We start from the raw sequence: 115343 nt of genomic DNA, 5'->3' as shown, positions 1-115343 counted from the left end.
TCTCGTGGTCCGGACCCCCGTGATCCGGTTGCCCGTGATCAGGTTCCCGGTCGTCCGGGTCCCCGCCTGCCCGGCCCCCGTCGACCGGTTCCCCGTCGACCGGTTCCCCGTGATCCGGGTCCCGGTCGTCCGGGTCCCCGCCTGCCCGGCCCCCGTCGACCGGATCCGCGAGGTCAGGTTCCCCATGATCCGGTTCCCCGTGATCCGGTTCCCCGTGGTCCGGTTCCCCGTGGTCCGGTTCCCCGTGGTCCGGGTCCCGGTCGTCCGGGTCCCCGCCTGCCCGGCCCCCGTCGGCCGGGCCGGCAGCGAACGGGTCGGCGGGAAGCGGGCCCGCGCCCGTCGGACCCGTGCCCGTCGGGCGGGCCTCCGCCGGGGCGTCGTCGGGCCGGGGTTCGGGTCCCCGGGCGGCAGGGGCCGGCGGTGACGCCCCCTCGGGCCTCCCCGCCTCCTCGGCGGGGCCGGCGTCCGGCAGGCCGTCCGGCGTCGGCTTCGCTGGGGCCGGCCGCTCCGCCGGTGCGCCGCATCCCGGACAGGCCAGGGCGCCGTTGAGGTGCCGTCGGCACGGCTCGCAGTAGTCCATGACGCGTGAAGGGTAAGTTCCGCGTCGGCCGCCTTCCTAGTGCCGCCTGTGAAAGTTGTGTGGGAAACGGCCGCCCCGGCCGGTGACGAGGTTTCGAAAGCCACCGAAACCGTTATGTGCCCACCCCATTGACACCCCCACCGCCCCGTCCTTACTGTCACGCCAGCATTTCGAACGAGTGACGAAATATCGAACGTAGCGGAGGGCAGCTGTCGTGCGCATCACCGGAATCAGCACGCACGTGGTCGGGACGCCGTGGCGCAACCTGACCTATGTCCAGGTGCACACCGACGAGGGCCTCACCGGAGTCGGCGAGACCCGGATGCTCGGCCACACCGACGCGCTGCTCGGCTACCTCAAGGAGGCCGAGGTCAACCACATTCTCGGCTCCGACCCGTTCGCTGTCGAGGACCTCGTCAAGCGCATGAAGTACGGCGACTACGGACGCGCGGGCGAGATCGTGATGTCCGGCATCGCCGTGATCGAGATGGCCTGCTGGGACATCAAGGGCAAGGCCCTCGGCGTCCCGGTGTGGCAGCTGCTGGGCGGCAAGGTCACCGACAAGGTGAAGGCGTACGCCAACGGGTGGTACACCACCGAGCGGACGCCCGAGGCGTACCACAAGGCCGCCCAGGGGGTCATGGAGCGCGGGTACCGGGCGCTGAAGATCGACCCGTTCGGGACCGGGCACTTCGAGCTGGACCACGAGCAGACGCTGTACGCCGTCTCGCTCATCGAGGCCGTGCGGGACGCCATCGGGCCCGACGCCGAGCTGATGCTGGAGATGCACGGCCGGTTCTCCCCCTCCACCGCCGTACGGCTCGCGAAGGAGCTGGCGCCCTTCAAGCCGGCCTGGCTGGAGGAGCCGGTGCCGCCGGAGAACCTGCGGGCGCTGAAGAAGGTCGCCGAGAAGGTGGACCTCCCCGTCGCCACCGGTGAGCGCATCCACGACCGCATCGAGTTCCGGGAGCTGTTCGAGGACCAGTCCGTCGACATCATCCAGCCGGACGTCGGCCACATCGGCGGCATCTGGGAGACGCGGAAGCTCGCCGCGACCGCCGAGACGCACTACACGCTGGTCGCGCCGCACAACGTGGGCGGCTCCGTGCTCACCGCCGCCTCGCTCCAGGTCGGCTTCACCTCCCCCAACTTCAAGATCCTGGAGCACTTCAACGACTTCGCGGACGCGGAGATCAAGAAGGTGGTCAAGGGCGCTCCCCAGGTGGACCCGCAGGACGGGTGCTTCCACCTCTCCGACGCCCCTGGGCTCGGCGTGGAGCTGGACACCGACGCCGCCGCCGAGTTCCCGCAGCAGCAGGCCCGGTTCGACCTGTGGGCCGAGGGCTGGGAGCAGCGCAGGCCGAAGGGGACGCAGGCGTGAGCACCGCCGTCGTCATCGAGGCGCCAGGGGCGCACCGGCTCGTCCCGCACGAGCCGCGCGACCCGGCCGCCGGGGAGGCGCTGGTACGGGTGCACGCCGCCGGCATCTGCGGCAGCGACCGCGAGGTGCACCAGGGCAACAGGCCCGAGGGGTACGTCCGTTACCCGTTGGTTCCCGGGCACGAGTGGTCGGGGACGGTGGAGGCGGTCGGGGCCGGGGTGCCGGTCTCGCTCGTCGGGCGCAAGGTGGTCGGCGAGGGATTCCGCAACTGCCAGGTCTGCGACCGCTGCCACGCCGGTGAGACGACGTTGTGCACCGCCGGGTACGAGGAGACCGGGTTCACCCAGCCGGGCGCCATGGCCCCGACGCTGACGCTCCCGGCCCGGCTGCTGCACGTCCTGCCCGACGACGCCGACCTGTCGGCCGCCGCCCTGCTGGAGCCGGCCGCCTGCGTCGCCGCCGCCGCGCTGAAGGCGAACGCCCGGCCGGGCGAGCGGGTCGCCGTCGTCGGCACGGGCACGCTCGGGATGTTCGCCGTGCAGTTCCTCGCCGCCGGCTCCCCCGCCGAGCTGCTGGTGGTCGGTACGCGCGACGACCGGGAGGCGCTGTCCCGGCGGTTCGGGGCGACCGGCTTCCGCACCAAGGACCGGCCGCTTCCCGACGACTTCGACGTCGTCATCGAGACCGCCGGGTCCGCCGACGCCGCCCGTACCGCCGCCGCGCTGCTGAGGCGCGGCGGACGGCTGGTGCTGACCGGCATCCCGGCGCCCGGCGCCACCGGCCTCGACCCCACCGACCTGGTCGTGCGGCAACTGGAGGTGCACACCGTCTTCGGGGCGCCCCCGAACGCCTGGGCGCACACGGTCCGGGTGTTCGCCGCCGGACTGCTCGACCCGCTGCCGCTGGTGACGCACGAACTGCCGCTCGCCGAGTTCCCGCATGCCATCGAGCTGGTGGGGTCCGGTGACCCGAAGGTCGGCAAGGTACTGCTGCGTCCCTGAGGCAGCCCCCAGCCGTACGCCGGTACGGGGCGGCCTGACGGCCTCCGTACCGGCGTACACCCACGCCCCGCCCGTCCGCCCTGTGCCGCGAACCTCGTCCGGCATACCGAACACGAAGGACAGCTTGTGACCGACGCTTCCGCCACGGCGCCCCGCCGGCCCGGTGAGCAGGCGCTCACCGCCCTCGGCCTGGCCGCGCCCGCCCTCGACCCCGCCGACGCCTCGCCGCACACCTTCCCGGAGGGCGGTCGCTGGCGCACCGAGATCCCCTCCTGCGAGGGTCCCGAGGCGCTGGCGGTGGTCCTGAAGGAGTCCTCCCGCCTCGACGTCCCGATCCACCGGATCAGCCAGGGCAGCGGCGTGTGGATGCTCTCCGACGCCGAGATCACCGAGATGGTCGAGGCCACCGCCGCGCGCGACATCGAGCTGTGCCTGTTCACCGGTCCGCGCGGGACCTGGGACATCGGCGGCTCCACCCGGACCGACTCCGGCGGCGGGGGGCTGCGGGCGCGCGGCCACGACGCCGTCGCCGGGTGCGTGGAGGACGCCGTCCGCGCCACGGAGCTGGGCGTCAAGTGCCTGCTCGTCGCCGACGAGGGCGTGCTGTGGACGCTGCACCGGGCGCGGAGCGCGGGGATCATCCCGGCCGACACCACGCTGAAGGTGTCGGCGCTCGTCGGACCGGTCAACCCGGCCTCGTTCGCCGTGTACGAGCGGCTCGGCGCCGACTCCGTCAACGTGCCCAGCGACCTGACGCTGGATCACCTCACCGAGATCCGCCGGGTGTCGGCGGCGCCGATGGACATGTACATCGAGGCGCCGGACGACCTGGGCGGTTATGTGCGGATGTACGAGGTGGCCGAATTGATCCGGCGCGGCGCCCCGCTCTACCTGAAGTTCGGCCTGTCGAAGTCGCCCGGCATCTACCCCTACGGCCACCACCTGCGGGAACTGACGCTGGCCACCGCCAAGGAGCGGGTGCGGCGCGGGCGGCTCGCGCTGGACCTGCTCGCGCGGCACGGCGCCGGCGGCGACATGGCCCCGCTCGGCACGCGGCTGCCCGGCCCGCTCAACCGGTTCGAGACCTCGTCATAACGTTCTGGAAACTCCCTTCTCAAAAGAAGACACGACCGCGCACAATCCGACACACCTCGTCTCGGTTCCTCCTCGCACACATCAAGGAAGATGATCATGCGTAACCGCAGAGCCGCACTCGCCGCCATCGCCTCGGCCGCCTCCCTCGCCCTGACCCTGACCGCCTGCGGCCAGAGCAGCGAGGGCGGCAGCGAGGAGGACAAGGGCAGTTCCCAGGGGGCGACCATCGGCATCGCGATGCCGACCAAGTCCTCCGAGCGCTGGATCGCCGACGGCGACTACGTCGTCAAGGAACTGGAGTCCAAGGGCTACAAGACCAAGCTGGTCTACGGGGAGGACGACCCCGACCAGCAGGTCTCCCAGGTCGAGAACCTGATCACGCAGGGCGTGAAGGCGCTGATCATCGCGGCCATCGACAACAAGTCGATGAACAACGTGGTGCAGCAGGCCAAGGACGCCGACATCCCGGTGATCTCCTACGACCGCCTGATCCTGGGCACCGAGAACGTCGACTACTACGCCTCCTTCGACAACGAGAAGGTCGGCGAGCTGCAGGGCACCTACATCCTGGAGAAGCTCGGCCTGAAGGACGGCAGCGAGAAGGGCCCCTTCAACATCGAGCTGTTCGCCGGCTCGAACGACGACAACAACACCCGCTACTTCTTCTCCGGCGCGATGAAGGCGCTCCAGCCCTACATCGACAAGAAGCAGCTCGTCGTCCGCTCCGGGCAGACCGCCCTCAACCAGGTCACCACCCTGCGCTGGGACGGCGGCACCGCCCAGAAGCGCATGGACGACATCCTGACCTCGTCCTACAAGAGCGAGCGGGTCGACGCGGTGCTGTCGCCCTACGACGGCATCTCGATCGGCATCCTGTCCGCCCTGAAGTCGGACGACTACGGGTCCAAGAGCAAGCCGCTGCCGGTCGTCACCGGCCAGGACGCGGAGCTGGCCTCGGTGAAGTCGATCATCGCCGGCGAGCAGTCGATGACCGTCTACAAGGACACCCGCGAGCTGGCGAAGGTGTCCGCCGACATGGTCGACGCGCTTCTCAACGACAAGAAGCCCGAGGTCAACGACACCAAGACCTATGACAACGGTGTCAAGGTCGTCCCGGCCTACCTCCTGGAGCCGGTCGCCGTCGACAAGGAGAACTACCAGGAAGCCGTCGTCGACACCGGCTACATCAAGGAAAGCGACCTCAAGTAACCGCCGGCACCGAGTGATTGGAAGGCACGACCATGGCGGGACCCGTCCTGGAAATGCGCTCGATCGTCAAGACCTTTCCCGGCGTCAAGGCGCTGTCGGACGTCACGCTGACCGTACGGCAGGGCGAGGTCCACGCCATCTGCGGGGAGAACGGCGCCGGCAAGTCGACGCTGATGAAGGTCCTCTCCGGGGTCCACCCGCACGGCACCTACGAGGGCGAGATCCTCTTCGAGGGGCAGCCCTGCGCCTTCAAGGACATCCGGGCCAGTGAGCAGCGCGGCATCGTGATCATCCACCAGGAGCTGGCCCTGGTGCCCTACCTCCCCATCGCGGAGAACATCTTCCTCGGCAACGAGCACGCCACCCGGGGCCTCATCAACTGGAACGACACGCTGCGGCACGCCACCGAGCTGCTGCGCCGGGTCGGTCTGGACGAGCACCCCGAGACCCGGGTCGCGGACATCGGCGTCGGCAAGCAGCAGCTCGTCGAGATCGCCAAGGCGCTGTCGAAGAAGGTGAAGCTGCTCATCCTCGACGAGCCGACGGCGGCCCTGAACGACGAGGACAGCGGCAAACTGCTCGACCTGATCCTCCAGTTGAAGGAACAGGGCATCACCTCGATCATCATCTCGCACAAGCTGAACGAGATCCGCCGGGTCGCCGACTCGGTGACCATCCTGCGGGACGGGCGGACCATCGAGACGCTGGACGTGAAGGCCGCGGAGACCACCGAGGACCGGATCATCGCCGGGATGGTCGGCCGGGACCTGGAGCACCGCTTCCCGGAGCGCTCCCCGCACCAGCCCGAGGAGGGGCAGGCGCCCGCCCTGGAGATCCGCAACTGGACCGTGCACCACCCCATCGACCAGCAGCGCAAGGTGGTCGACGACGTCTCGCTGAACGTACGGCGCGGCGAGATCGTCGGCATCGCGGGCCTGATGGGCGCCGGCCGCACCGAACTGGCGATGAGCGTCTTCGGCCGCACCTACGGCCGGTACGCGGGCGGCACGGTGTTGAAGGACGGCAAGGAGATCCGTACCAAGACCGTCCCGGAGGCGGTGGGGCACGGCATCGCGTACGTCACCGAGGACCGCAAGCACTACGGGCTCAACCTCATCGACACCATCGGGCGCAACATCTCGCTCAGCGCCCTGGGCAAGGTCGCCAGGCGAGGGATCGTCGACGAGCACGGCGAGCGTCAGGTCGCCGAGGACTTCCGCACGTCGATGAACATCAAGGCGCCGACCGTGTTCGAGCCGGTGGGCAAGCTCTCCGGCGGCAACCAGCAGAAGGTCGTCCTCAGCAAGTGGATCTTCGCCGGTCCGGACGTGCTGATCCTGGACGAGCCGACGCGCGGCATCGACGTCGGCGCGAAGTACGAGATCTACACGGTCATCGACCGACTGGCCGCCCAGGGCAAGGCGGTCGTCTTCATCTCCTCCGAGCTGCCGGAGCTGCTCGGCATGTGCGACCGCATCTACACGATGGCCGCCGGACGGCTGACCGGTGAGTTCTCACGGGCCGAGGCCTCGCAGGAATCGCTGATGCGTCAGATGACGAAGGACAAAGAGGTAACCCGATGAGCACGGATGTGACCGCCAAGTCGCCGGCCCCCGCGCCGGCCGGGAAGGGCGGGCCGGCCGGCGGCGACGGCCTGCTCCAGCTGATGCTGGACGGGATGCGCCGCAACATGCGGCAGTACGGCATGCTGTTCGCCCTCGGCCTGATCGTGGTGCTGTTCGCGGTCTGGACCGGCGGTGACCTGCTGCTGCCGCGCAACGTCTCCAACCTGGTGCTGCAGAACAGCTACATCCTGATCCTCGCGATCGGCATGATGCTGGTGATCATCGCGGGCCACATCGACCTGTCGGTGGGCTCGCTGACGGCGTTCATCGGCTCGATGGCCGCCGTGTTCATGGTCAAACACGACCTGCCCTGGCCGCTCGCGCTGGTGCTGTGCCTGCTGATGGGCGCGGTCGCGGGCGCGGTGCAGGGCTTCTTCATCGCCTACGGCGGCATACCGTCGTTCATCGTGACCCTGGCCGGCATGCTGATCTTCCGCGGGCTGACGGAGATCTTCCTGGAGGGCCAGACCCTCGGCCCGTTCCCGGAGGGCCTGCAGAAGGTCGCCAACGGCTTCATGCCGGAGGTCGGCCCGGAGACCAACTACCACAACCTGACGTTGCTGCTGGGCATCGCGCTGATCGCGTTCGTGGTCCTCCAGGAGCTGCGGGACCGCAAGCGCCAGCAGGAGTTCGACCTCGACGTGCTGCCGGTCAAGCTGTTCGGCCTGAAGCTGGTGGCGCTGGCCGCCGCGATCCTCGTCCTCACGCTGCTGCTCGCCAGCTACAAGGGCGCCCCGATCGTGCTGCTGATCCTGGGCGTGCTGCTGGTCGGCTTCGGCTACGTCATGCGCAACGCGATCATCGGCCGCCACATCTACGCCATCGGCGGCAACCTCCCGGCGGCGAAGCTGTCGGGTGTGCGGGACAAGAAGGTCACCTTCCTGGTCTTCGTGAACATGGGCATGCTCGCGGCCCTGGCGGGTCTGGTCTTCGCCGCCCGCTTCAACGCGGCCTCGCCCAAGGCGGGCCTCAACTTCGAGCTGGAGGCCATCGCCGCCTCGTTCATCGGCGGGGCGTCGATGAGCGGCGGCGTGGGCACGGTCCTCGGCGCGATCATCGGCGGTCTGGTCCTGGGCGTGCTGAACAACGGCATGAACCTCGTCGGCATCGGCACCGACTGGCAGCAGGTCATCAAGGGCCTGGTGCTGCTGGCGGCGGTCGGCTTCGACGTGTGGAACAAGCGCAAGGTGGGTTCGTAGGTCAGTTCCGGCCCCCCGCCCGTCCGGGCGGGGGGCCGATCCCTTTCAGGAGAGCCGCATGGAACTGAGCAGACGCACGGTCATCGCAGGCGCCGCCGCGGCGGGCCTCGCCGCCACCGCGATCGGCGGCACGGCACACGCAGCAGGGGGAGGCAGGAAGCCGGTGAAGGAACTCTTCGGCACGCTCGCCGACGGCACGGAGGTGTACCGCTGGTCGCTGGAGAACGGCGGCACGCGGATGAAGGTGCTGTCGTACGGCGGTGTGGTGCAGTCCCTGGAGCTCCCCGACCGCCGGGGCCGGTACGCGAACGTCTCCCTGGGCTTCGACGACCTCGACGACTACGTGGCCCGCAGCCCGCACTTCGGCGCCCTGATCGGCCGCTACGGCAACCGCATCGCCAAGGGCCGCTTCACCCTGGACGGCACCACGTATCAGCTCTCCGTCAACGACGGCGAGAACTCCCTGCACGGCGGCGCCCTCGGCTTCGACTACCGGGTGTGGGACGTGGAGCCGTACGCCTCGGGCTCCGACGTCGGCCTGGTCCTGCGCTACACCAGCGTCGACGGCGAGATGGGCTACCCCGGCACCCTCGACGCCACGGTCACCTACACCCTCACCCGCTCCGGCGACTGGCGCATCGACTACGAGGCCACCACCGACAAGGCCACCGTCGTCAACCTCACCAGCCACGTCTACTGGAACCTGGCCGGCGAGGGCAGCGGCACCGTCGAGGACCACGAGCTGTCGATCGCCGCGTCCCGCTTCACCCCCACCGACGCGGGCCTGATCCCGACGGGCGAACTGGCGAAGACGGCCGGCACCCCCTTCGACTTCCGCCGCGCCAAGCCGATCGGCCGCGACATCCGCGCCGCCCACCCGCAGCTGGTCCTCGCCAAGGGCTTCGACCACAACTGGGTCCTCGACAAGGGCGTCACCGCCCGCCCCGAACACATCGCCACCCTGCGCGACCCGTCCTCCGGCCGCACCCTGAGGATCGCCACCGACCAGCCCGGCCTCCAGTTCTACTCGGGCAACTTCCTCGACGGCACCCTCACCGGCACCGGCGGCCGGCTCTACCGGCAGGGCGACGCGCTGTGCCTGGAGACCCAGCACTTCCCGGACTCGCCGAACCAGCCGGCCTTCCCGTCGACCGTGCTGCGGCCCGGCGAGACCTACCGGACGACGACCGTCCACTCGTTCGACTCCTGAGCCACCGCCGTCACACTTTCCTCACATGAGGTGAACGCCGGCCCGGGCGGATCCGTACTCATGGGCGGCCCGCGCTCCCCCGCGGGCCGTTCCCGCTACGGAGGTTCCCTTGGCCGGCAACGTCACCTCGCTGTTCCGCAGCGCCTCGGCGCACAGCCCGTCGATGGCGGCGCTGACCCGGGAGGGCGGCGACGGCGCGGGGCCCGTGGACTTCTGCATCCCCTGCAACCCGTACTTCCCCACCCCGGAGATGTTCCAGGAGATGGCGGGGCGGCTGCGGGACATCATCACGTACTACCCGAGCGGCGCCGACACCATCACCGCCGAGCTGTGCGGGCTGCTGCAACTGCCGCCGCAGTGCGTGGCGATGGGCAACGGCTCCACGGAGCTGATCACCTGGATCGACCACCTGCTGGTGCGGGAGTCGCTGGCCGTCCCCGTCCCCACCTTCGGCCGCTGGACCGACCAGCCGATGGAGACCGGCAAGCGGGTCGACATGTTCCCGCTCCAGGAGTCCGGCGGCTTCGCCCTGGACCTCGCGCAGTACGCCGAGTTCATCCGGGCCCGGGGCACCCGGGTCGCCGTCATCTGCAACCCCAACAACCCCGACGGGGGCTTCCTGCACAAGCACGCGCTCGTGCAGTTCATGGACGCGATGGCCGACCTGGACCTGGTGGTGATCGACGAGTCCTTCCTGGAGTTCGCCGACGCGGAGGCCGAGCCGAGCGTGGTCCAGGAGGCGATGCTCCGCCCCAACGTCATCGTGCTGCGCAGCCTCGGCAAGAACTTCGGCCTGCACGGCATCCGCTTCGGCTACCTGGTCGCCAACCCGGCGCTGGCGGGCAAGGTCCGCTCCATGCTGCCCAAGTGGAACCTCAACTCCTTCGCCGAGCACGTCGTCTTCATGCTGCGCGACCACGGCGCGGAGTACGCGCGGAGCCTGCACGAGGTGCGCCGCGACCGCCTGGAGATGTCCAGCCGGCTCTCCTCCCTCCCCGGTCTGACGGTCTACCCCTCCCAGGGCAACTTCCTCTTCGTCCGCCTCCCCGTCGGCGCCGAGGGCACCGTGGTCCGGGACCGGCTGCTGACCGAGCACCGGGTGCTGGTCCGCGAGTGCGGCAACAAGATCGGTTCCTCCAGCCGCTTCCTGCGGCTCGTGGTGCGCCCCCAGACCGACGTACGCCGCCTGGTGTCCGGCCTGGAACAGGTGCTCTACGGGACCAGGAGGGGAGCCGCCGGGCCCGAGCAGGCCACGGGGAGCGGCTACAGCTCGGGCACGGCGGCGGTGGACCGGCTGGTGGGCGAGACCAACGGCGGCGGAACGCGGGGGCTGGCCGCGCAGGCCGTGGGGGCCGCGATGCCGATGCCGATGCCGATGCCGGCGGCACCGCAGCAGATACCGCAGCAGATCCCACAGCCGATCACTCAGCCGACGCCGCAGCCGATCACTCAGCCGGCACCGCAGCAGATACCGCAGCCGGCGCGGACGCCGGCCCCTCAGCCGCAGATGCCGGCCGCCGTGGCCGCGCCCGCCGGCCCCACCCCGCCCGGCGTCCCCGCGCGCGGCGGGCTCACCGCCGCCCAGGTGCGGGGCACCGACGGGCTGGCGGCGGCCCCGGCGACGGGCTGGCCGGGGGCGCAGCGCTGGCCGGACGCGGCGGGCGTGGGCCGGACAGGGTGACACCCGTTTCCCGCTCCGGATCGCGGACGGGCCGCCGACCACCCCCCGAGTGCCGCCGCACACCCCCGACTCACCGGCGCCCGGCGCGTCCGACCGACCCCGGAGGGTAGCGATGGGGTGCCCCCGCCGACGCGGAGGGCACCTCCACCGAAGGGAACGGCATGGCGGCCATCGAGCGGATCGACGTACGGATCGTCACGGCGGGCGACAGCCCGTCAGGGGTGCGGGGCTGGGTCTTCGTCAACGTCGCCGGCCGGGAGTTCTCCCTGGACTCCAGCCGCGACGAGTGGGAGCCCGGCACCGACGTCACCTACGTGCTGGGGGACGGCGCCAACGTCTACCACCCCGAGCGCAACGACCCCCGCAATCCCCAGCTGGACACCGACGACCTGGACCGCTACCCGGCCTACCTGCGCTACGCGCCGCCGTCGGACAAGCCGGACGAGACGTGGCGGCTGGAGCGCGTCATCGTCACGGTCAACCCCGGCGGGGACCTCCCGGCCCGCTACGACAACCCGCGGCTGGCCGGCGCCCCCGCGATCTGGCTCGGCCTGACCAGCGGCCAGGTGGTGAACCTGCGGCGCCTGTGACCGGCCGTCCGGCCCAGGTCCTGTCCTCCCTCTCCCGTCTGCCCTGCGGGCGACGGCGGGAGAGGGAGGACAGGCCCACGCGGACCCCGCCGCGCCTCCCGGCCAGCGGGGTTTGCGAGGTGGCGGTCAGTAGGCGACGGGCCAGCCGCTGCTCCAGTTCAGCAGGTTGATGCCGAGCTTCGGGGTGCCGCTGTCGTTGCCGTCGTAGTAGTGGTAGACGATCAGGTCGCCATCGACGTCGTTCATGATCGACTGCCCGCCGGGGCCGATGACGCTGCCGTGCGACTCCAGCACCGGCGTGCCGCCGTTGTTCATCATCGACACCCCGTTCTTGTCGTAGTACGGCCCGGTGACGGAGGTGGCGCGGCCGACCTTGACCTTGTACGTGGAGCTGGTGCCGGCGCAGCAGGTGTCGTACGAGGCGAAGAGGTAGTAGTACCCGTTCCGCTTGACGATGTACGGCGCCTCGACGGCCTTCGTCCCGGTGGGGCGGGAGGCCAGCGAGTACCGCGTGGTGTTGCCGGCGAGCTGCTTGCCGGTGGACGGGTTGATCTGGATCATCTTGATCCCCGTCCACCAACTGCCGAACGACAGCCACCACGTGCCGTCGTCGTCGACGAAGAGGTTCGGGTCGATGGCGTTGTAGTCGCTGGAGCTGCTCGACGTGTAGACGATGCCGTAGTCGGTCCAGCTGCCCGGCTGTCCGGTGGTGGAGCCCGCCAGTCCGATGGCGGAGGTGTTCACGCCGAACTTCGAGACGGAGTAGTACATCAGGTACTTCCCGCCGTGGTACGAGATGTCCGGCGCCCAGGACTCCGGAACCGAGGAGTACGTCGACCACCAGCCCGGCTTGGAGGAGAACGCGTCGGCGCCCGCGCTGAAGGCGGTGCGGTCGGCGGAGGTCTTGCTGGCGATGCCGCCGCCGGTGGCGTAGAGCAGGTACTGCCCGGACGAGGTGCGGATCATCGTCGGGTCGTGGGTGACGACGGAGCCGGTGACGTACCCCGGGTTCGGGTACGCCGACGCCGTGCCCGGTACGAGGGCGAGCAGGGCGGCGACGGGGAGGGCGAGGAGAGCGGTGCGCTTGCGGCTCATACGGGTTCTCCTTGCGGATGGGGGGACGTTCGGGGCACGCTCGGCCACATGTCCGAGATGCCGAACAGCGATCGCAAGTTCGAACGGACCGTAGAATCGAACCCCTTGCGCGTCAATGGTTCGCGCAGCCCCTTCCGCCCCGGAACCCGGCGGCGCCGGACGGCGTCCTCACCGGTGATCGCACCACCGGCCGGCCGAAGGAGACAGGGACGGATGAACCGACGATCCTGGTGGGCCGGGCTCCGGCCGGCGGGCGGAGTGGTCGTCCTCGCTGTCGGAGCGGCCCTGCTGCTGTGGCTGGTGCTGTCCGGGAAGTCCTTCGACGAGGACTGGGCGAGCTACTACGGGGCCGGCCGGGTCGTCGCCATCGGCTGTGTGGTCGCCGGCGCCTCACTCCTGGCCCGTCGCCGGGGGGACGGTCCCGGTCAGGAGTGAGGCGGTGACGGCCGTCAGTGATCCGTCTCCAGGTGCAGCTTGAGGAGGTCCACGCCGTAGTCGTTGCCGTTGGGGGTGCGGATCATGGTGTGGATGTGCTCCTGGGTGGGGGTGCCGCCGCCCATGCCCATACCGCCGCCGCCGGGCCCGCCACTCGGCATCCCGGACGGCTGACCGCTCGGCATCCCGCTCGGCTGACCGCTCGGCATGCCGCCGCCCGTCGCCGAGTCGTTGCCGTAGAACAGCGCGGACTGGGCGTCGTACTCGATCAGGACGACCGGGCTGTGCACGCGGTAGTAGAACGCGGAGGAGTCCTCGGTCTCGCCGAGCCAGTAGAAGTAGGTCTCGTCGATGTGCTCCTCCACCTCCTTCATCTTCACCGCGGCGTGCCCCTCGTCCATGTAGCCGACGTAGACGCCGACCAGGTCGAGCAGCTTCTGCTTCTGCGCGTCGGTCATCTTCGACCCGGGCAGGCCCGCGTAGGGCAGCTCCAGGTTGTCGGCGCCGGCGCCCGCGACCATGTCGGTGCCGCTCTTCTCCTTGGTGGAGTCGATGACCTTGGCCCGCTGGGCCGACGTCAGCGAGCGGATCATCGCGAGACCGGCCTTGGTCTCCGACTTGAACAGGGAGATCTTCTCGCCCTTGTACGTCTTCTCGGTCGGCTCCGAGCCCATGAAGGTCGGGGTCATGACGACTTGGTCGCCCAGGACGAAGTAGTTGATGGCCACGTGGTGGCCCTCGAACTGGAAGCCCCACGGCTTGGTGGTCGAGGGGGTGCCCATGAAGGTGAAGAAGTAGGCGCCCTCCTCCAGGGTCTCCCGGTTGCCGCCGTTGTACTCGCCGAGGAAGCCGTTGAGCTTCATGATGCCGCGGGTCTGCTTGAGCCCGTCGGCGGAGAGGGCGGCGCCCAGCAGGGCGTAACCGAGCTTCTGCTGCGCCTCGGTCAGGTCGCCCATGCGGGCGCCCTCGCGCTCGTAGCCGTCGACGTTGCTCCAGGCCAGCCACTCGTCGTCGTCCACCTCGAAGACGGACGCCTTGCGCTCCTTGGCGGTCAGCCCGTCCAGGAACTTCTGCGCGGCCTGGACCACCTTGTCGGTGGAGACGTCGGTGGAGTGGATCGAGTAGAGGTCGTCGACGACCTTGCCGTCGGTGGTGACACCGACGAAATCGGCGTACTTCACCGCTGTGACACCCGGTCCCATACCGCCGGCGTCACCGCCGGGGCCACCGCTCGGGGCCCCGCTGGAGGCGGTGGCCGACGTGCTGGAGGAGTCGGTGGAGCAGCCGGCCACGCCGGTCATGGTCGCCACGGCAGCGGCGCCGCCGAGCAGCAGCGACCGGTTCATGAACCAGCGGCGGGTGCGCTCGGTCTGGGGGGTGCGTGGTCTGTGTGCGTGCATGGGCGCCATGCTTCCTGACCGACCTTATTTTTCCGTGAGTTGTTCCTGTGAGACACCCATGAAGAGGGCTGTTGTCATGTCCGGGCACCGGTGGTTGGGTGACCTGGTGCGATCACCGTCTCCGCAGCACCCGCCCCCCGTCCCGCCCCCGGTCCCGCCTCCGGCCCTCCGTGACCTGTGGGAGCCCGGCCCGCCGCGCGGGAGGGCGGACCGGCGGCTGCGCTTCGCCCTGACCCTGCTGCACTTCCCGTTCCACGTGGCGCTGTGCCTGGCCCTGTTGGCCCTCGTGCCGGCCACCGGCCTGGTGCTGGAGTTCGTCTGCGCGGTCCTGCCCTTCGTCGAGCGCCGGGCGACCAGCGCGCTGGACCGCTTCTTCGGCCTCTTCCCCCTGCGTCCCCGCTGGTGGACGACGTGGAGTGAGCTGCGGCACGAGGACGACCCCGCCTTCCACCGGGACCGCCTGGACAGGTACTTCCGCAAGCACCGGGCCGGCAGGCAGCGCACGTTGCTCATCAGGGCCTACCTGTACCGGTGCGTCGGCGTACGCCACCTGCTGGAGATCGCGCCCGCCCACGGCTGGACCCTCGGCCCGGCCCCGGACGCCCGGACCCGCGAGGGCGTACTCCTGACCCGCCCGGCCACCTGGAACCAGGCCGCCGAGCCCGACCCCTCTCCCGGAAATGGATGACACTTCGGGCCGAAGTGTCATCCATTTCCGGGAGGAGGTACGTCCCCCCCTGCCCCCTGCCCCCCCTGCCGTTGGCCGCCGAGACGACCCGGCGTGCATGCGAGGCGCGAGCGCGCGACCGCGACACCGGGGACACGGAAGGAAACCCGAGGGCCCGTTGGGCCTGGGCACCCGCTCCCCAGGCCGCTCGCTCGCTTCTGACCCGTGCTGGAACGGCCCGGGTCAAGGGTGGGCCGCAGGCCCATCGCCGAAGGCGACGCGCAGCGCCCTTGACGCGGGCCGTGGAAGCACGACACTGCCAAGAAGCGAGTGGCCCGACGGCCACGTGTGATGCCGTTCCCCTCACATGTGCCCCCGGCGCCCCCGGTTCACCCCGCTCACCCGAGCGATGTCCGCACGGACGGTCTTGGCGGGCGGCTCCCGGTCCAGCACCTCCCAGTGGTCCGCCAACGCCTCGACCAGCACCAGCCCCCTTCCGTGCTCGTCGAGGGGTCCAACTGGACGTACGGCCGGGCGCGGCGGACCGGCGTGCGTGTCCGTCACCTCGATACGGAGGCCCTCCGGGCGGAGGGTGAGACGCAGTTCGAAGTCCCGTCCGGGCACCCGGCCGTGGGTGACGGCGTTGGCGGCCAGCTCCGCGACGATCACGGCGGCCCGTTCGGAGACGTCCGAGTCGTAGGGGACACCCCACGCCTCCAACTGGTTCCCCGCCAGCCGCCGGGCGAGGCGAGCGCCGCGCGGGGTGGCACTGAGACGCTGAGCGAACACACGTACGGTGACGACGCCCTGTCGGGCGGGTGGTGCGGTCATGCGCCCAATCTGACGCCCCCGAGGCCCGCTTCACCAGGGCGGCAGCGTGTACTCCGGGCGAGAGTACGCGGTGACTGGCTGGACAGTACTCGTCACGTGCCGTGACCATGGGCGCGGGAGGTGGCCGACTGTGGTCGATGAGTCTTCGGACAGTCTGCGGACGTTCGGTGCGGTGGTCCAGGCGTTGCGCGAGCACGTGGGGTTGAGCCGGGAGGAGTTCGCGGCGCTGGTGCGGTTCTCCAAACACACGGTGGCTTCGGTGGAGTTGGGGAGACGGATGCCGGACGTCGACTTCGTCGAGCGGGGCGAGGTGGCCACGGGCAACACGGGTGCGCTGCGGAAGGCGGCTGTGCATCTGGTGCGGCAACCGGGGTTGGCGGCGTGGTTCCGACGGTGGGCGCAGTTGGAGCGGATGGCAATCGCCCTGTACACGTACGAGTGCCGGATGGTGCCCGGGCTGTTGCAGACCGAGGGATACGTCCGCGCCTTGGCCGCTGCCCAACTGCCCCCAATGGATGACGCTCAGATCGAGGAACGGTGGGCAGCGAGGGTCGAGCGGCAGAAACTGCTTCGGGACCGTCCGAACACCGCGTTCAGCTTCATCCTGGAGGAGTACGTGTTCCTGCGGCGCACGGGCGGAGCCGAGGTGATGGGCCAGCAGATCGACCACATTCTGGAAATCGCCGAACTGCGCAACGTCGAGATCCAGGTCATGCCGCTGATCCAGGAGGTTCACGCTGGGCTGCAAGGTCCGATGCGGTTGCTGGAAACCTCCGAGAACGTGTGGTTCGCGTACAACGAAGGCCAGGAAAGCGGCCAACTGATCACGGACCGGAAAGTGATCAGTGTGCTCCAAAGGCGTTATGCCAGTATGCGTACACAGGCTCTCACCGTCCCGGACTCCATGAGCCTGCTGCGGCGATTGCGAGGGAATCGATGAGCACTCCCGACCTGACCTGGTACAAGTCAAGTCACAGCAGCAGCAGCGACGGCGACTGCGTGGAGGTTGCCCTCGTCTGGCACAAGTCGAGCTACAGCAGCGCTTCCGGCGACGACTGCGTCGAAGTCGCCCGCGCCTGGCGCAAGTCCAGCCACAGTTCCAGCGCCTCCGGCGACTGCGTAGAGATATCCACCACCCCCCACACCGTCCACGTCCGCGACTCCAAGGACAGGACCGGCCCCCACCTCACCCTCTCCCCCACCGCCTGGGACGTCTTCCTCCAGGATCTGGACGTCAGCCGGGCATGACGGCCGGTTCCACCGGCAGCCACAGCTCACACGTCGCCGTACTGAAGTCCTCCGCGCGGTCGAGGACCGCGACGATCGACGGGCCCGGCCGCAGGCGCCACGGGTTGGACGGGAACCACTCGGCCGCGGTCGCGGCCCACGTCGTCTGGAGGGTCGCCGGGTACGGCCCGGCACTGCGGAAGACCGCCCACCGCCCGGCCGGTACCTCGATGGCGTCGAGGTCGTCGGGGACCGGGGTGTCCCCGGTGACGGCGACCCCGTGGAGGTAGGTCAGTTCGGTGCCCTCGGGGGCGTCCGGGGCGAGGTCGTCGCTGACCTGGAGCAGGCCGGCCGGGTCGGTGTCGGACAGGGCCTTCAGCCGCTCGTGCTCCCGCCGGGGCAGCGCGGCGACGTGCCGCTGGATGTGCGGGTTGACGCCCCGGTGGACGAGCGGGACCCGCGCCGCGTGGCCGATCAGGCGGAACGCGGGGCGGTCGGTGATACGGGTGTCCATGGGAATGCTCCCTTCTACGGTCAGGCGGAACCTGAGCCGGGGTTGTGTGCGCAGCGGCCCTCCGTCGCGGCGTACCTCGCGGGGCGCGGCGCCGTGGACCGCGCGGAACGCGCGTCCGAACGCCTCCGTGGAGCCGTAGCCGTGCCGGACGGCGATGCTCAGCAGGTCGTCCTCGCCCCGGACCACGTCGGCGGCGGCCACGGTCATGCGGCGCCGCCGCACGTACTCCGACAGGGGCAGGCCGGCCAGGGACGAGAACATCCGGCGCAGGTGGTACTCGGTCGTACCGAGCCCGGTGGCCAGTGCGTGGATGTCGACGTCCTCCGCCAGGTGTTCCTCGACGAGGTCGACCAGTTCGTTCAGCGCTGAGATCACCGTGCCTCCTTCCGGTGACCACCGTCGCAGAACGCGGCCCCGCCCGGCCCGACCGCGGCGGTCCGGTCCGGTCGGACGCGGTACGGCACGGCACGGCGGTCCGCCCCGAGGGGGGCGGACGTCGCGGGCGGCGTCGCTACGCACTCGCCCCGGCGGTGGCGTTCAGGGCCCCCAGGATCACCGGCGCGTCGCGCCGCTTCGCGGCGATGAGGACCGGCGCGTCGCCGTCCCGGCACTCGATGGCCACGCCGTTCCACTTGTACGTCTGGAACCAGTGCTCGGGGTCCTCGCCGATCCGGAAGCCCCGCACGCCCGTCACGGTCAGGGTCCCCGCCAGTTCCCGCAGGGCGACGCGGCCCCCGGGGTCCGGGGTGGCCGACGGGCGGCCGTCGCCCACCACCAGCAGGCCGTAACCGTCCACGGCGTAGGGGACGTCGCCGTACACGCTCGCCGGGACCACCCGGCGTCCGGCCGGTGGTACCGGGACCACGTCGCCGGTGTCGTCCGCCGTGCGCAGGCGCCGCCGCATCGCCCACACCGTCAGGCCGCTCAGGGCCGCCGCCGGGAACACCCCGTACGCCGCCGCCAGCAGCACGTCCGGCACGCCGCTGCCCGCGGCGCTCGCGAAGAAGGCCCACGTGCCCAGCAGCACGGTGGCCACCCACACCGCCGAGACCCTCCAGACGTACCGGTCGGCGGGCGTGCCGGGACGGTGACGGTACCGGAGCCACCAGCCGTTCCACAGGAGCATGAGGCCCACCGACGACAGCGCCAGCCCGGTGCCCAGCGGCGTCCGCCAGTCGTCGACCGGAGTGGCGCGGGTGGCCTCCGTCAGGCCGCCGGCCCCGACGCCGCGGATCTCGCCCCGCCAGTACGTCACCGTGACGCGGTCCCCGGGCTCGACGGACCGGTAGACGGGGCCGCCGGCGTCGTCCATGCGGATCCGGCGCGCGGTGTCCGAGCCGGACACGGCGAGATGGAGCCAGTCCTTGCCGCTGCCCCTGGTGGCCTTGTGCTCCTTGCGCTCCACTCTGGCCGGTACGTACGTGAGGCAGTCGTCCGCGCGGGTGGCGGCGGCACCGGCCGGGCAGGCGGACGCGGTGGTGTAGGCGCGTTCCTCCGCCCGCCGGTCGGGAACGGTGGTGAAGAGCCACACGGAGACCAGGACGAGGATCAGGCCGAGTGCGGCGGACACGGCCGCCTGCCGGGTACGGGGCTGTCTCGGCACAGGTCCTCCCACGGTTCGCGCTGCCGGGTGGCACCCGGAACCGTACGGACCGGCGGGGCGGCGGGGAAGGCGGCGCCGTGGCAACTCCGGGTGCCCCACCTTGCCGGTTCCCGGCAAGGACGGCGGCGTCCGGAGCGCGGCCGTCCGCTGGTGACCGGTCCGCGACTTGACACCTCGTCACTTTGCCGAACTCACAGCTCCTTGCCAGTCGATCTCCCTAGGGTGCCGTGTTCATGACAGACAACATCGACCCCCACACTCCCCCCACCCCCCACATCCGCCGCCGTACCGTCCTGCTCGGCACCGGCGCCACGGCCGCCGCGCTCACCGTCGGCGCCGTCAACGCCAAGGACGCCGTGACGGCCGGGGACGCGCGGACCGACCGCACCGCCCCCGTCGCCGCCGCGGCCGTCTGCACCCTCACCAAGGAGCTGACCGAGGGCCCGTACTACCTCGACGGCGCGCTCGTCCGCGCCGACCTCACCGAGGACAAACCGGGCGTGCCGCTGGAGCTGGTCCTGACCGTCGTCGACGACGCCACCTGCGCTCCGCTGAACGAGGCCCTCGTGGAGCTGTGGCACTGCGACGCGCTCGGCGAGTACTCCGGCTTCGTCGGCAACAACGGGCACCAGGAGCCGGACAACGGCACGTTCCTGCGCGGCGGCGTCCTCACCGGCAGCGACGGCGTCGCGCGCATCAGCACCATCTACCCCGGCTGGTACCGCGGCCGGTGCGTGCACATCCACGTCAAGGTGCACACGGACACCACCCTGACCCCGGACGGCTCGTTCAGCGGCGGTGAGGAGCTGCACACCGGCCAGCTCTTCATCGACGAGGCGATCACCACCGCGGTCGCCCGCGTCTCCCCGTACTCGACCAACACCGTGCCGCGCACCACGCTCGCGCAGGACGGCATCTACGGGAACGGGGGCGCCGCGGCCGGCCTGATGACCGTCACCGGTTCGGCCGCGGCCGGCTACACCGGCAGCCTGACCCTGGGCGTCGACCAGGGCTGAGGGGCGGGCGGCTCCGGCGTCACCGCGTCCCGTGCGGCGCCGGAGCCGCCCCGTCGGCCAGGGACAGCAGTTCCCGGTACACCTCCGTCGCGACCTCCTCGAAGGACCGCTCCTCGCCGTCGCGCACCCAGCGCCCGAACGCGACGCCGAAGACCGCGACGCCCGTCTGCGCCGCCACGGTGGCCGCGAGCTCGTCCACGCCGCGCGCGCGGAGGGTGTCGGCGAGGGCCGCGGCGAGGTCGGCCATCTTGCGCAGTTCGCGCTCCGCGAGCGCGGGGTTCTCGTCGATCACCGCCTTGCGGGCACGGGAGTGCGGGCGGCGTTCCGCCGGGAAGAAGGACGCCGCGGACCACAGGGCGCGGGCGACGGCGTCGAGGGGCGACGCGTCGGGCGGCGCCTCCCGCACGCCGTCGACGAACGCCCGCGCCAGCAGGTGCTGCCCGTGGAACAGGGCCTCGCGCTTGTCGCTGAAGTGCCGGAAGAACGTGCGCTCGGTCAGGCCGACGGACTGGGCGATCTCCGTGGCGGTCGTGCGCTCGTAGCCGCGGGTCGCGAACAGCTCCAGCGCGGCGGCCTGCAGCCGTTCCGCGGTTCCGGGTTCCCATCTCGCCATGCGGTGAGTCTAAGGCGGCACGCCGGGTGATGACAGGGACTGACGTACCGGCGTACAGTGATGTCTGTGACTGACGTCAGTCACAGACATCACCGCATGTCCGAACACGAGGAGCACGTCATGCGCGTTTTCGTCACCGGAGCCACCGGTTGGATCGGCTCCGCCGTCGTCGACGAACTGCTCGCCACGGGTCACGAGGTCACCGGTCTGGCCAGGTCGGACGCCTCCGCCGCGGCCCTGGAGGCGAAGGGCGCCCTGGTCCGCCGCGGCGACCTCGACGACCTGGACGGCATCCGGCTCGGCGCCGAGGCCGCCGAGGCCGTCATCCACCTGGCCAACAAGCACGACTTCACCGACCCGGTGGCGACCGCGGCGGCCGAGCGGGCCGCCGTACAGACCATCTGCGACGCGCTCGCCGGGAGCGGCCGGCCGTTCCTGCTCGCGTCGGGGATCGCCGGCCTCGCGCAGGGCCGGCCCGCCACCGAGGACGACCCGTCCCCGGCCCACGGCCCCGACTCGCCGCGCGGCGGCACGGAGAACCTCGCCCTGGACTACGTCGAGCGCGGCGTGCACAGCGTGAGCCTGCGCTTCCCGCCCACCGTGCACGGCACCGGCGACCACGGATTCATCTCGCTCATCGCCTCGGTGGCCCAGGACAAGGGCTTCTCCGGCTACTTGGGCGACGGTGCCAACCGGTGGGCCGCCGTGCACGTGACCGACGCCGCCCGCATGGTCCGGCTCGGCCTGGAGAAGGCGCCGGCGGGCTCCCGGCTGCACGCCATCGCGGAGGAGGGCGTCCCGACCCGCGCCATCGCGGAGGCGATCGGCCGCGCCTACGACCTGCCCGTCGCCTCCGTCGACCCGGCCGAGGCACAGAGCCACTTCGGCTGGATCGGCGCGTTCTTCGGCATGAACGGGGCCGCGACCAGCACCGCGACCCAGGAACTGCTGGGCTGGACGCCCACCGGGCCGACCCTGCTGGAGGACATCGACGCGGGGGCGTACGGCGGGCGGTGACCGGCTGGCCGGCCGGTCGGCCGCGACCCGGTCGGCGAGCCCGGCCACCGGCCGGGCCGGCGGACCCGGTCGCGGGCCCGGTCGACGGGTCCGGCCCCGTCGGCCAGTTCCGTCGGCCGGCGGGTTCGCCCCACCCGCGCCCGCCGCGCCCGCCTCGACCGCGTCTGACCGCGTCCGATCGCTCAACCGGGCCGCCGCACCCGGTGGACAATTCCAATACCGGTACAGTATGGCCGGTATAGTTATTGGACACCCCCAGAAGGACGCCGCGTGATCGAGATCCTCAACCCCACCCTGCTGAGCCGGGCGAAAGACACCGGCGGACTCGTCGCCGACATCCTGCACGAGCTGAAGCGCCGCAGCACGGTCGGCACGAACCTGCTGGACATCGACCGGTGGGCCAAGGCCATGATCGTCGAGGCGGGGGCGCAGTCCTGCTACGTCGACTACGCGCCGTCCTTCGGCCGCGGCCCGTTCGGGCACTACATCTGCACGGCGGTCAACGACGCCGTACTGCACGGACGGCCGCACGACTACACGCTGGCCGACGGCGACCTCCTCACCCTCGACCTCGCCGTCTCCCTGGGCGGTGTCGCCGCGGACGCCGCCATCAGCTTCGTCGTGGGTGAGGCGAGGCCGGCGGAGAGCGTCGCGCTGATCGACGCGACCGAACGCGCGCTGGCCGCGGGGATCGCCGCCGCCCGGCCCGGCGCCCGCGTCGGCGACCTCTCGCACGCCATCGGCACGGTGCTGAAGGAGGCGGGGTACCGGATCAACACCGACTTCGGCGGCCACGGCATCGGATCGACGATGCACCAGGACCCGCACGTCCCCAACACCGGCCGGCCCGGCCGCGGCTACCCCCTGCGCCCCGGACTGCTGCTGGCGCTGGAGCCGTGGGTGATGGCGGACACCGCCGAGCTGGTCACCGACGCCGACGGGTGGACGCTCCGCAGCGCGACGGGCTGCCGGACGGCCCACAGCGAGCACACCATCGCCATCACGGAGGACGGGGCGGAGATCCTCACCCTGCCCAGGTGAGCGCATCCGTGACATGCTCCTCCGGGCGGGGACCGGCGCCCGGACCGGTCGCCGCCGCGCGGGCGTTCGCGTCCCGCGCCGACGAAGGGGGCGGTTCATGGCCAAGGTCGACGTCAGTCTCGACGCCGAACTGGTGGTGGAGGTGATGGTCCTGGCCGGAGTCGGCTCGCCCCAGGACGCCGTCGAGGCGGTGGTGCGCGACTGCATCGCCCGGGGGCACCGCACCGAGGCACGCACCGGACTCAAGGAGCGGAGCCTGCGTGAGGCCGAGGCCACACCGCGGGAACCCCAGGCCTGAGCCCGGCCCTCCGGAACCCGGTCCTCCGGAGCCGGGCCCCTTGAGCCCGGCCTCCTGAGGCCCGCCTTCCTGAACCCGAACCCTGAGGCTGGCCTCCCTGAGCCCGGCCGCGGTGGCCTACTCGCCGACCGGCTGCGGCACCCGCCCGGCCGGCCCGGCAGCCGTGGCGTCGACGGCCGTGGCGTCGGCGGCCGTGACGTCGGCGGCCGTCGCACCGGCGGCCGTCCGCTCCTCCTCCGCCCGCTCCCGCAGGTGCGCCCGGATCGAGTAGGCGAGGGCCGCCGCCCACAGGACGTACAGGGCGACGTACAGGAGGACGGCGGGCGTGCCCGACACCCCCGCCCAGTCGCTGTTGACCAGGGTGCGGACGTTGGTGACGATGATGACGCCGCCGACCGCCGAGCCCAGGACCCGGGGCGGGAAGATACGGACCAGCCAGGCGGCGATCGGCGCGGCGACCAGGCCGCCGAGGAGGAAGGCGACGACCCAGGTCCACTCGATGCCCTGGGAGCCGAGGGAGAAGAGGAAGCCGAGGCTGGCGGCGATCGCGACCAGGAACTCGCTGGTGTCGATGGAGCCGATCACCTTGCGGGGCTCCATCCGGCCGCTGGCGAGCAGGGCCGGGGTGCCGACCGGGCCCCAGCCGCCCCCGCCGGTCGCGTCGAGGAAGCCGGCGACCAGGCCGAGGGGGGTCAGGAAGCGCCGGCGCAGCGGCTTGCCGAGGCGGTCCTTGGGCAGGCCGCGCAGGGTGAAGCGGGACATGACGTACAGGCCGAGGCCGAGCAGGATCAGGGACATCACCGGCTCGGCGACCTCGGTCGACAGCTTCGAGAGCACCGTCGCGCCGAGGAAGGAGCCGACGGCCCCCGGGACGCCGATCTTCGCGACGACCTTCCAGTCGACGTTGCCGAAGCGCCAGTGCGAGGCGCCGGACATCAGGGTCGTGCCGATCTCGGCGAGGTGGACCGTGGCGGAGGCGGCGGCCGGGTTGGTGCCCATCGCCAGCAGCAGGGTGGTCGAGGTCACCCCGTAGGCCATGCCGAGGCTGCCGTCGACCAGTTGGGCTCCCAGGCCCGCGAGGGCGAGCAGTATCAGCGTGCGCATCGTCGGCCCGCCGTCCTTTCCGGGTTCGCTGAGGTGGCACAGTTTCCCGGCATTCCCATCGGACTGGTAGGGAAATACCGGGAATGATGGTAAGGCACCAACCTGAGCGGCACCTGAGAGTCCGGCGCGCTTCCGTGACGCACCTCTCCCCGGCAGCCGCCCCGGCCCCCGCCCCGCCCCTGTCCGACCCCCTTCCCAACTGGCCATATGACCATCGGGGGGTCCGCTGTACAGAATGGGGCCGCACATGAACAGCGCATGAACCCGCGCCGACGGCGGCGCTCGATGGGAGGCGCTCCCCCTTGGAGCTGACCAGACGTACCTTCAGCGCCCTCGCCGGCACCACCGCCCTCGGTCTCGTGCTCGGCGGCGGGAGCAGCGGCGCGGTGCCCGACGCGGCCGGCCGGACGGTGCCCACCGGCCCGCCGCCGCCCCGGCCCCGCGCCGACGGGGTCCGGCACCGGGTCGGCCGGGACCGGTACTCGCTGCTGGTGGACGGCCGGCGTCTGGTGCTGTGGCCCGGCGAGCTGCACCCGTTCCGGCTGCCGAGCCCCTCGCTGTGGCGGGACGCGCTGGAGAAGATGCGGGCGCACGGCTACAACGCGGTCGAGGTCCCGGTGGCCTGGAACGTCCACTCCCCCGCCCCGGACCGCTACGACTTCACCGGCGTCCGCGACCTGGACCTGTTCCTGCGCACGGCCGCCGAGGCCGGTCTGTACGTGGTGGTGCGGCCGGGTCCGTACATCGGCGCGGACGTGGACGGCGGCGGTCTGCCGGGGTGGCTGGCGGGGACCGGGGCCCGGCCGCGCACCACCGACGCCGCCTACCTGCGGCACGCCGACGCGTGGCTGACCCGGGTCGACGCGACCGTCCGGCGGCACCTGTACACCCGGGGCAAGGGCACGGTCCTGCTCTACCGGCTGGAGGAGGCGGGGGACTCGGCCGACGCGCGGGTGCTGGCCCGGCACGTGCGCAGGAAGGTGCGCGCGGACGGGATCGACGTACCCCTGGTGGCGGGGGGCACGCAGGTGCGGCGGGCCTCGGGGCCCGAGGAGGAGCGGCGGCTGCGGCTGGCGGGGCTCGGCGCCGGGACGGCGGTGCCGGCCGGGTCGCTGGCCTTCGGCGGGATCAGCCCGGGGTGGCTGGGAGCGCCCGCGCTGCCCACCCGGTACGACGACGGGGCCGCGTTCGACGGCGGACGGAAACCGACGTCCCGGCTGGCGCCGGTCCACCAGCTCGGCCAACTGGCCCGCTACGTGCCCGACTTCGCCCGGCTGGAGGAGGCGGCGCGGGTGCGGGCGGGCGACCGGCGGGTGAGCGTGCGGCACCTGGCCAACCCGGACACCGGCACCCAGGTGTACGTGCTGGTCAACGACTCCGACGACGAGGTCACCACCACCCTGCCGGGCACCGCCGTGCAGGCGCCGGTGAAGGTCGCGGCGCGGGACGCCAAGCTGCTCGTCACCGGGCTGCCGATGGGCGGGGAGCGCAGGCTGGTGTACTCCACCGCGCAGCCGATGATGTTCCTGGGCGACGTGGGCGGTCAGGACATCGCGGTGTTCGCCGGGCGGCACGGTGAGACGGCGCAGGTGGTGCTGGAGTGCCCGAGCGAGCCGGAGACGATGCGGCTGGACGCGGAGGCCGCCTGGGCGTACGACCACGGGCGGCTCAACGTCAGCGTGCCGCTCGGGATCGGGGGCCTGGCCCGGGTGTCGGTGGCGGGCGGCGGGTCGGACCGGACGCTGATCCTGCTCTTCGCCGACGACGCGACCTCGCTGCGGATGTGGCCGTACGGGACCGGCTCGGAGGCCTTCCTCGTGTACGGCCCGGCGCTGCTGCGCGGCGTGACGCTCAAGGGCTCCACCGCGCACCTCACCGGGGACACGCGGGGGGCGACCGGGCTGGAGGTGTGGGGGCCGCGGGAGATGGCGTCCGTCACCTGGAACGGCACCGCGCGGCGCGCGAACGTCAGCCGGGCCGGGAGCCTGTCGATCGAGGGCATGCTGGCGGGCGCGCCCCCGCTGGAGCCGCCCGCGCTCGACGGCTGGCGGCGGCGGAGGGGGAACCCGGAGTCCGACCCGGACTTCGACGACGCGGACTGGACCCGCGCCGACCGCGCAAAGTCGTCCAGCACGACGCCCGTGCCCGCCGGGGGGCCGGTCCTCTTCGCCGACGACTACGGCTGCCACTACGGCGACCTCTGGTACCGGGCGCGGCTGACCGGCCCCGCCGGGCTCACCTCGGTGTCCCTGGCCCACCGCACCGGCCCGGACGGGCTGGTGCTGGCCTGGCTGGACGGGGAGCCGCTGGGCGGCGGACGCGGGGCAAAGGGCGAGGCGCGGACGGTCCTGAGGCTGTCCGAGGCCCTGCGGGAGCGGTTCGCGGACCGGGACGGGGAGGCCGTGCTGGCCGTCCTGGTCCGGCCGGGGCCGCACGACGGCCGCACGACGGCGCGGGGGCTGACGGCGGTCTCCTTCCACGGCGCCGCGCCGCGGGCCGCGTGGCGGATCCGGGGCGCGGGCACGCCCGACCCCGTGCGCGGGCCCCTGAACAACGGCGGGCTGCACGGGGAACGGGAGGGCTGGCACCTGCCGGGCGCCGACGGCCGCGGCTGGGAGCCGGTGGAGTCGACGCGGACCGGGCGGCGCCAGGGCGAGACCTGGTACCGGACCGGTTTCCGGCCGGACGTGCCCGCCGGGGTCGACGCCTCGTTCGGGCTCGTCCTGGAGGGCGGCGGCGCCTGCCGCGCGCAGATCTTCCTCAACGGCTGGAACATCGGCCAGTACGCCCCCGGACAGGACGGCGCGCAGCACACCTTCGTCCTGCCAGGCGGCATCCTGCGCCCCCGCGCCGCCAATACCCTCGCGCTCGCGGTGCTGACCGACGGGACGGCGGACGCCGGGCCCGCCGCCGTGCGGCTGACGGTGCTGGGCGGCGCGGCCGGGGGCGTGCCGCTTCGGGCGGTGTCCTCCCCCGGCCGCTGAGCGCGGCTCAGGCCAGGCGGATCACGTTCCAGGACAGCGGCTCCAGGGTGGCGGTCAGCCGGCCGCCGTCCAGGGCCGTGCCGTCCACCGGGTGCGGGACGACGCGCTCGGGCTCGGCGAGGGTGTTGCGGGCCTCGGGGTCGGCGTCCGCGAGGGCGCTGTGCTCGACGACCTCGGTGAGGTCCAGGCCGTTCAGGGCGACGTCGAGGGGGAGTGCGTCGGTGCGGGAGCGGTTGACGGCGAAGACGGTGACGGTGCCGTCCCCGGCGCGCACGGCGGTGGCGTGCAGCAGGTCGGCCTCGCCGTACTTCTTCGTCTCGTACGTCGGTGAGTCCACGCGGACGTCGAGGACCTGGCCGCGGCCGTACTTCGAGGCGGCGGCGAAGGGGAAGAAGGTGGTCTGCCGCCAGGCGGGGCCGCCGGGCTCGGTCATGATCGGGGCGATGACGTTGACGAGCTGGGCGAGGCAGGCGACGGTGACCCGGTCGGCGTGCCGGAGCAGGGCGATGAGCAGCGAGCCGAAGACGACGGCGTCGGTGACGCTGTAGTTGTCCTCCAGCAGGCGGGGCGCCTCGGGCCAGTCGAGGGCGGCGACCTCGGCGTCGGTGCGGGAGAGGTACCAGACGTTCCACTCGTCGAAGGAGAGGTTGATCTTCTTCTTGGACTTCAGGCGGGCGCCCACGTGGTCGCAGGTGGCGACGACGTTCTCGATGAACGACTCCATGTCCACGGCGGAGGCCAGGAAGGAGTCGACGTCGCCGTCGAGGGGCTCGTAGTAGGCGTGCAGGGAGATGTAGTCGACGAGGTCGTAGGTCTCCTTGAGGACGGTCGCCTCCCACTCGGCGAAGGTCTCCATGGCCTGGCCGCTGCTGCCGCAGGCGACCAGTTCGACGCCGGGGTCGATCTGGCGCATGGCGCGGGCGGTCTCGGCGGCGACGCGGCCGTACTCCTCGGCGGTCTTGTGGCCGGTCTGCCAGGGGCCGTCCATCTCGTTGCCCAGGCACCACAGCCTGATGCCGAAGGGGTCCTTGTCGCCGTGCTCGACGCGCAGGTCGGACAGGGCGGTGCCGGAGGGGTGGTTGGCGTACTCCTGGAGTTCCAGGGCCTCGGCGACGCCGCGGGTGCCGAGGTTGACGGCCATCATCGGCTCGGCCTGGGGGCCGATCTTCCTCAGGAAGGCGATGTACTCGGAGAGGCCGAAGCGGTTGGTCTCCGTGGAGCGCCAGGCGAGGTCGAGGCGGCGGGGGCGGTCCTCGACGGGACCGACGGAGTCCTCCCACTTGTAGCCGGAGACGAAGTTGCCGCCGGGGTAGCGGATGGCGGTGACGCCGAGCTCCCTGACCAGGTCCAGGACGTCGCGGCGCAGGCCGGCCTCGTCGGCGGTGGGGTGGCCGGGCTCGTAGATGCCGGTGTAGACGCAGCGGCCGAGGTGTTCGACGAAGGAGCCGAAGAGGCGGGGGTTCACTTCGGCGACGGTGAAGGCCGGGTCGAGGGTGAAGCGGGCGGTGCGCATCTTTTCCTTCCAGGGGTGGTGTCCGGGCGAGGCCGGGGAGGGGGTCCGGGAGGGGGGTCCGGGCTGGGGGTCCGGGGAGGCGGCGGTGTCTAACGGACCACCGGCCAGCCGTCCTTCTGCCAGGTCAGGGCGTTCAGGCCGAGCTTGGGCGTGCCCTCGTCCTCGGCGTCGTAGTAGTGGTAGGCCAGGACGTCGCGGCCCCGGTCGTCGAAGACGGACTGGCCGCCCGTGCCGACGTAGCGGCCGTGGCCCGCCAGGAGCAGGTCGCCGCCGCCCTCCAGCATCGGGGTGCCGGTGCTGTCGGTGTAGGGGCCGGTGGCGGAGGCCGAGCGGCCGACGCGGATCTTGTACGTGGACTCCACGCCCGAGCAGCAGGCGTCGTAGGAGGCGAAGAGGTAGTAGTAGCGGCCGTGCTTGACGATGTACGGGCCCTCCACCGCGTAGGGCTCGTCGGGGCGGGTGGCCAGGTGGTGGACGGTGGCGCCGGGGAGCGCCTTGCCGGTGCGGGGGTCCAGCTCGACCATGCGGCGCCGGTCCAGTACGAGCCGAACGCCATCCACAGCCTGCCGTCGGCGCGGATCACCGCCGGGTCGATGGCGTTCCAGGTGTCGGTGGTCCCGGAGGTGAGGACCTCGCCCCGGTCGGTCCAGGTGCCGGGCAGGCCGGTCGGGGAGGTGGCCACGCCGATCGCGGAGTGGTTGGTGCCCCAGGAGGAGACGGCGTAGTAGAGCCAGTAGCGGCCGGCCCGGTAGCTGATGTCCGGCGCCCACGGGTCGCCGGTGTCGTTGTACTCGTACCACCAGGACGGGGGCGCGGCGAAGGCGTTGCCCGCGTCCCGCCAGTGCGTGCGGTCGGTGGAGGTGCGGGCGCCGATGACCCCGCCGGTGGAGTACGCCACGTAGCCGCCGGACTTCAGGCGGATGACGGTCGGGTCGTGGATGATCTCCTGGCCGGTGATCGGCTGCGGGTCGGGGTGGCCGGCCGCGGTCGCGGTGGACGGGAGCAGGGTGACGACGGCCGCGGCGAGCAGCGCCGCGAGTCGCAGGCGTCTCAAGTCGGTTCTCCTCGGGGCGTGTTACTGGCCGGCGAGGCCGGTGTGCGCGACACCCGCCACGATCTGGCGCTGGAAGAAGACGAAGACGACGATCAGGGGCAGGCCCGCCATCAGGCCGCCGGCCATCAGCTGGGCCCACTGGATGCCGTAGGAGTTCATGACGGTCGCGATGCCGTTGGGCATGGTCATCAGGTCGGGGTTGTTGGTCACCATGTACGGCCACAGGAAGTTGTTCCAGGAGCTGATGAAGGTGAAGATGCCGACCGCCGCGAGGGAGGGGCGGGAGAGCGGGAGGATGATCGTGAAGAAGACGCGCCAGCGGCCGGCGCCGTCGATGAACGCGGCCTCCTCCAGTTCGCGCGGGACGCCCTGGAAGAACTTGTAGAGGATGTAGACCATCGCGGCGGGCGCGCACTGCGGCAGGATCATGCCCCAGTAGGTGTCGACCATGCCCATCTGCTGGACGGTGGTGAACAGGGGGACGCCGAGCACGGCCGGGGAGATCATCAGCCCCGCCATCACCACGCCCATGAGCGGGCCCTTGCCGCGGAACTCGGTGCGCGCGAAGCCGTATCCGGCCAGGCTGCCGACCAGGAGGACGACGGCGGTCACGCACACGGACACGACCAGGGAGTTCACGAACCAGTTGGTGATGTTGCCGGTCTCGAAGAGGGCCGACCACGCCTGGCCGGTCCAGTCCTTGGGCAGCCAGTGGGTGGGCACCTCGACGGACTCGGTCTCCGACTTGAGCGAGGTGAACAGGGCCCACAGGAGGGGGGAGAGCATCACCGCGGAGACGGCGACGCCGAGCAGGGTGAGCACGATCTGGCTCGGCGGCCAGGACCTGCGGGGGCCCTTGCGGGCCGGTACGGCGGTGGTGGTGGTCATCGGCCGCCCTCCTCACGGTTGCGCAGCAGCCACATCCGTCCCAGGGCGACGGCCGCGATGAGCACGAAGAAGATGATGGAGATCGCGGAGGCGTAGCCCACGCGGTAGCTGGTGAAGCCCTGTTCGAGGGTGTACTGCACGAAGGTGCGGGTGGAGTCCTCGGGACCGGTGCCGAAGTCCATCATCACCACCGCCTGGTCGAAGACCTGGAGCGAGGCGAGGATCTGCAGCGCGACGACCAGGCCGGTGATGTTGCGCAGCATCGGCAGGGTGATGTGGACCATGCGGTGCCAGGCGTTGGCCCCGTCCAGGCGCGCGGCCTCGTACAGGTGGGCGGGGATGCCCTGGAGGGCGGCGAGGTAGAGCAGGAAGCTGAAGCCGACCGTCCACCACAGGGTGCAGATGACGACGGCGTACATGGCGTACGACTTGTCGGTCAGCCAGGGCGTGTCCAGGCCGAAGACGTGGTTGACCATGCCGTTGCCGGGGTTGAACAGCCACTGCCACAGGTTGCCCGCGACGGTGGACGGCAGCAGGAACGGCAGGAAGAAGCAGAGCCGCCACAGCCACTTGCCGCGCTCGATGTGGTGGGCGAGTACCGCCAGGAGGAAGGCGAGGACGGTGATGCAGGGCACCACCAGCAGCGTGAAGAGCGCGCTGTGGCCGAGCGCGTCCCACATCAGCGCGTCGCCCAGGGCCTCGCGGTAGTTGTCGAGGCCGACGAAGTTCGCGGCGTCGCCGGAGATGTTGGCGTCGGTGAAGCTGAGCCAGACGCCGCGCAGCAGCGGCCAGATCACGAAGAGCGTGAACAGCAGCAGGAACGGGGCGACGAACCAGCCGCCGTGCTGGAAGCCCTGCTTGCGGCGGACGGTCGCGCTGTCGGCGGCGGTCCTCGCGCGCGCCGGGCGGACGACGGTCTCAGCGCTGGTCGTCGTCATGCGACCGCACCTCCCTCGGCGGCGGTCCTGCCGTCCATCGGGTTTTTCATGGCGAGCAGTTCGGTGAGGGTGCTCTTCATCCGGCGGGCGACGGCGTCCGGCTTCGCGGAGCCGGTCGTCGAGGAGACGACGACCGGGCCGACGCGCTGGGCGAGGATGCCGGTGGACCCGGCGAACCACACCTTGGGCTCGGTGGCCTGGTGGTCCATCGCCGTGACGTACTCGTTCTGCGGCTGGAGCCGCTGGTAGGCGGCCGTGGTCAGGGTGGGGGTGTAGGCGGGGATGTGGCCGCCCGCCGCCCACTGCCGGGCGTGCTTGACGACGTAGGCGGCGAGGCGGTGGGCACCCTCGTTGGTGGCGCCGCCGCGGCCGGACTGGTGCGGCAGCACGAAGGAGTGCGACTCGGCGTGGGTGGCCCGCCTGCCGAAGACGGGCGGCAGCGGGACCGCCCCGTACTCGACCTTCGCGCTGTCGAAGACCGGCACCGACCAGTTGCCCTCCCAGCAGAAGGGGGAGCCGTTGACGAACTGCTCGGCGCCCGCGTTGCCGCCGAAGCCCGGGTCGGCGTACCCCTCGGTGAGGTGCCGGCGCAGGAACTCCAGGACCTGGGTGGCCTTGTCGGTGTCGAAGGTGACCTCGGTGTTGTCGGCGCTGAACCAGGTGCCGCCGAGCTGGGTGTAGAAGGCGACGAAGAACCACCACTGGAAGTTCTGGTCGTTGTGCCACAGGCCGATGGTCTGCAGGCCCTTCTTGGTGGCCGCCTTGGCCTCCTTCAGCATCGCGAACCACTCGTCCACCGAGGTGGGCGACACCATGCGCCCGTCGGCGCCGAGCAGGCCCGCCTTCCCCAGCACGTCCTTGCGGTAGAAGCAGAGCTGGACGTGGATGTCGAGCGGGAGGGCGTAGAGCTCGCCGTCGATGACGGCGCGTTTCCACAGCTCGGGGTTGAAGTCCTCCTGGCGCACGCCGTACTTGGCGAGGAGGTCGACGTCCCAGGGGTCCAGGAGGCGGCCGGGCGAGAAGCCGGTGACGCGGCCCAGGTGCATCACGCCGAGGTCCGGCGCGCGGTTGCCCGCCGCGGCCATGGCGAGCTTGGTGTAGAAGGGGCTGCCCCACTGGAGGGTGGAGTCCTTCACCTCGATGCCCGGGTTCTCCTCGCGGAAGGAGTCCAGCATCGCGATCATGTTGTATCCGTCGCCGCCGCTGAAGAGGTTCCAGTAGCGCACGCGGGTGTCCGCTCCGGAGGCGAGCGCGTCGGCTCCGGTTCCGAGCGCCGCGAAGCCGAAGCTCCCGGCGACCGTCAACCCGCCGAGTCCGGCGAGAAGCTGCCTGCGATTCAGGCCAGGTCGTCCCATGCCCTGCCCCATCTGTCCGTCGGTGACCGGGCACACCGGTCCCCTGATGTTCGGTATCTCGAATGACGCCCGTAACTTCGAACGGACCGTAAAGTCGAACACCCTCCACGTCAATGGGTTGGACACGATGACGCGCACATCCACAGGCGCGTACGCTCTGTACCCCGCCGAACGGCGGGCCGAAGGGGTCGCGAAGGGGGAGCGATGGACTCCGCGGTCCTCAGCGGTCTCCACCCGGACTTCTGGTGGATCCCGGCCGCCGCTCCGGCCTCCGGCCCGGTCTCCGTCCCGGCCGCCGCTCTGGCCTCCGGCCCGGTCTCCGTCCCGGCCGCCGCTCTGGCCTCCGTTCCGGCCGCCCCGGCGATCAGGACGCCCGCGGTCATCCGCTTCCGGGCCGGCCCGGCGCCGCGCGCGGCCGGCGGTCCGCCGCTGCTCGCCCGCGCGGTCTTCGCCTCCGTCGCGCCCTCGGCCATCGCCCGCGCCAACCGGCTCACCGGTGTGCCCGGCGTCCCGGCGCCCCGGGCTCACTCGCTGCTCACCGCGTTCCGCGGGCCGTGGCCGGTGCTGATCACCGCCTGGCCGGGCGACCAGGGTGACCGCAGCGACCAGGGTGACCGGGGCGACCAGGGTGACCGGGGCGACCGGAGTGATCGGAGCGACCGGAGCGACCGGAGCGACCGAAGTGACCGGGGCGAAGTGGCCGAGGGGCGGCCGACTTGGCATATTGCACGGATGACCGCACGCCGCCCCCGCGCGCGAGGCCGGGCGGGCACGGGGACGGGGACGGGCATGGGCGAGCAGGGGGACAGCGGTGCGTAGGAGCAGGCAGATGCGTCGCCTCGCCGACGCGCTCATCGACCCGATCCGGGTGCCGGTGCCCGCCGACCCCGAGGTGCTGTTCGAGGCGCTGGTGGAGTCCGTGGCCGCCTGGCGGGGCCGGGACCTCGTCGTACGCCGCGAGACGTTCCCGCCGCACACCGCCAGCGGGCTGTGGCTGGAGGGCGCGTGCCAGGACGTGGTGGTGGTCGACCGGCGGGCCGCCGTGTGGCACCAGATCGTCATCCTGTGCCACGAGGTCTGGCACATGAGCCGCCGGGACGCGAACGTCCCGCCCGTCCCCGGTGCCGCGCCCCGGCCCGCCGCCGCCCGCACCGACTTCGGCCTCGCCGAGGAACAGGACGCCGACCGCTTCGGCATGCTGATGGGCCGCCGGCTGCGGACCTGGCTCCAGGAAACGGAGGAGACCGGGTCCGGGAACGGGGGCGCCGACGCCGAGGGGCTGGCCGGGCGGATCGGCGCCGCGCTCAACTACCGCGGGCAGCGGGGATGAGTGCCCTGCTCAACTACGCCAGCTGTACCGTCCTGTGGATCGGCCTGGCGGTGAAGGCACCGGACCTGCTCCGGCACCGGCGCGACCCGTACCTGCGGGCGATCTGCGCGGTGCTGGGCCTGGCCGGGCTCTGCTTCTTCCTGGGCGCCCCGCCGACGGTCGGCGCCGTCAACCGGCTCGGCGGCACGCCCAACCTGGCCGCGCCGCTGACGTACGCCTCGATCACCGCGTACAGCGCCGCCTCCCAGGTGCTGATCGTGTACTGGCGCGGCGGGCCGGCGGTGCACCGGGTCGCCCGGCGCTGGATCCTCGCCTACACCGGTGTCGTCGTCGGCATCGCGGTGACGTTCGCGCTGGGCGAGGCGCCGGTGGAACGCCGTACCGACCTGGACGTCTACTACGCGACCACGCCGTTCCTCACCGAGATGATCGTGCTGTACCTGGCCGGGCACCTCGCCGCCGCCGGCGTCACCGCGGTGTCGGCGCTGCGCTGGGCCCGGCAGGTGGACGGCCTGCTGCGGACCGGGCTGGCCCTGCTGGGCGCCGGCGGCCTGTGCAACGCCGGGTACAGCGTCGCCAGGCTCGTCGCCGTGCTCGCCCGCTGGACCGGACGGGACTGGCCGGTGCTGGTCACCGGTGTCTCCCCGGCCGCTGCCGGGCTGGGCGCGCTGCTCACCGTCACCGGGGTGCTGGTCCCGCTGGCCGCGCCGCGGGTGACCCGGTGGCGGCGGGCCCGGCGGACCTACGCGCGGCTCGAACCGCTGGAACGGGCCCTGGAGGAGGTCCTCACCCGCCGCGCCCTGCGCCTGCCGCGTCCCCGCCTCGCGTCCCCGGCGACGCGGCTGATGTGGCGCCAGACCAGCATCCACAACGCGCTCGGCCACCTGGACGCCCACCTCGACGCCGGACTGTACGACCGGGCCCGCCGCGCGGCGCTGCGCGGGACGGGGGACCCGGAGCGGGCGGAGGCCCTGGCGTGGGCGGTGATCATCACGGAGGCGGTGGAGCGGGACGCGGCGGAGGCGGTGGAGCGGGACGCGGCGGGGCCGGGGGCGGGGGCGGATGCCGGCCGGCGTGCCGGAGCGGGCGCGGGAGCCGGCCGGCGTGCCGGAGCGGGCGCGGGGGCCGGGCGGGGTGCGGGCGCGGGGGGCGGCCCGGGCACGGCTCCGGGCGCCGGGCCGGGCCCCGGACGGGAGACGCGGGCCGCTGTCCGGGAGCGGGACGGGCGGGTGCCGCCGCGGGTGCCCGGGCCGGAGGCGCTCGCGCGGGTCGGTGACGCGCTGGCCGGCCCGCTCCCCCGTACCGCCGTCGCCCGCGCCACCGCGGCCACGGGGGCCCCGTGAACCGGGCGGGGTCCGCGCGGAGGCCGGTGTGAGCGCCGTCGTGTACCTGGCGGCCCTGGTGTTCGGGCTGTCCGGCGTCGTCCTGCTGCGCCGGCCCGCCACCGCCGTGCGCAACCCCACCGTCCTGGCCACCTGCGCCACCGTCCTCCTCGGCGCCCTGGTCCTGGTCTGCGCGGCCCCGCTGACGCTGGCCACCGTCAACGACCTCACCGGCGTCCCCAACTTCGGCGCCCCGCTGACCTACGGGATGCTCTCGGCGTACAGCTGCTCGCTGGTGGTGCTGCTGATCCTGTGGCGGGGCGGCCCCGCGGACCGGGTGCGCCGCCTGGTCCTGGGCACCGTCGTCGCGTACACGCTGCTGGTGGCCGCCCTCGTCGTGCTGTTCGTGCTGGCCGACGCGGACACCGAGCGCCTGACCGACCTGGACACCTACTACGCCGGCACGCCGTACCTGCGGGAGATGATCCTGCTCTACCTCGCCGGGCACACCGCGGCGACGCTGGCGATGTGCGTGCTGTGCCTCAAGTGGGGACGCGAGGTCACCGGCCTGCTGCGGACCGGGCTGCGGCTGATCCTGGCGGGCGGGCTGCTGGACACGATCGGCTTCCAGGCGACCAAGTACACCGCCGTCGCCGCCCGTCTGACCGGGCACGACCTGGACTTCCTGTCCACCTACGTCGCCCCGCCCATGGCCTCGCTCGGCGCGCTGACCTGCTCGGCCGGGTTCGTCCTGCCGCGGCTGCTGCCGAGCGCCGCCGCGCACTGGCGGGGCCTGGGCGACTACCGGCGGCTGGCCCCGCTGGCGGCGCTGCTGCGGTTCGTGCCGACCGCTCCCAAGCCCGCCGCCGCCTGGTGGCACTCCCCGCGCGAGCGCCTCCAGTGGCGGGAGGTGTCCATCCACGACGCCCTGCTGGCGCTCGCCCCGTACTTCGACGACCGGGTGCGGATCACCGCCCGGGACGCCGCCCTGCGCGCGGGCAGCGACCCGCACCGGGCCCGGCTGGCCGCGGAGGCGGCGATGGTCGCCGACGCCGCGCGCCGCGCCGCCGCCCGCGAGGAGCCCCTGGACAGCCCGAGCGCCTACCGGCTGCGGGCCACGGAGGTCTCCGGCACCGGCGGTCTGGTCGAGCTGGCCCAGGCCATGGAACGATCATCCGCCGGCGCGGCGCGCGGGTACGGTGAGGGCCGCCCACGGCCGTGACCAGGACCGAGCCAGGCCCGAACGAGGGCTGACACCGAGGCCGTCGCCCCGGCCGGACCAAGGGAGACCCATGTCGCGTAGAGCTGTCGTCATCGGTGCCGGGCCGGCCGGCATGCTGGCCGCGGCGGCCCTGTCCCCCGTCGTCGACGAGGTGGTCGTCCTGGAGCGCGACGACCTGCCCGACGGCCCGGAACACCGCCGGGGCGTGCCGCAGGGCCGCCACGCGCACCTGCTGATGGCCGGCGGCCTGACGGCGATGGACGACCTCGTGCCCGGCCTGGACCTGCGGGCGCGGTTACTGGCCGCCGGCGCCCGGGAGATACCCCTGGCCTCGGGCATGCTGGCGCTCAGCCCCGAGGGCTGGCTGCGCCGCTGGCGCCGCGAGGGACCGCGCGTGATCACGTGCACCCGCGCCCTGCTGGACTGGGCGGTCCGCCGGGCCGTCCTCGGCAGCGCCACCGGCGTCACCGTGCGCCGGGCCGACGTACGGGGCCCGGCGGGCGACGCGCGGCGGGTGACAGGGGTGCGGATCGCGGCCGGGGACGGGGAGGCGGACCTCGACGCCGACCTCGTGGTGGACGCCAGCGGACGCGGCAGCCGCCTGCCGCACTGGCTGCGCGCGCTCGGTGTCCCGGCGGTGCGCGAGCGGACCGTGGACGCCGGTCTGGTCAACGCCACCCGCGTCTACCGGGTGCCCGAGGGCGCCGAGCGGTTCCCGCTGACCGTCGTGCAGGCCGACCCGTACGCCGGCCGGCCCGGCCGCAGCGGCATGGTGCTGCCGGTCGAGGACGGCCGCTGGATGGTCAGCCTGGCCGGCACCCGGGGCGGTGAGCCCCCCGCCGACCCGGACGGCTTCCTCCGGTACACCCTGGAGCTGCCCGACCCGATCGTGGGCCGGCTGATCTCGACAGCGGAGCCCCTCACCGGCGTCCACGTCAGCCGCTCCACCAGCAACGTGCGGCGCTATGTGGAGCGGGCCCGGTGGTGGCCGGAGCGGTTCGTGGTGCTCGGGGACGCGCTGGCCGCGTTCAACCCGGCCTACGGGCAGGGCATGTCGGTGGCGGCGCTCGGCGCGCGGGTGCTCGGCCGCGAGGTGCGGCGCGGCGGCGTGGACGTGCCGGGGCTGGCCCGCCGGGTGCAGCGCGGGGTGGCCCGGCCGGTCGACGCGGCCTGGGCGATGGCGGTCAGCCAGGACGTCCGGTACCCCGGGGCGCGCGGCGGCCGGCCCAACGCCGCCGACCACCTGGTCGCCGCGTACACCCGCCGGCTGACGCGGACGGCGGCCGGCTCCTACCCGGCCGCCGCCGCCCTGTGGGACGTGACGAGCCTGCGCACCGGGCCGGGGCGGCTGCTGCGCCCCGGCACGCTGCTGGCCACCCTCGGCGGACCGGCGCTGCCGCCCGCCGCCGAGCCGCCGCTGACGCCCGGTGAACGCGAGGTGCTGCGCGGCCTGGACCGCGCCGGCGGCTGACGGCGACGGCCCACCGGCAGCCCGCCTGCCAGCCCGCCGGCCGGTCCGTGGATCGGTCCGTGGATCGGTCCGTGGATCGGCCCGTGGGCCAGCCCGCCGAGCGGGTCCATGGACCAGCCCCCGCACCCGCTTCTCACCCCGCGAACGGCGGCTGCGCCAGCCCCTTCCCCGCCCCCGGCACCACCAGGACCGACCCGGCGAGCGGGTGCGGGGCGGTGAGGCCGGTGCGGGCGGTGGTGACGTACAGGTCGGTGAGGCCGGCGCCGCCGAAGGCGCACGCCGTCGCGCGCGGCACGGGCAGCCCGACCACCCGGTCCAGCCGCCCGTCCGGCGTGTACCGGCGCACCGCCGCCCCGTCCCAGAGCGCCACCCACACGCACCCGTCGGCGTCGACGGTGAGCCCGTCCGGGAACCCGGCGCCGTCCTCGACGACGGCCAGCGTCCGCCGCCCAAGGATCCGGCCGTCGGCGTGGTCGAAGACGTCGATGCGGCGGGTCGGCGAGTCGACGTAGTACATCAGCCGCCCGTCGGGGCTCCAGCCGGTGCCGTTGCTGACCGCGACGTCGTCCAGGACGGTGGTGTGCGTGCCGTCGGCGGTGAGGCGGGAGAGCGTGCCGCCGCCCGGTGTCTCGTCGTAGCGCATGGTGCCGGCCCACAGGCTGCCGTCCGGGGCGACGGCGGCGTCGTTGGCGCGGCGGCCGGGGACGGCCTCGCGGTGCGCCATGCGCAGCGAGCCGTCGGGGTCGAGCAGCGCGATGCCGTCCCGGAGGTTGAGGACGAGGCCGCCGTTCGCGCGCGGCTTGGCGGCGCCCACGTGCTGCTCGGTCGTGCGGACCGTGCGGCGGCCGGTGGCCGGGTCGTAGGTGTGCACCCGGCAGCCGAGGATGTCCACCCAGATCAGCCGGGCCGCCTCCGCGTCCCAGGTGGGCCCCTCGCCCAGCTCCGCTTCCGTCCGTACCGCCACGTCGATGGTCGTCATGCCGCGCTCCGGTATCCGAGGTGTTCCGACAGGTCGGCCGCGCCCTTGGCGGCGAGTCGCTCCAGTTCCGCGCGGCGCTCGTCGCTCCAGCGGATCATGGGGACGGAGATGGACAGGGCCGCCACGACCCGGCCGGTGCGGTCGCGGACCGGGGCGGCCACGCAGCTGACGTCCGGGTTGGACTCGCGGCTCTCCACCGCGACGCCCCGCTCCCGGATCTGTGCCAGGGCCGCGCGCAGGACGGCCGGGTCGGTGATGCTGTTCGGCGTCATCCCGGCCAGCTCGGCGTCGTCCGGCAGGCGGGCCGCCAGCTCGTGCTCGGGCAGGGACGCCAGCAGCATCTTGCCGACGGAGGTGCAGTGGGCGGGCAGCCGCCGCCCGGCCGCCGACACCATCCGCACCGCGTGCGTGGAGTCCACCTTGGCGATGTAGATGACGTCGGTGTCCTCCAGGATCGCCACGTGCACCGTCTCGTCGCAGGTCTCGGCGACGCTCCGGGCGACCTGCTGCCCCTCGGCGGCGAGGTCGAGGTGCTCGGCGTAGCGCGCCCCGAGCTGGTAGGGCCGTACGCCGAGCCGGTAGCGTCCGGGCTGCCCGGGGACGGGGACGATGTACTTCCGGGCGGCGAGCGTGGTGACCAGCTCGTGCACGGTGGTGCGGGGCAGCCGGAGCCTGCGCACGATGTCGGGGGCGGAGAGCGTGCCGTCCCCGTCGAGGAAGAGCTCAAGGATGTCGAGAGCCCTGGTCACGGCTGGTACGAGACGTCCCATGTGCGGCTCCCCCTCTCTCAGCGTTCGATATTTCAACAGGCGATCGGAATCGCGAACAAAGGCTAACCGCACGTCTTCCGCACGGGCAACGGTCCCGCGACGCGGTGCGACCCGACGGCTCCGTGCCGTCCGCACCGCGCGGCGGTCAGTGACCGCCCGCGGCCTTGAGCACCGCCGCGACCACCCGCTCCAGGGAACCCGGGTGCAGCCACAGGAAGAGATTGGGCTCGACCAGCTCCAGTTCCATCACCCGCGGCAGCCCGTCCTCCCCGTCGACGAGGTCCACCCGCGCGTACAGCAGCCCCTCCCCGCCCGGTACGTTGGCCAGCGCCCGATGCGCGACCGCCGCCTCCACCAGCGTCGGCGTCCACGGCTCGAGGCCCGGGTGGGCGACCTTGTGCTCGTCGAACGGCGTCCCGGGCGCGAGCACCGCCCCCTTGCGGCTGACGTGCAGCAGTTCCCCGCCGAAGTACTGGAACGCCCGCTCCCCGCCGGTGTCCACGCCCCGCTGGTAGGGCTGCACCATCGCCGTCAGCCCCTCGGCGTGCAGCCGCTCCAGGTGCCGTACGGCGGTGGCGTGCTCGCCGGGTGTGTAGCGGGCGGCGTACCGGGCCCCGGCGCCGGAGGCCGGCTTGATCACGTACTCGTGGTCGTCGGGGAGGTCGGCGGGATCGCCGGGGGCGAGGTACCGGGTGGGGACGACCGCGACACCGGCGTCGGCGAGGTCGCCGAGGTACCGCTTGTCGGCGTTCCAGCGCACGATCCCGGCGGGGTTGGCCAGCCGCGGCACCCCTTCCGCCCAGGCGGTGAACTCCTCCGCCCGCCAGCTGTAGTCCCAGGTCGAGCGTATGAGCACGAGGTCGAACCGGTCCCAGTCGACCCCGGGGTCGTCCCACACGGCGACGGACACGTCGGCCCCGGCCTCCCGCAGCGCGCCCTCCAGCACCGGCAGATCACGGTCGACACCGACCTGCGGTCCGGGACGGCAGGTGACGAGCGCTATTCGGGACACGGGCGGACTCCAACCTCGTAGGACGGTCTGGCCGCCGGGCAGGCTAGCAACCCGCCGGCCCGGCGGGCGGACCGGCCCGGCCGTGTCCTCGTGCTCCCCACCGGCTGACCCGGGAGCGGTGTGAGCGGCACCGTGCGGACGGGCGGGGGCGGGCCGGCGGCGGCCCTGAACGCCCCGGCGCGGTGGCGCGGCCTTCTTCGCGCGGGCGCTGACCAGCGGTCCGGGACCGGCGCCTCCTCGTTACCGGGGCGCGACTGGACGGCCCGCGGCGATCGCCCGGCCGCGGTGTTCCCAGGTGTGTGGGGCCGGCGCCGTACCAGCGCGGGCCGTGGCACCGGGAGGGCAACCGGGCGGCCGTGGTCCTGCCCGCGCCGGCGGGCCGCCCCTCCCCGTCACGAGTGCGGGCCGCCCCGCCCCGTCACGGATGCGGGGCTGTCCGTCACCCGCCGCTCCGGGAAGTGTCCGGTGAGGCCGTCGGCCGCCAGCGCCAGCCGGAGGCATACAGCGTCTCCGCGCGGTCCAGCACGATCTCCTGGCGCAGTCTCTTCTCCTCCTCGTCGTGGTAGGCCGCGGTGGCGGTGTGCTGCCCGGGATGCTTGCGGTAGAGCTCGCCCGGCTCGGACTGCATCCACCCCCGGCTGACCGCCTCGCAGAACAGGAGGAGGGCGGCGTCCTCGAAGGCCGGGATCGCGGGCCAGCCGCCCACGAGACGCACGAGGTCGGTACGGGCGGTCAACGTGGTGCCCATCACCGGCAGTTCACCGCGCCTGGCACCGTCCAGGAGCGCCCGCTCCGGCAGCGGTCCCGGACGTGGGTCGTACGGCCCCCGCTCCAGACGGCCGTCAGCGTGGAGATCCAGGCACGGGGCGACCGTCCAGCCGTAAGCCGGACTGGCCTCCAGGACCTCGATGTCGCGGGCGAGGGACATCTGGTCGGGCAGCAGATCGTCACAGTCGACGCAGCGCAGCAGCGTTCCGGTGGCACGCGCCAACCCCAGCGTGCGGGCCTGGGCGGCGCCGCCCCAGCGGCCGGCGCCCTTGGAGATCCACGACGCGTCCGGAACGGCCCGCAGCGGCCTGCCCGTCCGCCCGTCCTCCTGCACCACCCACTCAAGTCGCCAGCCCGCGGGCAGCTTCTGCTCCCGCAGGCATGCGTACAGTTCGCGCATGTAGGCGTATCCGCCCTCGTGCACGGGCGTCAGAACAGTGATCGTCGGCATCGGGCATCACAACGCGGAGGAGGGGTGACCGGTTCAGTGGACAAACGAGGCGCCGGTGCCGGCGGCGGCACCGGACGTCGGCCGTGACCCTTTCTTCCGGCAGCCGATGGTGTACGGAGGAGTCGTGGTGGCGGTGATGCCGGCCCTGGTGCGGCTGGTGCTGGTCGTGCCCAATCCTTGAGCGGAGCAAAGGAGCAGTACTCGTGTCCTCACTCTTCCCGGCCCTCACCGGCGCCCCCGCCGGCCGGCCCGCCCTGCGGTTCGGCGCGCGCTCCCTGACCTACGCGGAACTGGCCGCCGCGGCCGGTGCCACCGCTCACAGGCTCGGCGGGGCCGGCCGGGTGGCCGTCTGGGCGACCCCGTCGCTGGAGACCGCCGTCGCCGTGGTCGCCGCACTGCTGGCCGGCGTGCCCGCCGTGCCGCTCAACCCGAAGTCGGGCGAGAAGGAGCTGCGGCACATCCTCGCCGACAGCGCGCCGTCGCTGGTCCTGGCCGCCCCCGGCGACGGACTCCCGGCGCCGCTCGCCGGCCTGTCCCGCGTCGACGTCGACGTGGACGCCCGGGGACCGGTGCCGGCACCGGACGCCGGGGACGGCGACCCCGCGCTGGTCGTCTACACCTCCGGCACCACCGGCCCGCCCAAGGGCGCCGTCCTGCCCCGCCGGGCCGTCGCCACCACGCTGGACGCGCTCGCCGACGCGTGGGCGTGGACCGGCGACGACGTCCTGGTGCACGGACTGCCGCTGTTCCACGTGCACGGACTGGTGCTGGGCACCCTCGGGCCGCTCCGGTGCGGCGGGTCGGTGCGGCACCTGGGGCGGTTCTCCACCGAGGGCGTGGCGCGCGAACTGAACGACGGGGCCACCATGCTCTTCGGCGTGCCGACCATGTACCACCGGATCGCGGAGGCGCTGCCCGCCGAACCCGAGCTGGTCAAGGCGCTGGCCGGGGCCCGGCTGCTGGTCTCCGGCTCCGCCGCGCTGCCCGTCCACGACCACCAGCGGATCGCCGCCGCCACCGGACGCCGGGTCGTCGAGCGGTACGGGATGACGGAGACGCTGATGAACACCAGCGTCCGCGCCGACGGCGAGGCCCGCGCCGGGACGGTGGGCGTGCCGCTGCCGGGGGTGGAGCTGCGGCTGGTGGAGGAGGACGGGTCGCAGGTCACCGCGTACGACGGGGAGACCGTCGGGGAGATCCAGGTGCGCGGGCCCCACCTGTTCACCGAGTACCTCAACCGCCCCGACGCGACCGCCGCCGCCTTCACCGCCGACGGGTACTTCCGCACCGGCGACATGGCGGTCCGCGACCCCGACGGTTATGTCCGCATCGTCGGCCGCAAGGCCACCGACCTCATCAAGAGCGGCGGGTACAAGATCGGCGCCGGGGAGATCGAGAACGCGCTCCTCGAACACCCGGCGGTGCGGGAGGCGGCCGTCACGGGGGAACCCGACGAGGATCTGGGCGAGCGGATCGTGGCGTGGGTGGTGCCCGCCGACCCGCAGGCCCCGCCCGGCCTGCGGGAACTGGCCGACCACGTCGCCGCCCGCCTCGCCCCGCACAAGCGGCCCCGGGTGCTGCGCCACCTCGACGCCCTCCCCCGCAACGACATGGGGAAGATCATGAAGCGGTCGCTGGGTCATGGCTGAGCGCCTCCCCGCCCGTCACCTCCTCGCCCTCCTCACCGACGACTTCAGCGACCTGCCGTACCCGGACCGGGAGTACGGGACCGACGGCCCCCTCGGCCGGCCCGGTCGTCACGGGCCCGGTCGTCACGGGCCGGGGCGCGCGGCGGGACGGAAGCCGCGGCGCGGGGCACGCCCAGCGTCCCGTGCCGGTCGCGCCCCCGCCGGCCGGACGAGGTCCGTTCCGGGCTCCGGCCCGAAGGCGCCGGTCCGGGTGTCGCTTTCGGCCATCTCCGCGCCGGCCCGGCCGTCGAGCCGGACGCCGTCGACGGCACCGCTCCGCCGGGTGGAGCCCCGCCAAAAGACCCGGGCCCCGTCCGCCGTCACGGCCGCGCCCCGCGCACCGGACAGCTCCCGCGTCCACCCGGCACCGCGCGGGGCGATGCCCGGTGCCCCCCTTCTCGTGCGTCACGGTCAGCGACGGCCCGCCGGAACCGGTGCCGTCGAGCCCGCCGCGGCGGCCCGGTGACGTCGAAGGGCCGTTCGCAAGAGGCGCCGGCCCGGCCTGGCCCGGCCAGCGGACACCGCGGGGCCTCGTCCGGGACGGCTCCCCGTGAAGGCGCGCCGGACGAGCCCCACGGGGCCTGCGGCGCCCGGAAGCCGGCCGGGCGCGGCGGATGCGCGCGATGGTGGTTTTCCGCCGGCGTCCCGGTGGACAACCGGCGTAACAGAGGACACCGCCAAGCACTGTCCGTCACAATGAGGTCCGTCCGCGTGAGGACGACGCGCGGACGAACGGCACGACGGGGAGCGAACGGCGCCATGGACGGACTGCTGGAGTTCACGACCGAGGACGGTGCCCAGGTGGTGGTGGAGGCCGTCGACGAGGAGACCGGGGCCCGCCTGGTCTCCAGGGGCGACGGCCCGGTACGGGCGGCGCGCACCTTCGAGAGCGCGCTGGAGGGCGTGCGCGCGGCGGCCTCCTCCGCGCTGCGGGTCTTCCGGGACGGCAGCCTCAGACCCGACTCGGTGGAGCTGGAGTTCGGGGTGCGGCTGAGCGCGGAGGCCGGCGCGGTCATCGCCAAGGGCACCGCGGAAGGCCACCTGGTGGTGAAACTGCACTGGTCTCCGGGGACGTCGGCCCCCACGGCACCGGCGGACGGGGAGGCCGCCGCCGGAGCGTGACCGGCGTGACCGGCATGACCGGCGGTACGGCCGCCTGGCACGCCCGGATCAGGTGCGGCCGGGAGGTCGGCGCGGGGTTCCTCGTCACCGGACGCCTGCTGCTCAGCTGCGCCCACGTCGTCGTACGGCACGACACCGAACCGGTCACGGTCTCCTTCCCGGGCCACCGCGACCTGGGCGACCTGACCGCCCGCGTCGTCGATCGGGGGCCCTGGCGGGAGCACTCCGACGACCGCGGCGACCTGGTGGTCCTCGAACTGGCGCAGGAGGTGTCCGTGCGCCCCGCCGTGTTCGCCGCGCCCGGCGCGGCGCACCGCGCCTCCGAACTGGTCGCCTACGGCTTCCCGTCCCGGCTGGACGACGGGGTGCTCGCCACCTACCGGGCCGTGCCCGGACCGCTCATCGCGGACGAGTGGATGCAGTTGGAGGCGCTCACGGCGCACGGGCAGACGCTGGTGGGCGGGTTCAGCGGGGCGGCGGTCACCCTCCGCGACCACACGGTCGTCGGCATGGTCGTCTCCACCACGGGCTCGCACGTCGGCAGGATGCTGCCCGTCGAGGTCATGGCGCGCTACTGGAAGGGGCTCGGCGACCTGATGCCGGCGCCCCGTCCCGGACCGGACGCGGGACGGCTGGAGACACTGCTGCGGCGGGCCGAGCGGGTCCGCCCGGACTGCGACCCGAACCGGTTGTACGCCTCCGCCGTGGACCTCTTCGCCCCGCAGCCCGAACGGCCGTTCACCTCGCTGCGCCAGGCCGCGCAGTACGTGCGGTCCGAGGTCCCGGACCTGACCGCCGAGGACCGGTTCGCCGACGGGCTCCAGCGGGTCCTGGACGAGTGGACGGCCGGCCACTGGCGCCGCGCGCCCGGCGCCCGACGCCCGGACCCGACCGCCGACCACCGGTTCACGGACGACCGGTACGCGGACAGCCGGTACACGGACGACCGCCACCCCGGCTCCCCGTCCACCGCCAACGGCCACGCCGCCGACAGCCGCACCGCCAACGGCCGCACCGCCCGCGCGCACGCCGACGGCCCCCGCCGGGAGCCGGCCGAACGGGCCCGGCGCGCGGTCGCCGGCCCGCCCCCGCGCGGACCGGCCGGCCCCTGCTCCCCCGGCCCGTCCTGGGCCCCCATCGTCGTGGAACTCGTCCGCAGCGGTGCCGGTGCCGACCAGGTCACCGTGGAGGTGTCCGCCTACCGCGGCGGGCACCGCCGTCCGGTGGGCACCCGCCGGCTGCCGCAGGAGGCGGTACGTCCCTACGTCCAGGACCGGGTGGACGAGGCGTTCAACCACCTCGACCGCGACGCCGAGGCACTGATCACCTTCGTACTGCCGGACGAGTGGCTGAACGAGCCGGTGGCGCACTGGGCGTGCAGCGCCTACGACTCCACCCCGCTGGGCTGCGCGCACCCGCTGGTCGTCGCGGAGCGCTCCCGGCACCGCAGCGGCCGGCTCCGCCACGAGCTGACCAAGCGGTGGCAGGAACTGGACGGCACGTCCGGCGCCCGGCTGCACCGGGTGGAGTGCGGCACCCGGGAGAACTCCCGCAGCCTGCGCCTGCGCCTGCGGGAGGCGGCGCTGACCGGATTCGCCACCCCGCCCGCCGCGGTGAGGGAGCACTTCGAGACCGGCCTGCACGTCCCGGTCCCGGTCCTGCTGTGGCGCCGCTCGGGCTGTCCCGACGACGACCACGGCGAGCACGCCGGCCCGTGCGCCGGCACGGCGTTCCTGGACCGGCTCGCCGAGTCCGTCGACGGCGTGCCCCCCGCCGAACTGCCGCGCCGCATATGGGACTTGCGGGAGGAGGCGTACGCGGCCGACGATCCGCAGGGTCACTGGGCCCGGGAGGTGCAGTTGCTGTGGGACGATCCGCGCTGCTTCTCCGAGCCCGCCGCCTGCCTGCACTCGCCCGTCGGCTGACCCACTCGCCGGGCCGCACCGCCGCGCCCCGAACCGAAAGAGAAACCCCTATGGCCCTGTGGCCCGTCTACACCGGAGCGACACAACCGCACGACGGCATCACCCGGCTGCCCCCGCCGCCGCCGTGGCGGGCCTTCGACGGGCACCCCGTGCTCGAACCGCCCGACGAGCACGACGACGCCGCCGCCACCTCCCCCGACCGCACCCACCGCGCCCGCACCTACCAGGCCACCGAGGAGACGGTGCAACTGGTCAACGCGGCCCTGTACCTGCGCCGTCCGCTGCTGGTCACCGGGCCGCCCGGGACCGGCAAGTCGTCGCTGGTGTACGCGGTCGCCCGCGAGCTGCGCCTCGGCCCGGTCCTGCGGTGGAACATCACCAGCCGCAGCACCCTGCACGACGGGCTCTACCAGTACGACCCGCTCTCCCGGCTCTACGCGGCCCGGCAGGCGGCCGGGGAGGACGGCGGCCCCGGCGCGGCCTCCGGCACCGGCGTCGAGAACCACCTGCGGCTCGGCCCGCTGGGCACCGCCCTGCTCCCCTACGCCCGGCCCCGCGCCCTGCTCATCGACGAGATCGACAAGAGCGACCTGGACCTGCCCAACGACCTGCTGAACGTGCTGGAGGAGGGCCAGTACGAGATCCCCGAACTGGTGCGCGCCGCCCGGGACGTGCCGGGCGGGCGGGCCGAGGTGATGGCCGACGGCACCGACCGGCGGGTGCCGGTGGAGCACGGCCGGGTGCGCTGCCGCGCGTTCCCGTTCGTGGTGCTGACCAGCAACGGCGAGCGCGAGTTCCCGCCCGCCTTCCTGCGCCGCTGCGTCACCCTGCGGCTGCGGCAGCCCGACGACCGGCACCTCGCCGAGATCGTCCGGGCCCACCTGGGCGAGCCGGACGCCTACGCCCGGCAGCTCATCGACCGGTTCCTGTCCCGGGTGGGCAGCGGCGACCTAGCCACCGACCAGCTCCTCAACGCCGTCTACCTGGCCCGTGCCTCCGGTCTGGCCGCCGGCTCCCTCGACGAACTGGCCGAGCGGCTGATGCCGTACCTGGGACAGTCCCCGCAGCCGCATGCCTTCTGACCCCTGCGGCACGCCGGAGCCCGTGGCCCGCCTGGCCGACGTCCTCGGCCGGGCGGCCTGCGGCGTCCGCCCGACCCCGCTGGAGCTGGCGGAACTGCTGTGGCTGGCGCGGCACATGGCACCCGGTCCGGACGTCCCCGCCCCCGCCCCGGACCTCCCCGGGCGGCCGCCGGACACCCCCGCGCCGGCCGCCCTGCCCCCGCCGCGCCCGGCGGATCCGGACACCCGCCCGCGGGAGCGGCGACCGCCGTCTCCCCCGGCCCCGCCCGGCACCCCGGCCGCACCGCGCGCCCCGCTGCGCCTGCCGCCGCGGACACCGGCGCCGGGGGCGCGGCAGACGGGGACGGCGAAGCCGGGGACGGGAACGTCCGCGGCCGAACCGCACGCCGCCCTGCTGGCCCCGGCGCCACCGATGCTGCGGCACCCGCTGGCCCTCCAGCGTTCCCTGCGCCCGCTGCGGCGCCGTACCGACGCGCCCGCCGTCCGGGAGGTCGACGAGGCGGCGACCGCCGACCGCATCGCCCGGCTCGGCGCGGACCCCCGGTGGTGGCTGCCGGTCATGCGCCCGGCCCGGGAGCGCTGGCTCAGGCTCAACCTGGTGTACGACGCCGGGCCGACGATGCCGGTCTGGCGTCCGCTGGTCCGCGAACTGCACACCGCCCTCGCCCAGTCGGGCGTCTTCCGCACGGTCACCCCCCACCGGGCGCTGCCCGACGGCACGGTGGCCGGTGACGGCGTGCACGCCGTGGCCGACGGACGGACCGTCACCCTCCTGATCAGCGACTGCATGGGCCCGCAGTGGCGGGCCGGGGCGGCCGGCACCCGCTGGTTCGCCGTGCTGCGCCGCTGGGCACGCCGGATGCCGCTGGCCGTCGTCCAGCCGCTGCCCGAACACCTGTGGCGGGACACCGCGCTGCCGCCGGTCGCCGGCCGGCTGTCCGCCCCGTACCGGGCCGCGCCCAGCGCCGCGCTCACCTTCACCCCGTACGACACCGCCCAGGACGCCCCGCCCGAGGGCGCGGTGCCCGTGCCGGTCCTCGAACCGGGCCCCGAGTGGCTGGCCAACTGGGCGGCGCTGGTGGCCGGTCCGGGCGGCGCGGGGCGTCCCGGCGCGGTGGCGGCGCTGCTGCGTCCGCTGCCCGCCGACACCGGCGACCGCACCGACGTGGCCCGGCTGCCCGCCGAGGAGCTGGTGCTCAGGTTCCGGGCGACCGCGTCACCGGAGGCGTACCGGCTGGCCGGGCACCTCGCGCTGGGACGCCCCGACCTGCCGGTGATGCGGTTGGTGCAGGCCGCCGTGGAGCCCGAGCCGCGGCCCGCGCACCTGGCCGAGGTGATCCTCAGCGGCCTGCTCGCCGCCGTGCCGGGGCCGCCCGGTTCGTACGTCTGGCGGCCCGGCGTCCGCGACCTGCTGCTGCGCGGGCTGCCGCGCACCGCCCGCGCCCGCACCCGCGACCTGCTGCTGCGCACCGGCGACCTGATCGAGGAGCGGGCGGGCCGGTTCCCCGGCGAGATCGCTGCCCTGACCCCGGCCCCGGACGGCACCGAGACCGGCTCGCGGGGCGACGTGATCGCCCGGATCAGCGAGCGCGGCGCCCGGCGGCTGATCAGCGTCGGCGACACCGGCGCGGTCCGCGCGCCGGAGCCGGCCCCGGGGCGGCCGGGCGACCGCTACCGGCTGGTGCGGCGGCTCCGTCCCACCGGCCGGGTGTGGCTGGCCGAGGACACCGCGACCGGCCGGACGGTGACGGTCCGGCGGCACGACGCCCTCACCGACCGGGCCCGGCGCGAGGCGTTCCTGCGCGACGCCCGGCTGCTGCGGGAGCTGCGGCACCCGAACGTGGTCGCCGTCCTCGACGCCGGCGTGGACGACGACGACACGCCCTACATCGTCATGGAACACCTCGACGGCATCGCCCTGAACACCCTGGCCCGCCCCTACGGCAACCGGCTGCCCGCGCCGCTGGCCGTGGGCGTCGCCGCGCAGCTGGCCCGCGCCCTGACCGCCGTGCACGAGGCGGGCACCGTGCACGGCGCGCTGGAGCTGTCCCGGGTGGTGCTGCTGCCGGACGGCACGGTGCGGCTCAGCCTCTTCGCGCCGGGCCTGGGCGGGCGTCCGGGCGGCCGGTCGCAGGACCTGCGCGCGCTGTGCGAGGTGGTGCTGCTGCTGACGTCGGGCACCTCGCGGCTGCCCGTGCCCCTCGACTCCCGGCGGCTCGGACACCTCCCGCCCGCGCTGCGCGGCCCGTTCGCGCACGCCCTGGACCTGCTGATGTCCCCGTCGCTGGAGACGCAAACCCAGGGCCGGGACCTGCTCGCCGACCCGGAACTGTCCCGGCTGGCGCGGGAGGCGTACGACCAGCGGTTCTACTACGCCCTGGGCCCGCTGCGCGTCGAGGGACCGCAGGGCTCCCCCGAGCTGCCGCCGGACGCCGGCGCGCTGCTCGCCGTCCTGCTGCTCAAGCACGGCCGTACGGTCACCCACGAGGAGCTGCGGTACGGCCTGTGGGATCCCGCCGACGAGCCGCGCGACTGGCGGTCCCGGGTCCGCCGGGCGGTGGAACAGCTCACGGAGGCGCTCGGCCCGGGCGCGCTCGCCACCCCCTCGCACGGGTACGCGCTGCACACCAGCGCCGACTTCGTGGACGTGGTGCACTGCGAGGAACTGGTCCGGCGGGCCGACGAGGCGCAGACGGCGGGCGCGGACGGCGAGGCGCGCGAGCTGGTCGCCGAGGCGCTGGCGCTCTGGCGCTCCGGCGACCCGCTCCCCGGGCTGCCCGGTCCCGCCGCCCGCACCGCCCGGAGCCGCCTCCAGCAGCTCCGCCTCGCCCTGCACGCCCGGCTCGCCGGGCTGGACCTGGCGCTGGGCGACGCCGACCGGGCCGCTCGCGCCCTGGCCGGCCTGTTGCGCGCGCACCCGCTCCACGAGACCTTCCTGCGCCTCCACCTGATCGCGCTGCGCCGCCTGGGACGCCTCGACGAGGCGCTGGACGCGTACGAGGAGTACGAGCTGTCCGGCGGCGGCAACCTGGAGCTGCTGGCCCTCGGCCGGGAGCTGCGCCAGGACCACTCCGTACCGGCGGACGGCCCCGGCCCCTGCCGGGGGGACGCGGGCGACGGCTCCCCGGACGCCGCGGTGGCCGCGCCGGACGAGCTGCCGGAGGGACCGTTCCCGACGGAGGACGACGGGTGGGCGGGGCCGCGGTCGGAGCCGGAGGAGGCGGCCGGCGCCCTGCCGGGGCCGGGTCCCGCCCCGGAGACGCCGGTCGGCTACCCCCCGTTCGACCCGGAGCGGCCGGAGGACCTGGACGAGACGGAGGACCCGGACGAGACGGGGGAGCCGCAGGAGCCGCAGGGGTGGGAGGAACCGGAGGGCATCGACCCGCTCGGACCGGAAGAGCCCGGGCCGCCGAAGTGACCGGCGCGGGAGTACGGGACCGGCCACCACGCCCGCGTCCGCTCCGCGCCGGCCGACCGCCCCCGCGGCGAGGAGGCGCACGCGGCGGAACCGCCCCGCCCCGCCCGCCCCCCGGCGCCCGCCCCGCCTCGCGCACCGCCCCGCCGCCCGGCGTCGTCACGGCACAACCGCCCGTTCAGCGGCACCCCGCCCGGCCCCCTTGGGCAGGCGCCGGTCCGGGTCCGCCCGCACGATGCCAGGGAGGCCGACCCCCCGCCGGCCCCACGGTCTGCGCTCTCGGGAGGACTGTCATGACCGCCACTCTGGAGCAGCTGCGCCGCTGCCACTTCGCCGTCGACCTCGGGGCGGCGCGGACCCGCGTGTACGTGAGGGGCGCCGGACTCGTCGTCGACCAGCCGTCCGCCGCCGCCGTCAACAGCCGTACCGGCGCGCTGATCGCGGTAGGTGAGCTGGCGGAGAAGATGACCGGCCGTACCCCCGACTACATCCGTGTCGTACGGCCCGTCTCCGGCGGCACGGTCGTCGACATCGAGATGGCCCAGCGCATGCTGCGGCACCTGCTCGGCGACAAGGTGCGCCGCTCGCTGCGCCGCAAGCCCCGGCTGCGGGCGGCGGTCTGCACCCCGCACGACGCCGACCCGCTGGCCCAGCGGGCCGCGGTCGAGACGCTCGTCGGACTCGGCGCCCGCCGGGTGGAGCTGGTCGACACGCTCATCGCCGCGGCGGTCGGCTGCGGACTGCCCGTGGAGCAGCCCGAAGCCACCATGATCATGGTGTGCGGAGCGCACGCCACGCAGGTCGCGGTGCTTTCGCTCGGTTCGATCGTGACCGCCGCGCGCATCCCGGTCGGCGGCGAGGCCGTCGACCACGCCATCGTCCAGCACCTGCGCCACCACCACGAACTGGTGCTGCCCAGCCAGTCCGTACGGCCGCTCCAGGTCGCCCTGTGCGGCGACGGGCTCACCGCGCAGGACTCCGCCTCCACCGAGATCCACGGCCGGGATGTGGCGACCGGCCTCGCCCGCAGCGTGCGGGTCGACACCGCCGCCGTGCGCAACGTCATCCAGACGCCGCTGACGGCGGTCCTGGACGGCCTCGGCAAGGTACTGCGGGACTGTCCGCCGGATCTGGTCGCCGACCTCGCCGACCGGGGGATCATGATGGTCGGCGGCAGTGCCCTGCTGCCCGGCTTCGACCAGATGCTGCGCCAGGCGACGGGCATGCCGGTGCACATCGCCGAGCGGCCGGACATCTGCGCCGTACAGGGCCTGGGCACCATGCTCGAGGGCGGGGTCGCGCCCCTGGACCTGCACGCGACAACGGACTGACCGGAGGCCGCCGCGCAGCCGTCGCCGCTGTGCGGACACCCCGCGGGCACCCCCGCGCAAGGCACCCCCGCGCAAGCACTGCCGGTACGCGTACTGCCGGTACGCCCACTGCCGGTGCGGGCGACCCGGCGCAGGTGTCCCCTCGCAGGCGCCCGGGTCACGGTCCGCCCGTCAGACGGCGAACCAGCAGCGCACCGTCGTGCCGTCCGGCCCGGTGTGCGTGCGCACCAGGTCCGACACGAGGTTGACCAGCAGCAGGCCACGGCCGCCGCGCTGGTCGCGGGTGGCGGGCCGGCGCCCGGCCAGCGGGTCGGCGAGCCGTCCCGAGTCCCGCACCTCGCACAGCACGTACCCGTCCTCGGTCCACACCCGCAGCACCCCGGCGCCCCCGCCGTGCACCACGCTGTTGGTGGCCAGCTCGGCCGTGACCAGCGCCAGGTCGTCGAGCCGGACCCCGGTGAGGCCCAGCCGCGCGGCCTCGGCGGTGGCCGTGTGCCGGGCGTTCGGGAGCGAGTCGGCCGCGAAGGGGACGGCCGGCGCGTCCGGCGCCGGCGGCAGCGGCTCGTTGTAGCGGGCGACGACGCCGGCGGGGTCGTAGGCGGCGCTGACCGACGCCGCGCGGGACCCGGCCGGGATGACCACGGGATGGGTCGCGTGGGCGTCGGCGAGCACGCGCGCGTCCAGGCGTACGGCGTCGTACGGGCACAGGATGGTCACCGCGCGGCCCCGGAAGGCGTCGTTGATCAGCGCCTCGTGCTGGGCGCAGGCAGGGTACTCGGTGCCGCTGCGGCCGGCCCAGACCGGCTCGCCGACGATCCGCACCCGGCGGCCGGGCGGCTGGGCGTCGGCGAAGGCGCGCAGCACGCCGGGGATGATCCGGCCGGGGTTGCGTCCGGCCTCCCGCATGTCCAGCAGCCGTACCGCGGCGGCGTCGGAGCCGAGCGCGTCGCGGACCAGCGCGAGCCGTTCGCCGGGGACCGCCACGGCGACGGGCTCGCCGCCGGCCAGGCCCTCGCGGACGAAGGGGACGGTACCGGCCAGGTACTGGTCGTCGTCCCGGTAGAAGAGCGCGGGGTGGACGAAGTCGTCGTCGCCGGGTCCAGGGGCGCCGGCGGTCGGTTCGGTCACGGTCCTCATGACATCGACACCTCGATCGCCGGCTGGTCGGGCCAGAACATCTCCAGCACCCGTCGCAGTGTGGCAGGCGGCCGGTGCAGTACGAGCCGCCGGCCCTCCGGGAGCCGGCCGGCGGCGTCCGCGAGCGTGTGCGCCCCGCCGACGTCGACGAACGTCACACCCGACATCTCCACATGCACGTCGCCACCCTCACGCACCGCTTGGTCCAACGCTCGCTGCCACGTCTCGCGCGTCGTCAGCACGATCTCCCCCGTCACCCGCACGCCGTCACGCCCGGGCAGCGGGGACACCGTCAGGCCCGGTGCCGCTCGCACGGTCCCGGTCGGCGCCTCGTCCTGAGTGCCCACTGTGTCCTCCCCTATTCCCGGACGAGGCGACCCTGCCCGCCGTCCGCCGGACCGACACCGTACCTGGGTGTACTCGTGCGGACGGCGGGCAGGCGCACTTGCGACACCGATGAGGACCGAGAAGGCGGTGACATGACCTCAGCGGCACCACGCCTGACGGACAGACCGGCCGACCTGGTCATCGACTGCCGGGTGGAGGAGGAGCGGGTGCTGCTCGTCCCCCGGGGCGAGCTGGTGCAGGGGTGCACGGATCTCCTGACCGAGGTGCTCGCCGGGCTGCCGCCCGGGACCGGCCGGATCGACGTGGACATGCGGCACGTGGTGTTCATGGACACGGCGGGGCTCCAGTTCCTGGACCTCCTCGACGGCCACGCCCGCCGGCAGTCGCTGACGGTCACCACGGGACACTGGCGCGGACAGCCCCGCCGCACGCTGGAGCTGGCCGGCCTGGACACCGACGACCCGCTGCGCACCTCGGAGCCACGGCCCGTCCCGTCATCGTCCTCCCCGGTGGCGCTGGAGCGCTCGGAGCGGCTGCACGACCTCCAGGAGGAGGTGGAGCAGCTGCGCCAGGCGATCGTCTCCCGTCCGGTGATCGACCAGGCGCGGGGCGTGCTGATGGCCGTCCACTCCTGTACGTCCGAGGCGGCCTGGGACATCCTGCGGGAGGCGTCCCAGCTCTCCAACACCAAGCTCCGCGCGGTCGCCGAGGCGGTCACCGCCAGCGCGGGCAACGACGGCCCGCCCCCGCCGCCGCGGATCCGCGCGGCCCTGCGGACAGCCGTGGCCCGGCACGGACGGTGAGGAGAACCGGCACCGGGGCGGGTGGCACCGGCGCCGGGCGGGGTACTCGGCGACCGGCCCGCCGGACCGACGGGCGGGCCCCGGCACCAGGAGGCACCATGATCGACCAACCGACACCCTCACAGGCCGAGGGCGAGCGCGACGACGAGCCGGGCGCCCCCGAGCGCCAGTCCCCGCCGCACCCGACCCCGTCCCAGGCGGAGGGCGAACGCGACGACGACCGCGAGGACGAGAAGCCCGGCCCCCGCCCCTGACGCCCGCGGCCCCGGAACCGACGGCGGACCGCCCCGGCACCCGGCCGTCACGGCCGGTCAGCGGGCGGGTACGCCGGTGCGCGCACCGGCGTGCGGCGTGCGGCGTACGACCAGGGCGGCCCGGCGGACGGCCGTACCCGCGCCGGTGTCCCCACCCGTGCCCGTACCGCGCCACCCGCACCCGTGCCCGCACGGCACCCCGCCCGCACGGCCCCGCGCCCTCCCGCAGCCGGTCGCTCGTCCGGTCCGCCCAAAGGCCGTAGGCTGCCCTGCGGCTCCCGGCCGCCGCCCGGAGCCTCGGTGCGGTGGGGTGGGGAGCACGCAGGTGAGCAAGGTCGTCCCGTCGGACGGAACCCGAGGCCGGGCCCGGTCGGCGGCCCGTCACGCGCTGTTCGCGGCCGCGGCGGCGGTCCTCGTCGTCCTGCTGTCGCTCGGCGACGGCGGTTTCCTGGTCCTCCTGGGCGCGCTGGCCGGGCTGGCGGTGTGCGCGGTCGGCGCGTGGTGGTTCCTGGCCCACCGGGGGGCGCTGCGGGTGCTCGGCGCGGTGCTGGCCCTGGCGGCCCCGGTGGCCGTGCTCGTCCTGTTCCTGAGCGGCGGCATGTGGTTCACGGCGGTGGCCGCCGTCCTGCTGTGGGCCCTGGCCCTGACCCGCGCCCGCGCCGCCCTGCGCGCGGAGCACCGGCCGGACCCGGCGCCGACGGCGGTCCGGCCGCACCCCCCGCACCGCCGGGCGGTCCTCATCATGAACCCGGCCTCGGGCGGCGGGAAGGTCGAGCGGTTCGGCCTCGTCGAGCGCGCCGAGGCCCTCGGCGCCCGGGTCGTCCTGCTCACCCCGGGCACCCGCGCGGACGTCGCGGAACTGGCCCGAAGCGCCGTCGCCGACGGCGCCGACCTGCTCGGCGTCGCCGGCGGGGACGGCACCCAGGCGCTGGTCGCCGCGGTCGCCGCCGAGCACGACCTGCCGTTCCTGGTGATCTCCGCCGGCACCCGCAACCACCTCGCCATGGACCTCGGCCTGGACCGCGACGACCCGTCCCGCTGCCTGGACGCCCTCACCGACGGCGTGGAGTTCCGGGTGGACCTGGGCGACGTGGCGGGCCGGGCGTTCGTCAACACGGTGTCGTTCGGGGTGTACGCGCAGATCGTGCGGCGCCCCGAGTACCGCGACGCCAAGGCCGGTACGGCCCTGGACGCGCTGCCCGACCTGCTGGCGGGCGGCGCCGGTGAACGCCTCGACGCCCGCGCCGACGACCGCCCGGTCGACGGACAGCAGGCCCTGCTGGTCAGCAACAACCCCTACGCCACGGCCGACCCCCTCGACGTGGGGCGCAGGCCCCGCCTCGACCGGGGCGAACTCGGCGTGCTGGGCGTCCGCGTGGACGGTGCCGCCCAGGCGGCCGACCTCGCCGTACGCGGCACGCTCTCCCCCGCGCTGACCGTGCTCACCGCCCGCCGGGTCGAGGTCACCGCCGCCGGCACCGCCGGGAGCGTCCCGGTGGCCGTCGACGGCGAGGCCCTGACCCTGCCCGCCCCGGTGGTGTGCACCGTCCGGCCCCGCGCCCTGCGCGTCCTGGTCCCCCGCGACCGGCCGGGCGCCGAGCCGCCGCCCCCGCCCCTGGACTGGCGCCGCGTCACGGCCCTCGCCCTCGGCCGCCCCTGACCACCGCGGCACGCGGCCCCGCGGACGCCGGGCCCGCCGCTTCGGCCGCGCCCGGTCACAGCCGGGCGCCGATCCCGGTCAGCGCCCGGACCTCCATCTCCGCCTGCTTGTCCGGGTCGGCGGGGCGCCGGCTGAGGACGGTGCCGAGATATCCGCACAGGAACGAGAGCGGGATCGACACGATGCCGGGATTGGTCAGCGGGAACCAGTGGAAGTCGACGCTCTCGACGATCGACGTGGGGGTCCCCGAGACGGCCGGCGAGAAGACGATGAGCACCAGGCAGGAGACGAGACCGCCGTAGATGCTCCACAGCGTCCCCGAGGTGTTGAATCGTTTCCAGTACAGCGTGTACAGCATCGTCGGCAGGTTGGCGGAGGCGGCGAGGGCCAGGGCCAGCGACACGAGGAAGGCGACGTTCTGACCGTCGGCCACGATGCCGCCGACGATGGCCAGGAAGCCGACCACGACCGCGGTCAGCCGGGCCACCCGGATCTCGGACCGGGGATCGGCCTTGCCGCGCCGCATCACGTTGGCGTAGACGTCGTGGGCGAACGAGGCCGAGGCGGCCAGCGTCAGGCCGGCCACGACCGCCAGGATCGTCGCGAAGGCCACCGCCGAGACGATTCCCAGCAGTACGACCCCGCCGATGCGGAAGGCGAGCAGCGGCGCCGCGGAGTTCTCCCCGCCCGGGGCGTGGACGATCGCGTCCGTACCGACCAGGGCGGTGGCGCCGTAACCGACGACCAGGATTCCCAGGTAGAACGTGAACATCGACCAGGAGCACCACACCACCGACCTGCGCGCCTCCTTGGCGTCCGGCACGGTGTAGAAGCGCATCAGCACGTGCGGCAGGCTGGAGATTCCGAGGACCAGGGAGAGGGCCAGCGAGACGAACTCTATTCTGCTCGTCCCGTTCTGGCCGTACAGGCTGCCCGGTTCGAGCAGCCGCTCACCCAGGGGGCTGTTCTGCGTGGCCTGTTGCAGCAGCGCGGAGAAACTGAATCCGAACTTGCCGATGAGGAACACGGCGATGAAGGTCACGCACACCAGCAGCATGCCGGCTTTGATGATCTGCACCCAGGTCGTGCCCTTCATCCCGCCCACCAGGACGTAGAGGAGCATGACGATCCCCGCGCCGCTGATGAGCAGTGCCCGCCCGCCCCTGGTGTGCACGTCCAGCAGCAGGGCGATCAGCCCGCCGGCGCCGGCCATCTGGGCGAGCATGTAGAAGAACGTGATCACCAGGCTGGCGTTGGCCGCCGCGGCCCGTACCGGGCGCTGCCGCATACGGAAGGCCATCACGTCGCCCACGGTGAACCGCCCGGTGTTGCGCAGTCCCTCACCGATGAGCAGCAGGGCGACCAGCCAGGCGACCAGCCATCCCACGGAGTAGAGGAAGCCGTCGTAACCGTGGACGGCGATCGCCCCGGAGATCCCCAGGAAGGAAGCCGCGGAGAGGAAGTCGCCGGACATCGCGATGCCGTTCTGCGCGCCGGTGAAGGCGCCGCCCGCGGCGTAGTAGTCGGACGCCGTCTGGTTTCTGGTGGTGACCTTGTAGACGACGAACAGCGTGATGACGACGAATACCAGGAACACGCTCAGATTGAGCAGGGGACTGCCGGTGGCCTCGGCGGCGAGCTGTCGTTTCATTCCTTGCCGACTCCCGCCAGTTCGCGGATCCTGTCCACTTCCGGATCGAGTTTCTTCCGGGCGAAACGCCGGTACGCCAGGACGATCAGGATCGTGGACACGAACTGCAGCAGACCGATGACGGTACCCATGTTGATCTCGCCCGAGACCTTGCGGCTCATGAAGTCCTGGGCGTAAGCGGAAAGCAGGGCGAACGTCATGTACCAGCAGAGGAAAAGAGCGCTCATCGGGAAGACGAACAGCCGAAGCCGTCTGCGCAGCCGGACGAACTCCTCGCTCTGCTGGATCGCCGGGTAACCGGGCTCGCCGTCGCGCCGGGAATCGCCGGGACCCCGTTCGGCGGGCCGCTCGGACACGTCGAAGGCGGGCGCCCCTGCCGGTCTGGTCACGTTCCTCTTTCCGTGGATGCGGGCAGGAGGGCGCGCGGGCGCCCCTGCGGTGAGCGAATGGGAAGGAGTAGCACCGTAACCCACGACCATTCAAAGCCTCCAGCGGTCGCGAACTGAAGGCGGCTTGATCTTATTTTTGCCCATCATTCACCGAACCCGCACGACGCCATCGGCCCGCCCCCCGAATGTGGAGAACCTGTGCGCGGCGGATCGGCCCGCCGGTGCCCGGGGCGGGGAGCCGCATTGTTGCCGTCCGCCCCGCTGTCCTAAACTCGCGCGGGGTTCAGCACTTGACAGGTCGGCGCACGGCGTGCGGGGATCGTTTCGCAGCCGAGAACGGGGAGACGGGACAATGAATTTCTTTGGGTGTGCCCGGGGCATACGCCCACGCCCGGGTTCGCACACCGTGGGATGACCGCGAAGAAGTCGCGTCGCCCCTCCGGCACCACCCTGTGCTGCCGGGCGTCCCCGTCGTGCTCAGGTGAAAAGCCGGGAGAAAAAAGCATCGTGACCGATACCTGCGAGCCGGCCGTGCCGAGTGCGGAGTCCCTGTCGTGACCGCGGCCAGGCACGCGGCCACACGTCCGGTACGGCCGTCGCGGTGGGCCGCCCTCGTGCAGTGGCGGAACTGGCCGCTGCTGGTGAAGCTGGCGGCGGTGCTGCTCGTACCCGCTCTGTTCGCCGTCGGTCTCGGCGTCGTCCAGATCCACGACGACGTCACCCGCGCCAACTCCTACGCGGACATGCGGCGCCTGGCCACCCTGCGCGGCGACCTGCGGACCCTGCTGGACACCCTGCAGATGGAACGCACGATGTCCGTCCAGCATCTGAGCACCGGCGTCGACGCCGGTGACCACTCCGCCGACGACCACGCCGGTCTGCCGCGGCAGAAGCGGAGCGTCGACCGCGCCCGGGCCGCCGTCACCGGCACCGGGAAGCGCGAAGCCCTCCTCACGGGCGTCGCGGCGCACCGTTACCGGGACGCCGTCGGCCTCCTGGACCGCCTGCCCGCCCTGCGCTCGCGGGTGGCGTCCGGCGACATCGGTGCCCGGGCCGCGCTCGACGACTACGGCGTGATCATCGCGGGAGTGCTCGATCTGGACCAAGCGCTCGCCGGCAAGTTCGCCACCCCGGAACTCACCAGGTCGGCGACGGCGCTGTACGACCTGGAGGCCGCCGAGGAGCAGATCCACGTCCAGCACGCGATTCTGCTGCAGGCACCCGGCCGGGACCGTCCGATGACCCCGGAGCTCGTCGAGGCGCTGCGAGAGGCCGACGTACGCCTGCGGGACAGGCTCGGTGACTTCCGGGCCCTGGCCACCCCCGCGGAGCTGAGCGCGTACCGGCGCACGGTCACCGGCACCGCCGTCAGCCGGCGTGCGCACGTGGTGAGCGACGTACTGGCCCAGTCCTCCGCGTCGGGCGCGCAGCCGGACGCCGCCACGTGGCTGCCCGTGCCGGTCGACCGCTGGAACAGCGACTCGGAGGCCGCCGGAGCGCTCGTCGACAAGGTGTCGGACGGCTTCCTCGACAGGCTGCGCACCTCGTCGGCCGAACTGCACGACCGTACGAGCGACGGGGCAGGCGTCGCGTCCGTCGTCCTCTTCGCCGTACTCCTGCTCGCCCTGGCCGTCGGTCTGGGGATCGGCAGGCACCTGCTGCGGTCGCTGGCCGTCCTGCGCTCGACGGCGCTCGACGTGGCGGAAAACCGGTTGCCCGCCGCGGTCGAGAGCATGCGCGAGGGGCGGACTGCGGACGCCGTCGTCGACGTCGTGCCGGTGCACACCACGGAGGAGTTCGGTCAGCTCGCCAGGGCCTTCGACACGGTGCACTCCCAGGCCGTGCGCCTGGCGGCGGAACAGGCCGCGCTCCGCGGCGACCTCAGGAACTCCCTGGTCAACCTCTCCCGGCGCAGCCAGAGCCTGGTGGACCGGCTGCTGCTGATGATGGAGCAGCTGGAGCGGCACGAGGAGGACCCGGAGCAGCTGGCCAGCCTCTTCGCGCTCGATCACCTGGCGACGCGGATGCGGCGCAACAACGAGAACATGATGGTCCTGTGCGGCAGCGCCCTGGTGCGCTCCTCCCGGGGCGCGGCGCTGGACGCCGTACTGAGGAGTGCCGTCTCCGAGATCGAGCAGTACCAGCGCGTACTCGTGCAGCCCGGACCTTCCGTCGAGGTGGTCGGGTACGCGGCCGGTGACCTGGGGCGGCTGGTCGCCGAACTGCTCGACAACGCCACCGCGTTCTCCCCGCCGCACACCCAGGTGCTCGTCGGCGGCGCCCGGCAGCCCGACGGCGCGCTCCTGATCGAGATCCTGGACGGGGGCATCGGGATGAGCGAGACCGACCTGGCCAGGGCCAACCGGCGCGTGGCGACGGACGCCGCCACGGACGCCCCCGCGTCCCGGCAGCTGGGACTGTCCGTGGTCGGCCGCCTGGCCGGCCGGCACGGCATCGCCGTCAGCCTGAGCCCGCGGCCGGGGACCACGGGCCTGCGGGCCCACGTCCTGGTACCGGCCAGGCTGGTCACGGCACAGCCGCAGTCGCCGTCCCGCGCGGGCCGCCCGGGCACCGCGGCCGGACGCCCCGCTGCCACGCTGCCGACCCGGACGCGCGGTGGCCGGCCGGACGGCGCGGCCCCGGTGACGCGCCCACCACGCCACCCGTTCGCCACCACAGCCACCACCACGACCACCAAGACCACCACGACCACTGCCTTCACACCACGGCCCGTCCCGCCCGACAGGGACGCGCCGCACAGGACCGCCGGCCCGCCGTGGTCCGCCCTGGCCGCACCGGCGACGACGGCCCGCGGCGCGGGCGACAGCACGGACGCACCGGCACCGACGCCGCGCGCCGCGGCGGAGAAGCCCGCGCTCGCGGTCCGCCGCCCGGCCGACCGCACCCAGGCCGGGCTGCCCAGGCGGGTCCCGCGTACGCCGCCCGCTCCGGCCCGGACCGAGCGGGCGCCCGCCGGGGACGGCACGGCCGCGAGCCGGAACGCCAGCCGCGCCCACAGTTTCCTCAGCAGCTACCAGTCGGGCATCCGTCGGGCGCAGCCCGACCAGACGCACAATCCATCGGCGACGGGCAGGAACAACCCATGACATCACCCCACTCCTCGGAGGTGAGCCAGTTCGGATGGCTGGTCACCAACTTCACGGAGCGCGTCCCCAACGTGGCGCACGCCGTCGTGATCTCGGCCGACGGCCTGCTGCTCACCGCGTCGGACCAACTGGCGCCCGAGCGCGCCGAGCAGCTCTCCACCATCGCGGCGGGTGCCGTCAGCCTGGTCCAGGCCGCCGCCCACTGCATGGACACCGGGAACGCGCTGCGCACAGTGATCCAGATGGAGCACGGCAACATGCTGATGATGTCCATCCGGGACGGCTCGTGCCTGGTCGCGCTGGCGGCTCCGGACGGCGAGATCGGTCAGATAGCCTACGAGATGGCCGTGCTCGTCGACCAGGTCGGCGAGCTGCTGACTCCTGAACTCCGCACCGAGCTGCAGCAGTTCCAGCAGACCGCTGCCCGATAGCCGCACGGGGAGAAGATGAGCACCGGTGGAGGCCCGTCCGGCCCTGGAAGAGATCGGGAAGCGGAGGACGAACAGACCTTCGCCGACGTGCTCAACGCGTTCAGCCTCGGCACCGGGCGGCGCAGGCGGAAGACCTCCGGCCGGCGTGACACGCCGCCGGACAGGGCACGCGACAACAGCGGCGAAGCCCCGCCGCCCGCCCCCGAGCCGTACGGACCGGCGTCCCACACGGACCACCAGCCCTCCGCCTGGGAGACCGAGGGCGCGGACCCCGGGGCACCGGCCTCGTTCGTCCGCGCCTACGCCTGGACGGGCGGCCGGACCAGGTCGCACCACCACTTCGAGGTCGAGACCCTGGTCACCACCACCGATCCGGACGGCTTCCCCGACGCCGCGACCCAGTGGGACCACGCGGTGCTCGACCTGTGCCGGGAGCCGCGGTCGGTCGCCGAGGTGGCGGCGCTCGTCGCGGTACCGCTGGGGGTGGCCAAGGTCCTCCTCGGCGACCTGGCGGACCGCGGGCTGATCGTCGTCCACGAGGCGGCGACCGACTTCGGCGACGCCCCGACCCACGCGCTGATGGAACGGGTACTGATCGGACTGCGCCAGCTCTGACGGCCGCCCCGGCCCGGCGGGGAGTAGGGGCGGCCAGCCCCGGAAACACGTCTCCCCAGGTCAGAACGATTCTGCCTGGGGACGCGTGGTGGGGCGGGTGGGACTCGAACCTATTACGGTGACGCTTCTCACCTGCGGGAGCGCGACAGAGCCGGACATTCACACCTGCTGAGTCCCGCTGCGTCCGGCTCGATCCTCACCAACCGCACCGTGGTGCGGTACGTACCGCACCACTCTGAGGTGACCTTCGCGCATTCAACGATAGGAAAGCGGGCCGGAGCCCATGCTCAGCTCAGCCTCCGGCCGCAATGCACCTACCATGCAGACTGCCACCTGAACAATTATCCCTTTCCTCCGCCTCGCCCGTAATGCTCCGTAACTGCCAGGGGCTTCCAGAGCAGGTCAGCGTAGATCCGCTACTCCTTGGAGCGACTGCCCGTACCACCCCAGGCCCTTGACACGCGGGGGCCATCCCCACAGGGCGGGGAGCAGGAGTAGGCCCCCATCCTCGACACGACCGAGCTAGAACCATTCCTGCGAGCGCGGGGAGCAGCACAGCCGCTGGTCGTGGAGTGGATCGGCGGGGGGGCCATCCCCGCGGGCGCGGGGAGCAGTGGCACGTCTGAAAACCATCCAGGCGATCCGGGGGACCATCCCCACGGGCGCGGGAAGCAGCAGGGCTACCCCCTGGTGGTCATGAACGCCCCGGGACCATCCCCACGGGCGCGGGGAGCAGGGGCCGTGGGCCAGCAGGGCCTGGAGGGTGTGGGGACCATCCCCGCGGGCGCGGGGAGCAGCGGCCTCGGACGTCCCGGTTGGCTTCCTTCCGGGGACCATCCCCGCGGGCGCGGGGAGCAGATCAATCAGGCGCAGTCCAAGGGCCGCGCCGGGGGACCATTCCCGCGGGCGCGGGGAGCAGCAGGCGGGCGGCGATGCGCTCGTTCCAGACCCGGGACCATCCCCGCAGGCGCGGGGAGCAGCCATGTCGGTTCCTCGCTTCCTATCGGATGTGGGGACCATCCCCGCGGGCGCGGGGAGCAGATCGCCGGGCTGTCGCGGCTGGCGGTCGCCAAGGGACCATCCCCGCGGGCGCGGGGAGCAGCGAATCGCTGAGCTTGCCGGACAAATGCTGTCGGGACCATCCCCGCGGGCGCGGGGAGCAGCGGGCGGCGGCGCGGAAGGCGTCGTCCAACCCGGGACCATCCCCGCGGGCGCGGGGAGCAGCCTCGTCACGCTTGCGGCCCTCGATCACATGGGGGACCATCCCCGCGGGCGCGGGGAGCAGAGCACGGGAAGGGAAGGGACATGTACGAGATCGGGACCATCCCCGCGGGCGCGGGGAGCAGCGAGGAAGGCCCCGGACCCTCCCTGACCTGGAGGGACCATCCCCGCGGGCGCGGGGAGCAGCTCCGCTGGGGCAGCCTCACCGAAGCCGAGTGGGGACCATCCCCGCGGGCGCGGGGAGCAGTGGTGGTCGCACACCGGGCGGGGCTCGCTTCAGGGACCATCCCCGCGGGCGCGGGGAGCAGCGGCCGGGACGAGCGTCCCCCGGGACACCCGGGGGACCATCCCCGCGGGCGCGGGGAGCAGATCGTCTTCCCCGGCACGCTGGGGCAGTGGGCGGGACCATCCCCGCGGGCGCGGGGAGCAGGTGCTCCTACGCCATCTCGGCCAGAACGTGCTGGGGACCATCCCCGCGGGCGCGGGGAGCAGGGTGTCTTCTGCGTCATGACGTCATCCTGACCGGGACCATCCCCGCGGGCGCGGGGAGCAGCGGTCGCCCACGGCGGCCGGGTCGGTGTTGCCGGGACCATCCCCGCGGGCGCGGGGAGCAGGGCGAGCGGGCCGCGAAGCAGGTGGTCGACGTGGGACCATCCCCGCGGGCGCGGGGAGCAGTGCGAGCGGATCGGGCGGGCCACGGGGTGGCCGGGACCATCCCCGCGGGCGCGGGGAGCAGGTCCGGCGGGAGCGAGATAGTGCGTGGGGTCAGGGACCATCCCCGCGGGCGCGGGGAGCAGCCCGGCCCGTCCGCCCCCATCTCGCGCCCATGGGGACCATCCCCGCGGGCGCGGGGAGCAGGCAAGGCACCACATGCGTGCGGCTCGCCCCTGTGGACCATCCCCGCGGGCGCGGGGAGCAGTTCATCACCGCGGCCCGGCGCGGCAGCTCGGTGGGACCATCCCCGCGGGCGCGGGGAGCAGGAGACGGCGGTCGCCCACTTCGCCAGGGTGTTGGGACCATCCCCGCGGGCGCGGGGAGCAGAGCACGACGACGACGGACACCGCGCCGCGGCTGGGACCATCCCCGCGGGCGCGGGGAGCAGTACGGCGGCATCGTCCCCACGGTGCGGGAGCTGGGACCATCCCCGCGGGCGCGGGGAGCAGTGCCATGGTGACGTAGCCCGGCTTGAGCTTTCGGGACCATCCCCGCGGGCGCGGGGAGCAGATCTTCGCCCACAGGCTGTGCCCGGCGGCGACGGGACCATCCCCGCGGGCGCGGGGAGCAGGTCGCGCAGGCGGACGCGGTGCGCACGTGCGGGGGACCATCCCCGCGGGCGCGGGGAGCAGAGCAAGCGCGTCGCCGCCGTGGTGTCGATGGAGGGACCATCCCCGCGGGCGCGGGGAGCAGTTCGGCGGGGCGTGGCGGGGCCGTGGAGGGCCGGGACCATCCCCGCGGGCGCGGGGAGCAGAGTCCGCGACCTGTGGTGTTGTCACGACGGCTGACGGTTCTGCATTACTTTTACGGAAACCGATATAGGTGATGAAGCTCCCATAAAGGGCTCTACTTGCTTCCGTAGCGGCGTCGTCTGGCAGCGTTGCTCCAGCCCTTCTTGGGCGTGGCGGTGGCGGGGGTGCCCGGGGCGGCCGGGCGGTGGATGAGGGTGAGTCCCTCGTGGTCGGTGGGGTGCCAGGCATGGTCGTGAGTGCGGAAGGTGAAACCCTGTTCGTTGTTGGTGGTGTGGGCGAGGAGGGCGCGGCCTTGGCCGGCGTACTGCTGGACCTCGTTCCAGAGCAGGTCGCGGATGCGGGCGGAGGGATTGCCGATGAAGACGCCCGCGGAGATTTCCAGGAGCCAGCGGGTGAGGAAACCGCGTAGGCCGGCCGGGCAGTTGGTGAGGACGATGACGGTCACCAGGTGGACTCCAAATCCGTGTACGGCTCGGGTCCGGTGTCCTCGTCGGTGCCGGGGCTGTAGTTGCGGCCGGCGGGGAGGGTGCGGCCTGCGTCGGTGTGCAGGGTCACGGTGTCCTGGTCGTCGTCGGACGGGGCTGGAGTGGTCGGGGGCAGCAGGAGGCGTTTGATGTCGTCGACGCAGCGGTTGAGCAGGCCGGTCTCGTTGATGCGGTCGCGCAGGGCCCGGCGGGTGCGGGGGCCGGGGTCTTCGTCGCTCTGGGCGGCGACGTCGAAGGCGACGGGGATGCCGAGTTCGGTTTTGTACAGGTCGGCGATGTCCAGGACGAAGGACAGTTCGTGGCCGGAATGGACGAAGCCGAGGGCGGGGCTGCAGCCGAGGGAGGTGACGACGGCGTGGGCGATGCCGTACATGCACTGGGCGGCGGCGGTGACGGCCTGGTTGACGGTGTCGCCGCTGGTGAAGTCGCCGGGGGTGTAGCGGCGGCCGTTCCACTTCACGCCGGTGCGGGCTGCCTGGGCGCGGTAGCAGTCCTTGACGCGCCGGCCTTCGCGGCCGAGGAGCTCCTGGCGGGTGAGGCCGGCGGGGTCTTCGTCGGGGAAGCGCAGGCGGTACATGGCGCGGGCGACGGCGAGCCGGCTGCGCGGGTTGACCCATTGGGTGGCCTGGGCTTCGACGAGGGCGGCGGAGCGGGTCAGAGCGCGGCCGGAGGCGTAGTAGCGCACGGCGTGTTCGCCGACCCAGCAGACGGCGGCTCCGGTTTCACCGAGGACGCTCATGGCCTGGTGGGTGATGCGGGTGCCGGGGCCCAGGAGGAGGGTGTTGATGGTGGCGGAGGGGATGTGGGTGGTGCCGTCGGCGTCGGTGGCGGTGATGGCGTTGGCGTCGCGGTGGACGGTGCAGCGTTCGAGGTAGATGAAGGACAGGCGTTCGCCGGTGCGGGTGAGGTGGCGGGGGCTGAGCGCGGTGCGCTGGGAGATGCCGGTCACCGGGGCTCGCCGGTGAGGGGGGCGAGGGTGAGCAGGCCGCATCCGTATGCCTTGGCTTTGCCGATGCCGTGGGTGAGGGTGTGGCGCATGAGGTCGGGGTCGGTGACTTCGAGGCGGCCGTCGAAGGTGGCGGTGACCAGGGTGACCGGTCCTTGGCAGCGGTCGGCGGGAGTGGCGGGGCCGCGGGTTTTGTCGAAGGTTCGGTTGCGGTGGTCGTGGACGGTGAGGTGGTAATGGTCCCCGTGGTGGGGGCGGCCGGTGTGGGTGGTGCCGGCGGGCAGCAGGCGTTGGTCGTCCGGTTTTCCGGTGATGCGGAAGCCGCAGCGTTCCTGACGGTCCAGGAGCCAGCCCATCTGGTGGCGGGGGGTGAGGTGGGCGGTGCGTTTGATCGGTTCGTCGTCCTTGCGGCGGATGTGGTGGATCGGGTTGGCGGTCAGCCGGAACGCCCAGCGGCTGCCTGTGGTGAGCCGGTCGAGGAAGGGGGCGTAGGGGCGGGTTTCCCAGCCGGGTGCGTCCGGACCGGCCGCAGCGGGCCATCCGGCCTGTTCGACCAGGTGGGTGAGGTCGGGGCGGTGAGGGCTGACGAGGTAGAGGTGGACGTCGGCGCGGGCGGTGTGGTCCAGGCGCCACAGCACCCGCGGTCCGTCCGGCGGCGGGGTGGCGCCGGGCAGCAGCATCGGGAAGGACGACATGACGGCGGCGTGCGTCACCTGGGGAGAGGCCAGCAGGCGGCGGGCGCCCGGGCGTGCGGTGTTCACACGGAAGCGGGTGAGGAACATCAGGCGCTCTCCTCGTCCAGGGCGGCGAACGGGTCGTGCCGGGCCGGCAGGGTGCCGGCGCCGGGATGCGGGACGCGCACGTGGTCGGTGATCACGGTGCGCAGGGCGTGGCGGCGGTGTGCGGCGTGGAAGCTGACAGGCTGGTCGCGCAGGGTGTCGGCGGCCGGGTCACCGGGGTCGGCGTCCCGCAGGACGGTGAGGTCGATCTCGCACCGTTTGCGGTGCTGGCGCCGGTACCAGGGGGATGCCTGCCAGGGCAGGGTGCGCAGGGCGTCCAGGGCGGTGGGGTCGTCGGTGAGTGCCAGGTCGACGGGCTGGGCGGGCGGGCAGGAGCGGCGGCCCAGGAACGGTGGGTAGACCGGGTCGCGTACGGCGGTGTGCAGGTGGGTGAGGAGGTCGGGATCGCCGTGGAGGGCTGCGACGAACACGGCGTCGGCGAGGTAGAAGCGTTCGGAGACCGGCATGGCCTTGCCGGTGACCGGGTGGTGGGCGGTGTGGAAGTCGCGCAGGCGGGTACCGGGCTGGTCGATCCGGACGGCGAAGTGCAAGGCGGCCAGCTCGGCGAGGCGTGTGTCGTCACCGCGTTCGATGCCGGCCGCGGCGGCGAGCAGCCCGACGATGCCACTCTTGGTCGGGGCGGACTCGGTGGTGCGGCGGGCGAAGCGGGAGCCGGCCCCCCACGATTGCAGAGGGCCGGCCAGGCGGAGGGCGAGCACGCTCATGCCGGCTTCTCCAGGCGTTCGGTGACGGCCGCGCCGACCGCCGTGACGAGGTCGGTGAGCGTGGGCGTCTCGGTGCCCAGCGCGGCCAGTGCCGTGGTGTTGGGGCCGACGCGCAGGACCCAGGTGCGGGCGTCGCCGGTCCGCCCGTAGGCGCGTTCGACGTCGGGGGCGTAGGAGGCGAGGCGCTCACTGGCCTCGCGGACGAAGCCGCCGCTCTCGCCGCGTACGGGCTCTTCGAAGGCGGAGGCGTAGCTGACGGGCCGGGTGGTGCGCAGGGTGACGACGAGGGCGTCGGGCAGGGTGTGGTGCCCGAACGTGTTGATCTTCCCGGTGGGCAGGGACGCGGCGAAGGCGTGGACGAACGCCTCCACGGCCCGGCGGACCGGTTCGGTGACCGGCTCGTCCTCCCGCAGGCCCTGGCCGAGGGTGTGTGCGAGCTGGTGCACGCCGAGTGCGGCGTAGCGGTAGAGGGTGGCGGAGTTGAAGTCGACTGTGCCGATCATGCCGGCGCCGGTCTCCTCGTCCCGGTTCTCGTCGTCGACGGCCGTGTAGTAGTCGGACTCGTTGTCCACGCGGTGCACGCTCAGGGCGTGGGCGACCTGCACGGCGGCGTCCACACCGAAGTCGGCGACGTCGGCGACCATCCGTCCGAACAGGGCGATGTCGACACTGTGCCGGGTGTCGGCGATCGCCTTGGCCGTGTCCTTGTTCTTCTTCTGCGCCAGATACGCGGTGATGTCACCGGCGCCGTCGACGGCGAGCCGGGCCAGGCCGTCCAGTTGCCGGGCGCTGAGGAAGACCAGGTACTTGGCCTCCGGAGCGGGCTCCGGCCCGCCGTCCTTGGCCTGGTCGGCCTTCCGCTTGGGCACCTCCGTCTTCAGGCCGGTGACCTTGATGGTCTCGTCGGCGATCCGCAGCGCCTGCTCACCTGCCAGCGCCGGGTCCAGGACGGTGATCCGCTCCGCGACCGCTTCCACGATCTTCTTGGTACGCACGCCGAGTTCACCCGGGTCGAGAAGGTGCTCATCGGAGAAGTAGGTGCGCATGGCCCGCTTCCACGCCTGGCTGGAGACCCGCGCCCGCGGCACTCCCCCGTACACGGCGCTCTTCGGGGCACCGGTGTCGTCACGGTTGAGGTTGCTGGGCGGCACGGTCTGCAGGGCGTGCACGTCGAGGAAGATGCGGTTCACGAGGCGTCCTTGTCGAGGTCCGTGCGGTCGTCGTCGGAATCGGTGCCGGTATCGGTATCGATATCGGTGGTGGCAGCGGAGTCCGGGCCGGTGCCGGCCGGCGCGGTGATGGCGAGGTCGTGCCAGGCGTGGAAGGAACGGCCCCACTCGCCGCGGACGCGTTCCGGGCCGCCGGGCTGCTGCCAGGTGTAGAGCTGGCCCGCGAGCAGGCCGTAATCCAGGGAAAGATCCTGACGGCGCAGGAGGGTGACGATGTCCCTCAGCCGCCCGGCCAGGCTGGTCAGGTCGGCGGCCGTACCGGCGCGGACCAGGCGCTTGCGCAGCGGCTCGTTGATCTCGCCCGGTTTCATCATGCGCCGTACCGCCGCCCCCAGACCGCGGTCGGCGCCCGCCCGGCCGGCCTGGTGCATTCCGGTGGACCGGGACTGCTGGTGCAGCGCCCACAACGTGAACGCCACATGCAGGGCGTCCTCGGCCCGCACCAGCTCCGTCTCGGACAACTTCCATGCTCCTTCGGCGGCTTCGTGCAGCGGGCCGGTGTCGATCAGGTCCCACAGATCGGGCAGTTGCCCGGCCGGACGGCCGGCGCCCCGGCGCAGCCTCGCCAGGGCAGCGACCGCGCCGGACTGGTCGGCGAGGTAGCCGCGCTGCCAGTCAGTGATCTGACGGGCAGCGTGCTCGGCGATCCGCTTCCGTGCGCTCGACGGCGCGATGACGGCAGTGCTCATGCGGGTGCCTCCACGAGGGTCTGGGGCGCCGCAGCCGGCGCGGTGTCGACGGACTCGGTGCCGGGCCGACCCAGCGCCCGGTGCAGGGCGGCGCGGAACCACTTGCCGGCCAGCGCGGTGTTCAGCCACTCCGTGCCCTGCCTCACCGCCACCGTCCGGCCATGCCAGGCGGCGTCACCAGCTGCGGCCATCAGCCGGTCGCCGAGCCGGACGGTGATCTCGTGCATGTCCTTCTGCCAGGCCAGGCGCCGGGCATAGGGGTCGTCGGCCTCGGCGAGCCGGGCCAGCCAAGTGCGGTAGGGGCCCTCCAGCAGCCCATAGGCGAGATCCCGGGCCGTGGCCCGCGGCCCCTCTCCGTCACGGCCCGCCGCCCGCGCCAGGTTGGTGGCGAGATCACCGACCGCGTTGACCGCGGCATCGGCGTCCTCGACGGCCGCGACGGCCTGCTGCGCGTAACGGCGGTCCTGCCGGTGCAGCAACACCACGGCCATCGCCACCTGGTCGTCGACGATCTCATCGACGACCGACTGCTGCGTGCCGTAGACCGGGCCGATCAGACGAGTCCGCAACAGGTACTCCCGCTCCAGTTCCCCCTCCGTCACCAGCTGCGCGATCCACTCCAGGACCCCGGGCCGCAGATACGCGGCCGGCTCGCCATCGGCCACCGGCAGCGCCTGCCCGGCCACCAGCGACGCGATCCCCCGCCACGCGGCCCGCTCCGGATCGTGCTCACGCGGCAGATACACCGGCACCGTGCCCAGCTTCTTCTCCTGCGCCTTACTGCGCCGCCACGCCGACATCGGCTCCACAACGTGCCGGTTACGGGGACTGAGCGGGTCGCCGTAACCCAGCACCACCCCGTACACACCTTCCTCGTCGAAGCACAGCCGCAGACGCCGCGTCTGCCAGGTGTACAGATCCCGCACCCCCGACGGAGCCCGCTCCACCCCGTCCGGCCCGCACGGCGGACGCCGCCACGCCGGCGCATCAGCGCCGCCGTCGACGGAGTCGGTGGCGACCAGGTTCAGCAGCAGCGTCTCGCGCAGCGTGGCCCCCTCCACGAAGACCCCGCCCAGACAGCCGGCCCACCCCACCCCGAGCGGATACACCTTCCCCTTCTTCGCCCGTACGTCCCCCACCACGCCGGTCTTGATCCCGGAGGTGTCATAGGCGTGCGCGTGCACCACCCACCGGGCGGCCTCCGCGTACGACAGCCGCTCCACAGCCGGCAGCCGCGCGCTGAAGAACGGCTCACCGTTGGGGACGTCGGCCACGATCCGGTTCAGGGAGAACACCTCGTCCTTCGCCGTACGCAGCCCGGCCGTCTGGAAGAACGGCACCTCACCGTGCAGCAGGTCGAACCGGTCCCGGTGCGCCTCCAGATAGCCACCCACCGGAGCAAAGCACTCCCCGTCCTCCCACAACTGAGCCCAGGCATCGGTGTCCTCCGGCCCGTCCAGCGCGTCATGAGCGACCGCCAGCAACAACCGGACCAGGGCGAACTCCTGGGTGGGCACCTCCCCGACGACCCGCCGCAGATCACCGGCCTGCGCGAACACCTCCCGCAGCGACAGCTCATTCATTCGTCCGTCGCACCGCAGGACGGGAATCCAGGGACGGGAAGTCAAGTCGAATGCCAACTTGCCCTTCTCGGCGTCATGTTCCGGCACGGGTCACCTCAAGACCGTCGTGAGGGCTGTAACGGACGCAGAAGCCTGCCAGAGAGGTCTGACAATCGGCGTCGAGCGCCAGAATCAGCTGGCCGGCGAGCCAGGGACTGTCCTTGCACTGCCATGCCGGCACATACAGCTCCTCCAGGTCGGCGATCGCCCGGTCCATGACCTCGGGGTCGCTGAACTGGATGGGCAGGCGCAGCCCGCAGGAGGCTGCCGTGCGGGCCGCGGCAGCGGTCGGGACCTGGTCGGTGGGCAGCGCCAGGCCGGCCCGCGGACGGCCCTTGCGGTCCGGGGCCAGCCACGGCACCGTTGCCAGTGTTCCGTCCTGCCGTCGCTGTACGACGACGACTTCCAGGCTCTCCCGGCTGTCGCGGACCTGTGCCCGGCCCTGCCGGGTGTCGTCCGCGTCGCCCACGCCGGCCGCGATCCAGCCGAACAACGGCCGCCCCGGCCGGCCCGGTGCGCCCAGCCGGAACACCGCCGCCCGCTCCGCCTGGTCCGCGCGGTGCGCCTCGTGCCGGAGCCGAGCCTGCTCCCACACCGTCTCCCACCCGGCCGGTACCTCGGCAGTGTCCGCGTAGGCGGCCTGCACCAGTCGGCTGATGTCGTCCGGCAGCCGTACCGGGCGCTGCGGGCCCCCGTCGAGGTGAGGCGTCAGGACGGCGGCGGCCCGCAGCAGCGCGTACGCCCCGTACACGGCGACGGAGCCGCGCACCGGCCGGGGGACCGCGTCCGTCCAGTCGGCCCCGGTGAGCAGGCAGCGGGCCGTGCGCAGCCGGGCAGGCCGCTCGGTCTGCTCCGTTCCGCCGCGCAGGTGCCGGTGGAGACGGCCCATCCGCTGCAGGATGAGGTCCACGGGGGCCAGGTCGGTGACGAGAAGATCGAAGTCGACGTCGAGGGATTGCTCAGCGACCTGGCTGGCCACCACGATGTGCGCGCCCTCCGGCCGGTCGGTGTCTTTCCCGGCTGGCCCGAACCGGGTGAGCAGGTCCGCGTCGTTGGCAGCCCGGTCGATGTCGATGAAGCAGGAGTGCGCCACGGTGACCCGGTCAGGTCCGAACCGCTCCCGCAGTACCGCGGCGCTCTCCAGTACCCGCCGCACCGTATTACGGACCACCAGTACGCAGCCGCCGTCGGCCAGTTCCTCCTCCAGCCGCTCCGCCAAAGCCTCCGGGCCGTCCTCCAGCCGCTCCACGACCACTGCCGCGCCCCGCCCGGAAGCACCAGGCCGGCGCAGCAGCGGGGTCCCGCCCGGTGCGACGGCCGTCAGCAGCGGATACTCCCCCGCCTCGGCGACGGCACCGAATCCGCCGTCATCGCCCGTCGCAGCAGTCCGGCCGGCGTAGGCCGCGACCAATTCCCGGCGCCGCCCGGCGGGCAGCGTCGCCGACAGCACCACCACCGGCACCCGGTACTCCCCCAGCCACGACAGCACCCGGTCCAGATACACGCCCATGTACGTGTCGTAGGCGTGCGCCTCGTCGATCACGACGACCTTGCCCGCCAGCGCCAGATGCCGCAGCGCCAGGTGACGGCTCTTGAGCCCGGCGAACAGCAGCTGGTCGATCGTGCCCGCAACGAACGACGACAGCATCGCCTTCTTCCGCCCTCGCAGCCAGGCGTGTGCCACCAGTTCCGCCGGTGCCCGCCCCGCGTCACCGGCCGCCGCCGGCGCCTGCCCCGTCTCCCCGTCGAGGTCGACCGCCGCGATCCGCCGACCCCGCATCAGGTCGGTGAAGTCCTCGTTCAGCGCGGCCTTCGAGTGTGCCAGCTGCACCGAATACCGGCCTTCGCCGGACGCCGGGAATCGGTCCAGCCACGTCAGCAGCCGGGGAAACATCGCGTTGCCGGTCGCCATGGTCGGCAGCGCGAAGAACACCCCGCCCGCCCCGGCCCGGGCCGCGAAGATCTCCGTCACAGCCAGCGCGGCCTCCGTCTTGCCCTCCCCCATCGGCGCCTCGATCACCATCAGCCCCGGTTCATCCATCGACCGGGCCAGCTCCACCGCCGCCCCCTGCACCGGCCGCACCCGCGATCCAGCCGGAAGATCGAACCGGGACGCGAACAACGCCTCCACCGGCCCGTCCGGAACCGCCGGCTGCCACGGGCCCGGCAGGTCCAGCCCCCGCCACGCCGCCGTCAGACGCTCCGCGTCCGTACGAGGCACATCCTCAGGGAAATACGGGAACAGCTCCGGGTTACTGGCGATCCAGTCCGCGACAATCACCACAGCCGTCAACAGGACCTGCACCGGCTGCGGCAGCCTCACCCCACGCCAGGCTCCCAGCCGCTCCCGCACCCCGAAGACGTCCGCGCAGGCATCCAGCAACTCCGTCTGCACCCGCCACCACAGCGCCTTGCTCTCCCCCGGCGTCCACAGCAGATGCGACCGCCCCTCCACCGCCACGATCTGCCCGTGCTCCGGCGGAACACCGTGATGCCCGCCCACCACCACCGAGAACTGCCCCGCCTGCTTCACCGTGAAGCTGAACCGCTCCTCCAGCCACGTCCCCAGCAGCACCTGCCCCGCCAGACCATGAGGTACCAACCGCCGCTCCGCCCCCATCGCTTGCCGTGACCGCATATCAAGCCCACGGTCCCGCATTACCTGCGCCAGCGACTCGACCTGACAGGCGAACGCCGGCGTCGCCTTCCCGACGTCATGAACTCCAGCCAGCCACACGGCCAGCCGCCGCCCGTCCGTCTCCCCCTCCGGCAGCACCTCACCGATCAGCCGACGCACCGAACAAGGCAGCCACTCATCCCACAACCGCCCGGCCACCGCGGCACTGTCGGCCATGTGCCGCCACAACGGCAGCCAGCCCTCCCCGTCCCGGTCATGCTTCGCCCACACCGACAACACCGGCCCGACAAGCCGCGCCCTCAGCCCTGCACGGGTCTCCCCCTCCAACGTCATACCGAATCACTACACGCAAGACACCTCGTAAGTCGGCAAGTTACGGAAAATGGACAGACGGAAACAGCAAGATGAGTGCTGCACCACCAACACCCCGGCCAGACGTCTCCCCCTCCTGCCAGACGCTGCTCGGCACGCAGGTGATGCCCAGCAGCACACAGCCCAGACACAGATGATGCCGTGTGGCGCGAGCGAGGAGCGGAGTCCGGCTTCGTGGCGCCGGGTAACTTGCTGCCGGATCCTGCTCGATTCACCGCACGCAAGGATTGCCCGATATGGCCGTTTCAGTGAAAGTAAGGAAAAACGGCATGACCCACTGCTAAAACCGCAGGTCGCGAAGTCTGCTCCCCGCACCCACGGGGATGGTCCCGTGATCCGCTTCCCCGTCGACCAGGCCGCCGCCTGCTCCCCGCACCCACGGGGATGGTCCCCACGGCGACTACCCGACATGGGAGACGCTCGCCTGCTCCCCGCACCCACGGGGATGGTCCCCCCGCAGCCTGGGGCAACAAGCGCAAGGGGTACTGCTCCCCGCACCCACGGGGATGGTCCCGGTCGACTGGTTCCGTGCGTCTGCGACCGGAGCTGCTCCCCGCACCCACGGGGATGGTCCCGCATCCTGGTCGCAGGCCAGCCACTCCTCTTCCTGCTCCCCGCACCCACGGGGATGGTCCGACGCGTTCACCGGTATCGCGCAGGAAGCCCGCTGCTCCCCGCACCCACGGGGATGGTCCCAGGGCTCGGGCCGCCATCGGGTGCAGGTGGAGCTGCTCCCCGCACCCACGGGGATGGTCCCTCGTCACTGGTCAGGCCGCCGTCGTGGGGAACCTGCTCCCCGCACCCACGGGGATGGTCCCATCCCCTCCCTTCCTCTGGAGTCCCTGTGGCTCTGCTCCCCGCACCCACGGGGATGGTCCCGTCACGAGGTAGGCCCGGCCACCCTGCTTGATCTGCTCCCCGCACCCACGGGGATGGTCCCTCGCCGCCCAGACCGCGACCGCTGTCGCGGCTCTGCTCCCCGCACCCACGGGGATGGTCCCGGGAAGGGGTAGTTCGGCCGGTCCTCGAGGTCCTGCTCCCCGCACCCACGGGGATGGTCCCCTCGCCGCGGTCGCCTAGGAGGACGACTTGAGCTGCTCCCCGCACCCACGGGGATGGTCCCAGGTCGACCGTGCCGGACTTCAGCAGCGGCCACTGCTCCCCGCACCCACGGGGATGGTCCCAGGGTCACCGCGGGGGTGCTGCTCGAGGGTGGCTGCTCCCCGCACCCACGGGGATGGTCCCCTCGCCGCCGTCGTCGCCGACGTCCTCAAGGGCTGCTCCCCGCACCCACGGGGATGGTCCCCTCCGCCGGATAGGGCAACCCCCGCCGGGGTACTGCTCCCCGCACCCACGGGGATGGTCCCGCCGACGCCGCCCGCGATCGCGGACCGGCCGCCTGCTCCCCGCACCCACGGGGATGGTCCCTGGGTGACGTGTCCGAGTTCGGGGCGCAGCCGCTACTCCCCGCACCCACGGGGATGGTCCCGACACCGTCCGGGCCGACCGGCACGAGCGCCTCTGCTCCCCGCACCCACGGGGACGGTCCCGACACCGGCTACGGCAGCCAGCTCCTCAACGTCTGCTCCCCGCACCCACGGGGATGGTCCTGAGGAACATGGGCGGCCGCTGCTCAGGCGGCGCTGCTCCCCGCACCCACGGGGATGGTCCCAAGAAGCTGATCACTGCCCGGCGGGAAGTCGACTGCTCCCCGCACCCACGGGGATGGTCCCGACCGGGACCGCACGCCGGGAATGCCGGTGACCTGCTCCCCACACCCACAGGGATGGTCCCGCCACGCAAATAAGCGTACGGAGGCTCGGGTCGGCGTCCATGCGGTACTGCGCCCGCCCAACCCAGCGCCGAACAGGCGTTTCCGCAGGCCCCGACGTTTCTGCTGAGGTGGGGCGGGTGGGACTCGAACCCACGGCCGGCGGATTATGAGTCCGCTGCTCTAACCGGCTGAGCTACCGCCCCATAGCGGCGTGTCGCGTACATGTGTGCGCGCCGTCTGCCGCAGCATAGCCGCTCATACGATCTCCTGCTTCGGGTGGTCGGCTTCGCGCTGCGGCCTCGTGACCTTGAAGACTCCGGTGCGGCCCGCTTGGTTCCCGGGCCGGCGAAAGATCGTGCGCGGACATGAAAAAGGACCCCGCAGGGCCCTCGTTCACCATGCTCCCCCGACTGGACTCGAACCAGTAACCTGCCGGTTAACAGCCGGCTGCTCTGCCAATTGAGCTACGGAGGACCGAGCTCCCCGGACTGGACTCGAACCAGTAACCTGCCGGTTAACAGCCGGCTGCTCTGCCAATTGAGCTACCGAGGATTGCCTCGTCCGCATCGAACGCAGCTCCCTGGGTATCCGCCAGGGGGCGCGCGTTCGCTGCGACACATACATTAGCGCAAGCAGGGGGGTGCTCCGCCAATCGGTCCTCCCCGGCATCGCAGACAGAAGGCAAAGGAAGGGTGGCCGCCATGCGTTACCGGCTCACGTTCGTCGTCGGACTCGCCGTGGGGTACGTACTGGGCACGAGGGCGGGGCGGGAGCGTTACGAGCAGTTGAAGAAGGCCGCTCGGCAGGTCTCCCAGAACCCGGCGGTGCGCAACACCGCGGAGTCGGCCGCGCTGCAGGGGCGGCAGTTCGCGGACAAGGCGTACCACGTGGTCAGCGACAAGGTCGGGGACCGGATGCCGGACTCGGTGGCCCAGCGGGTGAAGTCCCTGCGGGAGCGGAGCGCGAACGGCTCAGCCGGGGACGACTGGGGCACCAGCGGCACCTGAGACCACCCCACCCGGCACGCCCACCCCTTGCGGTACGGCAGAATTTCGGTCATGGGGATAGTCGCCGGGTTGGACAGTTCGCCCGATTTCACTCGCATCGTCGTCTGCGACGCGGACACGGGGACCGTACTCAGACAGGGGTACGCGCCGCATCCGGTGGACGGCCCCGAGGGCGGGGGCCGTCCCAGCGACGTCGATCCGCAGGCGTGGCTGCTGTCCCTGGGCGAGGCGGCCGGCGGCGGGCTGCTGGAGGGCGTGCAGGCGATCGGCGTGTCGGCGCAGGCCAACGCGGTCGTGCCGCTGGACGCGCAGGGCAACACCGTGCGGCCGGCCATGGTCGGCGGCGACAAGCGGGCCCAGGTGGCCGGGGCGGACCTGGTCGACGCGCTCGGCGGCCGGGAGGCCTGGGCCCAGGCCGTGGGGTGCGTGCCGCAGGCCGCGCATCCGGTGACCAAGCTGCGCTGGCTGGCCCGCGGCGAGCCGGAGAACGCCGCGCGCACCGCCGTACTGCTGCAGGCCCACGACTGGCTGGTGTGGCAGTTGCTGGGGCGGCCGGTCCGGCGGACGACGGACCGGGGCGGGGCCTCGGGGACCGGTTACTGGTCGGCGGCGAGCGGCGGGTACCGGCCGGATCTGGTCGAGCTGGCGCTCGGGCACCACGCCATGCTGCCGGAGGTGATCGGTCCGTCGGACGCGGCGGGTACGACGCCGGAGGGGCTGCTCATCTCGGCCGGTACCGGTGAGACGCAGGCCGCCGCGTTCGGGCTCGGGATCGGGCTGGGGGACGCCGTCGTCTCGCTGGGCGCGTCGGGGTCCGTCATGGCCGTGCACTCCGAGCCGCTCGTCGACCGGTCCGGGATGATCACCGCGCTGGCCGACGCGACCGGCATGCACCTGCCGGTGGTCACCACCCTGAACGCCGTACGCGCCCTGCGCGGGGCCGCCGAGCTGCTCGGGGTGCCGGACCTGGAGAGCCTGTCCGAGCTGGCGATGAAGTCGACGCCGGGCGCCCACGGGCTGGTGCTGCTGCCCTATCTGGAGGGTGAGCGCACGCCGCACCTGCCGCACACGGCGGGGACGCTGGCGGGGCTGAGGCGGGAGTCGATGCGGCCGGAGCACCTGGCGCGGGCCGCGTTCGAGGGGATGCTGTGCGGGCTCGCCGACGCGCTGGACGTGCTGCGCGGCCGGGGGGTCGAGGTACGGCGGATCTTCCTGCTGGGGCCGGCCGCCGAGCTGCCCGCCGTGCAGGCGGCGGCGCCCGCGCTGTTCGGCGCGCAGGTCGTCGTGCCGCAGCCCGCGGACTACGCGGCGATCGGGGCGGCGCGGCAGGCGGCCTGGGCGCTGGGCGTGTCGCGGGGGGCGCTGGACCCGCGCACTCCCCCGGCCTGGCAGGGGGCGGTGGCGCAGGTGCTGGAGCCCGGTGAGGAGCTGGCGGTGGGTCAGGCGGTGCGGCAGCAGTACGTGTCCGTACGGGAGCAGACGCATCCCGGCGCGTTCCGCGTCTGAGCCGTCGCCCGAGGGGGCCTGTTGGGTTAATCGGTTGAGGTAACGCGGGTGGAGTGTTCCACGATAGGGGCCAAGGGCGGTCACTCGCCCTTCCCGCCGACGCCGAATCCGAGAGACCGAGTGTGCTCATACGACTGCTGCGGACCCATCTGAGGCCCTACAAGAAACCCGTCGCCCTGCTGGTGGCGCTGCAGTTCCTGCAGACCTGCGCCACCCTCTACCTGCCGACCCTGAACGCCGACATCATCGACCAGGGTGTCGTCGACGGCGACACCGGCTACATCCTGGGCCACGGCGCCCTGATGATCGCCATCTCGCTGGCCCAGGTGGTGTGCAACATCGGCGCCGTGTACTACGGCGCGCGGACCGCCGCGGCGCTCGGACGGGACGTGCGCGGTGCCGTCTTCGACCGGGTGCAGTCCTTCTCCGCCCGGGAGGTCGCCCGCTTCGGCGCGCCGTCGCTGATCACCCGGACCACCAATGACGTGCAGCAGGTCCAGATGCTGGCCCTGATGACATTCACGCTGATGGTGTCGGCACCCATCATGTGCGTGGGCGGCGTGGTGCTGGCGCTCGGCCTGGACGTGCCGCTGTCCGGGGTGCTGGTCGCGGTGGTGCCCGTGCTGGGCGTCTGCGTGACGCTGATCGTACGGCGGCTGCGCCCGCTGTTCCGGGGCATGCAGGTACGTCTGGACACCGTGAACCGGGTGCTGCGGGAGCAGATCACCGGCAACCGGGTCATCCGTGCCTTCGTGCGGGACGCGTACGAGGAGAAGCGGTTCCGCAAAGCCAACGGCGAGCTGACCGAGGTGGCGGTCGGCACCGGCAACCTGCTCGCGCTGATGTTCCCGGTGGTCATGACCACGGTGAACCTGTCGTCGATCGCGGTGGTCTGGTTCGGGGCGCACCGGATCGACAGCGGCGGGATGCAGATCGGCGACCTGACGGCGTTCCTCGCCTATCTGATGCAGATCGTGATGTCCGTGATGATGGCCACCTTCATGTTCATGATGGTGCCGCGCGCGGAGGTGTGCGCCGAGCGGATCCAGGAGGTGCTGGACACCGAGAGCAGCGTGGTGCCGCCCCTCGCGCCGGTCACCGAGCTGCGGCTCCACGGGCAGCTGGAGATCCGGGGGGCGGGCTTCCGCTACCCGGGCGCCGAGGAGCCGGTGCTGAGGAACATCGGGCTGGTCGCCCGGCCGGGCGAGACGACCGCCGTCATCGGCTCGACCGGCAGCGGCAAGTCCACCCTCCTCGGGCTGGTCCCCCGCCTGTTCGACGCCACCGAGGGGGAGGTGCTGGTGGACGGGACGGACGTACGGGCCCTCGACCGGAAGGTGCTGGCGAGGACGGTCGGGCTGGTGCCGCAGAAGCCGTACCTGTTCGCGGGCACCGTCGCCACCAACCTGCGCTACGGCAATCCCGACGCCACGGACGAGGAGCTGTGGCACGCGCTGGAGGTGGCGCAGGCCAAGCCGTTCGTAGAGGGGCTGGAGGGCGGGCTGGACGCGCCGATCGCGCAGGGCGGCACGAACGTGTCGGGCGGGCAGCGGCAGCGGCTCGCGATCGCCCGGACGCTCGTCCAGCGGCCGGAGATCTACCTCTTCGACGACTCCTTCTCCGCGCTCGACTACGCCACCGACGCCGCCCTGCGCGCCGCGCTCGCCCGGGAGACGGCGGAGGCGACCGTCGTGATCGTCGCGCAGCGGGTCTCCACGATCCGGGACGCCGACCGGATCGTCGTCCTCGACGAGGGCCGGGTGGTCGGCACCGGCCGGCACCACGAGCTGATGGCGGACAACGACACCTACCGGGAGATCGTGCTCTCCCAGCTCACGGAAGCGGAGGCTGCCTGATGGCGGGGCCGGCGGGGCGGATGATGGCCGGGGGCGGGCCCGACCAGCGCTCCATGGACTTCAAGGGGTCGGGCAAACGGCTGGTGGGGCAGTTCCGGCCGGAGCGGCTGACGATCGGCGCGCTGCTGCTGTGCCTGGTGGTCAGCGTCGGTCTCAACGTGATCGGGCCGAAGATCCTCGGCAACGCCACCGACCTGGTCTTCGCCGGGATCGTCGGACGGGACATGCCGTCCGGGGCCGGCAAGGAGCAGGTGCTGGAGTCGATGCGGGAGCGCGGGGACGGCCAGGTGGCCGACATGCTGCGTTCCACCGACTTCACGCCGGGCGAGGGCATCGACTTCACGGCGGTCGGGCAGGTACTGCTGCTGGCGCTGGGCACCTTCCTGGTCGCCGGGCTGCTGATGGCGGTGGCGACCCGGCTGGTCAACCTGGCGGTCAACCGGACCATGTTCCGGCTGCGCGAGGACGTGCAGACGAAGCTGTCCCGGCTGCCGCTGTCCTACTTCGACCGGCGTCAGCGCGGTGAGGTGCTCTCGCGCGCCACCAACGACATCGACAACATCGGGCAGACCCTCCAGCAGTCGATGGGCCAGCTGATCAACTCGCTGCTGACCATCATCGGCGTGCTGGCGATGATGTTCTGGGTCTCCTGGATCCTGGCGCTGGTCGCGCTGGTGACCGTGCCGCTGTCGTTCGTGGTGGCCACCCGCGTCGGCAAGCGGTCGCAGCCGCACTTCGTGCAGCAGTGGCGCTCCACGGGCAAGCTGAACGCGCACGTCGAGGAGATGTACACCGGGCACACCCTGGTGCGGGTCTTCGGGCGGCAGGAGGAGTCGGCGGCGCGGTTCGCCGAGCAGAACGAGGCGCTGTACGCGGCCGGGTTCAGGGCGCAGTTCAACAGCGGCGTGATGCAGCCGCTGATGATGTTCGTGTCCAACCTGAACTACGTGCTGGTCGCCGTGGTCGGCGGGCTGCGGGTGGCGTCGGGCTCGCTGTCCATCGGCGACGTGCAGGCGTTCATCCAGTACTCCCGGCAGTTCTCGATGCCGCTGACGCAGGTCGCGTCGATGGCCAACCTGGTGCAGTCGGGCGTCGCCTCCGCCGAGCGGATCTTCGAACTGCTGGACGCCCAGGAGCAGAGCGCCGACCCGGTGCCCGCCGAGAAGCCGGCCGAGCTGCGGGGGCGGGTGGCGCTGGAGCACGTGTCGTTCCGGTACGACCCCCAGAAGCCGCTGATCGAGGACCTGTCGCTGACGGTGGAGCCCGGGCACACGGTCGCCATCGTCGGCCCGACGGGGGCCGGCAAGACGACCCTGGTCAACCTGCTGATGCGGTTCTACGAGGTGTCCGGCGGGCGGATCACCCTCGACGGCGTCGACATCGCGAAGATGTCGCGGGACGAGCTGCGCGCCGGGATCGGGATGGTGCTCCAGGACACCTGGCTGTTCGGCGGCACCATCGCGGAGAACATCGCGTACGGGGCCGCGCGCGAGGTGACGCGCGGGGAGATCGAGGAGGCGGCGCGGGCCGCGCACGCCGACCGGTTCGTGCGGACGCTGCCCGACGGCTACGACACCGTGATCGACGACGAGGGCACGGGGGTCAGCGCCGGTGAGAAGCAGCTCATCACCATCGCGCGGGCGTTCCTGTCCGACCCGGTGATCCTGGTGCTGGACGAGGCGACCTCGTCGGTGGACACCCGTACCGAGGTACTGATCCAGAAGGCGATGGCCAAGCTGGCGCACGGGCGGACCTCGTTCGTCATCGCGCACCGGCTCTCCACCATCCGGGACGCGGACACCATCCTCGTCATGGAGAACGGCTCGATCGTGGAGCAGGGCGCGCACGAGGAACTGCTCACGGCGGGCGGGGCGTACGCGCGGCTGTACCAGGCGCAGTTCGCGCAGGCGGTGGCGGAAGTCGACTAACGCGTGTCGCGCGTGGAGGACAGCAGCATGGGCAGGGAGACCGTGTCGGCCAGGGCCTGCTGGCCGGCGATGTTCGCGTGGACGCCGTCGCCGGTGTCGTAGGGCGGGTTGATGCTGTTCGGCTTCACCGGGTCCTCGAGGACCCGGTCGAAGTCGACGATGCCGTCGCAGGTGCCGGCGCAGCCGTTCCACCGGGTGACGAAGGTGTTGACGGTGTGCCGGGTCCGGTTGTGCTGGTCGGTGTAGCCGGGGCGCGGGGTGATCGGGGTGACGTACACCTCGATCCCCGCGTCGTGCAGACGCTGGAACGTGCCGCGGTAGGAGGCCAGGATCTGGTCGGCGTCGCATCCGGCGGGCAGGTCGTTGGTGCCGTAGTAGTACAGGACGGCGGTGACTCCGTGGAGGGACAGGACGTCCCGTTCCAGCCGGGCGCCGGCGTCCAGGCCGCGGACCGCGTCGCCCAGGTTCGGGCAGTCGGCCGCGCTGGTGGTGCCGTTGACGCCGGCGTTGGCGATGGCGAGCTGCCGGGTGGGCGGCAGTTCGGTGGTGATCCTGCGGGCCAGGTCGTCCGTCCAGCGCCGGTTGGTGCCCAGCTCCGCGCAGCCCGTTCCGCAGTCGGTGGAGCCGATGCCGTCGACCACCGAGCTGCCGTAGGCGACGACGGTGCCCTTCAGGCGGGGGTTGCGCACGTCGACGGCGGTGACGAGGTAGGTGGACTCGGTGGTCCGGGTGTAGGCGGCGGCGCCGGTGTCGGCGGTGTGGTCGCCGGTGCCGGGCTCGGTGAGGTAGTTGGTGCGGAAGGCGGTGTCGTGCCGGCCCGGTGCGACGGTGCCGGAGACGGACAGCGACACCGCCACGTCGCTCTGGGCGCGGGTCGTCAGGGCGGTGGCGTCGCTCCACACCTCGCCGCCCGCGGGGACGGCCACGTGGCGCCGGCCGTCGAAGGTGACGGGGCGCGGGCTTCCCTGGGTCGCCGCGCTCTTGCCGTCGGTGGGCGCGGCGGTGGCGGCGTCGATGGTGAGGGGGGTCTCGCCGAAGGTGTTCTGGACGCGGATGCGCACGGCGTCGCCGCCCTGGCTGAGGTGGGTGACCATGCGGACGGTCTGGTCGGTGAGGGTGGTGGGGGCGAGGTTGTGCTGGGAGCTGGACCAGGAGGTGAACCAGGCGCGGGCGCCGGAGCGTCGGGCGGTGGCGGTTTCGCCGGTGGTGGTTTCGCCGGTGGCCTCGGCCGTCGTGCCCGAGACCGTCGTCGTGCCCGAGGACGGTGTGCCCGAGACCGTCGTCGTGCCCGAGACCGTGGTCGTGCCCGAGACCAGGGAGGCGGCCGTGGTGAGGGTGAGGGCCAGGGCCGCCGCGGTGCGTCTCGCCCGCGCGCTCGACCGCAGGACCCGTTCGGGAATCAGGAACATCAGCGCCTCACCGGGAACGGTGCCGTCTTCGCTTGCGGACGCTCCTGTTCTGTCCCACCGGACGCAGGAACAAACTTGCGATCGACGCCGCTCGGGCGGCCCCGCTAGTCCAGGTAGCCCCTCAACTGGTCCGCCAAGGCGTGGTCGCGGAGTTTGCTGAGGGTCTTGGACTCGATCTGGCGGATCCGTTCGCGGGTGACGCCGAAGATGCGGCCGATCTCCTCCAGGGTGCGGGGGCGGCCGTCGGCGAGGCCGTAGCGGAGCTGGACGACCTTGCGTTCGCGTTCGCCGAGGGTGGAGAGCACCGCCTCCAGGTGCTCGCGCAGCAGCAGGAACGCGGCCGACTCCACGGGGCTGGCCGCGTCGCCGTCCTCGATGAGGTCGCCGAGGGCGACGTCGTCCTCCTCGCCCACCGGCGCGTGCAGGGAGACGGGTTCCTGGGCGAGCCGCAGCACCTCGCTGACCCGCTCGGGCAGCAGGTCGAGGTGGGCGGCGACCTCGGCCGGGGTCGGCTCGTAGCCGCGCTCCTGGAGCATCCGGCGCTGGACGCGGACGACCCGGTTGATCAGTTCCACGACGTGCACGGGGACCCGGATGGTGCGGGCCTGGTCGGCCAGGGCGCGGGACATGGCCTGGCGGATCCACCAGGTGGCGTACGTGGAGAACTTGTAGCCGCGGGCGTAGTCGAACTTCTCCACCGCCCGGATCAGGCCGAGGTTGCCCTCCTGGACCAGGTCGAGCATGGTCAGCCCGCGTCCCACGTACCGCTTGGCGACGGAGACGACCAGGCGCAGGTTGGCCTCGATGAGGCGGCGCTTGGCCATCCGGCCCATGACGACCAGCCGGTCCAGGTCGTGGGCGAGGCGGCTGTCCAGGTCGGTCGCGGTGCTCAGCTTCTCCTCGGCGAACAGGCCGGCCTCCACCCGGCGGGCGAGTTCGACCTCCTCGGCCGCGGTGAGCAGCGGGATGCGGCCGATCTCGCGGAGGTACTGGCGGAACAGGTCCGAGGAGGGGCCGGTGGTGTCGGCCCTGGCGGGCGGTGCGTCCACGGACTCCACGGGCTCCACGGGCTCCGGCTCGGCCGCCGCCGCGGGCTCGGCGCCCGGTTCCACGGCTTCGGCGGGCGGCGGGTCCTCCGGGTGGTGCGCGGCGTGGTGCTGGCCGGGCACCGCGGGGAGGACGTCCGTCTCGGTGTCGGGCTCCGGGCCGTCGGCGCCGCTGTCGGGCCGCGCGCCGTCGTGCGCGCCGCCGTGCGCGCCGCGCGCGCCGTGCTGTGTGCCGTGCTGTGCGAGGGTCTGGGTCTGCACGGGTGCGGCCTCCAGGGTGATCGCTGCCCGGCCGTGCGGCAGCGGTACTTCGGGGACGGAGTCGGCGGACTCGCCGCTGTCCGTCCCGTACGCGACGGTCGGAACCGCGGAGTTCTCCGGACCCGGTGGGAACGGGCCGGCCGCGCTCCGAGGACTCAGGCACCGGCACCAGTGTGGGGTACGACACAACTCCGCCACGAGGGGCGTGCGGTGACTTTTTGCGTCCGGTCCGTGACCGACCGGTCATCCCGGTCGTCCTCGGTCGTCACGGCCGTCCCCTGCTCGTCCAGGCCGTCCCGGTCGTCGTCAGAGGGCGGCGGCGCCGTGGTCGCGCAGGGCGCGGTCGTACTTCTCCAGCACCCACAGCTCGTTCTGCACGGTGGCCAGGTGGGCGGGGTCGCCGCCGTTGCCCAGGCGGGTGAAGGTGGCGTGGATGTCGCGGATGCGGCGCTCGACGGCGCGGCGGCGGACCCGGACCAGCACCTCGCCGGCGTAGACCTCGTCGACGGCGCGGCGCATGATCGCCTCGACGGCGAGTTCCGTGACCATCGCGCGGACGGTGTCGTCGGGGGCCGCCTCGCGGACCCTGACCAGGTACTCCTGCGGGTCCTCGACGCCGTGCTCGGCGCCGCCCGCGTCCAGGATCGCCTGGCGTACGGCGGCGTAGGGCGGGGCGGTGAACTCGTCGACGCCGTACGCGTCGAAGGCCGGGGAGACCAGTTCCGGGCGTTGCAGGGCGAGCTTGAGCAGTTCCCGTTCGGTGGCGTAGACGGGGTTGCGCAGGGTGAGGGAGGGGCCGCTGGGGGCGGCCGGGGCGGGGGCGTACCGCTGCTGCCGGAGGCCGGCGGGGGCGGGGGCGGGGCCCCGGTCACCGCCGCCGCGCTCGCGGGCCCAGCGGGCGAGCTGGCCGACGCGTCTGACCACGAACTGGGTGTCCAGGATGCCGAGCATCCCGGCGAGCTGGACGGCGACCTCGTGCTGGGCGCCGCTGTTCTTGATGCGGGCGACGACGGGGGCGGCCTCGTCCAGGGCGGCGGCGCGGCCGGCCGGGGTGTCCAGGTCGTAGCGGGAGACGATCTGGCGCAGGGCGAACTCGAACAGCGGCGTGCGCGGCTCGACCAGGTCGGCGACGGCCTCGTCCCCCTTGGCCAGCCGCAGGTCGCAGGGGTCCATGCCGTCGGGCGCGATGGCGATGTACGTCTCGGCGGCGAACTTCTGGTCGTCCTCGAAGGCGCGCAGGGCCGCCTTCTGCCCGGCGGCGTCGCCGTCGAAGGTGAAGATCACGCGGGCGCTGCCGTTGTCCATCAGCAGCCGGCGCAGGATCTTGATGTGGTCGGTGCCGAAGGCGGTGCCGCAGGTGGCGATCGCGGTCGTCACCCCGGCGAGGTGGCAGGCCATGACGTCGGTGTAGCCCTCGACGACGACCGCGCGGGACGCCTTGGCGATGTCCTTCTTGGCCAGGTCGATGCCGTAGAGGACCTGGGACTTGCGGTAGATGGGGGTTTCGGGGGTGTTGAGGTACTTCGGTCCGGTGTCCGCCTCGTAGAGCTTGCGGGCGCCGAAGCCGACGACCTCGCCGCCGATGTCGCGGATCGGCCACATCAGCCGGCCGCGGAAGCGGTCGATGGGGCCGCGGCGGCCTTCCTGGACGAGGCCGGACAGCAGCAGTTCCTTGTCGCTGAAGCCCTTGCCGCGCAGGTAGCGGGTGAGGTGGTCCCACCCTTGCGGGCTGTAGCCGACGCCGAAGTGCTCGGCGGCGGCCTGGTCGAAGCCGCGCTCGGCGAGGAAGACCCGGCCGGCGTCGGCCTCGGGGGAGGTCGCGAGCTGCTCGGCGTACCACTGCGCGGCGATCTTGTGGGCCTCGACCAGGCGGATGCGCTCACCGCGCTGGTGGGTGGGGTTGTACCCGCCCTCCTCGTAGCGCAGGGTGATGCCGGCCTGGGCGGCCAGCCGCTCGACCGCCTCCGAGAAGGTGAGGTGGTCGATCTTCATCACGAAGGTGATGGTGTCGCCGCCCTCCTGGCAGCCGAAGCAGTGGAACAGTCCCTTGCTGGGGCTGACCTGGAAGGAGGGTGACTTCTCGTCGTGGAACGGGCACAGCCCCTTGAGGTTGCCGCCGCCCGCGCCCCGCAGCTGGAGGTACTCGGACACGACGGCGTCGATCGGGACCGCGTCCCGTACCGCCTTCACGTCCTCGTCGTTGATCCGTCCAGCCACGTGGCGATTCTACGGGGCGGCGCCGGCACTCCCCCGCCGCGGTGACCGTCCCCCGGACCTCCGGCCGGGGGTCCGGGGGACGGTCCCGGCGGTCGCGGCGCGGGGGCGCCGCGGCGCTCAGGCGCCCAGGCTTCCCAGGGGGACGTGCGGATCGGCCAGCGCCTCCGCGTCCACCGGGGCGCCCGTCCGGATCAGCCGCTGGATGTCCCCCGTGACGTCCCACACGTTCACGTTCATCCCGGCCAGGACCTCTCCGTCCCTCAGCCAGAACGCGATGAACTCCCGCTTCCCGGCGTCCCCTCGGATCACCACCTCGTCGTACGTCCCCGGCGGCGCCCATCCGCTGTACTCCATCCCCAGGTCGTACTGGTCGGAGAAGAAGTAGGGCACGCGGTCGTAGGCGATCTCCCTGCCCAGCATGGAGCGGGCGGCGGCCGGGCCGCCGTTGAGGGCGTTGGCCCAGTGCTCCACGCGGCGGCGGGCACCCAGGGGGTGCGGGAAGGAGGCCGCGTCGCCCGCCGCGTAGATGTCGGGGTCGGAGGTGCGCAGGGCCCCGTCGACGACGATGCCGCCGCCGTCGGCCGGGCCGGCGATCTCCAGGCCGGCCGCCCGGGCCAGCGAGACGCGCGGCGCGGCGCCGATCGCGGCGAGCACGTCGTGCGCGGGGTGCTCCTCGCCGTCGTCGGTGCGGGCGGCCAGCACCACGCCGTCCTGGCCGACGATCTCGGTCAGGGACACGCCGAAGCGGAAGCGGACGCCGTGCTCCCGGTGCAACTCGGCGAAGACGGTGCCCAGCTCGGGTCCGAGGACGCCGTGCAGCGGGGTCGGCGCGCACTCCACGACGGTGACCTCGGCGCCGTACTGGCGGGCCGCCGCCGCGACCTCCAGGCCGATCCAGCCGGCGCCGGCGATCACCAGGTGGCCGTTGTCCCGGCCGAGTGCCTGGAGGACGCCCTTGAGGCGTTCGGCGTGGGCGAGGCGGCGCAGGTGGTGGACGCCGGCCAGGCCGGTGCCGGGGACGTCGAGGCGGCGCGGCTCGGCGCCGGTGGCCAGGAGCAGCTTGTCGTAGCGGACGCGGGCGCCGTCGTCGCCGTAGTGCACGGTGCGGGTGGCGCGGTCGACGGCGACGACGGTCTGGCCGAGGTGCAGCTCGATGTCGTGCCGGGCGTACCAGGCGGGTTCGTGCACGAAGACGCTGTCGCGTTCCTCCTTGCCCAGGAGGTAGCCCTTGGAGAGCGGGGGGCGCTCGTAGGGGTGGTCGCGTTCGTCACAGATGAGGATCACCCGGCCGGTGAAGCCCTCCGCGCGGAGCGTCTCGGCCGCCTTGGCACCGGCCAGTCCTCCTCCGACGATGACGAATGTCTGATCAGCGTCGACCACTTGTTTTCCTCCTCGTCAGCGTTCCGCCACCTGCGAGCGTCCCGCACCCGGCGGCCTGCGGGAAGAGGGGTGGTCCGATCAGCTCAGCCCGGTGCGCGGACCGGTGCGCGACCGGGCGTGCCGTCCGACGTGCCGTCCGGCGTGCAGCCGGGCGTGCAGGGAGCGGGCGGAGGCGTCGGTGAGGGAGGCGATCTGGTCGACGATCACGCGTTTGCGGGCGCGGTCGTCGGGGGCCTCGTCGAACAGGGCGCGGAACTGGGGGTCCAGGCCGTCCGGGGCCCGGCGGGTGAGGGCCTCGGCCAGTTCGGCGACGACGGTCTGCTGGTCGACGCGGAGGCGTTCTTGTTCGTCGCGCTGCATGACGTACCGGTCGGCGACGGCCTTGAGGACGGCGCACTCCAGGCGGGTGGCGCGCGGGACGACCAGTTCGGCGGTGTAGCGGGTGAGGCGGCCGGGCCCGTGCGCGTGCCGCGTGGCGGTCTCGGCGGCCAGGCAGAAGCGGCCGATGAGCTGGCTGGTGGCGTCCTTCAGGCGGGCCTGGGCGAGCGCGGTGCCGTCGTAGCCGTGCGGCCACCACTCCTGGGCGAGGAGGCGGTCCAGGGCGGCGGCGAGTTCGGCGGGGTCGGTGCCGCCGGGTGTGTAGCGGGCGCGGGCCGTGTCGAAGACCGCCTGCCGTTCGGGGTCGGCGAGCAGGCAGTCCGGGTCGATGTGACCGGCGTGCAGGCCGTCCTCGACGTCGTGCACGGAGTACGCGACGTCGTCGGACCAGTCCATGACCTGGGCCTCGAAGCAGGTGCGGCGGTCGCCGGGGGCGGTGGCGCGGAGCCAGTCGAAGACGGGGCGGTCGTCGTCGTAGACGCCGAACTTGGACGAGGCCGGGTCGGTGGGGTGGGCGCCCCTGGGCCAGGGGTACTTGGTGGCGGCGTCGAGGGTGGCGCGGGTGAGGTTGAGGCCTACGGGGGTGCCGTCGGCGGTGAAGCGCTTGGGTTCGATGCGGGTGAGCAGGCGCAGGGACTGGGCGTTGCCCTCGAAGCCGCCGCAGTCCTCGGCGAACTCGTTCAGCGCGGATTCGCCGTTGTGGCCGAAGGGGGGATGGCCCAGGTCGTGGGAGAGGCAGGCGGCCTCGACGAGGTCGGGGTCGCAGCCGAGGGCGGCGCCGAGTTCGCGGCCGACCTGGGCGCACTCCAGGGAGTGGGTGAGACGGGTGCGGGGGCTGGCGTCCCAGGCGGGGGTGGGGTCGCCGGGGGTGACGACCTGGGTCTTGCCGGCGAGGCGGCGCAGGGCGGAGGAGTGCAGGACGCGGGCGCGGTCGCGCTGGAAGGCGGTGCGGCCGGGGCGTTTGTCCGGTTCCGGGGCCCACCGTTCCACTGACGTGGGGTCGTAGGGGGTTCGGGGTGCGGTGCCTTCCATGTGATCGACGGTACGGGGGCTCGGGGGTGTCCGCCGGTTCGGCGGGGGCGGGAGGGCGGGCGCCGGGTGCGGACGCCGGGGGTGCCGGGCGCGGACGCCGGGTGCCGGGTGCGGACGCCGGGGGTGCCGGGCGCGGACGCCGGGGGTGCCGGGTGCGGGCGCTGGTTCTGCGGGGGCGGGCGCCAGGTGCGTACGTCGGGCGCCGGGCGCCGGGCGCCGAGTGCGGGCATTGGGTGCGGACGCCAGGTGCTGACGTCGGGCGCTGAGCCCTGGGGGCCGGGTGCGGACGCCGGACGCCGGACGCCGGGTGCCGGATACCGAGTGCCGGGTGCGGGCGCCGGGCGCTGGGTGCGGGTGCCGGGTGCGGGCGCTGGGCACCAAGTGCGGACACCAGGTGCCAGGTGCCAGGTGCCAGGTGCGGGCGCCGAGTGCCAGGTGCCGGGTGCGGGCGCCGAGTGCCAGGTGCCGAGTGCGGGGTGCCGGGTGCGGACGCCGGGTGCCGGGTGGTTCGTGGCCGGTTTCGCTCACGCGGCGCAGCCGCGGGCCGGCACCGCCCCGCGTCCCGTCAGGCGCGTTGCAGCCGCCCCGTGTCCCGGAGGGGCGCGGGGCACCGCGCGAGCGGGCGCGGCGCTCCCGCGGCCGGGGAGCCGGTCCGCGCCTCCTCGTAGCGGTGGAGGAGGAGGCGGGCCATCGCCGGATGGGTGCCCAGGGGCGCTGCCGCGATCCAGGGCGCCCGCGCCGCCGTCTCCGTGGCGAAGCGGCCCGGGGCGGTGAAGTAGGAGGCGACCGCGACGCGGCGGTGACCGCGGGCGGTCAGCGCGGCCACCGCGTCCGGGACGGTGGGGGCGGCGGTGGAGGCGTAGGCGGGGACCACGGGGACGCCGAGGCGGGCGGCGAGGAGGCGGGCGGTGCGGGCGGTGTCCACGGCGGCGTCGGGGTCGCGGGAGCCCGCGGCGGCCAGCACGACCGCGTCACCGCGCCCGCGGTGCCGACCGGCCTCGGTGAGGCGGGCGTGCAGGGCGTCCACGAGGAGGGGGTGCGGCCCGAGCGGGGCGGCCACGCGGGCCCGTACCCGGGAGGCGGCGGCCAGCTCGGGGATGTCCCGCTTGACGTGGTAGCCGCGGCTGAGGAGGAGCGGTACGAGGACGGCGTCCCGGTCGCCGAGGGCGGCGAGGGTGTCGGGGAGCAGGGGTTCGTTCAGCTCGATGTGCCCGAGGCGGACGTCGAGGCCGGGGCGCAGGGCGCGGACCTGGTCCAGCAGGGCGCGTACGGTGCGCAGCGCGCGGGGGTCGCGGCTGCCGTGGGCCACGACGACCAGGGCGGGGTCGTGCTGGGGGCCCGGCGGTGGCGGGAAGGTCGTCGTCATGGGTTCGATCGTCGCCGGGCGAGGTTGCCGGCCCGTTGCACGGGCGTCACGGGTGTTTTCGGGGGGATCACGGCGGGGTGGGCGGGTGGTGTGAGGCGGCTGGATCCGTGATGTCGCGGACGGGGTGAACCGTCGGGGCCGGTGAGACGTCCCTGGGACCAGGAGGGCCGGCGGGGAAGGGAGCTTGATGCGCAGAAGGTGGCGGCCTCGGCTGCCGCGTACCCGGGCCGGGTGGCGGCGGCTGACGCGGGCCGTGATGGTGGTGTGCGTGCTGACGCTGCTGCCGGGGGCGTGGCTGCGCCTGGTGACGGGCGACCGGCCGCGCACCGCGGCCGACGTGCCCCGCACCGACGTGGCCGTCGTCTTCGGCGCCGGGCTGTGGGACGGCGAGCCGTCGCCGTACCTGGCGCACCGGCTGGACGCGGCGGCCGGGCTGTACCGGGCGGGCCGGATCGAGGTGGTCCTGGTCACCGGGGACAACAGCCGCGCGGAGTACGACGAGCCGGACGCCATGCGGACGTACCTGGTCCGCCACGGGGTGCCCGACGCGCGGATCGTCAGCGACTACGCGGGGTTCGACACCTGGGACAGCTGTGTACGCGCCAAGAAGATCTTCGGGGTCGACCGGGCCGTTCTGATCAGCCAGGGCTTCCACGTCCGGCGGGCGGTGGCGCTGTGCGAGGCGGCGGGGGTGGCGTCGTACGGCGTCGGGGCGGCGGACCGGCACGACCTGACCTGGTACTACGGGGCCGTACGGGAGATCTTCGCGGCGGGGAAGGCGGCGCTGGACGTGGCGTTCGAGCCCGACCCCCACTTCCTGGGCCCCAAGGAGCCGGGGGTGCGGCGGGCGCTGGAGGCCGCCGGCCGCTGACCTCACGGCGGGGCGGGGGCGGCGGGGAGGCCGCCGTCCCGGCCGTGTAACAGGCAGCCGCCGGGCCGCGTAACACGCGCGACGCACTGTGGGTGGCATGCAGAACATCGCGACGCCGACACCCACGCCGACGCACTGCCCGTACTGCGCCCTGCAGTGCGGCATGAACCTGACGCCGGCCGCCGACGGGACCGTGGAGGTCTCCGAGCGGGTGGACTTCCCGGTGAACCGGGGCGCGCTGTGCGGCAAGGGGCAAACGGCGCCGGCGGTGCTGTCCTCGCGGGTGCGGCTGACGTCGCCGCTGGTGCGGTCGCCGGACGGCGTGCTGGTGGAGGCCGGGTGGGACGAGGCGCTGGACCGGATCGCCGGGGCGCTCCGGTCGGTCCGCGCGGAGTACGGCGCGGACGCGCTCGGGGTGTTCGGCGGGGGCGGGCTGACCAACGAGAAGGCGTACGCGCTGGGGAAGTTCGCGCGGGTGGTGCTGGGCACCTCGCAGATCGACTACAACGGGCGGTTCTGCATGTCGTCGGCGGCGGCGGCCGGCACGAGGGCGTTCGGGCTGGACCGGGGGCTGCCGTTCCCGCTGGAGGACATCCCCAGGACGGGCTGTGTGATCCTGGTCGGGTCGAACCTCGCCGAGACCATGCCGCCGTCGCTGCGCTTCTTCAGCGAGCTGAGGGAGAACGGCGGCACGCTGATCGTCGTCGATCCGCGTCGCACGAGGACGGCCGAGCAGGCCGACCTGCATCTGGCGCCCCGGCCGGGCACGGACCTGGCGCTGGCGCTGGGGCTGCTGCACCTGGTGGTGGCCCAGGGGCTGGTCGACGAGGCATACGTGGCCGAGCGGACCTCCGGCTGGGAGGAGGCGCGGGCTTCGGCGATGGCGCACTGGCCGGAGTACGTGGAGCGGATCACCGGGGTTCCCGTGCCGCAGCTGCGGGAGGCCGTGCGGATGTTCTGCGCGCCTGAGGCGGCGATGGTGCTGACCGCGCGCGGGCCCGAGCAGCAGTCCAAGGGCACGGACACGGTGGGCGCGTGGATCAACCTGTGCCTGGCGACCGGGCGGGCCGGGCGGCCGTACTCCGGGTACGGCTGTCTGACCGGGCAGGGCAACGGGCAGGGCGGGCGCGAACACGGGCAGAAGGCCGACCAGTTGCCCGGCTACCGGAAGCTGACCGATCCGGCTGCGCGGCGGCATGTCGCCGAGGTGTGGGGGGTGGATCCGCAGTCGCTGCCGGGGCCGGGGCGCAGCGCCTACGAGCTGCTGGACGCGCTGGGCAGGGATGTGCGGTCGCTGCTGGTCATGGGGTCCAACCCGGTGGTGTCGGCGCCGCGCGCGGCCCATGTGGAGGAGCGGCTGCGGTCGTTGGACTTCCTGGCGGTGTGCGACGTGGTGCTGTCGGAGACGGCGGAGCTGGCGGACGTGGTGCTGCCGGTGACGCAGTGGGCGGAGGAGACGGGGACGACGACCAGCCTGGAGGGGCGGGTGCTGCTGCGGCGCCGGGCGATCACTCCGCCGGACGGGGTCCGCAGCGATCTGGAGGTGCTGCGGGAGCTGGCCGACCGGCTCGGTGTGGAGAAGGGGTTCCCCGCCGACCCCGAGGAGGTCTTCGAGGAACTGCGGCGGGCCAGTGCGGGCGGGATCGCGGACTACTCCGGGATCAGCTACGGGCGGCTGGCGGAGGAGGGCGGGGTGTTCTGGCCGTGTCCGGCCGGGGACGCGGCGGGGGCGGATGCGGGGGGCGCCGGGGGCGCCGGGGGCGCCGGGGTCCACCCCGGCACGCCGCGCCTGTTCCTCGACCGGTTCGCCACGGAGGACGGGCGGGCGCGGTTCGTGCCGGTCGCGCACCGGGCGGCGGCGGAGGAGACGGACGAGGAGTACCCGGTGCTGCTGACCACCGGGCGGGTGGTGGCGCAGTACCAGTCGGGCGCCCAGACCCGGCGGGTGGACGAGCTGAACGCGGCGGCGCCGGGGCCGTTCGTCGAGCTGCACCCCCGGCTGGCGGCGCGGCTGGGGGCGGCGGAGGGCGACCCGGTGGCGGTCGTCTCACGGCGGGGGCGGGCGGTGGCGCCGGCCCGGATCACGACCGGCATCCGTCCGGACACGGTGTTCATGCCGTTCCACTGGCCGGGCGAGGGGCGTGCGAACACGCTGACCAACCCGGCGCTGGACCCCACGTCGCGGATGCCGGAGTTCAAGGTGTGCGCGGTGCGGGTGGAGGCGGTGTCGTAGCGCGCCGGACGTCCAGTTCGCACCAGACGCTCTTGCCGACGGTCCGCGGCGTGGTGCCCCAGCGGTCGGCGAGTGCCGCCACGATGAGCAGTCCGCGTCCGGACGTCTCGTCCTCGGGGACGTCCCGGGGGCGGGGCAGCAGTTCGCCCCTGGGGTCGGAGACGTCGATGCGCAGCCGGCGGGCGAACAGGGCGAGTTCCACGCGGAAGAGGCGGTCGCGGAGACAGCCGTGCAGTACGGCGTTGCCGCCCAGTTCGGAGACGAGGAGGGCGGCGTCCGGGGCGAGGCCGGCGTGGCCCCATGCGGTGACGAGGCGCTGGGCGCGGTGGCGGGCGAGGGCGACGCTCTTCGGGAGGGGGTGTAGTCGAGGCGGTCGTAGTGCAAGGGCTTCTCTTCGGAGGCGGTCAATCCGCTCACCTCCGGGCGAGGGTCGAAGACACCGGCTGAAGCCGGGCGGCGCCTTTCTGTGCACGCCGCGTTCCGGACGGTAGCGACGCGCCAACTCCCGTTCAATATCTACCTGAAAGATATCCACCGATCGTGTTGCGTGCGGCTCCTCCGCGGACCCAGACTGACCCCGCACAACCGCGAAGGAGTAACCCGTTGGTGACAGCTAGTCAGGCTCGTCAGGGCAACAGCACCTCCAGCGTTCTGGGCCGCAGACTGGGAGCGGAGCTTCTCGCCCTGCGTACCGCTGCGGGCCTCACCCAGCCGCAGGCCGCCAAGGCCCTCTCCGCCTCCACCGCGAAGGTGGCCAAGCTGGAGGCCGGCTGGGTACCCGTACGCGACCCGGACATCCGCGCCCTGTGCGAGACGTACGGCGTCCATGACCCCAGCGTCATCGGCGGGTTGCTGGAACTCGCCAGAGTTGACCGCGAGCGCCGCAAGGCCAAGGGCTGGTGGGACGACCACAAGATCCCTGGGGTCATGCAGGAGTACGTCGCGCTGGAGAACGCGGCGACGGTGATCAGGGCGTGGCAGCCGTCCTTCATCCCCGGTCTGCTGCAGACGACGGACTACGTGAGGGCACTGAGGAGCACCGGGATCTCCTCCGCAGCGATGAGGAAACAGTCCGACGAGGACTTCGTCCGGGCCCGCGTAGCACGACAACAGCGCCTGTACGGTGACGCGCCGCTCACGTTCCGCGCGGTGATCTACGAAGCGACGCTGCGCAACTTTCCCGGCGACCGGGAGACGGCTCGCGGCCAGCTCGATCACCTCTGCCGGACGGCCGACCAGCCCAACATCACCGTCCAGGTCTTCCCGTTCGACGCGGGCACGCACTTCGGTCTGAACGGGCCGTTCAACATCATCTCGTTCGCCGAACCCGGCGCCATGGACGTCGTGTACGTCGAGGCCCCCTTCGCACAGAGGTGGGTGGAGGGCGGACGCGAAGCCGCCGCTTACGATGAACTGTTCGAGTTGATCGCCGAACGGTCTCTCGACGAGCGAGCGTCCGTCGCGTTCCTTCACCGTCTCCGGAAGGGTCTCTGAGCCGTGCCCGAGCCCGCCTTCCGCAAGTCGAGCCACAGCGATCCCGAGGCGGAGTGCGTCGAAGTCGCCACCAACGTGCCGCCGACCGTCGCCGTACGGGACTCGAAGGACCCCCGGGGCGTCACGCTTCGCCTCCGGTCGGCCGCCTGGGGTTCCTTCCAGGCGGCCGTGCGGCAGGGTCGCTTGTAGCGGCAGGTCCTCGTGGGTGCGCTCAGTTGAGCGGCGTGTGAACAGTTCGGGCCGGTGTGTCACCGCTTTTGGGACGCTGTGGTGGGCGTGGGCCGTGAGAGGGCCGTGGGGCCGCTCGCTTCTTGAGCTGTGTCGTGCCCGGCGTCCGGAGGCGCGTCGGCGTCTCGGGGCACGCCGGGGCGGCTCAGCGGCTGTCCGTGGGAGGACGGGGAGCCAGGGCCGCCCCCGGAAACGCCAACACTTCGGCGTCGAGCGTTGACGGACCGCTCATCTGATGTCTCGTTGTGCTGAGTGCGGGAGGCCCGGACGTCCGTCGCGCTTTCGCGTAGTCGTCAGGTGGGTGGTCGACCCCCTGCTCCACCGTGGGGCCGGTGGTAGGCGTAGTGGATGTTCCAGGCACCGGGGGCTTCGCGGTGTTGTCCCCCAGGCAGCCAGGTACGGCTGTGGAGGAACCCTTCGGCGGCGATCGACGGCGTCCCCGGCCGCGTCCGGATGAACGCGGCCGGTTCCGGATCCGTCGGCGAAGCACGCGATGTGCCTCAGAAGGTGATGAGGACCTTGCCGAGGAGGCCGCCGGCTTCGAAGCGCTCGTGGGCGGTGCGGATGTCGTCGAGCGGGAAGCGGTCGGCGATCCGCAGCCGCAGCTCATCGCTGTCGACGAGCTGGGCGAGCTGGGCGAGGTCGGTGGCGTTCTCCTGGACGTAGCTCTTGCGGGCACCTGGCACGTCGGGCAGGGGGGCGTCGGCGATGGAGACGAAACGCCCTCCGGGGGCGAGGGCCGCGGCCACGTCCACGCCGGCGGTGTCGAGGACGGCCGCATACCGGCCGCGGGGCAGGTCCTGCGGACGGTGCCAGGCCCGCTCCGCACCGAGCTCCACCGCGGCCGGCTCATGGCCGGGCCGGGAGACCAGGGCATCGACGCGGGCGCCGGTCAAGCGGGCGAGTTGGACAGCCAGACCGCCGACCGCCCCGGTGGCACCGACGACCAGGATGCGCTCGCCGGCGCTCAGCCCCGTCGCCCGCAGGGCCTGCAAGGCGGTCGTCCCGGCCAGCGGAAGGGCCGCCGCGTCCGCCAACGGCACGCCGGCCGGCGCGGGTGCGAGCAGCTGGCCGGGCAGGGCGACCAGCTCCGCCCAGGTGCCGCGGCCGGTGGCGATCTGCGCGGACATGGCGATCACTTGGGCGCCCACCTGGTGGGCGGGGTCGTTGCTCGCGACGACCCGGCCGGAGATGTCCCAGCCGAGCGTGGCCGGCAGCGGCGGGCCGACCTCCCAGGCGCGGGTCTTCCAGTCCACCGGGTTGAGGCCGCTGGCTTCGGCGCGGACGAGGACTTCACCGGCGGCGGGTTCGGGCGCGGCGACCTCGCGGAGGGTCAGGACGTCGGGACCGCCGTGGCGGTCGATCTGGACAGCGCGCATGGTCAGAAGGGACCTTTCGGGGAGGGTGGGTTCCGGGATTCAGACAGCAGTGCCCACCGGGGCATCGCCGGTGTGCCGCCCGGTCCTGGTCCGGGGCAGCACCAGGGAGGTCAGGGCCAGGCCGGTCAGGCTGAGTACGGCTCCGGCCGGGCCGGTCCAGCGCAGCGCGCCGGCGGCGACGACGGCCTCGCCGAGGACGGAGCCGGCGGCGGCGCCGAGGTCGAAGGCCCCGACGTCGACCGCGACGGCCAAGGTCGGGGCGGAGCCGGCATGGCGCAGGATCAGGCCCTGCAGCGGGGCGACGGTGGCGGTGGCCAGCAGCCCCGGGCCCAGGACCGCGAGCACGGCGGTGGGCTGCCAGGCGGCGGCGAACGGCATGGCCACCAGCACTCCGGTCAACCCGCCGAACACCCCGCGCACAGTGGCGGACATGGACCTGTCGGTCAGCTTGCCGGCGGCCAGGTCGCCCAGAAAGCCGTCGGCGCCGTAGGCGAACAGGAGAGCGGAGACGGCGGCCGGGGAGAAGCCCGCGATGCGGGTGAGCAGCGGCGCGATGTAGGTGAAGACGACGGCGACGCCGGAGAAGCCGGCCGCGGTGGTGGCGATGGCCGGCGGCACCGGTGTGCGGATCACCACGCGCAGTTCGTCGCGCAGGCCGGCGGACGACACCTGCCCCTTGGGCAGCGCCAGCGCCAGCAGCGCGACGGCGGCCAGGGCCAGCGCGGTCAGCACCGCGAGCGGGGCCCGCCGGCCGGCCGCGTGCCCCAGCAGCGAGCCCAGCGGTACCCCGAGCGAGGTGGCGACGGTGAACCCGGAGGCCACAGTGGCGATCGCCGAGCCGGCCCTGTGCTCGGGCACCACGCTGGTGGCCGTCACCAGCGCCGGCGCCAGGAACGCGGCGTGGCTGAGCGAGGAGACCACCCGCCCGGCCGGCAGCATCGTGCACGAGGAGGCCAAGGCGCTGAGCGCGCTGCCCGCGGCGAACAGCAGCATCAGCCCGAGGGCCAGGGGCCTGCGGGGCAGCCGCGCGGTCAGCATGGTCACCGCGGGCCCGCCGACCACCACGCCGAGCGCGTAGGCGGTCACCGCCTGCCCCGCGGTGCTCTGCGGCACCCGAAGATCCGCGCCGGCCTCGGGCAGCACGCCGGCGACCAGGTATTCCGGCGTGCCGACGACGAAGACGCTCGCGCACAAGGCCGCGAGCGAGGCAGCGTTCTTGCTCATACCGGGGAAGCTAGAGTCTCACATCGGTGTGAGAGTCAAGCGGCGTTGCCCGCCCGAGGCATCCATGAGGAGGATGACGTGCGGATCGGTGAGCTGTCCCGCAGGACCGGCGTACCCGGACGGCTGCTGCGCTACTACGAGGAACAGAACCTGCTCCGGCCCGAGCGGCGGCCCAGCGGCTACCGCGAATACGGCGAGGCGGACGTGGACACCGTGCGCCGCATCCGCGGCCTGCTCGCCGCCGGCCTGAACACCGCCACCATCGCGACCATCCTGCCCTGCCTGCGTGACGACGGCGAACGCCTGGTGCCGACCTGTTCCGGCCTCCTCGCCGACCTGGCCAAGGAACGCGAGCGGATCACCAAGGCCATCACCGACCTGCAGACCTCCCGCGCCGCACTCGACGACGTCATCGCCGCAGCCCCCGCCGATGTCGCGGAACGCGCGACGAGCGGCGCGACAGCCCGCGGCACACGGGCGTGACCGCCACCGGTCCCGAGTAGCGCTGCCACCGTCGACGACGTCCTGACCCGCGACAGCTAAGCGCCGTACGGGCGGCGCTCCTTCGCCTCCCGCAGTGCCCTCCCCCACCACGTCAGCTGGTCCAGCATCGTCTTCGCCGCCGCGTCCGGGCCGGAGGGGTCCTTCAGGCGGCCCTCGGCGTCGAAGGCGGCGCTCGCGTTGTGGAAGGAGACCGTGTCGCGGACGGTCACGGCGTGGAGTTCCGCGAAGACCTGGCGGAGGTGCTCGGCGGCGCGCAGGCCGCCGGCCAGGCCGCCGTAGGTGACCAGGGCGACGGGCTTGGCCTGCCATTCCGCGTAGTGCCAGTCGATGAGGTTCTTCAGGGCGGCCGGGAAGGAGTGGTTGTACTCGGGGGTGAGGACGACGAAGGCGTCGGCGGACGCCAGTTTCGGGGTGAGGGAGGCCAGTGCGGTGTCCGCCTCCGGGGAGCGGGCGAAGGTGGTCGGCAGGCCGGGCGCCGTGGCGACGTCGATGACCTGCGGGGTCAGGCCGGCGCGGGCCCGGATGCGGTCCAGGAGCCAGTCGGCGACGACCGGGGCGAAGCGGCCCTGGCGGTTGCTGCCGATGACGAGGGTGGTGCGCAGGGGGGCGTCCGTTGTCGTCTTCATGGCGACCAGCCTCGTACCTCAAGTCCGGTCGAGGTCAAGGGGGCGCCCGTCCACCAAGGGGTCACCCGTTCACACCCGGGCGGGCCCGCCTCCGGGAGACGGCCGTGACCTGCTGGAACGGGAGGTGAAGGCACCCGTTCTCCGTAATTCTGACGCCCGGTCAGGGAGCGGGGCCGGGGCGCCGGCCCTTTGCTCGGAGGGGCAGGGGTCACCGACAGCCGGTGCCGGCCACCTCGAAGGAGTACTGCTGATGCGACGTACCGCCCGTCTGCTGACCGGTACCGCACTCGCCGCGGCCGGTACCGGCCTGGTCGTCGCGGGGCCCGCGTACGGCGGCGTACCCGGCGATCCGTCCGGCGGGCTGCTGCTGCGCCCGGCCTCGGTCGTGCCGGGCGACCGGGCGGCGGTGGACACCCAGGCGTGCGGGGCGGACGGTACGGCGGCGGGGGACGCCAGTGCCGTGGGGGCCGGGGCGTTCACGCTGACGCCGGACGGCGAGGCCGGGACGACGACCGGCCGGTTCCGGGTGCCGCCGGGCGCGCAGCCGGGGACGTACGAGATCGTCGCCACCTGCGCGGGGAGCGGGAAGCGGGTGGCCGGGGACCTGGTGGTCACCTTGTCGGCGGGGGCCCGGGCGGGGGCCCAGGTGTATCCGAAAGGAAGTGTGAAGACGGGGGTCGGCGGCGCCTTGGGCCCCGATCCCGTGCAGACCGCGGCCGGTGTGGCGGCTCTGGCCGTCGCCGCCGCGGGCGGTACCTGGCTCCTGCATCGCCGGGCGAGAGGCGACGGGATGTGACGGGCACCCTCCGCTGCCCGTCCGCCGGTACCGCACTTCCCCACCCCCTCCGGGTCCGACGCCCCTCGCGGCCCGGAGGGGGCCCGGGGTGAAAGGGAAGAGGGTCCTCAGTCATGCGCCGCAGGGTCGGCAACACCGTCATAGCGGGCGTCACCGCCCTCGCCCTCGGCTCGGGAGCCTGGCTGCTGTGGGGCGGCGCCGGGCCGGGCCACCCGCCGCAGCCCTCGGCCGCCGAGGCCCGCGCCGGGCACGGGTGGCAGGCGCCCGACGCACCGCCGCTGCCGCCCTCCCCGCCCGACCGCGTCCGCATCCCCGCCATCGACGTCAGCGCCCCGCTGACCGGCCTCGGGCTGACCGCCGGCGGCAGCCTGGACGTGCCGCCCGCCGAGGACGACAACCTCGCCGGCTGGTACGAGGCCGGCACCACGCCCGGCGAGCGGGGCACCGCGATCGTCGCCGGGCACGTCGACAACGCGCGGGGGCCCGCCGTCTTCTACCGGCTCGGCGCGCTGAAACGGGGCAGCACGGTGGAGGTGGACCGGCGGGACGGTTCGGTGGCGGTCTTCACCGTGCACGCGGTGGAGGTGTACGACGCCGCGGACTTCCCCGACGAGAAGGTGTACGGCCGCGCCGGGCGGGCCGAGCTGCGGGTCATCACCTGCGGGGGCGGCTGGTCGCGCGGTACCGGTTACCGGGGGAACGTGGTGGTCTTCGCCCATCTGACCGGCGGTCACCGGTGAGCCGTGCGGGTCAGGCCAGCCACTGCTCGTACGCCATGTTCGCCACCAGGGCGAAGACGACGGCCAGGAGGACGATCCGGACGAAGCCGCTGCCCTTCTTCAGGGCCGTGTGCGCGCCGAGCATGCCGCCGGCGAGGTTGAAGACGGCCATCAGGGCGGCCAGTTGCCACAGGACCGCGCCCTGCCAGGCGAAGGCGGCGAGCGCGCCGGCGTTGGTGCAGCAGTTGACGATCTTGGCGGTGGCGGAGGCCGTGACCAGGTCGAGGTGGAGGACGGCGGTGAGCGCCAGGACGAGGAAGGTGCCGGTGCCGGGGCCTATCAGGCCGTCGTAGAAGCCGATGCCCAGGCCCGCGAGGGCGATGGCGGCCAGGATCTGGCGGCGGGTGGCCGGGCCGGTGGCGGGGGCGGTGCCGAAGGCCGGGCGGAGGATCACGAAGGCGGCGACCGCGAGCAGGACCACCATGATGACCGGCTTGAGGACCTCGGTGCTCATGCCGGCCGCGAAGAAGGCCCCGGCGGAGGAGCCGGCCAGGGCCGCCAGGCCGATGCGGACGGCGAGCCGGACGTCGACGGGGGCCTTGCGGGCGTACGTCACCGCCGCGCCCGTGGTGCCCACGATCGCCACCGCCTTGTTGGTGCCCAGCGCGTGCGCGGCCGGGGTGCCGGCGGGCAGGCCGAGCAGGAGGACGGGCAGCAGCAGGAGCCCGCCGCCGCCGACCACGGCGTCGATCCAGCCGGCGGCCAGGGCCGCCAGACAGAGAAGAATGATCATGGTCAGCGTGATGTCGGGCATGATCATGACGATAGCCCGGTGTTCCCTCACACCCGCCCCCCGCCGCCACTGAGGGCAGCGTTCCGCGCGGGAAACAGAGGGGATGCGGCCGGGTAACACCGGCACCGCACGCTCGGTGGCATGACCTCGAATACGCGTGTGGTGGTGATCGGCGCCGGCCTCGCGGGCGTCACCCTCACCCGGCGCCTCGGCGAGCTGGGCGTGCCCGCGCTGCTGATCGGCGAGGAGCGGCACCCGCCGTACAACCGGGTGCTGCTCGCCGAGGTGCTGGCCGGGCGGTACGGCGCCGAGGTGATCGCGCTGCCGGAGCCCGCCGGGCTGGTCCGGGGCCGGGTGACCGGCATCGACCGGGACGCGCGGACCGTGGCCTGTGCCGACGGTTCGGTGATCGCATACGACACGCTGGTGCTGGCGACCGGGTCCAACGCCGTGCTGCCGCCGCTGCGGGGGCTGTTCACCGGCGGACACGAGCTGCCCCGGGGGGCGCACGCGTTCCGGACCCTGGACGACTGCCTGGCGCTGTCGGAGGCGGTGCGGCCGGGCGCGCGGGCGGTCGTGATCGGCGGCGGGCTGCTCGGGGTGTCCGCCGCGCGGGCGCTCGCGGTGCGCGGCGCCCAGGTGGTGCTGGCCCAGCAGGCCGAGCGGCTGATGGAACGCCAGCTCGACCCGGCCGCCTCCCGGCTGGTGCGCCGGCACCTGGCGGACCTCGGCGTCGAGGTGCACACCGAGTGCCGGGTGCGCGACGTGCGCTGCGTCGGCGGGGCGGTGCGGTCGGTCGAGCTGGCCGACGGGTACGCCCTCGACGCCGATCTGGTGGTGCTGGCGTGCGGGGTCCGGCCGCGTACCGGTCTGGCGGCCCAGGCGGGTCTCGACGTGCGCAAGGGCGTCGTCGTCGACGACGAGCTGCGCACCAGTGACCCGCACGTCCGCGCGATCGGCGACTGCGCGCAGCACGACGGCACGCTGTACGGGCTCGCCGCCCCGGCGCTGGAACAGGCCGACGCCCTCGCCCGGTCGCTGGCCGGCGACCCGGCCGCCCGCTACGGCGGCACCCGCTCGCTGACCCGGCTCACCCTGACCGGGCCGGACAGCCCCTTCGACCTCGCCGCGTTCGGCGAGACCGAACCCCTGCCGGGCGACGACGTCGTGCAGCTCGCCGACGCCACCCGGGGCACGTACCGCAAGGTCGTCGTCCGCGACGACCGGCTGGTCGGCGGGGTCCTGGTCGGCGAACTCGGCACCGTCGGCGCCCTCGCCCGCGCCTGGGAGGGAGCGGAGCCGCTCCCCGACGACGGCCCCCTGCTCCACCTGCTCACCAACGACGGAGGCTCCTGAATGTCCACGGATCAGTCGACCATCGTGCTCGTCGGCCACGGCATGGTCGGCCAGCGCTTCCTCGAAGCGCTCGCCGAGCGCGGCCTGACCGCCACGCACCGCGTGGTCGTGCTGTGCGAGGAGCCGCGCCCCGCCTACGACCGGGTCGCCCTCACCTCGTACTTCTCGGGGAAGACGCCCGAGGACCTGTCGATGACCGACCCGGCGTTCCTCGCGGAGCACGGCATCGAGCTGCGCGTCGGTGACCCGGCCGAGTCGGTCGACCGGGAGGCGAGGACGGTGACGGCGCGGTCGGGGCTGGTCGTCGGGTACGACGTGCTGGTGCTGGCCACCGGCTCCTACCCGTTCGTGCCGCCGGTCCCCGGCAAGGACGCCACCGGCTGTTTCGTGTACCGCACGATCGAGGACCTGCTCGCCATCGAGGAGTACGCGAAGAGCGCGACGACCGGTGCGGTGGTGGGCGGCGGACTGCTGGGCCTGGAGGCGGCGGGTGCGCTGAAGGGGCTCGGGCTGACCTCGCACATCGTGGAGTTCGCGCCCCGGCTGATGCCCGTCCAGGTGGACGAGGGCGGGGGCGCCGCGCTGCTGCGGACCATCGAGGAGATGGGGCTGTCCGTGCACACGGGCGTCGGCACGCAGGAGATCGTGACCGACGACGAGGGCGCCGTGCGGGGCATGAGGCTGTCCGACGGTTCGGAACTCGCCACCGACCTCGTGGTGTTCAGCGCCGGGGTGCGGCCCCGCGACCAGCTCGCCCGCGAGTGCGGGCTGACGGTCGGCGAGCGCGGCGGCATCGCGGTGGACGCGCAGTGCCGGACCGTGTCCGACCCGCGCGTCTTCGCGATCGGCGAGTGCGCGCTGGCGGTGGACGGGAGGGTGTACGGGCTGGTCGCGCCGGGGTACGAGCAGGCGGCGACGGCCGCCGCGACGATCGCCGAGGACGAGGCGGCGTTCACCGGTGCCGACCTGTCCACCAAGCTGAAGCTGCTCGGCGTGGACGTGGCGTCCTTCGGCGACGCGCACGGCACGGCCGAGGACTGCATGGACGTCGTCTACTCCGACTCCCGCGCGGGCCTCTACAAGAAGCTGGTCATCGGCCGGGACGGCACGCTGCTGGGCGGCATCCTGGTCGGGGACGCGGAGGCGTACGGCACGCTGAAGGCGTTCACCGGGTCGGTGCCGCCCGTCTCGCCGGAGTCGCTGGTGCTGCCGGCGGGGGCCGGGGCGCCGGCGCAGCTCGGACCGGCGGCCCTGCCGGACGACGCGGTGATCTGCTCCTGCCACAACGTCACCAAGGGCACGATCCGGGGCGCGGTCACCGAGCACCGGTGCGCCACCGTGCCCGAGGTGAAGAAGTGCACCAAGGCCGGCACCGGCTGCGGCTCGTGCGTGAAGGTGCTCGGGCAGCTGGTCACCGCCGAGCTGGAGGCGAGCGGCGTCGAGGTCGACAAGGGCCTGTGCGGCTGCTTCGGGCAGACCCGCGAGGAGCTGTACGAGATCGTCCTCGCCCTGCGGATCACCTCCTACCAGGAGCTGCTCGACCGGTACGGCCGGGAGGCGGCCCGGGGCGGCGACGGGTGCGAGGTGTGCAAGCCGACGGTCGGCTCGATCATCGCCTCCCTCGCCCCGGCGATCGGCGCCAGCGGCTACGTCCTCGACGGTGAGCAGGCGGCGCTCCAGGACACCAACGACCACTTCCTGGCCAACCTGCAGAAGAACGGCTCGTACTCCGTCGTCCCGCGCATCCCCGGCGGGGAGATCGCGCCGGAGAAGCTGATCGTGATCGGTGAGATCGCGCGGGACTTCGGGCTCTACACGAAGATCACCGGCGGTCAGCGCATCGACATGTTCGGCGCGCGGGTGGAACAGCTCCCGTCGATCTGGGCGCGGCTGGTGGACGCCGGCTTCGAGTCGGGGCACGCGTACGGCAAGTCGCTGCGGACGGTGAAGTCGTGCGTGGGGCAGACCTGGTGCCGGTACGGCGTGCAGGACTCGGTGCGGATGGCGATCGACCTGGAGCTGCGCTACCGGGGGCTGCGCTCGCCGCACAAGCTGAAGTCGGCGGTCTCGGGCTGCGCGCGTGAGTGCGCCGAGGCCCAGTCGAAGGACTTCGGCGTCATCGCCACCGCCGGCGGCTGGAACCTCTACGTCGGCGGCAACGGCGGCGCCACCCCGCGCCACGCCGACCTGCTCGCGCAGGACCTGTCCGACGCCGAACTGGTCCGCCTGATCGACCGGTTCCTGATGTTCTACATCCGCACCGCCGACCGGCTGGAGCGCACCTCGACCTGGCTGGAGCGCATCCCCGGCGGCCTGGACCACGTGCGCGACGTCGTCGTCCACGACTCGCTCGGCATCTGCGACGAGCTGGAGGCGCTGATGAGCGCCCATGTCGCCGGCTACCGCGACGAGTGGGCCGAGACCATCAACGACCCCGAGAAGCTGGCCCGGTTCGTGTCCTTCGTCAACGCGCCGGACACCCCCGACCCGGTCGTCGGCTTCGTCCCCGAGCGCGACCAGATGAAGCCCGACCTGCCGCTGCTCTCCATCGGCCACCGCCCCCTGGAAGGAACCTCCCAGCGATGACCCTGGCCCCCGAGACCACCGACCTGTCGGTCCAGCTCCGGCTGGCGGACGACTGGTTCACCGTCTGCGACCTGAACCGGCTGCTCCCCGGCCGGGGCGTGGCGGCCCTGCTGCCCGACGGCACCCAGGCGGCCCTCTTCCGCGACCGCACCGGCACGCTGTACGCCATCGACAACCGCGACCCGTTCACCGGCGCCGCCGTCCTCTCCCGGGGCCTGACCGGCACCCACGGGGGCCGCCCCTTCGTCGCCTCCCCGCTGCTGAAGCAGCGCTTCGACCTCGCCACCGGGCAGTGCCTGGACGACGAGTCGGTGCGGGTGACGGCGTACGAGGTGCGGGCGGCGGCGGGCGCGGCGCTGGACGACGACACCCCGGAGGGCCTGCGGCACTCCCTGGAGGCCGGGCGGTACGAGGTCGACGGCTAGGCTCCGCCGGGATACGCGACGGGCGGACCGGGAACGGCTCGCGGCCCCCGCTCAGAGGCTGAACCGCTCGGCCTTTCGGAACACAGCGCCCCGGCACCGAACGTCGCCACGAACTGCGCCCCGTACGACGGCCACCCCTGACCGAGCACCAGGTGGACCTCGGCGCCGGGCACCGGCACCGGGCCATCCGTGTGGGTGACGGCTCACCACCGCGCACCACAGCGCCCGGAGAGCCGCTCCACCGCCGGGCGCCGGGGCGCCGCGCGCGCCCGTCGCGGACCCCGGCGTCCGCTCGCGGCGGGGGACGGGGGCGGCACCCCCGCACAGGGTGCCGCCCCCTCTCGCGCGCCGGGCCGCCGCCGGTCGGTGAGGGTGACCGGGTGACAGGCGGCGGACCGGCGTCTCGGCGGGGTCAGCGGTGGTCGCTGCCGGTGGACCGGACCGCGGCACGGCCCGCTTCCAGGCGGGCGACCGGGATGCGGAACGGGGAGCAGGAGACGTAGTCCAGGCCCACCTCGTGGAAGAAGTGGACGGACTCCGGGTCGCCGCCGTGCTCGCCGCAGACGCCGAGCTTGAGGTCGGGGCGGGTGGCGCGGCCGGCCTTCGCGGCGGCGGCGACCAGGGAGCCGACGCCGTCCTTGTCGATCGTCTCGAACGGCGACACCCCGAAGATGCCCTTCTCCAGGTACGCGGTGAAGAAGGACGCCTCCACGTCGTCGCGGCTGAAGCCCCACACCGTCTGGGTGAGGTCGTTGGTGCCGAAGGAGAAGAACTCCGCGCACTCCGCGATCTGGCCGGCGGTCAGCGCGGCGCGCGGCAGTTCGATCATCGTGCCGATGGCGAGCTTGAGGCGGGCGCCGGAGGCCGCCTCGACCTCGGCGATGACCTTGTCGGCCTCCTCGCGGACGATCTCCAGCTCCTGGACCGTGCCGACCAGCGGGATCATGATCTCGGCGCGCGGGTCGCCCTTGGCCGCCTTGCGCTCGGCGGCGGCTTCGGCGATGGCGCGGACCTGCATCGTGAACAGGCCGGGGATGACCAGCCCGAGGCGTACGCCGCGCAGGCCCAGCATCGGGTTCTGCTCGTGCAGGCGGTGGACGGCCTGCAGGAGGCGGAGTTCGTTCTCGTGGGGCTCCTGGCGGGACTCGGCGAGGGCGACGCGGACCGAGAGTTCCGTGATGTCGGGGAGGAACTCGTGCAGCGGGGGGTCCAGGAGGCGGATGGTGACCGGGAGGCCGTCCATCGCCTCGAAGAGTTCGACGAAGTCCCGCTTCTGCAACGGCAGCAGTCCCTTCAGGGACTCCTCGCGCTCGGCCTCGGTGTCCGCCAGGATCAGGCGTTCCACCAGCTCGCGGCGGTCGCCGAGGAACATGTGCTCCGTGCGGCACAGGCCGATGCCCTGGGCGCCGAAGCGGCGGGCGCGCAGCGCGTCCTCGGCGTTGTCGGCGTTGGCGCGCACCCGCAGCCGGCGCTTGCGGTCGGCGAAGGCCATGATGCGGTGGACCGCCTCGACCAGTTCGCCGGCGTCCTCGGCGCCCGCGTGCATCCGGCCCTCGAAGTACTCGACGACCGGGGACGGGACCACCGGGACCTCGCCCAGGTAGACCTTGCCGGAGGAGCCGTCGATGGAGACGACGTCGCCCTCCTCCACCACGCGCCCGCCGGGGACCGTCATCCGGCGGCGCTTGGTGTCGACCTCCAGCTCCTCCGCGCCGCAGACACAGGTCTTGCCCATGCCCCGGGCCACCACGGCCGCGTGGGAGGTCTTGCCGCCGCGGCTGGTCAGGATGCCCTCGGCCGCGATCATGCCGTCCAGGTCGTCGGGGTTGGTCTCGCGGCGGATCAGGATGACCTTCTCACCGGAGCGCGACCACTTCACGGCCGTGTACGAGTCGAAGACCGCCTTGCCGACCGCCGCGCCCGGCGAGGCCGCGATGCCCCGGCCGACCTGCTCGGTCCTGGCCGTCTCGTCGAAGCGGGGGAACATCAGCTGGGCGAGCTGGGCGCCGTTGACCCGGGTGAGCGCCTCGGCCTCGTCGATCAGGCCCTGGTCGACGAGCTGGGTGGCGATGCGGAACGCCGCGCCCGCCGTGCGCTTGCCGACGCGGGTCTGCAGCATCCAGAGCTGACCGCGCTCGATGGTGAACTCGATGTCGCAGAGGTCCTTGTAGTGGTTCTCCAGCGTCTCCATGATCTGCATCAGCTGGTCGTACGACTTCTTGTCGATCCGCTCCAGCTCGGCCAGGGGGACGGTGTTGCGGATGCCCGCCACCACGTCCTCGCCCTGGGCGTTCTGGAGGTAGTCGCCGTAGACGCCCTGGTGGCCGGAGGCCGGGTCGCGGGTGAAGGCGACGCCCGTGCCGGAGTCGGGGCCAAGGTTGCCGAAGACCATCGAACAGACGTTGACCGCCGTGCCGAGGTCGTGCGGGATGCGCTCCTGGCGGCGGTAGAGCTTGGCGCGGTCGCCGTTCCAGGAGTCGAAGACCGCCTTGATGGCGAGGTCCATCTGCTCGCGCGGGTCCTGCGGGAAGTCCCGGCCGGCCTCCTTCTTGACGATCTTCTTGAAGGTGGTGACCAGCTTCTTGAGGTCGGCGGCCTCCAGGTCGGTGTCGACCGCGACCTTCTTGGCCGACTTCGCCTTCTCCAGCGCCTCCTCGAAGAGGTCGCCGTCGACGCCGAGGACGGTCTTGCCGAACATCTGGATGAGGCGGCGGTAGGAGTCCCACGCGAAGCGCTCGTCCCCGGCCTGGGCGGCCAGGCCCCGCACGGACTCGTCGGAGAGCCCGATGTTGAGGACCGTGTCCATCATGCCGGGCATGGAGAACTTGGCGCCGGAGCGGACGGAGACCAGGAGGGGGTTGTCGGGCTGGCCGAGCTTCTTGCCCATCCGTGCTTCGAGGGCGTCGAGGTGCGCGCTCACCTCGTCACGCAGTGCCGCCGGTTCCTCGCCGCTGTCGAGGTAGGTCTTGCAGGCCTCGGTGGTGATGGTGAAGCCGGGCGGGACCGGGAGGCCCAGGTTGGTCATCTCGGCGAGGTTGGCACCCTTGCCACCCAGCAGGTCCTTGAGGTCCTTGTTGCCCTCGGTGAAGTCGTAAACGAACTTCGCTACCTGGGGATCCTGGGGATCTTTGTTTTCCGACACGGGTCTCGACTCCTCGAGGACGCGGTGGCTGCCCTGACGGCGAGGAATGTACCCAGATCGAAGGCGCCTGGGTACGTCCACTTGCGCGTCATACGCCTGTAACCACCCGTCCGCCAGCGGATCGAAAGTCAAGGCTCGGCAAGCAACTACCCCTTTCTGTTTTCACTTCTTGAACACAGGAAGGGGCCCACCCACCCTCGAATGCTCACTTGAGCGGGTTTTACTTCGATTGAGTTCGATCGATGAACGATCAAGAGATGGCACCGAGTGTCACCCCTTGGAGAAGTGCAGTCGCCCATGATCCGCTCATCTGAGCGTGACCCTTATCAAGGGTGGCGAGAATCACGCCGTCCCGACGCCCCGGATTTCACGATGCGGACGCCGCCGACGGGACAGGAACGTCCCCGTCACACCCCGAGGGCCGACAACCGCTCCTCCACCCGCCGCGGCGCGTAAAGGTGCTCCACCACCAACGCCCCCGCCCCGATCAGCCCGGCCCGCTCGCCGAGCCGCGAGGTGACCACCTCCAGGCGCGCGGTGGAGCGCGGCAGCGCCCGCTGATAGAGCAGTTCGCGCACACCGGTGAGGAAGGGGGTCCCCGCCAGGTCCCCGGCGATCATCAGCACGCCGGGGTTGAGCAGGGTCACCACGGTCGCCAGGACGTCCCCGACCAGCCGCCCCGCCTCCCGGGCCAGCGCGACCGCCTCCGGGTGACCGCCCGCCAGCAGCTCGCGCACGTCCGAGCCGGACTCCGCGGGCACCCCGGCCGCGGTCAGCCGCCGCGCCACGGCGCCTCCGCTGGCGACGGCGGCCAGACAGCCGTACGAGCCGCACCGGCACAGCGCCCGGGCGCCCTCGGGGACGCGGATGTGGCCGATGTCCCCGGCCCCGCCGTCCGTCCCGCGGAAGATGTGGCCGTCCACCACGACCCCGGCGCCGATGCCGGTCGACACCTTGACCAGCACGAACGCCGAGGCGTCCGGGTAGGCGGCGCGCTGTTCGGCGTAGGCCATGAGGTTGGCGTCGTTGTCCACCAGGACCGGTACGGGGGCGGCGGCGGACCCGGCGCGCTCGGTGACGGCGCGGGCCAGCCGGCCCCGGATGTCGTAGCCGTCCCAGCCCGGCATGATCGGCGGCTGCACCACCCGGCCGGTGTCGCGGTCGACCGGGCCGGGGACCGCGAGGCCGATGCCGCACACCTCGTCGATGCCGCGCCCGGCCCTCTCCAGCAGTCCGGCGGACCAGCGGCCCAGTTCGCCGAGGACCGCCTCGGGGCCGTCCTCGACGACCAGGGCGCCGCTGTGCTCGGCGATGATCTCGCCGGTCAGGGTGAGGAGGGCGGCGCGGGCGTGCCGGGTGTCCAGGTCGGCGGCGAGGACGACGGCGTGCTCGTCGTCGAACTCCAGCGTAATGGAGGGGCGCCCGCCCAGCGGGGAGTCGACGGGGCCGCCGGCGCCCTCGCGCAGCCAGCCCGCGCGGAAGAGCCGGTCGAGGCGCTGGCCGACGGTGGCCCGGGACAGGCCGGTGGCCCGCTGGAGCGCCCCGCGGGTGGTGGCACGGCCGCTGCGCACGAGTTCGAGCAGGTCGCCGGCGCTCGCCTGGCCGCTCGTCCTGGTGGCGGCTCTGCCCGGTGCCCCGGTCGGCGCCGCCCCGCTCCTGCCGGACTCCTCGGTCATGCGCACCCCCTTGTGTTTCCCAACTCCGCATTACATAGTGAGTTATGCGTGTTAAATAGACGTAACTCTAGGGTAGCCGCCGCCGGACCGGCCGGCCGGACGTCTTCGGAGAGCCCCGAGTGGATCGCAGGACCCGACCCACCACCATCCGACCCACCACCATCCGTCCCACCGCGCACCTGGCCCCCCTCCCACCCACGGGCTCCTCCGCACACCCCGGACACCAGTATGGCGGCGGCCCGCGAGGGGGCCTGGTATGACGGAACGGCATCAACTGCTCGTGCACGGCGGCACGTTCGCGGCCGTCGGCGGCCACGGGGACATCAGCGGGGTGCGGGGCGGCGGACCGGACGGCCTGTTCGTCCGGGACGCGCGGCACCTCAGCCGGTGGCAGCTCACCGTCGACGGCGCCGTGCCGGAGGCCCTCAGCCCCGTCGCGGGCGGGGACACCGCCCGCTGCGTGCTGGTGCCGCGCGGCGGACGCGACGAGCCGCCCGCGTACACGGTGTTCCGGGAACAGGCCGTCGGCGACGGCTCGTTCGTCGAGGCGCTGCGGGTGACCAGCAACCGCCCGGTGCCCACCACGATCCACCTCGCGGTCACCGCCGACGCCGACTTCGCCGACCAGTTCGAACTGCGTGCCGACCACCGCACCTACGCCAAGCCCGGCGCGGTCCGCTCCCGCGAGGTGCTGCCGCACGGGGTGGAGTTCGCCTACCGGCGCGGTGAGTGGCGGTCGGTCACCACGGTGACCTCCGAGCCCGCGCCGGACGCGGTGGAGGAGACCGGCACCGGGGCCCGGCGCCTGGTGTGGACCCTCGGCCTCGATCCGCACGGCACGGCGGAGCTGGTCCTGCGGGTGGTGGCCCGGCCGCACGGGCACCGGCGGGCGGTGCGGGTGCCGCGCTCCCCCGCTGCGGCCGTGCGGCGGCTGCTGGCCGAGGAGGACGCGTTCGCCCGGGGCGTGGCCTTCCCGACCGGCTGGCCCGAACTGGCGGCGGCCTGCGCGCGGGGCCTGGCGGACCTGGCCGCGCTCCAGGTCCCGGCCCGGGGCCCGGACGGCGAGGAGCTGCGCGTCCCGGCGGGCGGCGCCCCCTGGTTCCTCACCCTGCTGGGCCGCGACGCCCTGCTGACCTCCCTGTTCACGCTCCCCTACCGGGCCGGCCCGGCCGCCGCCACGCTGGCCGCGCTCGCGGCGACGCAGGCGACGGCGCGGACGGCCTCCGGCACCGACCCGGGCGTGGCCCGGCCCGGCAAGATCGTGCACGAGGTGCGGCACGGGGAGCTGGCGCACTTCGGGCAGGTGCCGTACGGGCGCTACTACGGGTCGGTCGACGCCACCCCGCTGTTCCTGGTGCTGCTCGGCGCGTACGTGGAGCGGACCGGGGACACGGCGACCGCCCGCCGCTTCCAGCCGCACGCCCGGGCCGCGGTCGGCTGGATGCTGGACCACGGCGGGCTGACCTCGCGCGGCTACCTGGTCTACCGCGCCGACCGGGGCGGCCTGGCCAACCAGAACTGGAAGGACTCCCCCGGCGCCGTCTGCCACGCCGACGGCACCCGGCCCACCGGCGCGGTCGCGGCGGCGGGCGTCCAGGGGTACGCGTACGACGCGCTGCGCCGCACGGCGTGGCTGGCCCGCTCGGTGTGGGAGGACGAGAAGTACGCGGGGCTCCTCGAACAGGCGGCCGGTGATCTGCGCGACCGCTTCCAGCGGGACTTTTGGATGCCGGAGCACTCCTTCCCCGCCCTGGCCCTGGACGGCGAGGGACGCCAGGTGGACGCGCTGGCCTCCGACGCGGGGCACCTGCTCTGGTCGGGTCTGCTGGACAAGGAGTACGGGGAGCTGGTCGGACGGCGGCTGCTGGAGCCCGACTTCTTCTCCGGGTGGGGGGTGCGGACGCTGGCGGCCGGGCAGCCGGCGTACCACCCGCTGTCGTACCACCGGGGATCGGTGTGGCCGCACGACAACGCGCTGATCGCGCTGGGGCTGGCCCGCTACGGGCTGCACGACGAGGCGCGGACGGTGGCGCACGGCATGGTCGACGCGGCGACGGCGGTCGGGCACCGGCTGCCGGAGGTGCTGGCCGGGTACGGACGGGAGAGCCATCCGGAGCCGGTGCCCTATCCGCACGCGTGCGTACGGGAGTCCCGGGCGGCGGCGACCCCGCTGGCGCTGCTGACGGCGGTCGGCGGGGCGTGAGCCCTCGGCGGTCACGCGCCGGGGCCGGTGCGGGCGCGGAGCGGCCGGCCCCGGCCGAGCGGTGCGGGTGCGGAGCGGCAGGCCCGGCCGAGCGGTTCCGAGGACCGGCCCCGGCCGAGCGGCGCGGGCGCGGAGCGGCAGGCCCGGCCGAGCGGTGCGGGCGTCGTTGAACGCCACCGCGCCGCCGGCCGCCCGCCCCGCGTCCGCCACGCGTCCGCCCCGCGCCGGCCGCCGTGCGGGGCCGGGCCCCCGCACCCGCCCCCCGCGGCCCCGGGCCGGGGGGGCCGGCCCCCCCGAACCGCACCCCCA

Annotated in this window: 89 protein-coding genes, 3 tRNA genes, 3 pseudogenes and 2 CRISPR repeat arrays; of the genes and pseudogenes, 50 read left to right on the top strand and 45 right to left on the bottom strand. The window is 73.3% G+C overall.

Going from position 1 to position 115343, the window contains the following annotated elements; genetic code table 11:
- Window positions 1-415: 415 nt before the first annotated feature.
- A pseudogene (locus tag ACY1JF_RS15455) lies at window positions 416-580 on the bottom strand (SCO2400 family protein); the annotation flags it as partial.
- Between the two features lie 214 nt (window positions 581-794).
- Between ACY1JF_RS15455 and ACY1JF_RS15450 the strand changes: the two are divergent.
- From ACY1JF_RS15450 to ACY1JF_RS15410, 9 genes are all read left to right on the top strand, one after another.
- On the top strand, window positions 795-1961 hold the full coding sequence (locus tag ACY1JF_RS15450; protein ID WP_462705693.1) for a mandelate racemase/muconate lactonizing enzyme family protein: 1167 nt from the start codon (window positions 795-797) through the stop codon (window positions 1959-1961).
- Window positions 1958-2962, top strand: a complete 1005-nt coding sequence (locus ACY1JF_RS15445) for a zinc-dependent alcohol dehydrogenase (protein ID WP_462705692.1) — start codon at window positions 1958-1960, stop codon at window positions 2960-2962. The genes ACY1JF_RS15450 and ACY1JF_RS15445 overlap by 4 nt, the downstream gene beginning before the upstream one ends.
- Window positions 2963-3088: 126 nt before the next feature.
- A complete protein-coding gene (locus ACY1JF_RS15440; RefSeq protein WP_462705691.1) occupies window positions 3089-4057 on the top strand; it encodes a hypothetical protein in 969 nt (322 codons plus the stop codon).
- 96 nt (window positions 4058-4153) lie between these two features.
- The gene (chvE, locus tag ACY1JF_RS15435; RefSeq protein ID WP_462705690.1) at window positions 4154-5266 is read left to right on the top strand and encodes a multiple monosaccharide ABC transporter substrate-binding protein; all 1113 of its coding nucleotides are present in this window, start codon (window positions 4154-4156) and stop codon (window positions 5264-5266) included.
- Between the two features lie 32 nt (window positions 5267-5298).
- A complete protein-coding gene (mmsA, locus tag ACY1JF_RS15430; protein ID WP_462705689.1) occupies window positions 5299-6849 on the top strand; it encodes a multiple monosaccharide ABC transporter ATP-binding protein in 1551 nt (516 codons plus the stop codon).
- A complete protein-coding gene (mmsB, locus tag ACY1JF_RS15425; RefSeq protein ID WP_462705688.1) occupies window positions 6846-8090 on the top strand; it encodes a multiple monosaccharide ABC transporter permease in 1245 nt (414 codons plus the stop codon). Before mmsA ends, mmsB begins: the two co-directional genes overlap by 4 nt.
- A 58-nt stretch (window positions 8091-8148) precedes the next feature.
- Window positions 8149-9300 (top strand): aldose epimerase family protein, encoded by a 1152-nt coding sequence (locus ACY1JF_RS15420; RefSeq protein ID WP_462705687.1) that lies wholly within the window; start codon window positions 8149-8151, stop codon window positions 9298-9300.
- A 109-nt stretch (window positions 9301-9409) separates the two neighbouring features.
- Entirely contained in the window at window positions 9410-10981 is a 1572-nt protein-coding gene (locus ACY1JF_RS15415) for a pyridoxal phosphate-dependent aminotransferase (protein WP_462705686.1), read from the top strand.
- Window positions 10982-11142: 161 nt separating this feature from the next.
- Window positions 11143-11571 carry a hypothetical protein gene (locus tag ACY1JF_RS15410; RefSeq protein ID WP_462705685.1) on the top strand — a complete coding sequence of 143 codons (429 nt, stop codon included), beginning with the start codon at window positions 11143-11145 and terminating at the stop codon, window positions 11569-11571.
- 126 nt (window positions 11572-11697) lie between these two features.
- Here the strand turns inward: ACY1JF_RS15410 and ACY1JF_RS15405 are convergent, their stop codons facing one another.
- A complete protein-coding gene (locus tag ACY1JF_RS15405; RefSeq protein ID WP_462705684.1) occupies window positions 11698-12666 on the bottom strand; it encodes an arabinan endo-1,5-alpha-L-arabinosidase in 969 nt (322 codons plus the stop codon).
- A gap of 213 nt (window positions 12667-12879) precedes the next feature.
- Here ACY1JF_RS15405 and ACY1JF_RS15400 point away from each other — a divergent pair, with 213 nt between their 5' ends.
- Window positions 12880-13101: a hypothetical protein gene (locus tag ACY1JF_RS15400; RefSeq protein ID WP_462705683.1), complete on the top strand. Its 222-nt coding sequence runs from the start codon at window positions 12880-12882 to the stop codon at window positions 13099-13101.
- A gap of 14 nt (window positions 13102-13115) precedes the next feature.
- Here ACY1JF_RS15400 and ACY1JF_RS15395 read toward each other — a convergent pair whose 3' ends face one another.
- A complete protein-coding gene (locus tag ACY1JF_RS15395; RefSeq protein ID WP_462705682.1) occupies window positions 13116-14501 on the bottom strand; it encodes a DUF3500 domain-containing protein in 1386 nt (461 codons plus the stop codon).
- Between the two features lie 106 nt (window positions 14502-14607).
- Between ACY1JF_RS15395 and ACY1JF_RS15390 the strand changes: the two genes are divergently transcribed.
- Window positions 14608-15189 (top strand): hypothetical protein, encoded by a 582-nt coding sequence (locus tag ACY1JF_RS15390; protein WP_462705681.1) that lies wholly within the window; start codon window positions 14608-14610, stop codon window positions 15187-15189.
- 342 nt (window positions 15190-15531) lie between these two features.
- Here the strand turns inward: ACY1JF_RS15390 and ACY1JF_RS15385 are convergent, their stop codons facing one another.
- On the bottom strand, window positions 15532-15999 hold the full coding sequence (locus tag ACY1JF_RS15385) for an ATP-binding protein (protein ID WP_462705680.1): 468 nt from the start codon (window positions 15997-15999) through the stop codon (window positions 15532-15534).
- Window positions 16000-16129: 130 nt separating this feature from the next.
- On the opposite strand from ACY1JF_RS15385, the gene ACY1JF_RS15380 reads away from it, so the two are divergent.
- Both ACY1JF_RS15380 and ACY1JF_RS15375 read left to right on the top strand, forming a co-directional pair.
- On the top strand, window positions 16130-16939 hold the full coding sequence (locus tag ACY1JF_RS15380; RefSeq protein WP_462705679.1) for a helix-turn-helix domain-containing protein: 810 nt from the start codon (window positions 16130-16132) through the stop codon (window positions 16937-16939).
- A complete protein-coding gene (locus ACY1JF_RS15375) occupies window positions 16936-17247 on the top strand; it encodes a DUF397 domain-containing protein (RefSeq protein WP_462705678.1) in 312 nt (103 codons plus the stop codon). The genes ACY1JF_RS15380 and ACY1JF_RS15375 overlap by 4 nt, the downstream gene beginning before the upstream one ends.
- Here ACY1JF_RS15375 and ACY1JF_RS15370 read toward each other — a convergent pair.
- Both ACY1JF_RS15370 and ACY1JF_RS15365 read right to left on the bottom strand, forming a co-directional pair.
- Window positions 17234-18115 carry an AraC family transcriptional regulator gene (locus ACY1JF_RS15370; protein WP_462705677.1) on the bottom strand — a complete coding sequence of 294 codons (882 nt, stop codon included), beginning with the start codon at window positions 18113-18115 and terminating at the stop codon, window positions 17234-17236. The genes ACY1JF_RS15375 and ACY1JF_RS15370 overlap by 14 nt on opposite strands.
- Before the next feature lie 136 nt (window positions 18116-18251).
- On the bottom strand, window positions 18252-19310 hold the full coding sequence (locus tag ACY1JF_RS15365; protein ID WP_462705676.1) for a hypothetical protein: 1059 nt from the start codon (window positions 19308-19310) through the stop codon (window positions 18252-18254).
- 266 nt (window positions 19311-19576) lie between these two features.
- On the opposite strand from ACY1JF_RS15365, the gene ACY1JF_RS15360 reads away from it, so the two are divergent.
- Window positions 19577-20359 (top strand): intradiol ring-cleavage dioxygenase, encoded by a 783-nt coding sequence (locus tag ACY1JF_RS15360; RefSeq protein WP_462705675.1) that lies wholly within the window; start codon window positions 19577-19579, stop codon window positions 20357-20359.
- 19 nt (window positions 20360-20378) lie between these two features.
- Here the strand turns inward: ACY1JF_RS15360 and ACY1JF_RS15355 are convergent, their stop codons facing one another.
- A complete protein-coding gene (locus ACY1JF_RS15355; RefSeq protein WP_462705674.1) occupies window positions 20379-20972 on the bottom strand; it encodes a TetR/AcrR family transcriptional regulator in 594 nt (197 codons plus the stop codon).
- A gap of 120 nt (window positions 20973-21092) precedes the next feature.
- On the opposite strand from ACY1JF_RS15355, the gene ACY1JF_RS15350 reads away from it, so the two are divergent.
- The 3 genes from ACY1JF_RS15350 to ACY1JF_RS15340 all read left to right on the top strand — a co-directional run bounded on the left by ACY1JF_RS15350 (window position 21093) and on the right by ACY1JF_RS15340 (window position 23328).
- On the top strand, window positions 21093-21989 hold the full coding sequence (locus ACY1JF_RS15350) for an SDR family oxidoreductase (protein ID WP_462705748.1): 897 nt from the start codon (window positions 21093-21095) through the stop codon (window positions 21987-21989).
- A 270-nt stretch (window positions 21990-22259) separates the two neighbouring features.
- A complete protein-coding gene (gene map / locus ACY1JF_RS15345; RefSeq protein WP_462705673.1) occupies window positions 22260-23030 on the top strand; it encodes a type I methionyl aminopeptidase in 771 nt (256 codons plus the stop codon).
- Window positions 23031-23127: 97 nt separating this feature from the next.
- Window positions 23128-23328 (top strand): DUF2191 domain-containing protein, encoded by a 201-nt coding sequence (locus ACY1JF_RS15340; protein WP_462705672.1) that lies wholly within the window; start codon window positions 23128-23130, stop codon window positions 23326-23328.
- A gap of 117 nt (window positions 23329-23445) precedes the next feature.
- Here ACY1JF_RS15340 and ACY1JF_RS15335 read toward each other — a convergent pair whose 3' ends face one another.
- Window positions 23446-24432, bottom strand: coding sequence for a sulfite exporter TauE/SafE family protein (locus ACY1JF_RS15335; RefSeq protein WP_462705671.1), 987 nt, complete (start codon window positions 24430-24432; stop codon window positions 23446-23448).
- Between the two features lie 302 nt (window positions 24433-24734).
- Between ACY1JF_RS15335 and ACY1JF_RS15330 the strand changes: the two genes are divergently transcribed.
- Window positions 24735-27416, top strand: coding sequence for a beta-galactosidase (locus ACY1JF_RS15330; RefSeq protein ID WP_462705670.1), 2682 nt, complete (start codon window positions 24735-24737; stop codon window positions 27414-27416).
- A 7-nt stretch (window positions 27417-27423) separates the two neighbouring features.
- Here the strand turns inward: ACY1JF_RS15330 and arfA are convergent, their stop codons facing one another.
- The 5 genes and pseudogenes from arfA to ACY1JF_RS15305 all read right to left on the bottom strand — a co-directional run bounded on the left by arfA (window position 27424) and on the right by ACY1JF_RS15305 (window position 33164).
- Window positions 27424-28929: an arabinosylfuranosidase ArfA gene (gene arfA / locus ACY1JF_RS15325; protein WP_462705669.1), complete on the bottom strand. Its 1506-nt coding sequence runs from the start codon at window positions 28927-28929 to the stop codon at window positions 27424-27426.
- An 89-nt stretch (window positions 28930-29018) separates the two neighbouring features.
- A pseudogene (locus tag ACY1JF_RS15320) lies at window positions 29019-29983 on the bottom strand (arabinan endo-1,5-alpha-L-arabinosidase).
- 21 nt (window positions 29984-30004) lie between these two features.
- A complete protein-coding gene (locus ACY1JF_RS15315) occupies window positions 30005-30871 on the bottom strand; it encodes a carbohydrate ABC transporter permease (protein ID WP_462705668.1) in 867 nt (288 codons plus the stop codon).
- Window positions 30868-31809 (bottom strand): carbohydrate ABC transporter permease, encoded by a 942-nt coding sequence (locus ACY1JF_RS15310; protein ID WP_462705667.1) that lies wholly within the window; start codon window positions 31807-31809, stop codon window positions 30868-30870. Before ACY1JF_RS15310 ends, ACY1JF_RS15315 begins: the two co-directional genes overlap by 4 nt.
- Window positions 31806-33164, bottom strand: coding sequence for an extracellular solute-binding protein (locus ACY1JF_RS15305; RefSeq protein ID WP_462705666.1), 1359 nt, complete (start codon window positions 33162-33164; stop codon window positions 31806-31808). Before ACY1JF_RS15305 ends, ACY1JF_RS15310 begins: the two co-directional genes overlap by 4 nt.
- 204 nt (window positions 33165-33368) lie before the next feature.
- Here ACY1JF_RS15305 and ACY1JF_RS15300 point away from each other — a divergent pair, with 204 nt between their 5' ends.
- From ACY1JF_RS15300 to ACY1JF_RS15280, 5 genes are all read left to right on the top strand, one after another.
- Window positions 33369-33983 (top strand): hypothetical protein, encoded by a 615-nt coding sequence (locus tag ACY1JF_RS15300; RefSeq protein ID WP_462705665.1) that lies wholly within the window; start codon window positions 33369-33371, stop codon window positions 33981-33983.
- Between the two features lie 10 nt (window positions 33984-33993).
- A complete protein-coding gene (locus ACY1JF_RS15295; RefSeq protein ID WP_462705664.1) occupies window positions 33994-34494 on the top strand; it encodes a toxin in 501 nt (166 codons plus the stop codon).
- On the top strand, window positions 34491-35837 hold the full coding sequence (locus ACY1JF_RS15290; RefSeq protein ID WP_462705663.1) for an MAB_1171c family putative transporter: 1347 nt from the start codon (window positions 34491-34493) through the stop codon (window positions 35835-35837). Before ACY1JF_RS15295 ends, ACY1JF_RS15290 begins: the two co-directional genes overlap by 4 nt.
- Before the next feature lie 28 nt (window positions 35838-35865).
- Entirely contained in the window at window positions 35866-37038 is a 1173-nt protein-coding gene (locus ACY1JF_RS15285; RefSeq protein WP_462705662.1) for an MAB_1171c family putative transporter, read from the top strand.
- A gap of 70 nt (window positions 37039-37108) precedes the next feature.
- The gene (locus ACY1JF_RS15280) at window positions 37109-38509 is read left to right on the top strand and encodes an FAD-dependent oxidoreductase (RefSeq protein WP_462705661.1); all 1401 of its coding nucleotides are present in this window, start codon (window positions 37109-37111) and stop codon (window positions 38507-38509) included.
- A gap of 133 nt (window positions 38510-38642) precedes the next feature.
- On the opposite strand, the gene ACY1JF_RS15275 is transcribed toward ACY1JF_RS15280, so the two are convergent.
- The 4 genes from ACY1JF_RS15275 to ACY1JF_RS15260 all read right to left on the bottom strand — a co-directional run bounded on the left by ACY1JF_RS15275 (window position 38643) and on the right by ACY1JF_RS15260 (window position 42489).
- On the bottom strand, window positions 38643-39488 hold the full coding sequence (locus ACY1JF_RS15275; protein WP_462705660.1) for an SMP-30/gluconolactonase/LRE family protein: 846 nt from the start codon (window positions 39486-39488) through the stop codon (window positions 38643-38645).
- Complete coding sequence (locus ACY1JF_RS15270; RefSeq protein WP_462705659.1) at window positions 39485-40258, bottom strand: IclR family transcriptional regulator; 774 nt, start codon at window positions 40256-40258, stop codon at window positions 39485-39487. The genes ACY1JF_RS15275 and ACY1JF_RS15270 overlap by 4 nt, the downstream gene beginning before the upstream one ends.
- 145 nt (window positions 40259-40403) lie before the next feature.
- A complete protein-coding gene (locus tag ACY1JF_RS15265; RefSeq protein WP_462705658.1) occupies window positions 40404-41270 on the bottom strand; it encodes an ATP-grasp domain-containing protein in 867 nt (288 codons plus the stop codon).
- Between the two features lie 439 nt (window positions 41271-41709).
- A complete protein-coding gene (locus tag ACY1JF_RS15260; protein WP_462705657.1) occupies window positions 41710-42489 on the bottom strand; it encodes a GltA in 780 nt (259 codons plus the stop codon).
- A gap of 203 nt (window positions 42490-42692) precedes the next feature.
- Between ACY1JF_RS15260 and ACY1JF_RS15255 the strand changes: the two genes are divergently transcribed.
- The 6 genes from ACY1JF_RS15255 (at window position 42693) to ACY1JF_RS15230 (ending at window position 53052) form a co-directional block, all read left to right on the top strand.
- Window positions 42693-44138, top strand: coding sequence for an acyl-CoA synthetase (locus ACY1JF_RS15255; RefSeq protein WP_462705656.1), 1446 nt, complete (start codon window positions 42693-42695; stop codon window positions 44136-44138).
- Between the two features lie 798 nt (window positions 44139-44936).
- The gene (locus ACY1JF_RS15250) at window positions 44937-45299 is read left to right on the top strand and encodes a CU044_2847 family protein (RefSeq protein WP_462705655.1); all 363 of its coding nucleotides are present in this window, start codon (window positions 44937-44939) and stop codon (window positions 45297-45299) included.
- Window positions 45300-45313: 14 nt separating this feature from the next.
- Window positions 45314-47224 (top strand): VMAP-C domain-containing protein, encoded by a 1911-nt coding sequence (locus tag ACY1JF_RS15245; protein WP_462705747.1) that lies wholly within the window; start codon window positions 45314-45316, stop codon window positions 47222-47224.
- A gap of 50 nt (window positions 47225-47274) precedes the next feature.
- Complete coding sequence (locus tag ACY1JF_RS15240; RefSeq protein ID WP_462705654.1) at window positions 47275-48306, top strand: AAA family ATPase; 1032 nt, start codon at window positions 47275-47277, stop codon at window positions 48304-48306.
- The gene (locus tag ACY1JF_RS15235) at window positions 48296-51724 is read left to right on the top strand and encodes an SAV_2336 N-terminal domain-related protein (RefSeq protein ID WP_462705653.1); all 3429 of its coding nucleotides are present in this window, start codon (window positions 48296-48298) and stop codon (window positions 51722-51724) included. The genes ACY1JF_RS15240 and ACY1JF_RS15235 overlap by 11 nt, the downstream gene beginning before the upstream one ends.
- 290 nt (window positions 51725-52014) lie before the next feature.
- The gene (locus ACY1JF_RS15230) at window positions 52015-53052 is read left to right on the top strand and encodes a rod shape-determining protein (RefSeq protein WP_462705652.1); all 1038 of its coding nucleotides are present in this window, start codon (window positions 52015-52017) and stop codon (window positions 53050-53052) included.
- Window positions 53053-53223: 171 nt separating this feature from the next.
- Here the strand turns inward: ACY1JF_RS15230 and ACY1JF_RS15225 are convergent, their stop codons facing one another.
- Together ACY1JF_RS15225 and ACY1JF_RS15220 are read right to left on the bottom strand one after the other, a co-directional pair.
- Complete coding sequence (locus tag ACY1JF_RS15225; protein WP_462705651.1) at window positions 53224-54189, bottom strand: anti-sigma factor RsbA family regulatory protein; 966 nt, start codon at window positions 54187-54189, stop codon at window positions 53224-53226.
- Entirely contained in the window at window positions 54186-54536 is a 351-nt protein-coding gene (locus ACY1JF_RS15220; RefSeq protein ID WP_462705650.1) for an STAS domain-containing protein, read from the bottom strand. Before ACY1JF_RS15220 ends, ACY1JF_RS15225 begins: the two co-directional genes overlap by 4 nt.
- A 132-nt stretch (window positions 54537-54668) precedes the next feature.
- Here ACY1JF_RS15220 and ACY1JF_RS15215 point away from each other — a divergent pair, with 132 nt between their 5' ends.
- The 3 genes from ACY1JF_RS15215 (at window position 54669) to ACY1JF_RS15205 (ending at window position 57254) form a co-directional block, all read left to right on the top strand.
- Window positions 54669-55340, top strand: coding sequence for an ANTAR domain-containing protein (locus ACY1JF_RS15215; protein WP_462705649.1), 672 nt, complete (start codon window positions 54669-54671; stop codon window positions 55338-55340).
- A 98-nt stretch (window positions 55341-55438) separates the two neighbouring features.
- On the top strand, window positions 55439-55594 hold the full coding sequence (locus ACY1JF_RS15210) for a hypothetical protein (RefSeq protein ID WP_462705648.1): 156 nt from the start codon (window positions 55439-55441) through the stop codon (window positions 55592-55594).
- Window positions 55595-55919: 325 nt separating this feature from the next.
- Window positions 55920-57254 carry a diacylglycerol/lipid kinase family protein gene (locus tag ACY1JF_RS15205; protein WP_462705647.1) on the top strand — a complete coding sequence of 445 codons (1335 nt, stop codon included), beginning with the start codon at window positions 55920-55922 and terminating at the stop codon, window positions 57252-57254.
- A 55-nt stretch (window positions 57255-57309) separates the two neighbouring features.
- Here ACY1JF_RS15205 and ACY1JF_RS15200 read toward each other — a convergent pair whose 3' ends face one another.
- A complete protein-coding gene (locus tag ACY1JF_RS15200) occupies window positions 57310-58905 on the bottom strand; it encodes a solute symporter family protein (protein WP_462705646.1) in 1596 nt (531 codons plus the stop codon).
- Window positions 58902-59294, bottom strand: coding sequence for a DUF485 domain-containing protein (locus tag ACY1JF_RS15195; RefSeq protein WP_462705645.1), 393 nt, complete (start codon window positions 59292-59294; stop codon window positions 58902-58904). Before ACY1JF_RS15195 ends, ACY1JF_RS15200 begins: the two co-directional genes overlap by 4 nt.
- Window positions 59295-59848: 554 nt before the next feature.
- Here ACY1JF_RS15195 and ACY1JF_RS15190 point away from each other — a divergent pair.
- The 3 genes from ACY1JF_RS15190 to ACY1JF_RS15180 are packed head-to-tail and all read left to right on the top strand — an operon-like array spanning window position 59849 to window position 63447.
- The gene (locus tag ACY1JF_RS15190; protein WP_462705644.1) at window positions 59849-62401 is read left to right on the top strand and encodes a sensor histidine kinase; all 2553 of its coding nucleotides are present in this window, start codon (window positions 59849-59851) and stop codon (window positions 62399-62401) included.
- Entirely contained in the window at window positions 62398-62832 is a 435-nt protein-coding gene (locus tag ACY1JF_RS15185; protein WP_462705643.1) for a roadblock/LC7 domain-containing protein, read from the top strand. Before ACY1JF_RS15190 ends, ACY1JF_RS15185 begins: the two co-directional genes overlap by 4 nt.
- 15 nt (window positions 62833-62847) lie before the next feature.
- Window positions 62848-63447 carry a DUF742 domain-containing protein gene (locus ACY1JF_RS15180; protein ID WP_462705642.1) on the top strand — a complete coding sequence of 200 codons (600 nt, stop codon included), beginning with the start codon at window positions 62848-62850 and terminating at the stop codon, window positions 63445-63447.
- A 524-nt stretch (window positions 63448-63971) separates the two neighbouring features.
- Window positions 63972-66136: a CRISPR direct-repeat array (repeat unit 29 nt; unit sequence GGGACCATCCCCGCGGGCGCGGGGAGCAG).
- Between the two features lie 92 nt (window positions 66137-66228).
- On the opposite strand, the gene cas2e is transcribed toward ACY1JF_RS15180, so the two are convergent.
- The 11 genes from cas2e to ACY1JF_RS15125 form a co-directional block, all read right to left on the bottom strand.
- Window positions 66229-66579 carry a type I-E CRISPR-associated endoribonuclease Cas2e gene (cas2e, locus tag ACY1JF_RS15175; protein WP_462705641.1) on the bottom strand — a complete coding sequence of 117 codons (351 nt, stop codon included), beginning with the start codon at window positions 66577-66579 and terminating at the stop codon, window positions 66229-66231.
- The gene (gene cas1e / locus ACY1JF_RS15170) at window positions 66576-67568 is read right to left on the bottom strand and encodes a type I-E CRISPR-associated endonuclease Cas1e (RefSeq protein WP_462705640.1); all 993 of its coding nucleotides are present in this window, start codon (window positions 67566-67568) and stop codon (window positions 66576-66578) included. The genes cas2e and cas1e overlap by 4 nt, the downstream gene beginning before the upstream one ends.
- Complete coding sequence (gene cas6e / locus ACY1JF_RS15165; protein WP_462705639.1) at window positions 67565-68347, bottom strand: type I-E CRISPR-associated protein Cas6/Cse3/CasE; 783 nt, start codon at window positions 68345-68347, stop codon at window positions 67565-67567. Before cas6e ends, cas1e begins: the two co-directional genes overlap by 4 nt.
- The gene (gene cas5e / locus ACY1JF_RS15160; RefSeq protein ID WP_462705638.1) at window positions 68347-69069 is read right to left on the bottom strand and encodes a type I-E CRISPR-associated protein Cas5/CasD; all 723 of its coding nucleotides are present in this window, start codon (window positions 69067-69069) and stop codon (window positions 68347-68349) included. Before cas5e ends, cas6e begins: the two co-directional genes overlap by 1 nt.
- Window positions 69066-70259: a type I-E CRISPR-associated protein Cas7/Cse4/CasC gene (cas7e, locus tag ACY1JF_RS15155; protein ID WP_462705637.1), complete on the bottom strand. Its 1194-nt coding sequence runs from the start codon at window positions 70257-70259 to the stop codon at window positions 69066-69068. Before cas7e ends, cas5e begins: the two co-directional genes overlap by 4 nt.
- Window positions 70256-70987 carry a type I-E CRISPR-associated protein Cse2/CasB gene (casB, locus tag ACY1JF_RS15150; protein ID WP_462705636.1) on the bottom strand — a complete coding sequence of 244 codons (732 nt, stop codon included), beginning with the start codon at window positions 70985-70987 and terminating at the stop codon, window positions 70256-70258. Before casB ends, cas7e begins: the two co-directional genes overlap by 4 nt.
- Window positions 70984-72570: a type I-E CRISPR-associated protein Cse1/CasA gene (casA, locus tag ACY1JF_RS15145; protein ID WP_462705635.1), complete on the bottom strand. Its 1587-nt coding sequence runs from the start codon at window positions 72568-72570 to the stop codon at window positions 70984-70986. The genes casB and casA overlap by 4 nt, the downstream gene beginning before the upstream one ends.
- Window positions 72571-72643: 73 nt before the next feature.
- Entirely contained in the window at window positions 72644-75580 is a 2937-nt protein-coding gene (gene cas3 / locus ACY1JF_RS15140; RefSeq protein ID WP_462705634.1) for a CRISPR-associated helicase Cas3', read from the bottom strand.
- 341 nt (window positions 75581-75921) lie between these two features.
- A CRISPR array of direct repeats spans window positions 75922-77413; the repeat unit is 29 nt; unit sequence CTGCTCCCCGCACCCACGGGGATGGTCCC.
- A gap of 109 nt (window positions 77414-77522) precedes the next feature.
- Window positions 77523-77596: transfer RNA gene (locus tag ACY1JF_RS15135), tRNA-Ile, on the bottom strand.
- A 198-nt stretch (window positions 77597-77794) separates the two neighbouring features.
- Window positions 77795-77867, bottom strand: a tRNA-Asn gene (locus ACY1JF_RS15130).
- Window positions 77868-77872: 5 nt separating this feature from the next.
- Window positions 77873-77945 (bottom strand) — tRNA-Asn (locus ACY1JF_RS15125).
- Window positions 77946-78094: 149 nt separating this feature from the next.
- Here ACY1JF_RS15125 and ACY1JF_RS15120 point away from each other — a divergent pair.
- From ACY1JF_RS15120 to ACY1JF_RS15105, 4 genes are all read left to right on the top strand, one after another.
- Window positions 78095-78400, top strand: coding sequence for a YtxH domain-containing protein (locus ACY1JF_RS15120; RefSeq protein ID WP_462705633.1), 306 nt, complete (start codon window positions 78095-78097; stop codon window positions 78398-78400).
- A 51-nt stretch (window positions 78401-78451) separates the two neighbouring features.
- Window positions 78452-79906, top strand: a complete 1455-nt coding sequence (locus tag ACY1JF_RS15115) for a xylulokinase (protein WP_462705632.1) — start codon at window positions 78452-78454, stop codon at window positions 79904-79906.
- 122 nt (window positions 79907-80028) lie between these two features.
- Entirely contained in the window at window positions 80029-81762 is a 1734-nt protein-coding gene (locus ACY1JF_RS15110) for an ABC transporter ATP-binding protein (protein WP_462705631.1), read from the top strand.
- On the top strand, window positions 81762-83690 hold the full coding sequence (locus ACY1JF_RS15105; protein WP_462705630.1) for an ABC transporter ATP-binding protein: 1929 nt from the start codon (window positions 81762-81764) through the stop codon (window positions 83688-83690). Before ACY1JF_RS15110 ends, ACY1JF_RS15105 begins: the two co-directional genes overlap by 1 nt.
- Here ACY1JF_RS15105 and ACY1JF_RS15100 read toward each other — a convergent pair.
- The 6 genes from ACY1JF_RS15100 to ACY1JF_RS15075 all read right to left on the bottom strand — a co-directional run bounded on the left by ACY1JF_RS15100 (window position 83687) and on the right by ACY1JF_RS15075 (window position 92779).
- Window positions 83687-85099 carry an SGNH/GDSL hydrolase family protein gene (locus tag ACY1JF_RS15100; RefSeq protein ID WP_462705629.1) on the bottom strand — a complete coding sequence of 471 codons (1413 nt, stop codon included), beginning with the start codon at window positions 85097-85099 and terminating at the stop codon, window positions 83687-83689. The two genes, ACY1JF_RS15105 and ACY1JF_RS15100, sit on opposite strands and share 4 nt — an antisense overlap.
- A gap of 104 nt (window positions 85100-85203) precedes the next feature.
- Window positions 85204-86406, bottom strand: coding sequence for an RNA polymerase sigma factor (locus ACY1JF_RS15095; protein ID WP_462705628.1), 1203 nt, complete (start codon window positions 86404-86406; stop codon window positions 85204-85206).
- Window positions 86407-86712: 306 nt separating this feature from the next.
- Complete coding sequence (dnaG, locus tag ACY1JF_RS15090; RefSeq protein ID WP_462705627.1) at window positions 86713-88623, bottom strand: DNA primase; 1911 nt, start codon at window positions 88621-88623, stop codon at window positions 86713-86715.
- Window positions 88624-88740: 117 nt separating this feature from the next.
- Complete coding sequence (locus ACY1JF_RS15085) at window positions 88741-90003, bottom strand: NAD(P)/FAD-dependent oxidoreductase (RefSeq protein ID WP_462705626.1); 1263 nt, start codon at window positions 90001-90003, stop codon at window positions 88741-88743.
- Between the two features lie 78 nt (window positions 90004-90081).
- Window positions 90082-91413, bottom strand: coding sequence for a deoxyguanosinetriphosphate triphosphohydrolase (locus ACY1JF_RS15080; protein WP_462705625.1), 1332 nt, complete (start codon window positions 91411-91413; stop codon window positions 90082-90084).
- A gap of 565 nt (window positions 91414-91978) precedes the next feature.
- Entirely contained in the window at window positions 91979-92779 is an 801-nt protein-coding gene (locus ACY1JF_RS15075; RefSeq protein ID WP_462705624.1) for a sirohydrochlorin chelatase, read from the bottom strand.
- Between the two features lie 187 nt (window positions 92780-92966).
- Between ACY1JF_RS15075 and ACY1JF_RS15070 the strand changes: the two genes are divergently transcribed.
- Window positions 92967-93650 carry a SanA/YdcF family protein gene (locus ACY1JF_RS15070; RefSeq protein WP_462705623.1) on the top strand — a complete coding sequence of 228 codons (684 nt, stop codon included), beginning with the start codon at window positions 92967-92969 and terminating at the stop codon, window positions 93648-93650.
- Window positions 93651-93747: 97 nt separating this feature from the next.
- The gene (locus ACY1JF_RS15065; RefSeq protein ID WP_462705622.1) at window positions 93748-95883 is read left to right on the top strand and encodes a molybdopterin oxidoreductase family protein; all 2136 of its coding nucleotides are present in this window, start codon (window positions 93748-93750) and stop codon (window positions 95881-95883) included.
- Here the strand turns inward: ACY1JF_RS15065 and ACY1JF_RS15060 are convergent.
- Complete coding sequence (locus tag ACY1JF_RS15060) at window positions 95846-96355, bottom strand: ATP-binding protein (protein ID WP_462705621.1); 510 nt, start codon at window positions 96353-96355, stop codon at window positions 95846-95848. The two genes, ACY1JF_RS15065 and ACY1JF_RS15060, sit on opposite strands and share 38 nt — an antisense overlap.
- A 134-nt stretch (window positions 96356-96489) precedes the next feature.
- Here ACY1JF_RS15060 and ACY1JF_RS15055 point away from each other — a divergent pair, with 134 nt between their 5' ends.
- Entirely contained in the window at window positions 96490-97377 is an 888-nt protein-coding gene (locus ACY1JF_RS15055) for a helix-turn-helix domain-containing protein (protein ID WP_462705620.1), read from the top strand.
- A 3-nt stretch (window positions 97378-97380) separates the two neighbouring features.
- Window positions 97381-97566 (top strand): DUF397 domain-containing protein, encoded by a 186-nt coding sequence (locus ACY1JF_RS15050; RefSeq protein WP_462705619.1) that lies wholly within the window; start codon window positions 97381-97383, stop codon window positions 97564-97566.
- A 539-nt stretch (window positions 97567-98105) separates the two neighbouring features.
- Here the strand turns inward: ACY1JF_RS15050 and ACY1JF_RS15045 are convergent.
- A complete protein-coding gene (locus ACY1JF_RS15045; protein ID WP_462705618.1) occupies window positions 98106-98984 on the bottom strand; it encodes an NADP-dependent oxidoreductase in 879 nt (292 codons plus the stop codon).
- 39 nt (window positions 98985-99023) lie between these two features.
- On the bottom strand, window positions 99024-100208 hold the full coding sequence (locus ACY1JF_RS15040) for an MFS transporter (protein ID WP_462705617.1): 1185 nt from the start codon (window positions 100206-100208) through the stop codon (window positions 99024-99026).
- Between the two features lie 78 nt (window positions 100209-100286).
- On the opposite strand from ACY1JF_RS15040, the gene ACY1JF_RS15035 reads away from it, so the two are divergent.
- Entirely contained in the window at window positions 100287-100691 is a 405-nt protein-coding gene (locus tag ACY1JF_RS15035; RefSeq protein WP_462705616.1) for a MerR family transcriptional regulator, read from the top strand.
- Window positions 100692-100747: 56 nt separating this feature from the next.
- Here ACY1JF_RS15035 and ACY1JF_RS15030 read toward each other — a convergent pair whose 3' ends face one another.
- Entirely contained in the window at window positions 100748-101338 is a 591-nt protein-coding gene (locus ACY1JF_RS15030; RefSeq protein WP_462705615.1) for an NADPH-dependent FMN reductase, read from the bottom strand.
- Between the two features lie 250 nt (window positions 101339-101588).
- On the opposite strand from ACY1JF_RS15030, the gene ACY1JF_RS15025 reads away from it, so the two are divergent.
- Window positions 101589-102134: a hypothetical protein gene (locus ACY1JF_RS15025; protein ID WP_462705614.1), complete on the top strand. Its 546-nt coding sequence runs from the start codon at window positions 101589-101591 to the stop codon at window positions 102132-102134.
- Between the two features lie 113 nt (window positions 102135-102247).
- Complete coding sequence (locus ACY1JF_RS15020; protein ID WP_462705613.1) at window positions 102248-102874, top strand: class F sortase; 627 nt, start codon at window positions 102248-102250, stop codon at window positions 102872-102874.
- A gap of 10 nt (window positions 102875-102884) precedes the next feature.
- On the opposite strand, the gene ACY1JF_RS15015 is transcribed toward ACY1JF_RS15020, so the two are convergent.
- Window positions 102885-103667 (bottom strand): sulfite exporter TauE/SafE family protein, encoded by a 783-nt coding sequence (locus ACY1JF_RS15015; protein WP_462705612.1) that lies wholly within the window; start codon window positions 103665-103667, stop codon window positions 102885-102887.
- A 120-nt stretch (window positions 103668-103787) separates the two neighbouring features.
- Here ACY1JF_RS15015 and ACY1JF_RS15010 point away from each other — a divergent pair, with 120 nt between their 5' ends.
- The 3 genes and pseudogenes from ACY1JF_RS15010 to nirD all read left to right on the top strand — a co-directional run.
- Entirely contained in the window at window positions 103788-105002 is a 1215-nt protein-coding gene (locus ACY1JF_RS15010; protein WP_462705611.1) for an NAD(P)/FAD-dependent oxidoreductase, read from the top strand.
- Complete coding sequence (gene nirB, locus ACY1JF_RS15005; RefSeq protein WP_462705610.1) at window positions 105003-107588, top strand: nitrite reductase large subunit NirB; 2586 nt, start codon at window positions 105003-105005, stop codon at window positions 107586-107588.
- Window positions 107585-107932 (top strand): annotated as a pseudogene (gene nirD, locus ACY1JF_RS15000) (nitrite reductase small subunit NirD); the annotation flags it as partial. The gene nirB and the pseudogene nirD, both read left to right, overlap by 4 nt.
- A 493-nt stretch (window positions 107933-108425) precedes the next feature.
- Here the strand turns inward: nirD and ppdK are convergent.
- Window positions 108426-111155, bottom strand: a complete 2730-nt coding sequence (gene ppdK / locus ACY1JF_RS14995) for a pyruvate, phosphate dikinase (RefSeq protein WP_462705609.1) — start codon at window positions 111153-111155, stop codon at window positions 108426-108428.
- Between the two features lie 407 nt (window positions 111156-111562).
- Window positions 111563-112831 carry an ROK family protein gene (locus ACY1JF_RS14990; RefSeq protein ID WP_462705608.1) on the bottom strand — a complete coding sequence of 423 codons (1269 nt, stop codon included), beginning with the start codon at window positions 112829-112831 and terminating at the stop codon, window positions 111563-111565.
- Window positions 112832-113087: 256 nt separating this feature from the next.
- On the opposite strand from ACY1JF_RS14990, the gene ACY1JF_RS14985 reads away from it, so the two are divergent.
- Complete coding sequence (locus tag ACY1JF_RS14985) at window positions 113088-115034, top strand: amylo-alpha-1,6-glucosidase (protein WP_462705607.1); 1947 nt, start codon at window positions 113088-113090, stop codon at window positions 115032-115034.
- Window positions 115035-115343 lie beyond the last annotated feature (309 nt).

This window comes from Streptomyces sp. SYSU D01066-1, assembly GCF_054956795.1.
Note: the sequence above shows the minus strand (reverse complement) of the source record. Positions and strands in the feature narration are given on the sequence as shown.

Coding starts and splice junctions, on each gene's coding strand:
- chvE (WP_462705690.1), top strand. CDS start 4,154: ATGCGTAACCGCAGAGCCGCACTCGCCGCCATCGCCTCGGCCGCCTCC.
- mmsA (WP_462705689.1), top strand. CDS start 5,299: ATGGCGGGACCCGTCCTGGAAATGCGCTCGATCGTCAAGACCTTTCCC.
- mmsB (WP_462705688.1), top strand. CDS start 6,846: ATGAGCACGGATGTGACCGCCAAGTCGCCGGCCCCCGCGCCGGCCGGG.
- ACY1JF_RS15420 (WP_462705687.1), top strand. CDS start 8,149: ATGGAACTGAGCAGACGCACGGTCATCGCAGGCGCCGCCGCGGCGGGC.
- ACY1JF_RS15410 (WP_462705685.1), top strand. CDS start 11,143: ATGGCGGCCATCGAGCGGATCGACGTACGGATCGTCACGGCGGGCGAC.
- ACY1JF_RS15405 (WP_462705684.1), bottom strand. CDS start 12,666: ATGAGCCGCAAGCGCACCGCTCTCCTCGCCCTCCCCGTCGCCGCCCTG.
- ACY1JF_RS15400 (WP_462705683.1), top strand. CDS start 12,880: ATGAACCGACGATCCTGGTGGGCCGGGCTCCGGCCGGCGGGCGGAGTG.
- ACY1JF_RS15395 (WP_462705682.1), bottom strand. CDS start 14,501: ATGCACGCACACAGACCACGCACCCCCCAGACCGAGCGCACCCGCCGC.
- ACY1JF_RS15385 (WP_462705680.1), bottom strand. CDS start 15,999: ATGACCGCACCACCCGCCCGACAGGGCGTCGTCACCGTACGTGTGTTC.
- ACY1JF_RS15375 (WP_462705678.1), top strand. CDS start 16,936: ATGAGCACTCCCGACCTGACCTGGTACAAGTCAAGTCACAGCAGCAGC.
- ACY1JF_RS15360 (WP_462705675.1), top strand. CDS start 19,577: ATGACAGACAACATCGACCCCCACACTCCCCCCACCCCCCACATCCGC.
- ACY1JF_RS15355 (WP_462705674.1), bottom strand. CDS start 20,972: ATGGCGAGATGGGAACCCGGAACCGCGGAACGGCTGCAGGCCGCCGCG.
- ACY1JF_RS15350 (WP_462705748.1), top strand. CDS start 21,093: ATGCGCGTTTTCGTCACCGGAGCCACCGGTTGGATCGGCTCCGCCGTC.
- ACY1JF_RS15340 (WP_462705672.1), top strand. CDS start 23,128: ATGGCCAAGGTCGACGTCAGTCTCGACGCCGAACTGGTGGTGGAGGTG.
- ACY1JF_RS15335 (WP_462705671.1), bottom strand. CDS start 24,432: ATGCGCACGCTGATACTGCTCGCCCTCGCGGGCCTGGGAGCCCAACTG.
- arfA (WP_462705669.1), bottom strand. CDS start 28,929: ATGCGCACCGCCCGCTTCACCCTCGACCCGGCCTTCACCGTCGCCGAA.
- ACY1JF_RS15315 (WP_462705668.1), bottom strand. CDS start 30,871: ATGACCACCACCACCGCCGTACCGGCCCGCAAGGGCCCCCGCAGGTCC.
- ACY1JF_RS15310 (WP_462705667.1), bottom strand. CDS start 31,809: ATGACGACGACCAGCGCTGAGACCGTCGTCCGCCCGGCGCGCGCGAGG.
- ACY1JF_RS15305 (WP_462705666.1), bottom strand. CDS start 33,164: ATGGGACGACCTGGCCTGAATCGCAGGCAGCTTCTCGCCGGACTCGGC.
- ACY1JF_RS15300 (WP_462705665.1), top strand. CDS start 33,369: ATGGACTCCGCGGTCCTCAGCGGTCTCCACCCGGACTTCTGGTGGATC.
- ACY1JF_RS15295 (WP_462705664.1), top strand. CDS start 33,994: ATGCGTCGCCTCGCCGACGCGCTCATCGACCCGATCCGGGTGCCGGTG.
- ACY1JF_RS15290 (WP_462705663.1), top strand. CDS start 34,491: ATGAGTGCCCTGCTCAACTACGCCAGCTGTACCGTCCTGTGGATCGGC.
- ACY1JF_RS15280 (WP_462705661.1), top strand. CDS start 37,109: ATGTCGCGTAGAGCTGTCGTCATCGGTGCCGGGCCGGCCGGCATGCTG.
- ACY1JF_RS15275 (WP_462705660.1), bottom strand. CDS start 39,488: ATGACGACCATCGACGTGGCGGTACGGACGGAAGCGGAGCTGGGCGAG.
- ACY1JF_RS15270 (WP_462705659.1), bottom strand. CDS start 40,258: ATGGGACGTCTCGTACCAGCCGTGACCAGGGCTCTCGACATCCTTGAG.
- ACY1JF_RS15260 (WP_462705657.1), bottom strand. CDS start 42,489: ATGCCGACGATCACTGTTCTGACGCCCGTGCACGAGGGCGGATACGCC.
- ACY1JF_RS15250 (WP_462705655.1), top strand. CDS start 44,937: ATGGACGGACTGCTGGAGTTCACGACCGAGGACGGTGCCCAGGTGGTG.
- ACY1JF_RS15245 (WP_462705747.1), top strand. CDS start 45,314: ATGACCGGCGGTACGGCCGCCTGGCACGCCCGGATCAGGTGCGGCCGG.
- ACY1JF_RS15240 (WP_462705654.1), top strand. CDS start 47,275: ATGGCCCTGTGGCCCGTCTACACCGGAGCGACACAACCGCACGACGGC.
- ACY1JF_RS15235 (WP_462705653.1), top strand. CDS start 48,296: ATGCCTTCTGACCCCTGCGGCACGCCGGAGCCCGTGGCCCGCCTGGCC.
- ACY1JF_RS15230 (WP_462705652.1), top strand. CDS start 52,015: ATGACCGCCACTCTGGAGCAGCTGCGCCGCTGCCACTTCGCCGTCGAC.
- ACY1JF_RS15225 (WP_462705651.1), bottom strand. CDS start 54,189: ATGAGGACCGTGACCGAACCGACCGCCGGCGCCCCTGGACCCGGCGAC.
- ACY1JF_RS15215 (WP_462705649.1), top strand. CDS start 54,669: ATGACCTCAGCGGCACCACGCCTGACGGACAGACCGGCCGACCTGGTC.
- ACY1JF_RS15210 (WP_462705648.1), top strand. CDS start 55,439: ATGATCGACCAACCGACACCCTCACAGGCCGAGGGCGAGCGCGACGAC.
- ACY1JF_RS15200 (WP_462705646.1), bottom strand. CDS start 58,905: ATGAAACGACAGCTCGCCGCCGAGGCCACCGGCAGTCCCCTGCTCAAT.
- ACY1JF_RS15185 (WP_462705643.1), top strand. CDS start 62,398: ATGACATCACCCCACTCCTCGGAGGTGAGCCAGTTCGGATGGCTGGTC.
- ACY1JF_RS15180 (WP_462705642.1), top strand. CDS start 62,848: ATGAGCACCGGTGGAGGCCCGTCCGGCCCTGGAAGAGATCGGGAAGCG.
- cas6e (WP_462705639.1), bottom strand. CDS start 68,347: ATGTTCCTCACCCGCTTCCGTGTGAACACCGCACGCCCGGGCGCCCGC.
- cas5e (WP_462705638.1), bottom strand. CDS start 69,069: ATGAGCGTGCTCGCCCTCCGCCTGGCCGGCCCTCTGCAATCGTGGGGG.
- casB (WP_462705636.1), bottom strand. CDS start 70,987: ATGAGCACTGCCGTCATCGCGCCGTCGAGCGCACGGAAGCGGATCGCC.
- casA (WP_462705635.1), bottom strand. CDS start 72,570: ATGAATGAGCTGTCGCTGCGGGAGGTGTTCGCGCAGGCCGGTGATCTG.
- cas3 (WP_462705634.1), bottom strand. CDS start 75,580: ATGACGTTGGAGGGGGAGACCCGTGCAGGGCTGAGGGCGCGGCTTGTC.
- ACY1JF_RS15120 (WP_462705633.1), top strand. CDS start 78,095: ATGCGTTACCGGCTCACGTTCGTCGTCGGACTCGCCGTGGGGTACGTA.
- ACY1JF_RS15115 (WP_462705632.1), top strand. CDS start 78,452: ATGGGGATAGTCGCCGGGTTGGACAGTTCGCCCGATTTCACTCGCATC.
- ACY1JF_RS15105 (WP_462705630.1), top strand. CDS start 81,762: ATGGCGGGGCCGGCGGGGCGGATGATGGCCGGGGGCGGGCCCGACCAG.
- ACY1JF_RS15100 (WP_462705629.1), bottom strand. CDS start 85,099: ATGTTCCTGATTCCCGAACGGGTCCTGCGGTCGAGCGCGCGGGCGAGA.
- ACY1JF_RS15080 (WP_462705625.1), bottom strand. CDS start 91,413: ATGGAAGGCACCGCACCCCGAACCCCCTACGACCCCACGTCAGTGGAA.
- ACY1JF_RS15075 (WP_462705624.1), bottom strand. CDS start 92,779: ATGACGACGACCTTCCCGCCACCGCCGGGCCCCCAGCACGACCCCGCC.
- ACY1JF_RS15070 (WP_462705623.1), top strand. CDS start 92,967: ATGCGCAGAAGGTGGCGGCCTCGGCTGCCGCGTACCCGGGCCGGGTGG.
- ACY1JF_RS15065 (WP_462705622.1), top strand. CDS start 93,748: ATGCAGAACATCGCGACGCCGACACCCACGCCGACGCACTGCCCGTAC.
- ACY1JF_RS15045 (WP_462705618.1), bottom strand. CDS start 98,984: ATGCGCGCTGTCCAGATCGACCGCCACGGCGGTCCCGACGTCCTGACC.
- ACY1JF_RS15040 (WP_462705617.1), bottom strand. CDS start 100,208: ATGAGCAAGAACGCTGCCTCGCTCGCGGCCTTGTGCGCGAGCGTCTTC.
- ACY1JF_RS15030 (WP_462705615.1), bottom strand. CDS start 101,338: ATGAAGACGACAACGGACGCCCCCCTGCGCACCACCCTCGTCATCGGC.
- ACY1JF_RS15025 (WP_462705614.1), top strand. CDS start 101,589: ATGCGACGTACCGCCCGTCTGCTGACCGGTACCGCACTCGCCGCGGCC.
- ACY1JF_RS15020 (WP_462705613.1), top strand. CDS start 102,248: ATGCGCCGCAGGGTCGGCAACACCGTCATAGCGGGCGTCACCGCCCTC.
- ACY1JF_RS15015 (WP_462705612.1), bottom strand. CDS start 103,667: ATGCCCGACATCACGCTGACCATGATCATTCTTCTCTGTCTGGCGGCC.
- ACY1JF_RS15010 (WP_462705611.1), top strand. CDS start 103,788: ATGACCTCGAATACGCGTGTGGTGGTGATCGGCGCCGGCCTCGCGGGC.
- nirB (WP_462705610.1), top strand. CDS start 105,003: ATGTCCACGGATCAGTCGACCATCGTGCTCGTCGGCCACGGCATGGTC.
- ACY1JF_RS14990 (WP_462705608.1), bottom strand. CDS start 112,831: ATGACCGAGGAGTCCGGCAGGAGCGGGGCGGCGCCGACCGGGGCACCG.
- ACY1JF_RS14985 (WP_462705607.1), top strand. CDS start 113,088: ATGACGGAACGGCATCAACTGCTCGTGCACGGCGGCACGTTCGCGGCC.